Annotated in this window: 97 protein-coding genes and 6 pseudogenes (1 of these 103 running past the window's edge); 30 read left to right on the top strand and 73 right to left on the bottom strand. The window is 56.1% G+C overall.

Features of this window, described 5'->3' with window-relative positions:
• Positions 1–323: 323 nt before the first annotated feature.
• Entirely contained in the window at positions 324–722 is a 399-nt protein-coding gene (locus D9V82_RS01755) for a hypothetical protein (RefSeq protein ID WP_121910686.1), read from the bottom strand.
• A gap of 411 nt (positions 723–1,133) precedes the next feature.
• A pseudogene (locus D9V82_RS12535) lies at positions 1,134–1,223 on the bottom strand (transposase); the annotation flags it as partial.
• A gap of 120 nt (positions 1,224–1,343) precedes the next feature.
• Between D9V82_RS12535 and D9V82_RS13065 the strand changes: the two are divergent.
• Positions 1,344–1,463: pseudogene (locus D9V82_RS13065) on the top strand (IS110 family transposase); the annotation flags it as partial.
• A 224-nt stretch (positions 1,464–1,687) separates the two neighbouring features.
• Here D9V82_RS13065 and D9V82_RS01765 read toward each other — a convergent pair.
• The 5 genes from D9V82_RS01765 to D9V82_RS01785 all read right to left on the bottom strand — a co-directional run bounded on the left by D9V82_RS01765 (position 1,688) and on the right by D9V82_RS01785 (position 6,059).
• Positions 1,688–2,842 carry an ATP-binding cassette domain-containing protein gene (locus D9V82_RS01765; RefSeq protein WP_121910687.1) on the bottom strand — a complete coding sequence of 385 codons (1,155 nt, stop codon included), beginning with the start codon at positions 2,840–2,842 and terminating at the stop codon, positions 1,688–1,690.
• Entirely contained in the window at positions 2,833–3,525 is a 693-nt protein-coding gene (locus tag D9V82_RS01770; RefSeq protein WP_121910688.1) for an energy-coupling factor transporter transmembrane component T family protein, read from the bottom strand. The genes D9V82_RS01765 and D9V82_RS01770 overlap by 10 nt, the downstream gene beginning before the upstream one ends.
• Positions 3,525–4,271 carry an ECF transporter S component gene (locus D9V82_RS01775; protein WP_121910689.1) on the bottom strand — a complete coding sequence of 249 codons (747 nt, stop codon included), beginning with the start codon at positions 4,269–4,271 and terminating at the stop codon, positions 3,525–3,527. Before D9V82_RS01775 ends, D9V82_RS01770 begins: the two co-directional genes overlap by 1 nt.
• Before the next feature lie 123 nt (positions 4,272–4,394).
• Positions 4,395–5,372: a nucleoside hydrolase gene (locus tag D9V82_RS01780; RefSeq protein ID WP_121910690.1), complete on the bottom strand. Its 978-nt coding sequence runs from the start codon at positions 5,370–5,372 to the stop codon at positions 4,395–4,397.
• Between the two features lie 18 nt (positions 5,373–5,390).
• Positions 5,391–6,059, bottom strand: a complete 669-nt coding sequence (locus tag D9V82_RS01785; RefSeq protein ID WP_121910691.1) for an NAD(P)H-binding protein — start codon at positions 6,057–6,059, stop codon at positions 5,391–5,393.
• A 116-nt stretch (positions 6,060–6,175) separates the two neighbouring features.
• On the opposite strand from D9V82_RS01785, the gene D9V82_RS01790 reads away from it, so the two are divergent.
• Together D9V82_RS01790 and D9V82_RS01795 are read left to right on the top strand one after the other, a co-directional pair.
• Positions 6,176–6,445, top strand: coding sequence for an ACT domain-containing protein (locus tag D9V82_RS01790; protein WP_121910692.1), 270 nt, complete (start codon positions 6,176–6,178; stop codon positions 6,443–6,445).
• 1 nt (position 6,446) lies between these two features.
• A complete protein-coding gene (locus D9V82_RS01795; RefSeq protein WP_121910693.1) occupies positions 6,447–7,811 on the top strand; it encodes a PFL family protein in 1,365 nt (454 codons plus the stop codon).
• A gap of 99 nt (positions 7,812–7,910) precedes the next feature.
• Here D9V82_RS01795 and D9V82_RS01800 read toward each other — a convergent pair whose 3' ends face one another.
• The 8 genes from D9V82_RS01800 to D9V82_RS01835 all read right to left on the bottom strand — a co-directional run bounded on the left by D9V82_RS01800 (position 7,911) and on the right by D9V82_RS01835 (position 15,907).
• A complete protein-coding gene (locus D9V82_RS01800) occupies positions 7,911–9,542 on the bottom strand; it encodes an ABC-F family ATP-binding cassette domain-containing protein (RefSeq protein ID WP_121910694.1) in 1,632 nt (543 codons plus the stop codon).
• Between the two features lie 93 nt (positions 9,543–9,635).
• Positions 9,636–10,043, bottom strand: a complete 408-nt coding sequence (locus D9V82_RS01805) for a metal-sulfur cluster assembly factor (protein WP_121910695.1) — start codon at positions 10,041–10,043, stop codon at positions 9,636–9,638.
• Positions 10,044–10,496: a Fe-S cluster assembly sulfur transfer protein SufU gene (gene sufU, locus D9V82_RS01810; protein ID WP_121910696.1), complete on the bottom strand. Its 453-nt coding sequence runs from the start codon at positions 10,494–10,496 to the stop codon at positions 10,044–10,046. It abuts the gene before it with no gap.
• On the bottom strand, positions 10,496–11,740 hold the full coding sequence (locus D9V82_RS01815) for a cysteine desulfurase (RefSeq protein ID WP_121910697.1): 1,245 nt from the start codon (positions 11,738–11,740) through the stop codon (positions 10,496–10,498). Before D9V82_RS01815 ends, sufU begins: the two co-directional genes overlap by 1 nt.
• 45 nt (positions 11,741–11,785) lie before the next feature.
• On the bottom strand, positions 11,786–12,544 hold the full coding sequence (gene sufC / locus D9V82_RS01820; RefSeq protein ID WP_121910698.1) for a Fe-S cluster assembly ATPase SufC: 759 nt from the start codon (positions 12,542–12,544) through the stop codon (positions 11,786–11,788).
• A 30-nt stretch (positions 12,545–12,574) separates the two neighbouring features.
• Complete coding sequence (sufD, locus tag D9V82_RS01825) at positions 12,575–13,729, bottom strand: Fe-S cluster assembly protein SufD (RefSeq protein WP_121910699.1); 1,155 nt, start codon at positions 13,727–13,729, stop codon at positions 12,575–12,577.
• A 4-nt stretch (positions 13,730–13,733) separates the two neighbouring features.
• Entirely contained in the window at positions 13,734–15,173 is a 1,440-nt protein-coding gene (gene sufB / locus D9V82_RS01830; RefSeq protein WP_121910700.1) for a Fe-S cluster assembly protein SufB, read from the bottom strand.
• Complete coding sequence (locus D9V82_RS01835; protein WP_121910701.1) at positions 15,170–15,907, bottom strand: helix-turn-helix transcriptional regulator; 738 nt, start codon at positions 15,905–15,907, stop codon at positions 15,170–15,172. Before D9V82_RS01835 ends, sufB begins: the two co-directional genes overlap by 4 nt.
• Positions 15,908–16,123: 216 nt before the next feature.
• On the opposite strand from D9V82_RS01835, the gene mptB reads away from it, so the two are divergent.
• From mptB to D9V82_RS01860, 5 genes are all read left to right on the top strand, one after another.
• Positions 16,124–17,848, top strand: coding sequence for a polyprenol phosphomannose-dependent alpha 1,6 mannosyltransferase MptB (gene mptB, locus D9V82_RS01840; RefSeq protein ID WP_121910702.1), 1,725 nt, complete (start codon positions 16,124–16,126; stop codon positions 17,846–17,848).
• A 6-nt stretch (positions 17,849–17,854) separates the two neighbouring features.
• The gene (locus D9V82_RS01845) at positions 17,855–18,784 is read left to right on the top strand and encodes an ABC transporter ATP-binding protein (RefSeq protein ID WP_121910703.1); all 930 of its coding nucleotides are present in this window, start codon (positions 17,855–17,857) and stop codon (positions 18,782–18,784) included.
• A gap of 84 nt (positions 18,785–18,868) precedes the next feature.
• Positions 18,869–19,633: an ABC transporter permease gene (locus D9V82_RS01850; RefSeq protein WP_121910704.1), complete on the top strand. Its 765-nt coding sequence runs from the start codon at positions 18,869–18,871 to the stop codon at positions 19,631–19,633.
• Positions 19,634–19,704: 71 nt separating this feature from the next.
• On the top strand, positions 19,705–20,733 hold the full coding sequence (locus tag D9V82_RS01855) for a COX15/CtaA family protein (protein WP_121910705.1): 1,029 nt from the start codon (positions 19,705–19,707) through the stop codon (positions 20,731–20,733).
• A gap of 56 nt (positions 20,734–20,789) precedes the next feature.
• Positions 20,790–21,758: a quinone oxidoreductase family protein gene (locus tag D9V82_RS01860; protein WP_121910706.1), complete on the top strand. Its 969-nt coding sequence runs from the start codon at positions 20,790–20,792 to the stop codon at positions 21,756–21,758.
• A gap of 24 nt (positions 21,759–21,782) precedes the next feature.
• Here the strand turns inward: D9V82_RS01860 and D9V82_RS01865 are convergent, their stop codons facing one another.
• Positions 21,783–22,727, bottom strand: a complete 945-nt coding sequence (locus D9V82_RS01865) for a heme o synthase (RefSeq protein WP_121910707.1) — start codon at positions 22,725–22,727, stop codon at positions 21,783–21,785.
• Positions 22,728–23,056: 329 nt separating this feature from the next.
• Here D9V82_RS01865 and tkt point away from each other — a divergent pair, with 329 nt between their 5' ends.
• The 5 genes from tkt to pgl all read left to right on the top strand — a co-directional run bounded on the left by tkt (position 23,057) and on the right by pgl (position 29,668).
• Positions 23,057–25,165, top strand: a complete 2,109-nt coding sequence (gene tkt / locus D9V82_RS01870; protein WP_121910708.1) for a transketolase — start codon at positions 23,057–23,059, stop codon at positions 25,163–25,165.
• A 30-nt stretch (positions 25,166–25,195) separates the two neighbouring features.
• Entirely contained in the window at positions 25,196–26,278 is a 1,083-nt protein-coding gene (gene tal, locus D9V82_RS01875; RefSeq protein WP_121910709.1) for a transaldolase, read from the top strand.
• Positions 26,279–26,377: 99 nt separating this feature from the next.
• Complete coding sequence (zwf, locus tag D9V82_RS01880; RefSeq protein ID WP_121910710.1) at positions 26,378–27,910, top strand: glucose-6-phosphate dehydrogenase; 1,533 nt, start codon at positions 26,378–26,380, stop codon at positions 27,908–27,910.
• Between the two features lie 14 nt (positions 27,911–27,924).
• Positions 27,925–28,860, top strand: a complete 936-nt coding sequence (locus D9V82_RS01885; RefSeq protein WP_121910711.1) for a glucose-6-phosphate dehydrogenase assembly protein OpcA — start codon at positions 27,925–27,927, stop codon at positions 28,858–28,860.
• A 46-nt stretch (positions 28,861–28,906) separates the two neighbouring features.
• On the top strand, positions 28,907–29,668 hold the full coding sequence (gene pgl, locus D9V82_RS01890; protein ID WP_121910712.1) for a 6-phosphogluconolactonase: 762 nt from the start codon (positions 28,907–28,909) through the stop codon (positions 29,666–29,668).
• A 150-nt stretch (positions 29,669–29,818) separates the two neighbouring features.
• Here the strand turns inward: pgl and secG are convergent, their stop codons facing one another.
• The 4 genes from secG to gap form a co-directional block, all read right to left on the bottom strand.
• The gene (gene secG, locus D9V82_RS01895; protein WP_121910713.1) at positions 29,819–30,055 is read right to left on the bottom strand and encodes a preprotein translocase subunit SecG; all 237 of its coding nucleotides are present in this window, start codon (positions 30,053–30,055) and stop codon (positions 29,819–29,821) included.
• A gap of 197 nt (positions 30,056–30,252) precedes the next feature.
• A complete protein-coding gene (gene tpiA / locus D9V82_RS01900) occupies positions 30,253–31,035 on the bottom strand; it encodes a triose-phosphate isomerase (RefSeq protein WP_121910714.1) in 783 nt (260 codons plus the stop codon).
• Between the two features lie 46 nt (positions 31,036–31,081).
• Positions 31,082–32,299 carry a phosphoglycerate kinase gene (locus tag D9V82_RS01905; RefSeq protein WP_121910715.1) on the bottom strand — a complete coding sequence of 406 codons (1,218 nt, stop codon included), beginning with the start codon at positions 32,297–32,299 and terminating at the stop codon, positions 31,082–31,084.
• 142 nt (positions 32,300–32,441) lie between these two features.
• Positions 32,442–33,449 carry a type I glyceraldehyde-3-phosphate dehydrogenase gene (gap, locus tag D9V82_RS01910; protein ID WP_121910716.1) on the bottom strand — a complete coding sequence of 336 codons (1,008 nt, stop codon included), beginning with the start codon at positions 33,447–33,449 and terminating at the stop codon, positions 32,442–32,444.
• 542 nt (positions 33,450–33,991) lie between these two features.
• On the opposite strand from gap, the gene D9V82_RS01915 reads away from it, so the two are divergent.
• On the top strand, positions 33,992–35,638 hold the full coding sequence (locus tag D9V82_RS01915) for an L-lactate permease (RefSeq protein ID WP_121910717.1): 1,647 nt from the start codon (positions 33,992–33,994) through the stop codon (positions 35,636–35,638).
• Between the two features lie 161 nt (positions 35,639–35,799).
• On the opposite strand, the gene whiA is transcribed toward D9V82_RS01915, so the two are convergent.
• From whiA to pyrR, 25 genes are all read right to left on the bottom strand, one after another.
• On the bottom strand, positions 35,800–36,789 hold the full coding sequence (gene whiA, locus D9V82_RS01920) for a DNA-binding protein WhiA (protein WP_238995899.1): 990 nt from the start codon (positions 36,787–36,789) through the stop codon (positions 35,800–35,802).
• A 143-nt stretch (positions 36,790–36,932) separates the two neighbouring features.
• Positions 36,933–37,910: a gluconeogenesis factor YvcK family protein gene (locus tag D9V82_RS01925; protein ID WP_121910718.1), complete on the bottom strand. Its 978-nt coding sequence runs from the start codon at positions 37,908–37,910 to the stop codon at positions 36,933–36,935.
• A gap of 23 nt (positions 37,911–37,933) precedes the next feature.
• Positions 37,934–38,806, bottom strand: coding sequence for an RNase adapter RapZ (gene rapZ, locus D9V82_RS01930; protein WP_121910719.1), 873 nt, complete (start codon positions 38,804–38,806; stop codon positions 37,934–37,936).
• A 53-nt stretch (positions 38,807–38,859) separates the two neighbouring features.
• Entirely contained in the window at positions 38,860–40,929 is a 2,070-nt protein-coding gene (uvrC, locus tag D9V82_RS01935; RefSeq protein ID WP_121910720.1) for an excinuclease ABC subunit UvrC, read from the bottom strand.
• Between the two features lie 3 nt (positions 40,930–40,932).
• Complete coding sequence (locus D9V82_RS01940) at positions 40,933–41,481, bottom strand: PH domain-containing protein (protein WP_121910721.1); 549 nt, start codon at positions 41,479–41,481, stop codon at positions 40,933–40,935.
• A gap of 60 nt (positions 41,482–41,541) precedes the next feature.
• Positions 41,542–42,021 (bottom strand): 6,7-dimethyl-8-ribityllumazine synthase, encoded by a 480-nt coding sequence (gene ribH, locus D9V82_RS01945; protein WP_121910722.1) that lies wholly within the window; start codon positions 42,019–42,021, stop codon positions 41,542–41,544.
• Positions 42,022–42,026: 5 nt separating this feature from the next.
• Positions 42,027–43,295: a bifunctional 3,4-dihydroxy-2-butanone-4-phosphate synthase/GTP cyclohydrolase II gene (locus tag D9V82_RS01950; protein ID WP_121910723.1), complete on the bottom strand. Its 1,269-nt coding sequence runs from the start codon at positions 43,293–43,295 to the stop codon at positions 42,027–42,029.
• Between the two features lie 11 nt (positions 43,296–43,306).
• Positions 43,307–43,921, bottom strand: a complete 615-nt coding sequence (locus tag D9V82_RS01955; RefSeq protein ID WP_121910724.1) for a riboflavin synthase — start codon at positions 43,919–43,921, stop codon at positions 43,307–43,309.
• Positions 43,922–43,959: 38 nt separating this feature from the next.
• A complete protein-coding gene (gene ribD, locus D9V82_RS01960; protein WP_121910725.1) occupies positions 43,960–44,994 on the bottom strand; it encodes a bifunctional diaminohydroxyphosphoribosylaminopyrimidine deaminase/5-amino-6-(5-phosphoribosylamino)uracil reductase RibD in 1,035 nt (344 codons plus the stop codon).
• Positions 44,994–45,662, bottom strand: coding sequence for a ribulose-phosphate 3-epimerase (gene rpe / locus D9V82_RS01965; protein WP_167449710.1), 669 nt, complete (start codon positions 45,660–45,662; stop codon positions 44,994–44,996). The genes ribD and rpe overlap by 1 nt, the downstream gene beginning before the upstream one ends.
• Before the next feature lie 10 nt (positions 45,663–45,672).
• Complete coding sequence (locus tag D9V82_RS01970; RefSeq protein ID WP_121910727.1) at positions 45,673–47,250, bottom strand: RsmB/NOP family class I SAM-dependent RNA methyltransferase; 1,578 nt, start codon at positions 47,248–47,250, stop codon at positions 45,673–45,675.
• A complete protein-coding gene (gene fmt, locus D9V82_RS01975; RefSeq protein WP_121910728.1) occupies positions 47,247–48,188 on the bottom strand; it encodes a methionyl-tRNA formyltransferase in 942 nt (313 codons plus the stop codon). Before fmt ends, D9V82_RS01970 begins: the two co-directional genes overlap by 4 nt.
• Positions 48,189–48,263: 75 nt before the next feature.
• Positions 48,264–48,779, bottom strand: a complete 516-nt coding sequence (gene def / locus D9V82_RS01980) for a peptide deformylase (RefSeq protein WP_121910729.1) — start codon at positions 48,777–48,779, stop codon at positions 48,264–48,266.
• Positions 48,780–48,831: 52 nt separating this feature from the next.
• Entirely contained in the window at positions 48,832–50,862 is a 2,031-nt protein-coding gene (locus tag D9V82_RS01985; RefSeq protein WP_121910730.1) for a primosomal protein N', read from the bottom strand.
• An 11-nt stretch (positions 50,863–50,873) separates the two neighbouring features.
• Positions 50,874–52,106 (bottom strand): methionine adenosyltransferase, encoded by a 1,233-nt coding sequence (gene metK / locus D9V82_RS01990; protein WP_167449711.1) that lies wholly within the window; start codon positions 52,104–52,106, stop codon positions 50,874–50,876.
• Between the two features lie 98 nt (positions 52,107–52,204).
• Complete coding sequence (coaBC, locus tag D9V82_RS01995) at positions 52,205–53,506, bottom strand: bifunctional phosphopantothenoylcysteine decarboxylase/phosphopantothenate--cysteine ligase CoaBC (RefSeq protein ID WP_183122448.1); 1,302 nt, start codon at positions 53,504–53,506, stop codon at positions 52,205–52,207.
• Positions 53,507–53,597: 91 nt separating this feature from the next.
• The gene (gene rpoZ / locus D9V82_RS02000) at positions 53,598–53,900 is read right to left on the bottom strand and encodes a DNA-directed RNA polymerase subunit omega (RefSeq protein WP_121910733.1); all 303 of its coding nucleotides are present in this window, start codon (positions 53,898–53,900) and stop codon (positions 53,598–53,600) included.
• A 40-nt stretch (positions 53,901–53,940) separates the two neighbouring features.
• Positions 53,941–54,510, bottom strand: coding sequence for a guanylate kinase (gmk, locus tag D9V82_RS02005; RefSeq protein WP_121910734.1), 570 nt, complete (start codon positions 54,508–54,510; stop codon positions 53,941–53,943).
• 8 nt (positions 54,511–54,518) lie between these two features.
• Positions 54,519–54,842 (bottom strand): integration host factor, actinobacterial type, encoded by a 324-nt coding sequence (gene mihF / locus D9V82_RS02010; protein ID WP_121910735.1) that lies wholly within the window; start codon positions 54,840–54,842, stop codon positions 54,519–54,521.
• Between the two features lie 259 nt (positions 54,843–55,101).
• Positions 55,102–55,941 carry an orotidine-5'-phosphate decarboxylase gene (gene pyrF / locus D9V82_RS02015; protein WP_121910736.1) on the bottom strand — a complete coding sequence of 280 codons (840 nt, stop codon included), beginning with the start codon at positions 55,939–55,941 and terminating at the stop codon, positions 55,102–55,104.
• Positions 55,925–59,266 carry a carbamoyl-phosphate synthase large subunit gene (carB, locus tag D9V82_RS02020; RefSeq protein ID WP_121910737.1) on the bottom strand — a complete coding sequence of 1,114 codons (3,342 nt, stop codon included), beginning with the start codon at positions 59,264–59,266 and terminating at the stop codon, positions 55,925–55,927. The genes pyrF and carB overlap by 17 nt, the downstream gene beginning before the upstream one ends.
• 25 nt (positions 59,267–59,291) lie before the next feature.
• Positions 59,292–60,452 (bottom strand): glutamine-hydrolyzing carbamoyl-phosphate synthase small subunit, encoded by a 1,161-nt coding sequence (carA, locus tag D9V82_RS02025; protein WP_238995897.1) that lies wholly within the window; start codon positions 60,450–60,452, stop codon positions 59,292–59,294.
• A gap of 42 nt (positions 60,453–60,494) precedes the next feature.
• Complete coding sequence (locus D9V82_RS02030; protein WP_121910739.1) at positions 60,495–61,832, bottom strand: dihydroorotase; 1,338 nt, start codon at positions 61,830–61,832, stop codon at positions 60,495–60,497.
• 35 nt (positions 61,833–61,867) lie between these two features.
• On the bottom strand, positions 61,868–62,824 hold the full coding sequence (locus D9V82_RS02035; protein WP_121910740.1) for an aspartate carbamoyltransferase catalytic subunit: 957 nt from the start codon (positions 62,822–62,824) through the stop codon (positions 61,868–61,870).
• Positions 62,821–63,429, bottom strand: a complete 609-nt coding sequence (gene pyrR / locus D9V82_RS02040; RefSeq protein ID WP_121910741.1) for a bifunctional pyr operon transcriptional regulator/uracil phosphoribosyltransferase PyrR — start codon at positions 63,427–63,429, stop codon at positions 62,821–62,823. Before pyrR ends, D9V82_RS02035 begins: the two co-directional genes overlap by 4 nt.
• Positions 63,430–63,574: 145 nt before the next feature.
• On the opposite strand from pyrR, the gene D9V82_RS02045 reads away from it, so the two are divergent.
• On the top strand, positions 63,575–64,918 hold the full coding sequence (locus D9V82_RS02045; RefSeq protein ID WP_121910742.1) for a TIGR01777 family oxidoreductase: 1,344 nt from the start codon (positions 63,575–63,577) through the stop codon (positions 64,916–64,918).
• Here D9V82_RS02045 and D9V82_RS02050 read toward each other — a convergent pair.
• Complete coding sequence (locus D9V82_RS02050) at positions 64,869–65,183, bottom strand: 3'-5' exonuclease (RefSeq protein WP_167449709.1); 315 nt, start codon at positions 65,181–65,183, stop codon at positions 64,869–64,871. The two genes, D9V82_RS02045 and D9V82_RS02050, sit on opposite strands and share 50 nt — an antisense overlap.
• Positions 65,184–65,695: 512 nt before the next feature.
• Here D9V82_RS02050 and D9V82_RS02060 point away from each other — a divergent pair.
• The 5 genes from D9V82_RS02060 to D9V82_RS02080 all read left to right on the top strand — a co-directional run bounded on the left by D9V82_RS02060 (position 65,696) and on the right by D9V82_RS02080 (position 76,351).
• On the top strand, positions 65,696–68,584 hold the full coding sequence (locus D9V82_RS02060) for an SNF2-related protein (protein WP_420826864.1): 2,889 nt from the start codon (positions 65,696–65,698) through the stop codon (positions 68,582–68,584).
• Between the two features lie 25 nt (positions 68,585–68,609).
• On the top strand, positions 68,610–69,440 hold the full coding sequence (locus D9V82_RS12540; RefSeq protein ID WP_121910745.1) for a site-specific DNA-methyltransferase: 831 nt from the start codon (positions 68,610–68,612) through the stop codon (positions 69,438–69,440).
• Positions 69,441–69,546: 106 nt separating this feature from the next.
• Positions 69,547–70,521 (top strand): DNA methyltransferase, encoded by a 975-nt coding sequence (locus D9V82_RS02070; RefSeq protein ID WP_121910746.1) that lies wholly within the window; start codon positions 69,547–69,549, stop codon positions 70,519–70,521.
• A gap of 9 nt (positions 70,522–70,530) precedes the next feature.
• Positions 70,531–73,464, top strand: a complete 2,934-nt coding sequence (locus D9V82_RS02075; RefSeq protein ID WP_121910747.1) for a restriction endonuclease — start codon at positions 70,531–70,533, stop codon at positions 73,462–73,464.
• A 1-nt stretch (position 73,465) separates the two neighbouring features.
• Positions 73,466–76,351: a TrlF family AAA-like ATPase gene (locus D9V82_RS02080; RefSeq protein ID WP_239088644.1), complete on the top strand. Its 2,886-nt coding sequence runs from the start codon at positions 73,466–73,468 to the stop codon at positions 76,349–76,351.
• A 294-nt stretch (positions 76,352–76,645) separates the two neighbouring features.
• On the opposite strand, the pseudogene D9V82_RS12545 reads toward D9V82_RS02080, so the two are convergent.
• Positions 76,646–77,068: pseudogene (locus D9V82_RS12545) on the bottom strand (integrase core domain-containing protein); the annotation flags it as partial.
• Positions 77,069–77,106: 38 nt separating this feature from the next.
• Positions 77,107–78,307, bottom strand: a pseudogene (locus D9V82_RS02090) (IS3 family transposase).
• Between the two features lie 227 nt (positions 78,308–78,534).
• Between D9V82_RS02090 and D9V82_RS02095 the strand changes: the two are divergent.
• Together D9V82_RS02095 and D9V82_RS02100 are read left to right on the top strand one after the other, a co-directional pair.
• Entirely contained in the window at positions 78,535–79,026 is a 492-nt protein-coding gene (locus D9V82_RS02095) for a YbjN domain-containing protein (RefSeq protein WP_121910750.1), read from the top strand.
• Positions 79,019–79,516 carry a YbjN domain-containing protein gene (locus D9V82_RS02100; protein ID WP_121910751.1) on the top strand — a complete coding sequence of 166 codons (498 nt, stop codon included), beginning with the start codon at positions 79,019–79,021 and terminating at the stop codon, positions 79,514–79,516. The genes D9V82_RS02095 and D9V82_RS02100 overlap by 8 nt, the downstream gene beginning before the upstream one ends.
• A gap of 155 nt (positions 79,517–79,671) precedes the next feature.
• On the opposite strand, the gene D9V82_RS02105 is transcribed toward D9V82_RS02100, so the two are convergent.
• The 16 genes from D9V82_RS02105 to aspS all read right to left on the bottom strand — a co-directional run bounded on the left by D9V82_RS02105 (position 79,672) and on the right by aspS (position 97,065).
• A complete protein-coding gene (locus D9V82_RS02105) occupies positions 79,672–80,526 on the bottom strand; it encodes a PPK2 family polyphosphate kinase (RefSeq protein WP_121910752.1) in 855 nt (284 codons plus the stop codon).
• Between the two features lie 90 nt (positions 80,527–80,616).
• The gene (nusB, locus tag D9V82_RS02110; protein WP_121910753.1) at positions 80,617–81,255 is read right to left on the bottom strand and encodes a transcription antitermination factor NusB; all 639 of its coding nucleotides are present in this window, start codon (positions 81,253–81,255) and stop codon (positions 80,617–80,619) included.
• A 9-nt stretch (positions 81,256–81,264) separates the two neighbouring features.
• Positions 81,265–81,828 (bottom strand): elongation factor P, encoded by a 564-nt coding sequence (efp, locus tag D9V82_RS02115; protein ID WP_121910754.1) that lies wholly within the window; start codon positions 81,826–81,828, stop codon positions 81,265–81,267.
• A 138-nt stretch (positions 81,829–81,966) separates the two neighbouring features.
• Positions 81,967–83,073 (bottom strand): aminopeptidase P family protein, encoded by a 1,107-nt coding sequence (locus D9V82_RS02120; protein ID WP_121910755.1) that lies wholly within the window; start codon positions 83,071–83,073, stop codon positions 81,967–81,969.
• A gap of 110 nt (positions 83,074–83,183) precedes the next feature.
• Positions 83,184–83,612, bottom strand: coding sequence for a type II 3-dehydroquinate dehydratase (gene aroQ, locus D9V82_RS02125; RefSeq protein ID WP_121910756.1), 429 nt, complete (start codon positions 83,610–83,612; stop codon positions 83,184–83,186).
• A 2-nt stretch (positions 83,613–83,614) separates the two neighbouring features.
• Positions 83,615–84,685: a 3-dehydroquinate synthase gene (gene aroB / locus D9V82_RS02130; RefSeq protein ID WP_121910757.1), complete on the bottom strand. Its 1,071-nt coding sequence runs from the start codon at positions 84,683–84,685 to the stop codon at positions 83,615–83,617.
• Positions 84,686–84,745: 60 nt separating this feature from the next.
• Positions 84,746–85,282 (bottom strand): shikimate kinase, encoded by a 537-nt coding sequence (locus tag D9V82_RS02135; RefSeq protein WP_121910758.1) that lies wholly within the window; start codon positions 85,280–85,282, stop codon positions 84,746–84,748.
• A 3-nt stretch (positions 85,283–85,285) separates the two neighbouring features.
• The gene (aroC, locus tag D9V82_RS02140) at positions 85,286–86,497 is read right to left on the bottom strand and encodes a chorismate synthase (protein WP_121910958.1); all 1,212 of its coding nucleotides are present in this window, start codon (positions 86,495–86,497) and stop codon (positions 85,286–85,288) included.
• A gap of 21 nt (positions 86,498–86,518) precedes the next feature.
• Complete coding sequence (locus D9V82_RS02145; protein ID WP_121910759.1) at positions 86,519–86,959, bottom strand: prepilin peptidase; 441 nt, start codon at positions 86,957–86,959, stop codon at positions 86,519–86,521.
• 71 nt (positions 86,960–87,030) lie between these two features.
• On the bottom strand, positions 87,031–87,849 hold the full coding sequence (locus D9V82_RS02150) for a shikimate dehydrogenase (protein ID WP_121910760.1): 819 nt from the start codon (positions 87,847–87,849) through the stop codon (positions 87,031–87,033).
• A gap of 45 nt (positions 87,850–87,894) precedes the next feature.
• Complete coding sequence (gene mltG / locus D9V82_RS02155; protein ID WP_121910761.1) at positions 87,895–89,076, bottom strand: endolytic transglycosylase MltG; 1,182 nt, start codon at positions 89,074–89,076, stop codon at positions 87,895–87,897.
• A gap of 37 nt (positions 89,077–89,113) precedes the next feature.
• On the bottom strand, positions 89,114–89,665 hold the full coding sequence (gene ruvX / locus D9V82_RS02160) for a Holliday junction resolvase RuvX (protein ID WP_121910762.1): 552 nt from the start codon (positions 89,663–89,665) through the stop codon (positions 89,114–89,116).
• Between the two features lie 9 nt (positions 89,666–89,674).
• Positions 89,675–92,359, bottom strand: a complete 2,685-nt coding sequence (gene alaS / locus D9V82_RS02165; RefSeq protein ID WP_121910763.1) for an alanine--tRNA ligase — start codon at positions 92,357–92,359, stop codon at positions 89,675–89,677.
• Positions 92,360–92,485: 126 nt separating this feature from the next.
• Positions 92,486–93,871, bottom strand: coding sequence for a replication-associated recombination protein A (locus D9V82_RS02170; protein WP_121910764.1), 1,386 nt, complete (start codon positions 93,869–93,871; stop codon positions 92,486–92,488).
• Positions 93,872–93,902: 31 nt separating this feature from the next.
• Positions 93,903–95,117 (bottom strand): phosphotransferase family protein, encoded by a 1,215-nt coding sequence (locus D9V82_RS02175; protein ID WP_121910765.1) that lies wholly within the window; start codon positions 95,115–95,117, stop codon positions 93,903–93,905.
• 121 nt (positions 95,118–95,238) lie between these two features.
• Positions 95,239–97,065, bottom strand: a complete 1,827-nt coding sequence (aspS, locus tag D9V82_RS02180; protein WP_121910766.1) for an aspartate--tRNA ligase — start codon at positions 97,063–97,065, stop codon at positions 95,239–95,241.
• A 241-nt stretch (positions 97,066–97,306) separates the two neighbouring features.
• On the opposite strand from aspS, the gene ypfJ reads away from it, so the two are divergent.
• The 4 genes from ypfJ to D9V82_RS02200 all read left to right on the top strand — a co-directional run bounded on the left by ypfJ (position 97,307) and on the right by D9V82_RS02200 (position 101,721).
• Positions 97,307–98,185 (top strand): KPN_02809 family neutral zinc metallopeptidase, encoded by an 879-nt coding sequence (gene ypfJ, locus D9V82_RS02185; protein WP_121910767.1) that lies wholly within the window; start codon positions 97,307–97,309, stop codon positions 98,183–98,185.
• Positions 98,186–98,376: 191 nt separating this feature from the next.
• Positions 98,377–99,489: an LLM class flavin-dependent oxidoreductase gene (locus D9V82_RS02190; protein WP_121910768.1), complete on the top strand. Its 1,113-nt coding sequence runs from the start codon at positions 98,377–98,379 to the stop codon at positions 99,487–99,489.
• Positions 99,490–99,492: 3 nt separating this feature from the next.
• Positions 99,493–100,161, top strand: coding sequence for a CE1759 family FMN reductase (locus D9V82_RS02195; protein WP_121910769.1), 669 nt, complete (start codon positions 99,493–99,495; stop codon positions 100,159–100,161).
• Positions 100,162–100,329: 168 nt separating this feature from the next.
• A complete protein-coding gene (locus D9V82_RS02200; RefSeq protein WP_121910770.1) occupies positions 100,330–101,721 on the top strand; it encodes an L-serine ammonia-lyase in 1,392 nt (463 codons plus the stop codon).
• A gap of 61 nt (positions 101,722–101,782) precedes the next feature.
• On the opposite strand, the gene hisS is transcribed toward D9V82_RS02200, so the two are convergent.
• The 3 genes from hisS to tpx form a co-directional block, all read right to left on the bottom strand.
• Positions 101,783–103,066: a histidine--tRNA ligase gene (gene hisS, locus D9V82_RS02205; protein WP_121910959.1), complete on the bottom strand. Its 1,284-nt coding sequence runs from the start codon at positions 103,064–103,066 to the stop codon at positions 101,783–101,785.
• 5 nt (positions 103,067–103,071) lie between these two features.
• The gene (locus D9V82_RS02210) at positions 103,072–103,707 is read right to left on the bottom strand and encodes an MBL fold metallo-hydrolase (protein ID WP_121910771.1); all 636 of its coding nucleotides are present in this window, start codon (positions 103,705–103,707) and stop codon (positions 103,072–103,074) included.
• A 165-nt stretch (positions 103,708–103,872) separates the two neighbouring features.
• Positions 103,873–104,370, bottom strand: a complete 498-nt coding sequence (gene tpx, locus D9V82_RS02215) for a thiol peroxidase (protein ID WP_121910772.1) — start codon at positions 104,368–104,370, stop codon at positions 103,873–103,875.
• 155 nt (positions 104,371–104,525) lie between these two features.
• Between tpx and D9V82_RS02220 the strand changes: the two genes are divergently transcribed.
• The 3 genes and pseudogenes from D9V82_RS02220 (at position 104,526) to D9V82_RS02230 (ending at position 107,411) form a co-directional block, all read left to right on the top strand.
• A complete protein-coding gene (locus tag D9V82_RS02220; RefSeq protein ID WP_121910773.1) occupies positions 104,526–105,410 on the top strand; it encodes a peptidylprolyl isomerase in 885 nt (294 codons plus the stop codon).
• A gap of 366 nt (positions 105,411–105,776) precedes the next feature.
• Positions 105,777–106,606 (top strand): annotated as a pseudogene (locus D9V82_RS02225) (IS110 family transposase); the annotation flags it as partial.
• A 247-nt stretch (positions 106,607–106,853) separates the two neighbouring features.
• Entirely contained in the window at positions 106,854–107,411 is a 558-nt protein-coding gene (locus D9V82_RS02230) for a superoxide dismutase (RefSeq protein ID WP_121910774.1), read from the top strand.
• A 114-nt stretch (positions 107,412–107,525) separates the two neighbouring features.
• Here D9V82_RS02230 and D9V82_RS02235 read toward each other — a convergent pair whose 3' ends face one another.
• Positions 107,526–107,933 (bottom strand): hypothetical protein, encoded by a 408-nt coding sequence (locus tag D9V82_RS02235; protein WP_121910775.1) that lies wholly within the window; start codon positions 107,931–107,933, stop codon positions 107,526–107,528.
• A gap of 317 nt (positions 107,934–108,250) precedes the next feature.
• Here D9V82_RS02235 and D9V82_RS12550 point away from each other — a divergent pair.
• Positions 108,251–108,494: pseudogene (locus tag D9V82_RS12550) on the top strand (DDE-type integrase/transposase/recombinase); the annotation flags it as partial.
• Positions 108,495–108,806: 312 nt separating this feature from the next.
• On the opposite strand, the gene D9V82_RS02240 reads toward D9V82_RS12550, so the two are convergent.
• The 5 genes from D9V82_RS02240 to D9V82_RS02260 all read right to left on the bottom strand — a co-directional run.
• Complete coding sequence (locus tag D9V82_RS02240) at positions 108,807–109,379, bottom strand: DUF421 domain-containing protein (RefSeq protein WP_420361743.1); 573 nt, start codon at positions 109,377–109,379, stop codon at positions 108,807–108,809.
• 109 nt (positions 109,380–109,488) lie between these two features.
• Positions 109,489–111,588 carry a bifunctional metallophosphatase/5'-nucleotidase gene (locus tag D9V82_RS02245; protein WP_121910776.1) on the bottom strand — a complete coding sequence of 700 codons (2,100 nt, stop codon included), beginning with the start codon at positions 111,586–111,588 and terminating at the stop codon, positions 109,489–109,491.
• Between the two features lie 186 nt (positions 111,589–111,774).
• A complete protein-coding gene (locus tag D9V82_RS02250; RefSeq protein ID WP_121910777.1) occupies positions 111,775–114,069 on the bottom strand; it encodes a RelA/SpoT family protein in 2,295 nt (764 codons plus the stop codon).
• An 85-nt stretch (positions 114,070–114,154) separates the two neighbouring features.
• Entirely contained in the window at positions 114,155–114,700 is a 546-nt protein-coding gene (locus D9V82_RS02255; protein ID WP_121910778.1) for an adenine phosphoribosyltransferase, read from the bottom strand.
• A 49-nt stretch (positions 114,701–114,749) separates the two neighbouring features.
• A protein-coding gene (locus D9V82_RS02260) for an ABC transporter substrate-binding protein (protein ID WP_121910960.1) crosses the window boundary here: on the bottom strand, positions 114,750–115,343 show its end. Its footprint extends 1,182 nt past the window's final position; the window shows 594 of its 1,776 coding nt (coding positions 1,183–1,776); the start codon falls outside the window, past its right edge — the gene reads right to left on this strand; its stop codon occupies positions 114,750–114,752.

Raw genomic sequence — 115,343 nt, forward strand, 5'->3', positions numbered from 1 at the left:
AGCCCGGACGGCGGTGGCTCGCTGGATTGAGATTGTCTACAACCGGCGTCGTCGCCACTCGTCCATCGGGATGGTAAGCCCCGTCGATTTCGAAGCCCAGCTCGCTGATCAAAATTGTAATAAGAAAACCGCTGCTTAACCCCTAAGCAGCTTAACAACGTGTCCACGACTTGCGGGTAACCCCACTTGGCTCTCTTTAAGGCTCGTTTGTCTTCAATATTGCAGTTCATCAACCGCAATGTCTTTAACGCGGAATCATCGTTGGTGAACTGCACCCGGTTACGCGTGGGAACCTACACACAAACCATTAGATACTCTCCACTCTATTTACCTGTAAAAACCGGCGAAGAAATAAGCTCCCTTACTCCAACACTACTAGGAAAAACATCAGCCTTTGCATATTCCTCATCCATTAGAAAAAATGACGCTAAAGACCCCTCAGCCTTTGTAAAAAGCTCTTGTTCAGCAGAAACGATTGATTCACAAAGGTATAACCGCAAACTCTCAAAATCCTCGTTGGGCCTTTCAACCCTGAACTGAGTAATGAGATCTCTTTTCATCTCTTCGGAATCTACTTCAACTGGTTCGGAGCAAATAAAAAGTACGTCGACTCCAGGCAGGCGCGCTGCTTTACGCACTACTTGCGAATACGTTTTATATGCCGATTTCACAACACACTGATCGGCCACGAAAAAAGTGTCTAAAGCAAAAAACATACGCATTGTAATCCTTTCCAAACAGATAAAGCTTGTCAACGTCCTGTATACCGTCAAGATTTGTCACGTGAGATTCTATCTCACCACCTAGCGGCAGGGGCCTGACACCCGAAGTCGACGAGTACTTAACCCGCGAGCCTTGGACTGGCAATAACCCCGCGAGGTGATAAACCCACCAGCCCGGTTATTCTTCAACGTCTTACAGATGAACTCGACAGAGAAACGATTCCGGTATTTATCGATGAACCGGATCATTTCCGACATTTTGGGCCTGGTCATGAGGCGAAAAAAGCTGACGCAACCTTCAGTAGCTCATTAGTGTCGCGAAGCTGATGATTTTCACGGCGTAGCCTCGCGTTTTCGGCAGCCACATCTTCAGGCACTGGTTCTGGGGTGTTTCCCACGCGGCGGGCAGGCTTAAGTCCATTGACGAGCCGTGTGCCATGAAACCCCGAGCTTTGGGGCTACTGCCTGGCACGCAGCCTGCATCGACATATTTTCCGCCAGAGCGTTTCAAGTTGTTTGTGTGTGCGGTCGGACTATAGGTATTTGTCGAAGGGGTCGGGAAAGGACCTGACCCCGGAAAGTGAACACGTCGGGGGTTAGGCTCGCAATTCTATGACCCCGAAGCGCAAGGAAGACAAGCGTCGCAACGCTGCGGTTGTAACACTCGCCCGCAGACGAATCAACGTCCTCTACGCCTTGATGCGCCACCACGAGTATTACCGCGACCCCGCGCCCAGCAAAGGAAGCCACAGCAGCCTAACCCCTCACAACAAAACAAGCCGACTGGGAAAAATCCCAGTCGGCTACCAGTCGCGTGCAAAACAACACACCTAAAAATCACGAGTTAAGGATCCGGCCTCGTCAACCCCATCCGCGAGACTGACAGACTATATAGGAACACCCCCGCTTTCGTCACTCCGCTTTTCTCACTGGAAGGCGAAGGGGGCGGCTAAACACCGCCTCGGTTAGTCGGTGCCCTCTGCCGAGCCGCCGGTATTGGAAAGCTCCACTTCCCGTACGCTGACATACTGCGCGATCTCTGCGACGAACCCTGGATCGTGGCATGTAAGGACAATTGCTGTTCCTGATTCCAGCGCGCTGTGAATCAGTTGATGCATTAGCGCTCGGTCCGATAGCGAAAGCAAGCTATCGGGCTCATCCATGAGCACGATGGCGTGGCCCATCTCCACCACATGTGCCGTTTGGGCCAGCCTGAGCCGTGAGGCGGACAGATCCAATGGGTGCTCATCGGCATCAAGTTCCAGCAGCTCCCGTAACGCGGTGTTGGGAACAAAATCCCCCAAGGTGGAATATATTACCTGGTCATAAGGGGATTGTAGGACCAATCCCCTGGGTTCTGCTGGGCGCTGTGCCCCATCAAGGCCGGCGGCGGCGCGCAGGAGTGACGTTTTTCCGGTGCCGTTTGCCCCGCGTAACCAGGTCACGCCTCCACCGCGAACGGGAATGGTTACCGGTCCGACGCTAAAGGTATTGCCGGAAGGCTTCGCCGATTGCCACCAGCGCTTCTTTTCTTGTCCGCGGCGCGCAGTAAGCGGCCCGAGGTATTCTTGCGCCCCATGATCCGAAATCGATTGCAGGTGTATAGGGGCTGGTTGAGGGATGTCCCCTACGACTTCCCCACCCAATTCGGGCCAATGTTTCGATGACACAGCAAGAACGCAGGTATTGTGCAGCGAATGCAATAACTGCGCCATCATCGCCAGTGATGTGGGATCCAACCCTGCGCTTGGCTCGCAAATAATCAGCACCTCGGGTTCGCGGATCGCGACGCACGCAGCGGCAAGTCTCCGCGTCTGTCCGCCCGAGAGCTGGGTGGGGTTCTTCTCCGCATAATCGCTCAGGCCCACCGCCGCAAGCATTTCCTCTCCCTGCGCCTGCATGCGCGCTGGGTCCTCGCCCTGGTTTTCCAGGCCTAGGACTACTTCTTCGATGCAGGTATCGCGCAAATAACTCATCTGGGCGGATGAGTCTGTACCGATGATGGCGGACGTAGAGAATATTTCGCCCAGCTCTCGCGCCACGTTTTCCACAATGTCATCCGGAGGAACAAGTACTTGGACGATGCTCCCCTTAACTAGTTGAATATCATCTATATCCATACAAAGACCATGACTCCTATGGTTCCTAAGGCCACGATATAGCGCAGTACGCGAGACACGACAGAATCCGGTACCGGCCGCAAAACGGTCCTAGTTCCCTCTTCATCAAATCCCACGGCGGCAAGGGCATGGCCACGCTCGGTACCTTGAATCAATAGGCGCGAAATCACCGGAATAACCACCCGAGAAATGGTATTGCGCCACGTTACTTTGATTCCTGCCAGCTGGTTGGCATCGCGAACGGTCTGCCATGCCTGCGCACCCTGCGGTAACGACTGCAGCGACGCGCCAACGATATAGGCAATCTTGTGTCCCGCACGCGAGACCTGGAGCCATTTCGCAATATCAGAAATTCGCAGCACAGACATCGCCACGATGAAGCACACCATGAGCGCGAAAAAGCGCAGGGCTAGTGTGGTGGCAATGAGCAGGCCATCGCTTGTAATGAGCGGAATTAGTTGGTTATCGCCATAGGGGGCGTGGATCACCAACATCGATAAAGCCACCGGAAAGCTCAACGCCCCAGATGCCAAAACGATCGCTATAGACCTCGTAGCCCACACGCCATAGGCAAGCATTGTGCCAGCTACCACTGCAGAAGCTAGTGGGCTATTGAGCCCAAGAATAAGTAGCCAACCGCAGGCAGCTATAACGAGAACCGTCGACGGGTGAAGGCGATGCATTAGCGGGGCTGCAAGGATTCCCGGGTGCGCTTGGGCAAAGATTTGACGGCAGCCCACACGATGAGGAATACGACGGCCTTATCCAATGGGTCAGAGATAAGGGACTGCATCGTAACGGACGCAATCAAGGAGTTACCCAGTTCGCGGAAAAGGGATGTGAGCGCGCCGGTACCGACACCAGCCGTACCACCGTAGACGAATGCGGCCACAGGCGCGGCGAGCATGCCGCAGATGATGCCGATGATCGCACCGCTGACGATGACCTTCCAGATCTTGGTAAACGCACCCTTTTGGATAGCCCAGCCAGAAAGGAAACCGGTAGCCGCGGAAACGGCAGCGAATGGGAGCGCCATCGGATTGAGCAGGCCCCAGACCACTGATGACAGCGTACCGGTAGCGAGCCCAGCAATGGGGCCCGCGAGCGCGGCCACCAAGATGGTTCCCACAGAATCAATATATAGCGGAATGCCGCTCGAGCCGATGATTTGGCCCACCACGATATTAAGAACCAACGCGATGGGAATAATGGCGATGGTACGCGCCGGCAGGGACGGCACGGTGCCGGCAAGCAATAGAACCGCACCGATGAGGTAGCCGGCCAAGGTGATCAATGCTTCGGCGGAGCCCGCTACGGACTCCCAATCGGCCGGGCGGAAAAACACCAAGTAGATCCAGGTGGCAACGACTATCGCGGTGCCCGCGATGACCATCCCGCGGCGAGCAGGGGTAAGAGAAAGCTGAGGCATAGAGGTATTCCTAATCCATCAATGTGTAAAGGGGAATGAGGGCACATTGCTCTTTTGGTCCCAGCCTATGTCACCTCAGCGTAGGAAAATGTGGCGTATGCGCTGCGGATTAGGGTAAAAGATTTATTCGCCTCGAGCAACACGCCCGCCCAAGACGCGCAGCGCTCTATCGAATTCACGGTGGGCGGCTGGAATATCTGCGCTGGTCACCAGCGAGGCATTGGCTGGACGGCCCCAATGATTGCAGAGGTCTGCGACGCTAGTACCACGCATCTGCACAGAGTCCGCTTCCACATCAATGGTCGTTTCTACCGTCTCAAAAGGTATCTTCTGCAGCGCAATGATGCAGGTTAAAAGGTCATGAATCTGGGCTTGGTAGCCTTCTCCTTGCTTTTCGTGGAATTCAAAGTAGAACCGCAATATCTCCGGCAATTTTTCCGCCATCGGGTGTGTACCAAGCAGCCCCTTAATTTCTGCTAGCCGCTGGGGTGTGATGAGAAATTGCTCGGTGACCTCCAGCGAGCAGAGAGTGCTGGGTAGTGCCGCTAAAGCTCGAAAATGGTGAGCTGCTGCGTGCGGATCCACCCAGAAATTCCACTCCGCGGTCGGCGTCGTATTGCCGCGGTAATTCACGGCACCGCCCATGATGGTAATCGAGCCGCACCGCGCAACGGCTTCGCCATGTTCCCGCTCGAAGTCTGCCAAATTAGTCACCGGCCCGGAAACGATGAGGTGCAGCCGCGCATTGTGGGCAATCGCGGCCGACCACAAGTCCCGCCAGTGAATATCGCCGAAATCGTGGTCGGGTGCGCAAAGATAACCCAAGCCGGTCTCCCCGTGGGTTTCCGGGGTTGTGGTCAGCTCGACCTGGAGAGGACGCGGCCGCCCGGGTGCGACGGGGATTTTCGGGAGCCCACATAAATCCAGAATCCACCGTGCATTGGCGGCTGTCTGCTGGACCTCGGCGTTTCCGGCGGTTGTGCTCACACCTACTAATTCGATCTCGTCTGCGTGATGCAACCCCGCCAAGTATAGGAGGGCAAGGCAGTCATCTATCCCTGGATCGCAGTCAAGTAATACGGCTGGGCGCGAGAAACTCATAGGTAGCCTGGCTAAATATTACTTAATGGAGCTTACTGGCTGATGGCCGTCGACGAATACGACTGGGGAGGCCGGAAGCTCCTCCCGGCCCAATACCTCTACGATGACGTCTGCCACCAAGTCACGGGACGAAGTCTGGGTTTCCTGCAACATCTTATCCTCAACGAATTCAAGTCCTTGCGCAGGCTCGTCTGTCAAGGCAGCAGGCTTCAAAATGATGTGCGGGATGGGGCTATCTGCCAAGCGGTTGTCTACTTCCTTCTTGGACTCCACGTAGGCATACCACTTTTCATCAGCTGGATCGGTCGTCGCAACCTGAGAGCCAACATAAGAAATTATGACGAACTGCGGGACATCCTTGCCCAGCTTTTCCAGAGCTTCGATGGCCGCCAGGGCGCCGTCGCGGTCAACCGCCCACGTCAATTCTGCGCCGCCACGGCCACCGTTTCCGGCACCCCATATAACTGCATCATAATCTGCGAATAGCTTCGCCCACTGATCCACGGATTGCTCAGTAATATCTGCAATGACCGGCGTAGCGTTGGCCTGCTCGATATCGGCCTTTTGGTTTGGGTTTCGGATAAGCGAGTGAACCTCATGACCGGCCGCCGCTAATTTGGGAGCCGCCAGCAGTCCTACCTTACCGTGCCCGCCGATATACAAAACCTTTTTCTTGGTATTGGTCATATCGACCCATGGTAACAGCGCATTTTTTATGCTGCAGCGGGTTTTTCGCAGCGAAGCCACCACATCTTATGGCCGCGCTGAGGGCGTTACCCACCGCACCAGATAGAATATCGGTTATGTATGCCATTATGACCGTCACCGGTGCCGATAGCACCGGAATCATTGCCGCAGTGACCACCACTCTTGCTGATCTCAACGTCAACGTCATCGATGTCTCGCAGACCATAATGGGTGATTACTTCACCATGATCCTTCGCGTCGAATTCAACGCAGAGTCCGTATCCATCCAGACCATTCAGGAAAGGATGCGCCCGGTCGCGGAGGAAAAGCAACAATCCATTCGCATTCAATCGGAAGACCTGTTTACCGCTATGAACGAGATTTAACATGAGCACCCGTTTTAATACCACCAATATCTTGGACACCATCGAGATGATCGAAAATTACCGTCTCGATATCCGCACTGTGACGATGGGGATTTCCCTGTTAGGATGCACACGCTCGACGATGGAGGCTACCTGCAAGGCCATCTACGACCGCGTCACCCAGCAAGCACTCCGCTTGGTTGAGGTATGCGAGGGCATCGAGGGTGAGCTCGGCATCCCGATCGTCAACAAGCGCATCTCCGTCACCCCTATTTCCCTTGTTGTAGCGGGCGTAGATGGCAACCCCGTCGATGCCGCGCGGGCGCTGGATAAGGCCGCTAAGGAGGTAGGTGTTAACTTCATCGGCGGCTACTCCGCGCTAGTGGAAAAGGGCGCGACGAAGGCAGAACAAAAACTCATCGCCTCGATCCCGGAGGCCTTAGCTGAGACGGACGTGGTGTGTTCCTCAGTCAATATCGCCAGTTCTCGGGCCGGCATCAATATGGATGCGACGAAGCAGATGGGCGAGGTCATCAAGAAGGCCGCTGAGCTGACCAAAGATAGATCCGCAATCGCCTGTGCGAAGCTCGTCGTCTTTGCCAATTCTGTGGGCGATAATCCATTTATGGCCGGGGCATTCCATGGCATCGAGGAGCCCGACTGCGTCGTTTCCGTCGGTGTCTCGGGCCCCGGCGTAGTCGACCGCGCTCTCGGTTCCTTGGAAGGCGCAAGCCTGGATCAAGTTGCGGAGGAAGTGAAGAAGGCCGCTTTCAAGATCACCCGCGCTGGTCAGCTCGTGGGCAATATGGCCTCTGAGCGCCTCGGCGTTCCCTTCGGCATTATCGATCTCTCTTTGGCTCCCACGGCAGAACTTGGCGATTCTGTGGCACACATCTTGGAGCATATGGGCCTCGACCAAGTGGGAACACACGGCACGACGGCAGCATTGGCGCTGCTTAACGATGCCGTAAAGAAGGGCGGCATGATGGCGTGCTCGCGCGTCGGCGGTTTATCTGGTTCCTTCATCCCCGTCTCCGAGGACAGGGGCATGATCGATGCAGTGAAGTCCGGCTCCATTTCCATGGACAAGTTGGAGGCCATGACCGCGATCTGTTCGGTTGGCTTCGACATGATTGCACTACCCGGCGATACCGCAGCGAACACGATTTCCGGCATGATTGCGGATGAAGCCGCGATTGGTGTGATGAATCATAAGACCACCGCCGTACGCGTCATTCCGGTGCCTGGCGCTCAGGTAGGCGACGAGGTCAGCTTCGGCGGACTTTTGGGCTACGCCCCCATTATGCCGGTCAATAAGGTGGGCAATTCGCAGTTTATTAACCGCGGTGGCTTTATCCCCGCACCGGTGCACGGCTTCCGCAACTAGGTGTGGAGGTTTCCACGCCTAGTGGAAATGAGCCAAGCCCCCGGTGTGTCCACTTTCCGGGGGCGGGCCCCACCTTCTCAATGAGCATCATCATAAGGTTTAAGCCAACTCGACGATCTCCATGTATTCATCGGACCACAGATCTTCATCACCGTCCGGCATGATGATTACGCGTTCAGGATCGAGTGCTTTCACCGCCCCCGGGTCGTGGGTTACCAACACCACCGCGCCCGTGTACGTATTGAGCGCATCGAGCACCTGCTCGCGAGAGACGGGGTCGAGGTTATTTGTCGGCTCATCGAGAAGCAGCACATTCGCGCGGCTGGAGACCAAGGTGGCCAGAGACAGGCGCGTTTTCTCACCGCCAGACAGCGTTCCGGCTGGCTGTTGCAGTTTATCGCCAGAAAACATAAAGGCACCCAGCAGCCCGCGCAACTCCTGCTGATCCGCATCGGGGCAGGCCTCGATGGTGTTTTCCCACACACTCTTATCCGGGTGGATATTGTCGTGCTCCTGGGCAAAATAGCCAATGCGCAAGCCGTGGCCACTGACAATGCCACCTTCACCATCGGTACGCTCCTCCCCCGCCAAAAGCTTCAGCAAGGTGGTTTTACCGGCACCATTATATCCCAGTACGACGACCCTAGAGCCCTTATCGATGGCCAGGTCTACGCCTGCGAACACTTCCAACGAGCCATACATCTTGGTCAGTCCCTTGGCATGCATGGGTGTCTTACCGCACGCGGCGGGCTCGGGGAACTTAATATTGGCTACCTTATCCGCAACGCGCACCTCATCGAGATCATTCATCATGCGCTCAGCTCGGTTCAGCATCTGCTTAGCAGCTGCGGCCTTGGTGGCCTTAGCACCCAATTTGGCGGCCTGCTTTTGCAGCGCGGAGGCCTTCTTTTCCGCATTCGCGCGCTCGCGGCGCCGACGCGCCTCATCGGTCGCACGAGCATCGAGATACTTCTTATATCCCATGTTGTAAACGTCCGCCTCGCCGCGGACCGCATCAAGGAACCAGACCTTATTACAGACCGCCTCGAGCAACTCCACGTCGTGGGAAATCATGACTAGCCCGCCCTCGTGCTTGGACAAAAACTGGCGGAGCCAAACAATAGAATCCGCATCCAGGTGGTTAGTCGGCTCATCGAGAAGCAACGTTGTCTGGGATTTACCCGAGCCCTCGCTGGCTGCAAAAAGGATCTGTGCTAGCTCCACGCGGCGCCGCTGGCCACCCGAAAGCGTCTTGAGTTGCTGATCCAAAACGCGCTGTGGCAAGCCTAAATTATCGCAGATTTGGGCACACTCCGAATCGGCCTCGTAGCCACCTAAGGAATCGAATTGTTCTTCCAGACGGGAATATTTAAGGATGGCCTTGTCACGGATTTTCTCATCCGCGGCCGCTTCCATTAGCTCTTGCTGCTTGTCCATCCGCCGCTTTATATCATCCAACCCGCGGGCAGAAAGCACGCGTTCGCGCGCAGTTTGTTCGATATTGCCTTCACGCGAATCCTGTGGAAGGTAGCCAATCGGGCCAGAGCGCGAAACCGTACCACCATATGGCTCGTTCTCTCCTGCCAAGATGCGCATGGTCGTCGTCTTTCCCGCACCATTGCGGCCCACCAGCCCGATGCGGTCACCGGGTTGGACGCGGAGATGCTGGCCGGGGGCAGCGAGAAGCGTGCGGGCGCCTACCCGTACCTCAAAATCATTGGTGACAATCACGACAGGTCAGTCTAGCAACCAAAGCCCAAGGTACTAATTCATACGGAGAAGCGGTAGTGGTATTACCGCCTCCTCTCAGATATTTCGTGGGATTTAAACCGCGAAGCCTAGAGCTTGGAGCTGCTCACGGCCTTCTTCTGAAATCATATGTGGGCCCCAGGGCGGCATCCACACCCAGTTGATACGCACGCCATCGGCAAGCTTGTTGCCAGCAACAATGTCCTCAATCTGCTCCGCAATGACGTCAGTCAACGGGCACGCCGGCGAGGTTAACGTCATGTTGATCATGGCGAGCTCTTTGCCGTCTTCTTCCTCCAGCCACAGGTCATAGACCAAGCCCAAGTCAACAACGTTGATTCCAAGCTCCGGGTCGATGACATCACGCATAAACTCGGTGATGTCAAAGGCCCTCGATAGCTGTTCTTCCGTCTGTTCTGGCCGCTCACCGCCGGCACTGAAGGACGAATTCTCATTCTGGTAAGGGTCTACAGGATCGGTCATTTACTTCTCCACTTCATTGAGCGCATCTGCGGTAGCGGCCTGAAAAGCTTTCCACCCTAGCAGTGCGCATTTAACTCGTGCCGGATACTGAGAAACGCCTGCAAAAGCAACACCATCGCCGATGATGTCCTCGTCTCCTTCGTGCTGGCCACGCGAGGTGATCATGTTTTCAAACTCGGCAAGCTTCTTATTGGCTTCCTCCAAAGGCAAGCCTACAATCTCTTCTGCCATGACAGACGTCGAGGCCTGCGAGATGGAACAGCCTTCGGCGTCGTAGGACACATCCTCAACGGTCGTACCGTCCGCTGAAAGATTGACGCGCAACGTGAGCTCATCGCCACACGAAGGGTTGACATGGTGAACCTCTGCCTGGAACGGCTCGCGCAAACCCGCGTGCTGCGGATTTTTATAGTGATCCAAGATTACGTCTTGGTACATCGAATCAAGATTCATTAGGCAACTCCAAAGAAATCGCGGGCAGCCTTGATGGCTTCTACCAGCTTATCTACTTCGGCTTCCGTGTTGTACAGGTAAAAGCTAGCGCGCGCGGTCGATTGCGCGCCGCAGGCTCGGTGCAGCGGCCACGCACAATGGTGTCCAACGCGGATAGATACGCCTTGGTCATCGAGAACCTGCCCCAAATCGTGAGGATGAACGCCTTCCACAGTAAAGGAGATGGCCGCGCCGCGGTTCTCAGTAGTTTCTGGACCGATGATGCGCAGGCCAGGAATCTCGCGGAGCTGTTGCAAGGAATAGGCAGTGAGCCTCTGCTCGTGGGCATGAATATTATCCATCCCCACTTCCCCGAGAAACTTCACCGCTGCACCCAGGCCGACAACCTGGCTGGTCATCTGCGTTCCCGCCTCAAATCGCGTCGGAGGTTCTGCGAAAGTGGTTTCTTCCATCTTCACTACCTCGATCATGGAACCACCCGTGAGGAACGGGGGAAGCTTGCGCAACAGTTCGTCCTTGCCGTAGAGAACGCCCACGCCATTGGGGCCACACATTTTGTGACCTGAGAATGCGGCGAAATCCACATCCAAGGCGTGAAAATCGACCGGCATGTGTGGGACTGATTGGCAGGCATCGAGCACCACCATGGCATCAACCGTGCGGGCACGGCGCACCATCTCCTCCACGTCAGCGACCGCTCCGGTCACGTTGGACTGATGCGAAAACGCTACGACCTTGACCGTTTCATCGAGCTCGAGCGAATCGAGGTCGATGCGGCCATCATCAGTCAGCGAATACCACTTCACCGTGGCGCCCGTGCGCTTACTGAGCTCTTGCCACGGGACGAGGTTGGCGTGGTGTTCGAGCTCCGTGATGACGACGGTATCGCCCTCTCCCACGTAAAGCTCACCCGCGCGCTCATCAGATAGCGTATAAGCGACCTCATTGAGCGCCTCGGTGGCATTTTTGGCAAAGACGATCTCGTCGCGGTCTGCGCCAACAAAGGCGGCAATGGCCTGCCGGGCCGACTCATAGGCGTTATCTGCCTCTTCAGCCAGCTGGTACGAGCCGCGGTGGACTGGTGCGTTGGTATGGAGAACGAACTCCTCCTCTGCCTTCCACACCGGTAGTGGGCGCTGGGAGGTAGCCCCCGAATCCAGGTACACCAGTGGCTTATCGCCGCGCACGGTGCGCTGCAGGATTGGGAACTGCTCCCTAATTGCGTTTACATCAAATCCAGACATAAAATTTCTTCGATTTATCGAGGAGAACCAGCACCAGGCCGGTCTTTATTGCAGGAACTGGTCGTAGCCGTCAGATTCAAGCTGGTCTGCCAACTCGGCCCCGCCGGTCTTGACAACCTGACCGTTTGCGAACACGTGCACGAAATCTGGCTGGACGTAGTTGAGGATGCGCTTGTAGTGGGTAATCATCAAGATGCCACCGTTGGTTTCTTCCCGGTATCGGTTGATGCCATCAGAAACGATGCGCAGCGCGTCCACGTCCAAGCCGGAGTCGGTCTCATCCATCACCGCGAACTTGGGCTTTAGGATGTCTAGCTGCATGACCTCGTGGCGCTTCTTCTCGCCACCAGAAAAGCCCTCGTTGACGGAGCGCGAAATAAAGGACTTATCAATCTTCAGCTTCTCGCGAGCCTCAGTAAGTTCCTTATTCCACTCACGCAGCTTCGGCGCCTCGCCGCGAATGGCGGTCACGGCAGAACGCATGAACTGCGAGACCTTCACACCCGATACCTCGGTTGGGTACTGCATGGCCAGGAACAGGCCGGCACGAGCGCGCTCGTCGACTGGCAGGTCGAGGAGGTTTTCGCCATCGAGAAGCACCTCGCCCTCGGTGACCTCATACTTCGGGTGGCCAGCTATGGTATAAGACAAAGTAGACTTTCCGGAGCCATTCGGGCCCATGATGGCGTGAATTTCGCCGGAGTTGATGGTGAGGTTGACTCCCTTAAGGATTTCCTTGGGCTCGCCGTCTTCTTCATTCGGCAGAACCTGAGCATGGAGATTCTTAATTTCCAAAGTAGACATAGTTTCTGTGGTTTTCCTTCTATAAATGCGTTAAGCGGAGATCTTTTCCAGTTCTTCGGAAATGCGGTTTTCCAGTTCCTCTGACAAGGTTTGCACCGGAATGCGGTGGATGACCTCATTGAAGAAGCCCCGAATGATGAGGCGTCGTGCCTCTGCCTCCGGAATGCCGCGCGACATCAGGTAGAACAGCTCAATATCGTCGAAACGGCCTACCGTAGCGGCGTGGCCGGCGCCGGTGATTTCACCGGTTTCGATCTCTAAATTCGGGATGGCATCAGCGCGCGCGCCGTCCGTGAGAATAAGGTTATTATTCGTCTCATAGGTATCAGTACCCTGCGCGTTAGAGCGGATAAGCACGTCTCCCACCCAGCAGGTACGCGCCTCGTTCTTCTTCTCACCCTGCAACGCACCCTTGTAGAGGACGTGGGAGCGGCAATTCGGAACCGAGTGATCCACGAGCATGCGGTTTTCGAAGTACTGACCAGAATCGGCAAAATACACGCCCAGCAACTCGGCATCGCCGCCGGGAGCAGTGAAGTTCACCCGCGGGACAATACGTACGATCTCGCCGCCGAAGATGGCGGAGTTGTGGCGCAATACAGCGTCCCGCCCCACCTGTGCCACCTGGTTAGACAAGTGCACCGCATCGTTTTCCCAGTCGACGTCCACGATGACGGTCAGGTGCGCGCCATCGCCAAGTATGAATTCCACGTTATCCGCGTGTGTGCCAGAACCGACGTATTGGAGCACCACGGTGGCCTGTGCATGGTGGCCAACCTCAATGGAGGTAGCGCCAAATGAGGTCACACCCTCACCCCTGCCCGTGTAGGTAACAGTGATGGGATCCTCCACCTCTACCTCCGGGGCTACGGTTATCACTTGCCCCTCCGGCATGGAAGTCCATGCTTGGGCAGCCACACGGTCAGAAGGCTTGCCCACGCGTCCAAGGCGCTCGTCGTCGCGGCCTACAGTTTCCGCGGAAACGCCTGGGTGCTGGCTTACCTTAACAGCCTGGGCAACCGCCGGAAGAAATTCTCCGTTATGCAAGCCCCGCAGCTTGCGCAGGGAAATAAAACGCCATACCTCGTCGCGGCCGTGCGGTACCGGGAAATCCTCCACATTGGTAGAAGTAAAGAGGTCACCCTTGGTAATCTTATCCGGATTGAATTCGTTCGAAGCGACCATTTCTTTAGCCGACCGATCCTTCCATTTGCAGTTCGATAAGACGGTTGAGCTCGAGGGCATACTCCATCGGCAGCTCTTTAGCAATCGGCTCAACGAAGCCACGCACGATCATTGCCATTGCTTCTTCTTCCGCAATGCCGCGCGACATCAGGTAGAACAGCTGCTCTTCAGAAACTTGCGAGACGGTCGCCTCGTGGCCCAACGTGACGTACTCATTGCGGATGTCGTTATACGGGTAGGTATCCGAACGCGAGACATTATCCACGAGCAAGGCATCACATTCCACGTTGGACGTGGAGTGGTGCGCATTTTGGTTAATCTGCACCAATCCCCGGTAGGCGGCGCGGCCGCCGGCGCGGGCAACAGACTTGGAGACGATATTGGAGGAGGTGTAGGGCGCCATGTGGGTCATCTTCGCACCAGTGTCCTGGAACTGGTTTTCACCAGCAAAGGCAACAGAGAGCACTTCGCCCTTAGCATACGGGCCGGTCATCCATACAGCTGGATACTTCATAGTGACCTTGGATCCGATATTGCCATCGACCCATTCCATGGTGCCGCCTTCTTCGACCTTGGTACGTTTGGTCACCAAGTTGTAGACGTTGCTCGACCAATTCTGAATCGTGGTATAGCGGCAGCGGCCACCCTTCTTCACGATGATCTCCACTACTGCGGAATGCAGGGAGTCCGACTTGTAAATAGGAGCTGTACAGCCTTCCACGTAGTGAACGTAAGCATCCTCATCTACGATGATGAGGGTGCGCTCGAACTGGCCCATGTTCTCGGTATTAATACGGAAGTAGGCCTGCAGTGGAATATCGACGTGCACGCCCTTTGGGACGTAAATGAAGGAACCACCGGACCACACGGCGGAGTTGAGCGCGGAAAACTTATTGTCACCGGCAGGAATGACGGTGCCGAAATACTCTTTAAAAAGCTCCGGGTAATCGCGCAGCGCCGTATCGGTATCAACGAAGATAACGCCCTGTCTTTCGAGGTCTTCACGAATCTGGTGGTAAACCACCTCGGACTCGTACTGTGCGGCCACGCCGGCAACCAGGCGCTGTTTTTCTGCCTCTGGAATGCCCAGCTTATCGTAGGTAGCCTTAATATCATCCGGGAGATCATCCCAGGTTTGCGCCTGCTCCTCGGTGGACTTGACGTAATACTTAATCTGGTCAAAGTCAATGCCTGACAGATCCGCGCCCCAAGTGGGAATGGGTTTTTTATCGAAGATACTCAGAGCCTTGAGACGCTGGTTGAGCATCCATTCTGGCTCGCCCTTCTTTGCGGAAATATCGCGGACAATGTCCTCGTTCAGGCCACGGGCGGCAGCAGCGCCGGCTGAGTCCGAGTCGTGCCAGCCGTACTCATACGCACCTATAGAATCGATGATCTCGTCATCGGTCATCTTATTATCAGGTACCGATTGCGCCTGGGTCATAATTCGCTCCTTTCGGTAATAGTTTTGACAGGTGTCAAGGGGATATTTGTAGTACAAATTCCGTGGCCATCTGCGATCGAAGCCAAAGGTTGTACGTGTTTGCCTAAGAGGGCGGAAAAGACTTCCTGCTCTGCCTCGCATAGTTCGGGATGCTCGGCAGCCACCTGAGCAACCGGGCAGTGGTGCTGACAGATCTGCACGCCCTGTCCAGCACGGTCCATGGTTGCGGCGTACCCGTGCTTATCCAGGGTTTCAGCTAGTTTGCGCGCTACTTCCTCAACCGATTCTGCCGCGTCCACGGAGGGACGCACCTCGGCGATGATGCGCTCAAACCGAGCCTTCGCGAAGCTCTTGACAGCCTCTGAACCGCCCGCAGAGCGCAGCGCGGTGAGCGCTTCAGAAGCTAATTTATCGTAGGCGTGGCCAAATTGCGCACGCCCCCGATCCGTCAGACGAAAGTGCTTTGCCGGTCGCCCACGGCCCGAGCCGGAATGCATACGCGAACGAGATACTGGACGCCGCTCGACAACTTCCGTTAGTTGTTCTTCCACCAAAATGTCTAAATGCCGACGGATCCCAGCAGTCGAAAGACCAAGGCGTTCACCCAGGTAAGAGGCGGTTACAGGGCCATCTCTTAGCAATAGAAGCAGTACCTGCCGGCGGGTATCCCCGTCGGTGGATCGTGACTCCTTAACCGCCATGTGCGCTGCTGCCGCGCCCTGCGGATCGCCCATGCCCTACAACCTCCCTTCCCTACATACAGTGTGCCTGCAGTTACGTACTCCGTGACACCGGAATTGCCGTTGCCACGGGAGCGCCATAACTGCGCCTCCATCATTAGACAACACTAGTGTTCCTTAATTCATTCCGGAATGCCACCAACGCCGTATCCAGGCATGACGGCGGGGGTGAATTTCTCACCCCGCGGTCCTCGCGTAAGGTCTTATGCCATGATAGGGAAACTACGCGGAGCACTCGATAGCGTGAAGGCGGAATTGCCGCGCTGGGGTACCGCAGGTTCCCGCTCCGCGCAGCTACACGCCGAAGCAACCGGCGCACAAGCCGGTGATATCCGCTACGATCTAATCCCCCAGACGCCGGAGGAACAACTACACACCACGGTGCCTGAAACCCGCACGTTTTTTATCTTGCGGTGGGCTGGGACCGTGGGATCCCTTCTGATTGCCGGTGGAGCCCTGGGAGCCGGCGCATTGCCGGTAGTGGGCAATCCTTATGATGATGTGCCCTTTGGTTCCCTCATGTCTCGCATGCTGCAGACCTCGTCCGCCCTAGTCATGGTAGGCGTGGGGCTTTTAGTTACGGCCTGGATTTTCCTCGCCCCATTTGTAGGCACCCCGCTGCGCCAGGCGCGCCGTGGCGAGGCTGCCAGCGCGCGTTACCGTCGACTCGTCTCCCCACGGCAGTTATGGATCACTTGGGCGGGGTGGATCATCCCCCTCATCTTGACAGCGCCTTTATTTACTCAAGATATCTATTCTTATTTGGCCAATGGGTCCATCGTGGCGCAAGGGATGGACCCCTATTCCGCTGGCCCGGTTCAGCTCTTGGGCGCTGATAACGAACTTGCGCGGTCCGTGCCGTTTATTTGGGCAAATTCACCGTCGCCTTATGGCCCGGTGGCCTTGGGGCTGGCGGGCGTTGTTAGTATCATCACCGGAAACTCCATTATCCTGGGCGTAATCGCCCATCGATTGCTTTCTATCGTGGGAATAATCGTGGCCGGCTGGGCCATCACGCAGCTTGCTCGGCGATGCCGCGTCTCTCCCGCCTCCGCATTGTGGCTCGGCATCTTAAATCCGCTGACCATCCTCCACCTCGTCGGCGGGATCCACAATGAATCCCTCATGCTTGGGTTGTCCTTGCTGGGTATGGAGCTAGGGCTAAGGGGCATCGATAAGCTCGGGCACGATAAAAAAGGAGCCTATCTGCTGCTTTTCACCGCAGGTTTTTTCCTATCTTGCGCCGGCATGGTCAAGGTTACTGGCTTTATTGGACTTGGTTTTACCGGCATGGCGTATGCCCGCCATCTGCACGTACAGGCGCAGGTGGCGCGTTGGAAGGCCGTATTGACTGCTATTGCCGTACAGGGATTAGTACTCGTGGTTACGATTGCCGTGATCAGTGTTATCACGGGCATTAATCTCGGGTGGGTAACCGGGCAAGGCGGTGCCGCCACGATCCGCTCCTGGCTTTCCCTGTCCACGGCAATAGGCGTCGGCACTGGTTTCCTTGGCATGTTTTTAGGGCTAGGGGATCATACCGACGCCATACTGACCATCACTCGCAGTTTCGGTGTCTTCGTTGCCTTCGCCTTTATGGTCCGCATGCTCTTTGCCACGCTACGCGGATATATCCACCCCGTGGGCGGGCTGGGAATCTCGACCTTGGTGCTTGTTATCTTCTTCCCGGTGGTCCATCCCTGGTACATCCTCTGGGCGGTCTTGCCGTTGGCGGCGTGGGCGAACCGGCACATCTTCCGGTTTAGCGTCGTTGCCTATACCGGAGCGATGAGCTTTTTCGTCCTGCCGCGCGGCTTGGGCTTGCCTGCCGGGACGGTACTTTCCATTTATATCGCTGCTGCCTGCGCATTCGCCGTGATCGCCGGATTGTGGTGGGTTGCAATGTACCGAAATGGAATCCGTATCTTAAACTAGGCATTCGTGAATGCAATTCCAGCTGATAGCCCCGCCCTGTCCTTGCAGGGCGTGGTAAAGAGATATGGCCCCACCTCAGCCGTCAATGGGCTCAGCCTGAGCGTTGCACATGGCGAAATATTCTGCCTGCTCGGCCCTAATGGTGCGGGTAAATCCACCACCATCGAAATGTCCGAAGGCTTTATCCGTCCCACCGCCGGATCCATTAAGGTCTTGGGGATTGACCCCAGCACCGCACCGGATAGAGTTCGCGAGAAAGTGGGAATTATGCTGCAAGGCGGTGGATCCTACTCCGGCATTCGCGTGCAAGAAATGCTGGAATTAACCGCACGGTACAACACCAATCCGCTGCCACCGCACTGGTTGCTCGAAACCCTCGGCTTACAAGGCGTTGCACGTACGCCCTACCGGCGACTATCCGGCGGCCAACAGCAACGGCTTTCGCTCGCGCTCGCGGTCATCGGCAGGCCCGAGCTAGTCTTCCTCGACGAGCCCACTGCAGGCATGGATGCCCAATCGCGGCTCGCCGTCTGGGACTTAATCCGCGCCCTCAAGCGGGACGGGGTCACCGTTATAGTGACCACTCACCTCATGGATGAGGCTGAATCGCTGGCAGATCACATCGCTATCATGGATCACGGCGCGCTCGTAGCACAGGGCACGCCCGAAGAACTTACCTCCCAGGGCGATAGGGCCGGTTTTAGCTTTAGCACCAATTCCCCAGTCGATATCGAGGCAGTGCAGCAAATTGGAATCCCCGCAACCACATCGCGCCCGCTGCACTACCGGGTGAACCAGCCCAATTCACCGGAGCTGGTTTCTGCCCTCGCCGCCGAGCTCGCCCGGCAAAGCGTCCTTTTACAAAGCTTAGAATCCCATCACCGCAACCTCGAGGAAGTATTCCTCGATCTCACAGGCAGACATTTGCGCAGCTGAATAATTCTTGTGTCTTGCCTTCACCCTACAATCACCAGTATCCAGATTCATCACGTCAAAAATTTCAAGGAACAGGCCCCGATTATGAGCGCAACGTCTTCCCCAGGCACTTTCCGCCCGGCTCCCCAGCGGGCGAGTGCGGGCGCCATCATCCTTGCCCAAGGCGGCATGGAGGCAAAGCTCATGCTGCGCCATGGCGAGCAACAATTGCTCAGCATCATTATCCCGCTCGCCATACTGATTGGGACCTCCCGCCTCGAAGCGACCACCGGCCATGGGCTACACGAGGTATTTCCCATGGTGCTTGCTGTGGCGACGACGTCCGCAGGCTTTACGGGGCAGGCCATTTCGCTGGCCTTCGACCGTCGCTACGGGGCCCTGAAACGCACCGGCGCGTCCGGCGTGCCAGCATGGGCGATTATAGGCGGCAAGATCATTGGGGTGCTGACGATGGTGGCATTCCAACTACTCGTCCTCGGTGCCACAGCATTTGCCCTGGGACTGCGGATGGGGTGGTCCGGAATTCTGCTCACGATCGTCTCGCTTATTTTTGGTGTGGCTACTTTTACCGCCATGGGGTTGGTGCTTGGTGGAACCCTTAGCTCTGAAGCGGTACTCGCGTTGGCCAACCTCATTTGGTTCATCCTTCTGGCGATCGTCGGCTGGGCCCTGTACTCCCAGGGCTTAGGCGATAATGGCCTGCTGAATATCGTCCCGACGGTAGCACTAGCGAGCGCACTTGCCGATGCCTCTAATTCCACCTTCCCCGGCATCGAACTCATTTCCTTGACAGCATGGCTAGCGGTAGCGTCGTATGCAGCCGTTCGTTGGTTCCGCTTCGAAGGCTAAATGTGAATTATGCCCAAATCCCCGCTAAGTAAGGGCGAAGGTTTTCGGCTCGCTACCCACCCACGAGTAAGATGCACCTTGTGAATTACTGGACCAGAACTAAACGCTTTTTTAAAGAGGCCGTCCCTACCGTGCAACAACAGCGTCTCATCGCGCTGATCCTGATTTTCTGCCAAGGCGGCATCACCGTGTCTGGTTCCATTGTCCGCGTCACCGGTTCCGGCCTAGGCTGCCCCACCTGGCCTCAATGCCACCCTGGCTCCTTGGTGCCGGTAGAAGGCGCCGCACCGGCGCTACACCAGATTATCGAGTTTGGCAATCGCCTACTCACCTTTGTTGATTCCGCCGCTGCTGGCGCGGCAGTTATTGCCATGTATATGGCCTGCCGCCGTCGTGAGCTCAAGGTCTATGCCTGGCTCAACGTTGCCGGCATTGTGCTGCAGGCCGTTATAGGCGGCATTTCCGTGCATCTGGATCTGCGCTGGTGGTCCGTCGCACTTCATTTCCTGCCCTCCATGGTGCTGGTATGGCTTGCCTGCATGTTGTACGCCCGCATCAAGGAACCCGATGACGGGACCACGCAGCCGCGTTTCCCGCAAGCAATTCGTATCATCGCCGTCATCGCGACCATCGCACTATCGATCGTTCTCATCACTGGAACAATGGTGACTGGTTCTGGCGTGCACTCCGGGGACTCCGGCGTAGGAATGGATGGCCGCTTGGATGTGGATACCGAATCCATGGCTATTGCCCACGCCATGTGCATGTACGTCTACCTCATATTTACCGCCATCACCCTCTTCCTGCTGTACAAGCACCACACGCCACGGGAGGCCAAGAAGGCTGGATGGGTCCTTATCGTCTGCATCCTTATCCAGTGGGCCGTTGGAGTGTTGCAGTTCTACCTGGGTGTACCACGGTGGACGGTCCCCTTCCACATCGGTATGTCCGCCGTCGTTACCGGCTTTACCGCCCTGCTGTGGGCACACGGCCACCACCGCGTCGGCGGTACATCCAACCTGATCTCAGGTTCTCCCAGCGGCGACGATAAATACGCCGTGCGCCAGCAAACACTGGAAAAAGAACGCGCTGCAGTCTGAATTTTAGACAACAGCTTTTTCTGCAGCTACCGGGCTGTGTGGGATAGCATGGCCTTATGCACGCTATTCAGATCGCAGAAACAGGCGGGCCGGAAGTCCTGCGCTATACGGAGGTTCCTGCACCAACGCCCACTGAGGAAGAAGTCTTAGTCGATGTCACCGTCGCGGGCGTGAACTACATCGATACCTACTACCGCGAGGGCATCTATAGCGCCGAAAAGCCTTTTATTCCCGGATTCGAAGGTACGGGACGCGTCGTCTACGATCCGCAAGGACAAATTGCAGAAGGCACCCTAGTGGCATGGCACCACGCCTTCGGATCTTATGCCGAGCAAGTCTGCGTTTCCCGGAATGGTCTTGTCGCTGTGCCGGATGATTTCCCCACCGAAATAGCGGCTTCCATGTTGCTACAAGGCATGACCGCTCACTTCTTGTCCCACGGCGTGTACGAGCTGGGCGAAGGCGACACCTGCCTCATTACCGCCGGTGCGGGCGGCGTCGGTCAGCTCCTGACCCAAATGGCGTCTTCTCTGGGTGCAACGGTCTACACGATAGTCTCCAGCGATGAGAAGGAAAAGATTTCGTATGCGTGCGGTGCCGAGCACGTCTTTCGCTACCGCGAAGGCTGGGGCGAGCAGGTTCGCCGACTTACTGGCGGCCGCGGCATCGATGTGGTCTATGACGGCGTGGGACAATCCACCTTTTTTGAATCGCTCGAGGCCGTTCGCGCTCGCGGGACAGTCGCACTCTTTGGTGCCGCCTCCGGCCCAGTAGAACCCATCGATCCTCAGCTGCTTAATAAGCATGGCTCGATTTTCCTGACCCGCCCTTCGCTCGGAGCGTGGACGGCGCAAGAAGGGGAATTCCAGATGCGCGCGCAAGCGGTTGTGCAAGCCATTATGGATGGAGACCTCAAGCTCAATGTTTCCGCCTCTTATCCTTTAGAAGAAGCGGCACAGGCCCACCGCGACCTCCAATCGCGCAGCACCACTGGATCCATCGTCCTGCGGGTCACCCCGGACTAGGTCAAATAAGCGCTCTACTGGGTTCTAAAACAAGGTTGCGGACCAACCGAGCATCCTGCCGATTGGCTCCCAGCCCAGCACAGCATCGATAGATAGGCCGATGAAAAGTACCGACAGGTAGTTATTTGAATAGATAAACAGACGCATGGGCTTGATCTTTGCGCCTTGCTGTACGCCTTGGTGCAGGCGAATGGCTAACCATAAGAAGACCGCACCGGAAGTAACGGCGGCAATGAGATAGATCCACGATGCCGCGGGAACGATAAGCAGCGTAACGAAAACCATGGCGATGGAATACCAGACAATCTGGCGGGTTACTTCTAGTTCCGGTGCCACAACCGGCAGCATCGGGACCCCGGCCTTGCGGTAGTCTTCCTTGTATTTCATAGCCAGGGCCCAGGTATGTGGCGGGGTCCAGAAAAAGATAATAAGGAATAGAACTATTGCCTGCCACCAGCGGTCGGGCTCGCCTGCCGGCGCGTTATCACGAATTACAGCCCAGCCCACCATGGCCGGCATACACCCCGCTAAACCGCCCCATACAATGTTTTGGGCATTGCGCATTTTCAAAAACTTGGTGTAGACAAAGACATAGAAGAAGTTCGTCAGGATGACGAAAAACGCCGCCAACCAGGAATTTGCGAGGATTCCCAACCACAGCACCGAAACCACGAGCATAATCCAGGCGAAGATCGCAGCGTTGCGCTTAGAAATCGTGGCGCGAACTAGTGGTCGCGCGCGGGTGCGTTGCATTTTTCTGTCAATTTCATAATCGACCACGTTATTGAAGGTATGAGCGGCCGCAGCGCCCATCCACCCGCCGAAAATGGTGGAAGCGATGAGCCAAATATTCTCAGAAACCGCCTCAACGCTGCGTTGTGCTTGGAGCATCGCCGGAATTGCGGCCACGAGGAGGAGTTCAATGATCCTCGGCTTCGTTAGCGCAAAATAGGCCTTGACGGTCTCCAAGGAATTCCTCCACTATCTGAACAGACGTTGATCTACAGCAAACACGCTACACAGTACGGTAAGCCCACGGTGAAGTGGTCGCACACTCCAGCACAAAAGTTCCAGAGAATTAATTCACACTACGGCCTACATATAAGATGCACTACAGATGGATGTGCATCAATGCAGCGGAAATGCAGCGAGTGACTAATGCCGTACCGTGCACTGCTGAGCCATGCCAGCTTACCGGTCTGCCGCCGCTTTCAATAATTCCGCACCGCCGTCAAAAAAGTAACTAGACTGTGAGAAGTTCAATATTTAACGCCGAGAGTTAAGCGAGGTCTTATACCATGTCGAAAGGTAATTTGTCCCCAGACCTGCAAGCTATGGTCAAGCGCCGTTATCCGGACGACTGGACAGAGATCGACACTCGCGCTGTCGACACTGTGCGCGTGCTTGCTGCCGATGCCGTCCAACACTGCGGCTCCGGGCATCCAGGCACGGCCATGTCGCTGGCTCCCCTCGCCTACACGCTCTACCAGCGGATCATCAACCACGACCCCAACGACGTCAATTGGGTGGGCCGCGACCGCTTTGTCCTGTCCGTCGGCCACTCCTCCCTGACCTTGTACATTCAACTCTTTATGGGCGGTTTCGGATTGGAGATGGAAGATCTCCAACAACTGCGCACTTGGGACTCCCTTACCCCTGGCCACCCTGAGGTACACCACACCGACGGCGTGGAAATTACCACCGGGCCGCTCGGTCAAGGCTTAGCATCAGCCGTCGGTATGGCGATGGCTGCACGCAAGGAGCGCGGCCTTTTTGATCCGAAGGCACCGGCCGGCCAATCCCCTTTCGATCACTATGTCTACGCCATTGCCTCCGATGGCGATTTGCAGGAAGGCGTCACCGCCGAGGCATCGTCGTTGGCAGGTACTCAGAAACTGGGTAACCTCATTGTCTTCTGGGACGATAACAGGATTTCCATCGAGGACGACACCAATATCGCCTTCAACGAGGACGCCGCAGCTCGCTATGAGGCATACGGCTGGCACGTCCAGACCGTTGAATCCGGCGAGGACGTCGTTGCTATCGAAGAGGCAGTGCGCAATGCCCAGCTGGAAACCCAGCGCCCCTCCTTCATCCGCGTTAAAACAGTAATTGGTTATCCTGCCCCCAACAAGATGAACACCGGCGGTGTTCACGGCGCTGCGCTGGGCGATGACGAAGTTGCCGCCACCAAGGAAGTACTCGGATTCGACCCAGAAAAGTCCTTCCACATCGATGATGAGGTGCTGGCTCATACCCGCAGGCTGCGCGAGCGCGGCGCCGAAAAGCACGGGCAGTGGCAAGAGAAGTTCAATGCTTGGGCAGCAGATAACCCGGAGAATAAAGCGCTATTTGATCGCATGTGCGCCCGCGAGCTGCCAGAGAACTTTGCTGCCGAGCTTCCCGTGTGGGAGCCAGGTGACGCGATTGCCACCCGTAAAGCCTCTGAGGCAACGATCCAGGCGTTGGCCGCTGCCTTGCCGGAAATGTGGGGCGGCTCGGCCGATCTGGCGGGATCCAATAACACCGTGATTAAGGGCGCGGATTCCTTCGGTCCTGAAGACATCACCACCGATAAGTGGTCCGCGCAGCCTTATGGCCGCAACCTCCACTTCGGCATCCGTGAACACGCAATGTCGGCGATCATGAACGGCATTGCCCTCCACGGAAATACCCGCGTGTATGGCGGAACCTTCCTGATCTTCTCCGAGTATCAGTACCCGGCTGTGCGCCTCGGCTCCCTGATGTCCACCGATACCTACTACGTATGGACGCACGATTCTATTGGCCTGGGCGAAGACGGTCCTACCCACCAGCCGGTGGAGACCCTTACGGCTTTGCGCGCCATTCCGAACCTGTCCGTTATCCGCCCCGCCGATGCAAATGAGACCGCACAAGCTTGGGCTGCGGCTATGGAATACAAGGCTGCCCCGAAGGGACTTGCGCTGAGCCGCCAAAACCTCCCGATTTTAAAAGGCACCAAAGAAAAGGCACACGATGGTGTTCGCCGCGGCGCTTATACCTTGGTCGCAGGTTCCAAGGATGAACCCGATGTCATCTTGCTAGCCACCGGATCGGAAGTACAGCTTGCCGTGGAGGCCGCCCAGCAGCTTGAAAACGAGGACACGGCCGCTCGCGTGGTATCGGCGCCATGCTTGGAATGGTTCGACGAGCAAGACGCAGAATACCGCGAATCGGTCCTTCCCAGCGGCGTAAAGGCACGGGTTTCCGTTGAGGCAGGTCTCGCCATGCCGTGGCACAAGTACACCGGGACTTACGGTCGCAACGTCTCCCTAGAGCATTACGGAGCCTCCGCCCCCGGCGAAGAACTATTCGAAAAGTTTGGTTTCACCGCCGCTGCGGTCGCCGATGCCGCACGCGCGAGCATCGCCGAAACACAGAACTAAGTCACCACACCGACGCATAAAGGAGTGACGATGAACAACATTTCTGAACTTGCCCAATTAGGCACTTCCACCTGGCTCGATGACCTTTCGCGTCAACGGTTGACATCCGGAAACTTGAAAGAGATTATTTCCTCCAAGTCCATTGTGGGCGTGACGACTAACCCTGCCATCTTCGCCGCCGCCATGACTAGTGGGACGGCCTATGACGCGGACTTAGCGGCCTTGAAGGAGAAGAACGCTTCGGCGGATGAGGTCGTTTACTCCCTGGCGATTACGGACGTGCAAAACGCCTGCGACCTCTTTGCAGATGTTTATACTCAAACCGAAGGTCAAGATGGCCGCGTATCCATCGAGGTGGATCCGCGCATCTCCGACGATGCAGCTGCAACCCTGGACCAGGCCCGCGAACTGTGGCGCCAGGTAAACCGTCCTAATGCGATGATTAAGATACCGGCCACCCCGGGCTCACTTCCCGCTATCGAAGATGCCTTAGCAGAAGGAATCAGCGTCAACGTCACCTTAATCTTCTCAGTGTCGCGCTACCGTGAAGTCATCGCTGCGTTCAAAGCAGGGCTCAAACGTGCGGCCGACAACGGCAAGGACGTCACCAAGATCCACTCGGTCGCATCGTTCTTCGTCTCTCGCCTTGATACAGAGGTTGATAAGCGCTTGGAAGCAATCGGTTCCGAAGAAGCACTCTCTCTGCGTGGCAAGGCCGGTGTCGCCAATGCGCAACGTGCCTATGCCCTCTTCCAGGAAGAATTACTCGGTGACAATGACCTCCCACCAGGCGCAGCGGTACAACGTCCCCTGTGGGCTTCTACCGGCGTGAAAAACCCCGCCTATCCAGCGACGCTATACGTAACCGAGCTGGCTGGCCCACACACGGTAAACACCATGCCGGAAAAAACCATTGACGCGGTCCTGCAGGAGGGTGGTCTCCACGGCGATACCCTAACCGCCGCCGATAAATCCGAAAAAATCTTTTCCCAACTCGAGTCGGTAGGCATTGACCTAGAGGATGTCTTCATGGTCCTCGAGCGCGAGGGCGTAGATAAGTTCGTCGCCGCGTGGAATGACCTTCTTGATTCCCTTAAACAACGACTCGCGTAAACTACGACCGTGGTCCTAGCCCCGCCGGAAAGCTGGCGGGGCGTTGTGCCGCGAATGGTCGGAAGACCACTAAGCTTTTGCCTCTAGGAAGGATAATCCGTGACGGACTCAGCCCCTTGGGTCAATCCCTTGCGTAATGCCGCTGATAAACGATTGCCACGCATCGCCGGCCCTGCGGGCATGGTCATCTTTGGTGTGACCGGCGATCTAGCTTTCAAGAAGCTCCTGCCGGCCATTTATGACCTCGCCAGCCGTGGTCTTCTGCCCGCTGGCTTTACCCTCGTTGGCTATGGCCGCAGGGACTGGGATACCGCGGACTTCTGCGATTATTTCCGCAGCGCGGTAGAAGCCGGTGCTCGCACCCGATTTAACCACGACGTGTGGGAGCACCTATCCCAAGGGATCGAATTCGTACAAGGTTCCTTCGATGATGAGGGATTTGACAGGCTTTCTGCGAGGTTGGCCGAACTGGATAAGGCTCGCGGTACGGGAGGCAACTGGGCCTACTACCTTTCGGTTCCACCGGAGTTTTTCTCCAATATCTGCCACCAATTAGAGCGCGTGGGCATGGCCAATTCCGCAGAGGGATCGTGGCGGCGCTTCATCATTGAAAAGCCCTTTGGCCACGACCAGGAATCTGCCCGCGAGCTCAATGAAATCGTCAACGCGGTCTTCCCCGAATCGGCCGTATTCCGCATCGATCACTACTTGGGCAAAGAGACCGTGCAAAATATCATGGCGCTACGGTTTGCCAATCAGATTTTTGAGCCAATGTGGAACGCGCACTATATCGACCACGTGCAAATTACCATGGCAGAAGATATCGGCCTCGGCGGCCGCGCTGGTTACTATGACGGCATCGGTGCGGCACGCGACGTTATTCAAAATCACCTTTTGCAGCTGCTCGCTCTCGTAGCTATGGAGGAACCTTCCTCCTTTGCACCAGAGGCGCTACGCGCTGAAAAAGTTAAAGTACTGCGAGCCACGCAGCCAGTTTATCCGCTAAGTAAAACCACCGCCCGTGGCCAATATACCGGCGGCTGGCAGGGCTCGGAATACGTAAAGGGCTTGCGCGAAGAGGATGGCTTCGATCCTGCCTCCACTACAGAGACCTATGCAGCGTGTACGTTAAAAGTTAATTCGCGGCGTTGGGGAGGAGTGCCTTTCTACCTGCGCACAGGCAAGCGGCTGGGGCGGCGTGTCACCGAGATCGCCTTAGTCTTCAAGGCCGCACCGAACCAACCCTTTGTCGATGGCGAAGCCGATGCCCTTGGCCAAAACGCGGTGGTCATTCGCGTGCAGCCAGATGAGGGCGTGACCATGCGCTTTGGTTCGAAGGTGCCAGGTTCCACCATGGAAGTGCGCGATGTCAACATGGACTTCACCTATGCCGAGGCCTTCACAGAGGAGTCCCCCGAGGCATATGAGCGCCTCATTTTGGACGCCCTCCTCGATGAATCCTCCCTGTTTCCCACCAATGAAGAAGTCGAACTATCGTGGTCGATTCTGGATCCGATCATCGATTACTGGCATAAAAATGGTGCGCCCGAAGATTATCAAGCGGGCACATGGGGACCCCCCTCCGCCGATAAGATGATGCGCCGCCAAGGTCATTCTTGGCGCCGCCCGTAGAAGGGACGTACACAATGATTATTCCATTGCCTCATACCACCACTGGTGAAATTGCTAAGAAGCTTGTCGATGCCCAAGAACACTACACCCGTACCACGGGCAGGGTGCTCACCCTAATAGTGGAGGTGCAGGAAAGCGACGATTTGGAGCAAATCCTTGCCTCCGTGCGCGATGCTTCTCACGAGCACCCGTCCCGCGTTCTTGTCGTGGTCCCCGGCGACCCGACTTCCGAAACCCAGCTCGATGCCGAGCTCCGGGTCGGTGGCGAGGCCGGTGCGTCCGAGACTGTCGTGATGCAATTGCACGGCGCGCTAGCAGATCAAGCCGAGTCCGTGCTCACCCCGCTCTTGCTGCCCGACACCCCGCTTGTCGCATGGTGGCCAAACCTGTGCCCGGAGGTGCCCTCGGAAAGCCCCGTGGGCAAGTTGGCTCAGCGCCGCATTACTAATGTGGCTCATAAGGGCACCGTAGACGAGCAGGATCTGCGCAGGCTTTCCCGTGGCTATTCTCCCGGCGATTCCGATATGTCCTGGGCCTCCATCACTTTATGGCGAGGGATTGTCGCTTCCGCGCTCGATCACCATCCCCATGAAAAAGTGCAATCTGTAGAGGTCTCCGGACCTGCCGGGCATCCTGCGCCTAACTTCGCTGCGGGATGGTTGCTTGACCGTCTCAACGTTCCGGTACAGCGCACGGCGAAAGAAACTAATAGTGGCTTTTTTCCGGTAACCCACCTGCGATTTAACCGCGAATCGACCCACGTGGATGTGGATGTCGTTGATGAGCGCACGGTACGAGTGCGCGTTCCTGGCACACCAGATTCGCTGGTCAGTTTGAGCCCACGCACGCAAACCGAAATTCTCTCCGAGGAATTGCGGCACCTCGATGCCGATAAAACTTATGCTCAGGCGCTGCGTGCTTTGGCAGCAGTAGACTACAGTAAGCTTTAACAGTGCACTTTTTATACCGATTCGTTGCAAAGGATTCTGATACAGAATGGTAACGCTTCACCGCGTCAGCGATGTAGATGATCTTATTTCCCAAGCCGCACTCAAATTTATTGAGACCGTTACCAGTATTCAGGCCGGTAACGGTGGCCTCCACGGGGACGGTGTAGCAAGAATCGTACTAACGGGCGGCGGCGCGGGAATTGGTCTGCTGCACGAGCTCGCGCGCCTTGACTTCGCCGCCGAGCAGCAGGGCGAAAATTACCCTGCCCTGCGCATCGATTGGTCCCGCGTGCACATCTTCTTTGGCGATGAACGCAATGTTCCGGTCAGTGACCCAGAGTCCAATGAAGGTCAAGCGCGTTCCGCACTGCTTGATCGCGTCAATGTCCCAGATGAGAATATCCACGGATTCGACCTCGGTGCGGTTTCCATGGAGGCTGCAGCCAATGCCTACGAGCCAGAATTGAAAGAATTCGCACCTTTAGGATTCGACCTGCACCTTTTGGGAATGGGCGCGGAAGGCCACATTAACTCTATGTTCCCCCACTCTCCTGCCGTCCGTGAGCGGAAGGAACTCGCGGTACCAGTCCACGATTCTCCCAAACCACCGAGCGAGCGCATCACCCTCACGTTACCTGCGGTCAATAGGTCCGAGCGCGTCTGGCTATTGGTCGCTGGGGAGGAAAAGGCCGCTGCCGCAAAGAGTATCGTGGACGGAGTCGATGCAGAAGAGTGCCCGGCCGCTGGTGCGCGCGGGAGGAAGGACACGATCCTCTTCCTTGCAGACAATGCCGCGCAGGAACTTTAGCCTCACCGCTACCCTCACTTAATACACAAACGCCAGCACTTTCGTCCTATACTTTCTCTGAGAGAAGGCCATAGGACCAAAAAGTGCCGACGCTATCGTCCGGGGCAGAGTCCCCTCACTGTAAGTTAACGGGGTGCTACCACGCGCGTCCTAGGAGGCGAAAGTCTGGATGAGGTTGAGGCCTACGATGCACGCCAACCAGGTTATCACCATGACGACGGTATAACGGTCCAGGTTCTTTTCCACCACGGTCGAACCAGACAGGTTCGATTGCACGCCACCGCCGAAAAGGCTAGAAAGGCCGCCGCCCTTACCCTTGTGTAAAAGCACAAAGATGGTCATCAAAATAGCTGAAATGAGCAAAATGATTTCCAGTGCTAAGACCATGAGGTTCTTCCTTTTCTCAACATGCGCCCAGTGGCTTTCTCGGTGTAATAACGAAAGCAATCTAGCCACCGGCGCGAGGTACTTACCGGCTTTGCCTACGCAAAGCAATCACAAGGGCTTACTCTACACGATTCCGCGGGCAGGACACACCCCAACCCGCGGAAAATCAGACACCTTGTGAAGGTTGTTAACGCATGTTAACTAACGGCATTGGCGGCGTTGGCGGCCAACTTGGCAAAATCCTCCCCGACCAAGGAAGCACCACCGATGAGACCGCCATCGACATCGGGCTTGCTGACGATATCAGCAACGGAGTCAACCTTCACGGAACCGCCGTACAAGATACGGATGCCGTCGGCGACTTCATCACCTGCGAGTTCCTTGACCAGGCCACGGATGACGGCGCATACTTCCTGCGCATCATCGGCGGAAGCAACCTTGCCGGTACCGATGGCCCACACGGGCTCGTAGGCGATAACAGTCTTGGAAAGCTGCTCGGCACTGAGCCCCTGTAAAGAATCGCGGGTTTGGTTTACCACGTAGTCGACGTGGGTGCCAGCTTCACGAACATCGAGCGGCTCACCCACACAAACGATTGGACTGATGCCATTGTCCAGGGCCGCTGCGGCCTTCGCAGCGACTAGCTGGTCGGTTTCACCATGGTATTCGCGGCGCTCGGAATGGCCGACGACTACCCAGCTGCAGCCCAGCTTGCTCAGCATCTGACCAGATACCTCACCGGTATACGCGCCAGACTCGTGCTTGGAGATGTCCTGCGCGCCGTAGGTGATCTTCAGCTGATCACCCTCAACGAGCGTCTGAATCGTACGGATATCGGTAAATGGCACCATGTAGGCTACATCGACCTTGTCGTAATAATCCTCCGGTAGGGAGAATGCGAACTTTTGAACCGAACCGATAGCCTCAATGTGATCGAGGTTCATCTTCCAGTTGCCAGCAATAAGTGGTGTTCGTGCCATAATTAGTCCTTTCTTTGGGTGCCGCTAAGCGGTAGGTTTAGGCAGGTTAAGCTTCAAGTACGGAAACGCCCGGCAGCTGCTTGCCCTCTAAATATTCGAGGGATGCGCCGCCGCCGGTGGAAATATGGCTGAAGCCATCCTCATCGAGGCCCAAGGTGCGCACGGAGGCTGCGGAGTCGCCGCCACCAACGACGGAGAAGCAACCGTTGGAGGAGGTAGCATCGATGATTGCCTGAGCGACTCCAGCAGTCCCCTTGGAGAAGGCTTCCATTTCGAATACACCCATGGGACCGTTCCAGAAGACGGTCTTAGAGTCAGCCAATACGTCAGCGAATTGCTGAACGGATGCGGGGCCAATATCCAGCGACATCCAGCCCTCAGGGATGCCATCGAGCTCAACAACCTTGGTTTCAGCGTCTGCGGCAAACTCGCTCGCGGCGGTGAGGTCGACAGGAAGGACGATCTTATCACCGAAGCGCTCTAGCAGGCTCTTGCAGTTTTCGATTTGGTCTTCTTGCAGCAAGGACTCCTGAACGTTGTAGCCCTTGGCGGCCAGCAGGGTGTAGCACATACCGCCGCCGATGATGATCTTATCGGCCTTTTCAGCCAGGGCTTCGATAACGCCGAGCTTGTCGGAGACCTTTGCGCCACCCAGAACAACGACGTAGGGGTGGGCTGGATCCTTGGCCACGGTGGACAGTACGTCCAATTCCTTCTCTACCAGCTTGCCGGCATAAGCGGGCAGGCGCTTGGCAACGTCATATACCGATGTCTGTGCACGGTGAACCACGCCGAATCCGTCGGAAACGAATGCGCCATTATCGGCAGCGAGAGCGACGAGCTCGTCGGCAAAACCGGCGCGCTCGGCCTCATCCTTGGAGGTTTCACGCGGGTCAAAGCGGACATTTTCGACCAGCATGACATCACCACTGTTTAGTCCGTTGGCGCGCTCGTGGGCGTCCTCCCCAGTCACGTCGTTTGCCAAGGCGACGTACTGGCCCAGGGCCTCGGATAGCGCTTCTGCAACCGGAGCCAGGGAGTATTTGGAATTTACCTCGCCCTTGGGGCGTCCGAGGTGGGCGGAAAGGATGACCTTCGCGCCACCTTCGACCAGCGCCTTAATGGTAGGAAGGGACGCGGTAATGCGGCCCGGGTCGGTAATATTTCCATCATCGTCCAACGGCACGTTGAAGTCAGAGCGAACTAGAATATGACGGTCCTCTACACCTTCTTGTAGCAGGTCATCTAGGGTCTTAAAAGCCATGTATGACTCCTTTTAAAATGGGTTGTTTAGGATATGTTTTGCAATCGAGGTTCCTATATAAAACGATACCGGCCACAACGTCGTGCCGTCAGGGCGTTAGTTATGGCCGGTATCGCATTAAAGGCTGCTCTAGCGTAGAAACTTATAGCTTTTCTGCAACCAGGTTGGTCAGGCGGACCAGCTGGGAGGTGTAGCCCCACTCGTTGTCGTACCAACCCAGAACCTTAACCAAGTTGCCATTGGAAACCTTGGTCATGCCGGCGTCGAAAATGCAGCCGTTCGGAGAGGTTACGATATCGGTAGAAACCAAGGGATCCTCGGTGTATGCGAGGGTGTCCTTCAGCTCGCCTTCTGCTGCTTCCTTGAGTGCGGCGTTGATCTCCTCGACGGTGACGTCGCGGGAAGCGGTGAAGGTCAAGTCGGTGGCGGAACCAGTGATGACAGGGACACGCATTGCGTAGCCGTCCAGCTTGCCTTCCAGCTCAGGAAGAACGAGGGATACGGCCTTTGCGGCTCCGGTGGAGGTAGGTACGAGGTTGACAGCTGCAGCGCGGGCGCGGCGCAGGTCCTTGTGAGGAGCATCCTGCAGACGCTGATCACCGGTATAAGCGTGAACGGTAGTCATCAGGCCCTTTTCCACACCGAACTTGTCATTGAGCACCTTAGCCATAGGAGCCAAGCAGTTAGTGGTGCAGGAAGCTGCGGAAATAACGTTGTGATTAGCTGGGTCATAGGTGTCGGAGTTAACACCGTAGACGAAGGTAGCGTCAACTTCCTTACCAGGAGCGGAAATGATGACCTTCTTGGCGCCGGCCTCGATATGAGCCTTTGCATCGTTACCGTTGGTAAAAAAGCCGGTGGACTCGATAACCAGATCCACATCCAGCTCGCCCCACTTCAAGTTCTTCGGGTCCTTCTCATTGAAGACCTGGATGCGGTTGCCGTTGACGGTAATAGAGTCATCGTCGTAGGTAATCTCACCATCGAAGCGGCCCAGTACGGAGTCGTACTTCAACAAGTTAGAAAGCGTCTGGTTATCGGTCAAGTCGTTGACGGCGACGATCTCCAGATCGTTGCTGGTCCGGTTAACAGCATGGAAGAAATTACGGCCAATGCGGCCAAAGCCGTTAATTCCTACGCGGGTAGTCACTGTAAATCTCCTCTAAGAGTCGAGTAATAATACTGTGGGCCTACCGCGGGTCCTTCAGATAATTTACTGCTCTGGGGGTGTAAGGTCCCCGAGGCTTTGCCCAACAATGCTGATTCTACAGAGCCTGCAGAAAGTGTGCAGTGACATTCATGTGTGACCGCGCTTCATCTGAAAGTTTCCTGATTTAAGCGTACAATTTTTCCGAGTGTTTTTGTTTCTTTTGAAAAAATTGGCTGCTCAAGCCCGTTTAGGTTTGTTCATGTGTACTTTACGTCATTGATGTGCGATATATCACTAAATGGAGTCATTCCCCGTTTGCCAGCACACCGCTCGCCATGGAAGCAAAGAAATAAATTATCTTGACCCAAATCACACGCTAGGGTTTGTAACGCGATATGCTTGCGCTAACTCACTGTGTTGCAGGTAGCACTCGGGCATTCGCCGGGCGCTAATCTCTCGCCTGAAACGCGTGGGCAACAATTAAAGTCCCCGCAGACCGAATGCGACTGCGATAGTACCCCCGTTAGAATCGAGGATACTCAATGTTTGAGATAAATACCTCTGTTGTGGGAGGCAGCCTTGGGCTCACCGCGCTCGTGGCAATTCTCCCCCTCGTGGCCTTCTTCATCATGTTGATGGGCTTCAAAGCCCGCGCACACACATCTGGAGCCGTCGCCCTCGCGACCTCTATCATCCTCGCCATCGTAGCCTTTGCGATGCCCGTGGATATGGCACTGTCCTCCGCAGTCCGTGGCGGGCTCTTCGGCCTCATGCCCATTGTATGGGTCATTATTACGGCAATTTGGTTTTATGAAATCACGGTCGCCTCAGGCCGGTTTGAAGATCTGCGCAAGACCTTCGACCTCTTAGGCGATGGCGATATTCGCATCCAATCGATGCTCATCGCCTTCTGTTTCGGTGGGCTCCTTGAAGCCCTCGCCGGTTTCGGCGCTCCCGTGGCCATCACGGCCACGATGATTATTGCGCTTGGCGTCAAGCCGCTGCGTGCAGCAACGGTGGTTCTTATCGCTAATACGGCGCCGGTGGCCTTCGGTGCAGTGGGCATTCCGGTTACCACCGCGGGTGAGGTCGGTGGGCGTACCGCCGAGCAAACCCAAGATATTGCCGGCCTCATTGCCCTGCAGGTCTTGGTCATCGCCGCGACCGTCCCATTCCTCATCGCGTTTATCCTGGACGGCATACGGGGCGTGAAGGAAACAGCGCCCGCCGCCGCAGTAATCGGTATTTCCTTCGCGGGAGCACAGTGGTTCACCGCAACCTTCTTTGCCTACCAGCTCACCAACGTTATTGCCTGCATCGTATCCTTGGGTGCTGCCTTCGTCTTCCTCCGCGTATGGAAACCACGGGGCGTTACCCAGCTGCGTGAGCGGATGGAATTGCCCGCCGCGGAAACCGCTTCCGATCTCAATGGTCGCCGCATTTGGATGGCCCTGCTGCCCTATGCTGTCGTTACCGCAGTATTCGCCATTGCTACCGCAGTCCCGGCAATCTTTGGGTTCTGGAAGCTGAAATTCGCGTGGCCGCTGCTCAATGGCACTGTCATCGGCACCAACGGTGAGGCTATGGACACCAGCTTTAGCTTCAATGTCTTTGGCAACCCCGGTACCTTGCTGTTGCTCTCTGGCATTATTGTGGCCTTTGTTTACCACTTCTGGAATGAAAACGGCCGGTACAAGCTCAGCTTAGCCAAACCCGTGCAGGCTTTTGGGGAAGTTGTCAACCGCATGAAGTTTTCCGGGCTGACCATCGTCCTGGTTCTCGCTTTGGCTTACACGATGAATTACTCCGGACAGACCATCGCTATCGGTGAATTTGTATCCTCCGCCGGCTCCATCTTCGCGCTATTCGCGCCCGTGCTGGGCTGGATTGGTACCGCGGTTACCGGCTCCGATACCTCCGCAAACGCGCTTTTTGGCAATCTCCAGGTCGCCGCTGCTGACCGCATTGGTGTCAACCCTGACCTCATGCTGGCCGCAAATACCTCCGGTGGTGTTGTGGGCAAGATGATTTCGCCACAATCGCTGGCCATTGCGGCAACCGCCGTATCCATGGAAGGCAAAGAATCTGTCATCCTGAAAAGCGTCGTGGGCTACTCTATCGCGTTCTTGGCCGTTGTCTGTGTCATCGTCTTCTTGATGACCAACGCCTTGGGCTTCTTGGTTCCATAAAGCGTCGCCACCACCGGTTATAAGCGCCTAAGCCGCAGCCAGCTCCCATTACCCTAGGTGTTGGCCGCCGCTGAACATACCAGGTGGGAAGGATAGCTACTGAGTAGTTTTCCTTCCCACCTGGTGTGGAGCAAATATCCGAATTCGGTCTAAGCCAGCGGCTAAGAATCTCCAAAAAGATCGTCCGAAACAGACTCATTGGTATCAGGGATATCGAGTTCTTCGGCCCGCTTATCTGCCATCGATAATAGCCGCCTGATACGTCCGGCCACGGCGTCTTTGGTCATGGGAGGTTCCGCTAACCTGCCGAGCTCTTCCAACGAGGCCTCGCGGTGCTGCACGCGCAAGCGGCCGGCATCCGCCAGATGCTCAGGAACATCATCCCCCAGAATTTCCATCGCCCGCTCCACGCGCGCTGCGGCGGTCACAGCGGCTCGTGCCGAGCGGCGCAGGTTCGCATCATCGAAGTTATCCAACCGGCGCGATGTATCGTGCGCTTCGCGCTTTACCCGCTTCTTTTCCCAGGACAGGCGGGTAACTTGAGCGCCCATTCGGGTAAGCAGGGCACCAATGGCATCACCATCGCGGACGACAACCCGATCTTCGCCCCGGGTCTCTTTAGTCTTCGCGGAAATCCCCAGCCGCCGTGCGCACCCAACGAGTGCTAACGCAGCCTCTTGGCAGGGACATGTTACCTCCAATGCGGAAGAACGCCCTGGTTCCGTCAGGCTGCCGTAGGCAAGAAAAGCACCCCTCCAGGCTGCTTCACTATCGGCCACTGTTCCGGAAATAACCTGCGGAGGAAGCCCCACCACGGCATGACCGGAACGGGTAACCAGGCCCAGTCGCCGAGTAAGCTCCTTCGCGCCCTTGGTAATACGCACGATAACGCGCGATTTTTTCACCGTGCCCGCAGAACCAACCTCGTGGCTTTCTGCTTCAATCCCATAAAGCTCGTCCAAAGCCACAATGATGCGCTGCGCAATAGACTGGTTATCCAGCTCGAGCTCGTAGCTCATGCTCTCCCCAGAGACGTCTACTTCTCCAGCAAAGCGCAAAATCGATGCTAGCTCTGCAGCGCGCGCAGACTGACGAGTCACGTCAACCGCCGCTAGTTCTTCTTTGACCTGCTCGGTCAACGGTGTGATCACCTAGTTCGCCCCATTTCTCTGTCCCAATCACGAATCACGCCTGTGCAATGCACGGTCCCACGCCCACCAAGTACTGCGTAGGAAACGGAATTCTCAAATTTTACCGTGCCCCGCGCATTGCATACCCGATGGCCTGATCTTAGCTAGGTCCGCCGGTACTCGTTATAAAGATCCACGATGACAGATGAAAGTTTTTCAGGATCGTGTTTCGTTAGTCGCTGTCCATTGTCACCTTGAATACTGACATCCGCAAACACGGCGCGTGCACCCAAAGCTTGCGCGGCACGCTGCACATATAACCGTTCGCTTTCGTTCGGCAGGGCTGCCGCGTCCACCACTATGCGATCGATGCGCAGATCCGGTGCGTGACGGGCCAGCACGTGAACATGACGTTCCGCGGAAAAGCCTTGAGTTTCTCCTGGTTCGGCTGTCAGGTTGAGCATCACGACGCGCAATGCAGTGGATTTAGATATGGCTCTAACGATTTCCGGCACCAAAGTATGCGGCAATACCGAGCTGAACCAGGAGCCCGGACCGATGGTGATTAGGTCAGCCTGCTTAATAGCCTCCAGCGCTGCTGGGTTCGCTTGCGGGGCTTCAGGCAGAATCCGCACGCGCCGCACATGTCCCGGCGTCGAAGCCACAGCTACCTGGCCGCGCACCTGGCGCATGACCCGGGGGTCATCGTCCAGTCCTGAAACATCAGCCTCAATTTCTAAGGGATGCGGAACCACCGGGATGACCCGACCGTGCGAGTGGGTAAGTTCCGCGACTGCGTCCAGGGCGGCCTGGTAATCACCCAATACCCCCGTCAAACCCGCAATCATGAGGTTGCCCACGGCGTGCCCCGCCATGGCGCCATTACCGCCGAAGCGATGCTGGAGGGTTTTGCCCCACAGGTGGCCTACTCGATTGTCATCGGCCAGCGCCGCCAGAGCCATGCGAAGGTCACCAGGTGGAATAATATCCAATTCCCGGCGCAAGCGCCCCGAGGAACCGCCATCATCAGCAACCGTCACGATAGCGGAAATATCTGCTGCATTGCTGTGCCGAGCGGATAAAAGCGTTTGATAAAGACCATGGCCGCCGCCAAGGCAGACCATATGAGAAGGATATTTCATACAGTTTTTGATTCTCCTTAGCCCTAGTTGCGGGCGATATCGCGGTGCAAAATGCTCACGTCGAGGGTGTCATTGGCGCGCAGGCGTTTGGCAATGTCTTCTGCTACCGCAACCGAGCGGTGATGCCCGCCCGTACAACCGACGCCCACAGTGATGAAGTTCTTGCCCTCGTGCCGGTATCCCTCCAGCATGGTAGAAAACATGGCAACAAAATTGTTCACGAAGTTTTGTGCAGCTGGTTGTGACAGGACATAATCGGCCACCGGTGCATCGGTGCCGCGGCAACCGCGCAGTTCCGGAATCCAATAAGGATTGGGCAAAAAGCGTACGTCGACAACGATATCCGCATCGCGCGGGGAACCATTCTTGAATCCGAAGGATTCCACCGTAACGTGCTGGTTGGTATTTTGAAATTCACCAAACGCGGCCTCGATCGCCCGGCGCAAATCATGGATCGAGAGGTTGGTAGAGTCAATAATAATATCCGAACGGCCCCGAATTTCCGCTACCGCCTGGCGCTCGCGTTGAATGCCCACTTTCAAAGTGTCGTCGCCCTGCAAAGGGTGGGTACGCCGCACGGAGTCAAAGCGGCGGATGAGCACATCATCGCGGGCATCAAGGAAGAGTACGGTAGGTTTCATATCCAGTGCAGTTAACTCATCAATGGTTTCCATGAGCGAGCCGGGGAACATACGGGATCGCACGTCGGTTACCGCCGCTACTTTTTCGACTGGTGTTTCTTCTTGCTTACACAGCTTCCACAGATCCACTATGGCCCGGGGCGGAATGTTATGCGCCACATAGTAGCCTTTATCCTCAAAAACCTTGGCAGCGGAGCTCAACCCGCCGCCGGACATACCGGTAATTAAGATGGGCGGAGTGTCGAAGTGCGTCATGCCCACTAGTCTAGCGTTTTCCCATTCTAGACTTCTGCCAGCGGGCTCCTTATTCACGGAGTGTCGTGCAAATTATCGTAGACGGTTTGTGCCAATTTCGGCCCGAATCCATTGACCTCGCAAATCTCATCTACCGTGGCAGCCGTGAGTTTTTTAACGGAACCAAAGTGCTTGACCAAATCCGTCCGGCGTTGCGGTCCAAGTCCCGGAATTGCATCGAGCACCGAGGACCGCATCCGCTTAGACCGTTGTTGCCGGTGATAGGTAATGGCAAAGCGGTGTGCCTCATCGCGAATTTGCTGGAGCAAGAATAGGGCCTGCGAATTGCGCGGCAAAATCACTGGTTCATCATCGCCTGGCAGCCAAATTTCTTCCAAACGCTTGGCCAAGCCCACGAGGGTGACATCAACGATGCCCAGTTCATCAAATACCTCTTGCGCGGCCGCCACCTGGGGTGCACCACCGTCAACGATAAAGAGCTGCGGAGGATAGGCAAAGCGGCGCCCTGCCTCGGTGGATTCCTCTGCCACCTTTTCTTCTGCGAAGGAAGATTCTTCCTTTTCCTCATCCGGATTCGCCAATTTATCTTGGTTATGCCGCTTAAACCGGCGCCGCGTAATCTCCGCAATGGAACCAACATCATTGGAATGCCCGTCCCCGGCTGCCTCTTTGATGCGGTATCGCCGATAATCGGATTTTTTCGGGATACCATCTTCAAAAACCACTAGGGAGGCAACAACATCAGTGCCTTGGATATGCGAAATATCGGTGCACTCGATGCGCAGTGGCGCATGGTCCATTTCCAAGGCATCCTGAATATCCTGCAGCGCCGCAGAACGCGCGGTAAGGTCACCGACACGCTTGAGTTTATGCTGGCGCAGCTGCTCCTTGGCGTTCTTTTCCACAGTATCCATTAGGGAGCGCTTATCACCCCGGTGAGGAACGCGGAGATCTACGCGTGCGCCACGCAACTCTTCCAAGAGCGCTACCACTTGGTCAGATTCCTCCGGCATCGCCTGCACTAAGATCTCGCGCGGTATGACGTGAACATGCCGCTGTTGCGTGTGCGATTCCTGGTCCACACCACGCCGCGGCACATCCGCAGCTAAAGCCGCATCCTCGCGAGCTTCTTGCTCCTCTCGCTCCACGGCATCCGAGTAAAATTGAATGAGAAAATTTTGCACTAGGGCGGGCAGGGCAGGATCGATCTGATCCTCCTCAATCGGCTCAGACGTTGCTTGATCACCGGCGCGTTCTACGACCCACCCACGCTGGCCACGAATCCTGCCGCTGCGTACGTGAAAAATTTGGACGGCGGCTTCCAATTCATCGGAGCTAAACGCAATCACATCGGCATCGGTCCCATCAGCAAGGACAACTGCTTGTTGCTCCATAATCTTGTCGATGGCCCCAAGGTCATCGCGCAACCTAGCCGCGCGTTCAAATTCTAGGTTTTCGGCGGCCGCCTCCATGTCTTTGACCAGCTTGCGCCTTACCCCAGCGGTGTTGCCATTCATGAACGAGACTAACTGGCTGACGGTCTCGCGGTGTTCTTCTTTGCTTACCCGCCCGATGCAAGGGGCATCGCACTTGCCGATGTAGCCTAAAAGGCATGGGCGCCCCAGCCGCTCATGCCGGTTATATACGCCTTTAGAACAGGTGCGCATTGGAAAGACGCGGGTGAGGAGGTCCAGGCTTTCCCGCACCGCCCACGCATGGGAATAGGGGCCGAAATACCGCACCCCTTTGCGCCGGGGTCCGCGGTAGAAAAAAGCGCGCGGGATGACCTCGCCCACCGAAACGGCAAGCATAGGATAGGTCTTGTCGTCTCGGTACATGACGTTGAAGCGGGGATCGAACCTTTTGATCCAGGTATACTCCAGCTGTAGCGCTTCAACCTCGCTGGCAACAACCGTCCACTCCACCGAGTTAGCAGTCAATACCATTTGCCGCGTGCGCGGGTGCAGCTGCGTGATGTCTTGGAAATAGCTCGACAGGCGTGCTCGGAGGTTTTTGGCTTTGCCGACGTAGATGACACGCCGGTTCTCATCGCGAAACTTATATACACCCGGCTCCGTTGGAATAGTTCCCGGAGCGGGGCGATAGGTTGTTGGATCTGCCAATGGTTAATCCTGCGGCATGTATTTAGCTTCCAGTTCGCGGAAGTCGCGGACTTTTGTTATCACCGTATCCTTATCGCCGGCCTGCAATGCCCACACCGGCACAGCCTCAAATTCAGGCAACTCCAGGAGGGCCATACGCTGGCCGATGGGAAAGGATAGCCCGTACACCACCTGCCACGGATAAAAACGTGTGCCAACGATATTGCGCACCTCTACCCCATCCTCGTTGGCCTGTAACCGCGGCCGGTTTAGCGCAATCCACGATAAGATGGAAATCACTACGCCCACACCAGGGAAAGCGAATTTATCAATGGTAGTCACGTGCGCACCGGTAAAGGAAATATCGAGCGTGATACCCATAAAGATATGAATAGCCATGACTAAAATGACCCAGCCGATGGCGATTTTGCGCAAGAACGGGGACTTGGCTGTATATTCCCACGGCTTTAACGTGGTCTGTGCAAAGGGATCCGCACTGGTGTAGGCCAATACCTGCGCATCACTTAGCGGCCGGCGCGGTTGGGATTCATTCGAGCCTGTGGCCTCATTCATGTGCTTACTCCTCTGAAAGTCCTGCCTGTCTGTAAGCGATCAGGATTTCTATCGGCCTGGTTACTGATTTTCTACAGCTAGTTTACGCAATTGCAACGCGGTGTCTAAAGCTGCGATCATAGACTCCGCACCCTTGTTTTCCGCGGAGTCGGGAAAACCCGCGCGTTCGATGGCCTGCTGCTGGTCATTGACAGTCAATACCCCATTGCCGATTGGCGTCGATTCATCAAGGGAGATACGCGTTAGGGCTTGGGTAACAGAATCACAGACATAATCGAAGTGCGGAGTGCCCCCGCGGATGACGCAGCCTAAGGCAACCACGGCATCGAACTTCCGCGCGGCTGCTTGGACAACTACGCCCAATTCTAGGCAGCCCACGACTCGGAACTCCGTGACCTCTGCCCCATTTGCACGCGCCGTCTCCACCGCCTGCTGGTGCAGCTGATTACAAACTTCCTCGTTCCACGTTGCGGTCACCACCGCAACGTGGAGGCCGCGCGCATCCACCTGGGCGATAGCGGGTAAGCCTTCTTTACTCATTTGCCTCATTCTCCTTCCTGCTGTGCATCCCACTGTGCCACCTGTGGAAGATTGTGGCCCATGCGGTCGCGTTTGGTCCGCAAATACCGAATATTATCGGCGTTAGCGGCGATGGTAAGTGGGGTATGCTGGCTGACTTCGATGCCAAATCCAGCGAGCCCTTCGCCTTTGTGCGGGTTATTGGTCAACAGCTGTGCCGATTCCACCCCCAGATCTCTCAGGATCTGGCCTGCCACAGAATACTCTCGGGCGTCTTCTGGCAGCCCTTGTTCCAGATTGGCGTCTACCGTATCCCACCCTTCATCCTGGAGCCGATAAGCTTGAAGTTTGTGCACCAACCCGATTCCGCGGCCTTCGTGGCCACGCAGGTAAATCACCACCCCACTACCGGCTTCTTGCACCCTGCGCAGGGATTCCTGCAATTGAGGGCCGCAGTCGCACCGGCGCGACCCAAAGACGTCACCGGTAAGGCACTCAGAGTGGACGCGCACCACAATATCGCGGGCTCCGCGAAGCTGCGCGGGATCACCCGCTATTAAGGCAATATGCTCCTGGCTATCAATGTCATGGCGGTAACCAATCGCGGTAAATTCACCATGCTCGGTGGGCAGGCGGGTTTCCACCGCGCGCTGAGTTTGCACTTCATGGTGGCGGCGCCATTCAATAAGCTGCGCGATAGAGACTAAGGCGAGGCCATGCTGATCAGCAAAACGGCGCAGTTCTGGCCCGCGGGCCATATCCGTCGGATCCTCTTCTGACACTACTTCGCACAACACGCCAGCGGGGCGTAGACCGGCAAGGCGCGCCAAATCGACGGCCGCTTCGGTGTGTCCGTTACGCTCCAGCACTCCGCCGGACCGTGCGCGCAGGGGAACCACGTGGCCGGGTCGCGTAAAGTCGCTGGACCGGGTCGATGCATCAGCCAAGCGCCGAATGGTTTCCGCGCGAGAGGCCGCAGAAATTCCGGTAGAACCCGTCGCCGCATCCACGGTAACTGTGTAGGCGGTCTGGCGCACATCTTGATTCTGCGCCAGCATCGGGGGCAAATCGAGCCGGTGGCAATCTTCCGGTAATAACGAGGCGCAGATATATCCGGAGGAATACCGCACCATAAACGCGACCAGTTCCGGGGTTGCTAGTTCTGCGGCAAAAATCAGGTCCCCTTCATTTTCCCGTCCCTCATCATCCATGACGATGACCGGCTTTCCGGCGGCAATCTCCGCAATGGCGTGATCGATGGCATCAAACTGGATGCTCTCTTCAGTCGCGAACATAACCTAGCAGTCTAGTCCTTTGCTTGAGGAATTCCGGATTCGAGGTGCAGCATCTTTTCTACGTACTTCGCCAGCACATCCACCTCGAGGTTGACAACATCACCGACCTGCAATTCGCCGAGCGTCGTCTCCCGCAAGGTGGTGGGAATGAGGGAGACCTCGAACCAATCCTCCCCTACAGCGCTCACCGTCAACGACGTGCCATCGACCGCGATGGAGCCCTTTTCCACCACATACTGGGCTAGAGTGCCGGGCAAGCTAAAACGCAGCACATCCCAATGCTCTGAGTGCGCGCGCGAGATCAAGCGCGCGGTACCATCGACGTGGCCTTGCATAATGTGTCCACCCAGCCGCGTGGTGGGTAGTAATGCCGGCTCGACATTTACCCTAGTGCCCTCTGTCAGCTGGCCAAGTCCCGTCCTGTTCAACGATTCTTGCATCACATCGGCGCAGAAAATATCCCCATCCAATTCCGCGATGGTAAGGCATACACCATTGATGGCGATGGAATCGCCTAAACGCGCGTCATCGATGGTCTGCGGCGCGCGGATGCTCAACCGCAGTGCATCCGCCTGCGGCTCTAGTGCGGCTACCGTGCCTAGCTCTTGTACTAGCCCTGTAAACAATTAATCCCCTTGTGCTTTTCTTTGAAGTATCTAATCTCTTAACACTCGCTCCGCGCCTCGTATTCGACGAGGACATCGGGCCCGAGGGTGGTGCTGCGTACGGTGGTAAAACGTGGGGCATCGGCAAGCGTATGCGCCACCGCATGCGCCAAAATTCCGCGCCCCTCGCCTAGCAAGATAGGGGAAATATACGCCTCCAGTGCGTCCACGGCACCGGCCTCAATGAAGCTCTGGGCCAGACCCGCCCCGCCTTCTACCAAGACGTAACGGGCACCACTGGCATATAGCTCCTTAAGCGCATGCTCAATACTGTCATATTGTTCAAATCCCAGCTGCTGCAGGTGAGAGGTCTTCTCACCCGCGGACTGAAGGTCGCGCGAACCTATGACTACGCGGCGCGGCTGGTGCTCGCGCAAACTCCCATCACCATAGCGCGCGGTAAGCGAGGGATTATCAGCAAGCGCGGTGCCGGTGCCAATGATGATGGCATCGCGCCGCGCCCTATCGGCATGCACCCGCTCGCGAGCTTTGGGGCCGGTGATCCATTGGCTCGTGCCATCGGCCGCAGCAGTAAACCCATCTAGCGTCTGCGCAAATTTTAAAGTAACGTGCGGGCGCTGCAGCTTTACAGCGCGACACCAGGGAAGCACGGCGTCTTCAATACCATCTGGTGCGCTAATTTGGCCCACCTCGACGCCTGCGGCAGCCAAGGCCTGCGCGCCCCCACCGGCTTCAGGCGTAGGATCCGCATGCAGGTAGAACACGCGGGTAATTCCGGCATCGATAAGCGCTGCAGCACAAGGTCCTGTCCTTCCCCAATGTGCACACGGCTCCAAGGTAACCACGGCCGTGCCGCCGCGGGCCTTTTCGCCAGCCGCACGCAGCGCCATAACTTCCGCGTGGGCGCTACCTACCGGCTGGGTCGCGCCGCGCCCCACAACGGCACCGGTTGCGGATAAAATCACCGCGCCCACGGGCGGATTGGGGCTCGTAGTTCCGCGCACCGCCGCACCGGCCTGCATGGCCTGGACCAAGGCCGCAGCCACGGTTGTTGCATCCGTTGCGCCGGCCATTATGAACGCGCCGCAAGCGCGCGCAATTGCTCCACCGCCTGCGCTGGATCATCGCTGTTGAATACAGCCGATCCCGCCACGAAGCAATCGCATCCGGCCGCCGCAGCCAAGGCAATTGTCTCCGTATCGATGCCACCGTCGATTTCAATGATGGTATCCAGATTCTGCCGGTCAATGCTTTCACGCAGGGCGCGGACCTTATCCAGCATGGCGGGCATAAACTTCTGGCCGCCAAAACCTGGTTCCACAGACATAACCAACACCTCATCAAAGTGATGCAGTTTGTCCAGCCACGGCTCGATGGGCGTATCCGGTTTGATGGAAAAAGCCGCCCGCGCCCCCAAATCCCGGATCTGGCGGGCCAAGTCGACCGCAGCTACTTCATCATCCACCGCCTCCACGTGGAAAATGACGGTGGTGGCGCCAGCCTCGATATAGGTCTTTACCCATTTCGCTGGCTCCTCAATCATCAGGTGCACATCGAGCGGCTTATCCGTGGACCTTTTCACCGTGGCCGTAATATCCGGGCCAAAGGAAAGATTAGGGACAAAGTGCCCATCCATGATGTCTACATGGATCCAATCCGCGTTGGAGATAGCCTCTAGTTGTTCACCCAGGCGCGCGAAGTCAGCAGCCAAAATTGACGGAGAAATAAGTGGTGCAGGCATATTGTTAATCCTAGCGCCCTTCTTCATCGCCGCGCCGCAATACCGCCATGAACATAGCGTCGGTGCCGTGCCGGTGCGGCCACATTTGAACGGATTTTTCTTTCCCTACATTGCCCATGTCTGGGATAAATTCCCGGGCATCTAGCTCCTGGGCACCCAGTTCTTCTACCGCCCGGTCCACGATGGCGCGGGTTTCACGCAAGTCCGGCGAACACGTGGAATACACCACGACCCCGCCCGGCCGTACCAGCTGCAATGCAGAAGAGACAAGCTCAAATTGCAATATCGAAAGCTCGGCAATATCGGATTCAGATTTTCGCCACCGCGCCTCTGGGCGGCGCCGCAATGCGCCCAGCCCCGAACACGGCGCGTCCACCAAGATGCGGTCGAATCCCGATCCTATTTGCGGGTTACGGCCATCGGCCACGTGGACGGTCACCGGCAACCCTTGCACGGTCTTTTCAATTAGTTGTGCGCGGTGGGGTGATACTTCCACGGCATCAACGTGCGCGGACTCGATGCGCGCCAAGGCCCCCATCAGGGCCGCCTTGCCGCCCGGGCCCGCACACAGATCGAGCCAGCGGCCTTGGTCGGTACCGTTGACGGGTACCTCGCAGACAGCGCGGGCAATAAGCTGCGAGCCTTCATCCTGCACCGCGGCCATTCCTCGCTGGACCGGTTCCAATTGCCCTGGGTCCCCGGAGTCCATATAGACCGCATAGGGCGAATAGGTACCTTCCTCATTTCCGGTGATCAAGGCCAATTCCTCGGCCGAAATTTCGCCTGGCCGTGCTACCAAATGCACAGTGGGGCGCTCAGAATCCGCCGCTAAGGCAGCTGACAATTCCGCGGGGTCCAATACGCGGGCAAAAGATTGCGCAATCCACGTCGGATGCGCATGCCGAAAGGCCAAGCCTGCAATTTCTCCTTCAGGGGCTAGTCGCTTTAGCCACTCATTCGGCGGTGTCCGGGCAATGGTGCGCAAAATGCCATTGGCAAAACCTTTAGCTCTTTCTTCCCCGCCCGCGACGACGAGCCGAACGGCGGTATCTACTGCCGCGTGGGCTTCCACGCGCGTATAGAGCACCTGGTAGGTACCCAAGCGCAGGGCATCAATGACCACCGGCGAAATCGCGTCTAACTCGCGCGTAGAACACTGCGCGATCACCGCATCGAGCACGCCCAAGGTGCGCAGCGTGCCATAGGTGATTTCCGTGGCAAATGCCGCATCCCGGCCGCTGAGTTTTTGCTTGCGCAGTGCCTTGGGCAAGACGAGGTTGGCAAACGCATCTTCTTCGCTCACCCGGCGTACCACATCGAAGGCCACGGCGCGGGCCGGATCCACACCCTGGTCGATGGCAGCATGCACGAGGGACTTTCCCACGGCTGCGCCCTGTGCGCCCACATTCCTGTTATCACGGTTGGCCCGGTTGCGCTGGCGTTGCGCGCCGCGCCCGCCCTGGGCTGGCCCACGTTGGCCCCGCCCCCGGTGTGCCTTGCCTGCCTGGGGTGCACCGTTCTTGCCATACTGTTTAGCGCCCGGCGCCTTATCGCCAGACTTACTGCGGGAGCGGAATCCACCAGTCACTGGAAACTCACCTCTGCATTCTTTCCTAATCCACGCGCCCAATCGGCCGCATTCATCATTTTTTTGCCCGGTGGCTGAATCCTATCCAACTGCACCGGGTGCGTTGCAGTTCCGATGTACACCACATCCTTGCTAATCAACGCCTCGCCCGGTGCCAGGTGCTTGTCGATGCCCTCGGTGAGAAGCACCGGGCCGATTTTCAGGCGGGCATCCTCAAGCAGCGTCCATGCACCCGGGCTCGGGGTGTGGGCGCGGATATGGCGGTCAACGGCACAGGCCGGCTGCGCCCAGTCGATGCGGGCTGCGGCAGTCGATATCTTCGGTGCATAGGTAGCTTCCCCACTTTGGGGCTGCGAATCCAGCGTGCCGGCCGCCAACCCATCCATGGTAGCTACCAGGAGATCCGCCCCGGAATACGCTAGCCGGGTGAGCAGGTCATCCGCGGTATCCTTACCGATGATACCCTCTGTAACCGTGCCGAAGACCGGGCCCGTATCCAGGCCTTCTTCGATGCGAAAAGTGGAGGCACCGGTAATATCATCGCCTGCCGCAATCGCTGCCTGCACCGGTGCCGCACCGCGCCAGGCAGGCAAAAGGGAAAAATGCAGGTTGACCCAACCATGCCTCGGCACGTTCAAAAGATCCTTGCTAATAAGATTGCCGTAGGCCACAACCGGGATGGCCTCTGGCTGCAGCTCAGATAGGCGCTGGCGCAGGTTATCGCCATCCTCTGTACCGGGGCGCAGGGTGGCCGGGGTTAGCACCTCAATGCCGTGTTTTTGGGCCAGTACCTTCACCGGGCTTGGGTGGAGGCTACGGCCCCTGCCCTTCTTGGCATCAGGCCGGGTTATGACCGCTACCACTTCGTGGCTTGAAGCCAGTAATTTCTCCAATGCCACCAGCGCCGGCTCGGGTGTGCCGGCAAAAATAATCCGCATACTGGATGACTCTCCTCGAGGTCTCGGGTGAAAATTCTAGGGTACAACGCCCCTGCCTGCATTGCCGAAGCTCGCCTACCCCGGGTAGTTAAACCAGTCGGCTTCGCGGATTGTGCGCATGGCAGCCTTGCGATCGGCATCACCGAGCCGCCGCAAAAACGGCACCCCATCAAGATGATCGGTTTCATGCTGAATGCACCGGGCCAAAAGGCCCGAAGCCACCATCCCCATCGGTCTGCCTTCTACATCGCGCCCAGAGACATATACCCGATTGTGCCGCGATGTTTCGGCGTAAATCCCGGGAATGGATAGACACCCTTCCGAGCCGTTCTGCATATCCTCTCCCAGAGGCATCCACTTAGGATTAATGAGGGTCCCGCGTAGTCCGGCCTGGGTATGCGAACAGTCATAGACAAAGATGCGTTTGAGGATGCCCACCTGGTTCGCAGCCAGCCCCACTCCACCGGCAGCATCCATAGTCTCCAGCATGTTCTGCGCAAGCATGCGAACGTTGGAATCAAAGGCAGTGATCTCTTCGGCCCGAGAACTTAGAACGGGATCGCCATATAGCCTGATATCTAAAACCGCCACTAATTCTTCCCTTTCTCATTTAAGAACTGATCGCTTAAGTCTATGCAAACCTCTAACCCACGTGAATAGGATCGACTGTGATGCGCAATGGCAATTCATCCTTTCGCGCGCTACGCGCCGCATTAGCCCTGCGCAATGCGCGCCCCAGCTGTGACCGCGACCCCAAAGGGGCGCGGACCACCAAGCGTTGCGGTGGGCCGAAGCGGTCCATATCGTATTCTCCGGGGAGACTATCTCCTGGTGGAAGCGGGACCGGGCCGAGAACCTCAGCGTGTTCTGGCAGATCCACCACTTGCGCGAAGGAATCCAAAGCCGCGTCCGCTCCATCGATGGCGGCAAAGTGCACGGCCGGTGGAAAGCGCACCTCGCGCCGGGCGCGCAATTCTTCTGCCGCGGCAGCGGCCATATCCCAGCTCATGAGGTGGCGTACGACGGAAAGTTTTGGATCCGCGGCAATAATGACGCGCCCGCCCTTAAAATGTGGCTTAACCATGGTGGCCGCCTGAGCCCATTTGGCCAGGCAGTCCTCGGTGGCGCGCAAGTCTTGCCGGTTTAATAAGGCGCCCGCGTCCAAGAAGATCGCCGCGCCATACGCACCGTCTTTCACCCGTGGCTCTGCTCCCGGGGTAGCAATCACTAAAGCTGGCGTATGTTCAATCGCGCCCACTATTTTATTGCCGCCGGAGACCACGACGGGCGTATTGGGAAAGGCGCGCCCCAATTCTTCTGCGGTACGCTCAGAACCTAATACGATGGCGCGCAAGCGCGGCGAACCGCACTCGGTACAGCGGTGATTGCCAGCTATGCGCCCACACCAGCGGCACGTGGGCATGACGGCTTCCTCGCCTGATCGCTCAGAATTCGGGGGCAATCCTAAAGGCCCATTACAGTGCCGGCACCGTGCAGGACAATGACACTTTCCGCACGCCACGATGGGCGCATAACCCTTGCGTGGGACTTGTACAAGCACTGGTTCACCACGTTCGAGGGCCTGCTGCGCTGCCTGGAAGGCTGGTGCTTGCACCGAGGTGGTACCGCCCTCCAGCTCCCGGGAAATGGACAGCCCATAAGTACCAATGGCGGAAATCACCGGCCGCCGAGCCTCGATGGTCGAAGCACTCGGTACGAGGTCGTGTGCCCACCCCGAATCCACCAGTAATTGGGTTTCTGCCGTGCGCGAATGGTTGGCCACAATGAGGCTGCAATTTTCAAAGGCGGAACGGGTGGTAAGCACCTCTCGGGCATGGACGTAGGGCTTGATATTGTCCACCAAGTTATCGTTCCCGTCATCAAAAATGACGGCCAACTGCAGGTTCTCCACGGGAGTAAACGACACCGAGCGCGTACCAATAACTATCCGCGCTTGCCCCATTAAGGCGGAAAGATAGCGGCGATAGCGCGCCTGCGGGCCTATACTGTTAGTAAGCACCGTAATTTGTTTCGGCCCCACAATAGCGCGCAAAGCGTTGTCGAGCGCGTCAACCACCTTTTGGTCAGGGACGACGATGAGGACCCCTCCTCCGCCCAGGGCAACCTTGGCGGCTAAGGCCGCTAGGGCATCTTCCCACTCATCGCCAGGAGCGATTTGCCACGCAGCGCGGGCTAGTCTCCCACCTAAAATGGAATCAACGAAGGTTTCACCATGCTGATAGGCAGACCACCCGGATAAATCGGGTTCACTAGTTGCGCCGAGTTCCTCCCACGGGGTATCCAAATCTGCTTCTTCTGCCTTGGCATGTCGCGGCGGAATGGCGGAACGAATGATATCGGCGCAGGTTCCGCCATAGCGATCCGCGAGGGCCTCCACCAACCGGGACAGCTGCGGTGGGTAAACCTGGAATGGCGAAATGACTCGCTCAATAAAGCGCAGCTGCCCGCCAAAGTCAGAATCATGCTTGCGCTCGACGATGATCGCATCTACCAAACGTCCACTAAACCGAATGCGCACCTTCACCCCGGCTTGGGCGCTGTTAGATTCGGACTCGTCCACCAGATAATCAAAGCCGCGATCGAGATGGGCAATTCCTAAAAGAGGCAACACCCGCGCGACCGGTTTCCGGGCAGCGGGTGTTTTCTTCGGCATAAGCTCGTATTCTACAGACCGACGGCAGCGCGCAATTCCTCCACCCGATCCAGGCGCTCCCAGGGCAGGTCAACATCGGTACGACCAAAGTGTCCATATGCGGAGGTCTGCCCGTAAATAGGCCGCAGCAGATCCAGCTCGCGGATGATGGCGGCGGGGCGAAGGTCGAACACCTTTTTGACGGCGGCCTGGATTTGCTCATCGGTCAACTTCTGCTTCGCAGTACCAAAAGTCTCAACATATAGGCCAACTGGCTTAGCTCGACCAATGGCATAAGCCACCTGCACTTCTGCGCGGTCCGCCAGACCGGCGGCGACGATATTCTTGGCTACCCAGCGCATGGCGTATGCCGCAGAGCGGTCCACCTTGCTCGGGTCCTTGCCGGAAAAGGCGCCGCCGCCGTGGCGGGCCATGCCACCGTAGGTATCCACAATAATCTTGCGTCCGGTAAGGCCTGCATCGCCCATGGGTCCCCCCAGGGTGAAAGAGCCGGAGGGGTTGACCAAAAGGTTGGTCTCATCGGTGTAATACTTATCTAGACCAGCATCCTTAATGACCCATTCCAGCACCTCGTTGCGCAGGTGGGTTCTGAGCCACTGACTATCAACTTCTGGATCGTGCTGGGTGGAAATGATGACTGTATCAAGGTGAAACGGCTCATCGTTTTCGTTATATGCGAAAGTTACCTGAGTCTTGCCGTCCGGGCGCAGGTGTTCCACGATGCCCTCTTTGCGCACCTGGGCCAGGCGCCGGGATAGACGGTGCGCCAAGGCGATGGGCAATGGCATGTACTCCGCGGTTTCATTCGACGCGTAGCCAAACATCAGGCCCTGGTCACCCGCGCCAGCGGTATCATTTTCTTCGTCATAATCCGCGCCCTGATCACGCGCCTCGGTGGAGGTATCCACACCTGCACCAATTTCCTGTGACTGCTCACCGATGGCGATGTTGACGCCACAGGTATTGCCATCAAAGCCCACATCAGAAGAGATAAAACCGATGGACTTTAGTGTCTCGCGCACCAGCGCCGGAATTTCCACGTAGGCGTTGGTGCGAACTTCACCCACGACGTGCACCTGACCTGTGGTAACCATTGTTTCCACGGCGACGCGGGACTTCGGATCCTCATCTAAAAGTGCATCCAAGATGGCATCCGAGATGGCATCACAGATTTTATCCGGATGCCCCTCAGTAACGGACTCGCTCGTAAAAAGACGAGCCTCGACTGCAGCGTTATCAGTCACAAAAACTTCCTTTTGACTATTACGTATTCGATACGGAGGCATTGCGCCCCTACTCATCATACGGCAACTCTAGACCAAGCGGTCTATAAACGCAATATCTAATTTCCCAGCTCAATCATTTTCTCCACGACCCCGAGAATCTGCGCCGCTACCACGTGCTTAGAACCTTGCTCTACTCGTAATGGTTTCTCATATCGCTGCAAGATCCAGCCCTCACTATTTTCTTGGCCGAATATCATGCCTCGGCCAACTTCATTGGCCATCAGGAGATCGCACCCTTTGCGCGCAAACTTTTCTTCTGCATACTCCAGTGCCGAAGAATCAGCATCCCCGGTCTCCGCCGCAAAACCGACGATGACGCATTTTTGCGGTACATCACCCTTCTGGCGCGCTGCAACTAGAGCTTTCAAGACGTCTGGATTTTCTACCATCTGCAGCGCAGCAAGCGCATCATCCATCTTGCCCTTCTTAATTTTGGAATCGGCTACGTTTGCTGGCCGGTAGTCCGCGACCGCCGCTGCCATGATGACGATATCGGCGTCGCGGGATGCCTCGCGCATTACGGTTTCCAAATCTCGCGCAGAAACGATGTGCCGGAGTGTGGCCCCGCTAGGCACCGGCAACTTTGTCGTGTTGCCAGCCACAATCGTGACATCCGCACCCTTGTGCGCAGCCACCTCTGCCAGCGCAAATCCCTGCCGTCCGGAGGAACGATTGCCTAAGTAGCGAACCGGATCCAACTCCTCTTGGGTGCCGCCAGCAGAGATGACAACCTTCAGCCCGGACCAGCTGTGGTTAATGTGAAAGCCGGCGAGCTCAGTGCGTACTATATCTGCAATCTGTTCTGGTTCCGGCAGCCTTCCTGCGCCAGTATCTTTACCAGTAAGACGTCCGTGAGCAGGTTCCATGACGGTAATTCCACGGCGCCGGAGGGTCTTCACGTTGTCTTGTGTCGCTGGGTTATTCCACATTTCGGTATGCATAGCGGGTGCGACGATGATAGGACACGTCGCCACAAGCACAGTCGCCGTCAGGAGATCATCAGCACGTCCCGCAGCAAGGCGCGCAATCACATCGGCCGTGGCAGGAGCGATGACCACAGCATCGGCCTCCTGCCCCACGGCGACATGTTGAACGGATTCTACGGCGTCGAAAACACTGGTCGAAACGGGATTTCCAGATAAGGCCTCAAATGTAGCGGCTCCCACGAAGTTCAATGCACTCTCTGTAGGGACTACGCGGACATTATCGCCATGTTCTTTAAAATTGCGCACCAAATGGCAGGCCTTATAAGCGGCGATGCCACCGGCAACGCCCAGCACTATATTCCGGGCAGAATTTGAATCAGTCACATCGCACAATCGTACCGTCCAAGCATGACTAGAGCCCCGTTCAACCATCACGTGGAGATTTACACTAGTAAAACCAGATGAGGTTACTGGAACGGGGCTAATGTGAGGTACAAGATGCACACGCGAAAGCGTGTGCTAGCTACTTGCCTTCCTCGTGGTCCAATAGACTTGCGTCGATCTCGCGCAGCGCAATGGACAGTGGCTTCTCGCCGGGTTCTGGGTTGACCAGCGGGCCCACGAACTCAAAGACGCCTTCATCTTGCTCTTGGTAGTAGCTATTGATTTGCCGCGCACGCTTGGCAGCAAAAATCACCAAGGCGTACTTGGAAGAAACCTTGTCCAACAGCTCATCGATTGGTGGGTCTGTGATACCAATCGGCTCATCAAATACCGGTTCCGGCTTTGCGGATTCAGTGTTAGAAGGGGTGGTCACGTTAGTCACATGCACCTTTACATTGGTTGAAGATGGTCAAAAGAAGATTTTATCCTCGCAGGATATCACTAATGGCGGCCACTGCCTCATCTAGGTTTTCATTGACCACAATGTGATCAAACTCGTCCTGCGCAGCTAGTTCCTCGGATGCAGTGTGCAACCTACGATCAATGACGTCTTGCGGTTCGGTGCCGCGACCAGTCAGGCGTTTTACCAACACCTCCCACGAAGGAGGTGCCAAGAACACCAAGTCCGCTTCCGGCAGAGCCTTCCGGACACTACGCGCACCGGCCAAATCGACCTCAACGAGCACCGGGCGCCCCGCATCCAAAGCCTCTTCTACGGGGCGAGCAGGCGTTCCGGAACGTTGCAATCCGCCGTGAATTTCTGCCCATTCGAGCATCTCGCCGGCATCTATGCGTTCCTGGAACACCTCTGGGGTGACGAAAAAGTAGTCAACGCCATCTTTTTCCCCGGGGCGGGGCTGGCGCGTAGTCATAGACACGCTAAAATACAGCCCCTCGACGTCATGCCGTAGACGCGACACTACGGTGGACTTACCCACTGCGGAAGGACCCGCCAACACGACGAGGCGACCGCGTGCAGTTGCGTCAGCCATGGACGTGATTATTCGTCGCCGTAACCGAAGCGCTCAAGAAGAGCACGACGCTGCCGCTCACCCAGACCGCGCAGGCGACGGGTCTGTGCAATCTCCAGATCTTCCATAATTTCCTTGGCCTTGACCTTGCCAACCTTAGGCAGAGCCTCGAGGAGTGCAGATACCTTGGTCTTGCCGATGATCTCATCGGTCTCTGCCTTTTCCAGCACATCCTTTAGGTCGGTCTCGCCACGCTTAAGCGCAGCTTTGAGCTCAGCGCGAGCCTTGCGGGCCTCAGCGGCCTTTGCGAGAGCTTCCTTGCGCTGCTCATCAGTCAACTTTGGAAGGGCCACGAGTTTCCTCCGATTCATTAAATTGCTTCTATTACTTCTGGCACTGGGTACCAGATTCCGGATGCCAAACGCGATGGAAATACCGCGGAAAGTTACCCTGAACCTTCGAGCACACCGACTTCTGATCATCCTAGCACCGCTAGTGACACGATGACGATCAACGGCCCGGACGGGCCACTCGTTTTAGCACGTCAACGCACATGCTTAGACCAAACTACCAGGTAAACGGCGCGGCCGTTAATCGGCCCCACCGCGTGTTCTAATCCCGGAATTGATCTGCGGTCTCTATCACCGCTTTACGCAGGTCATCGACCTTTGGGCCGCGTTGCAAGACGGCGCGCGACACATTCGCAAATCCATGCTGCGGACACTGCGAGACAATAGCGTTGACCTGTACGGGACCCGCCCCTTGGGCGCCGACGCCGGGAAGGAGCACTGGGCCGTTTAGGACGTCCAAGCCGGGCGGATTCTCCACCGTCGCGCCCACCACAACACCCACGCTTCCGGGCACGCCGGCCTTTTTCTCCGCGGCGTTAAAGGCTGCGCACTCATCCACAACTGCTTGCGCAATGGAGTCCGCGGTGCCTGCAGGCACCGCCTGAATGGCACGCGCTTCCGGGTTAGAGGTGGCCGCTAGGACAAATACACCGCGGTTGTTTTTTTGCGCGGTGGCAATAGCCACGCCCAGCGCCCCCACTCCGAGGTAAGGCGATAGGGTGAGCGAGTCAGCGCGCAGGGGCGAGCTCTCCCCTAGCCAGGCATCACCATAGCCTTCCATGGTGGAGCCAATGTCGCCACGCTTGGCATCTGCAACCGTGAGGCATCCCACCTCGCGCAAGCAGGCCAGCGTTTCTTCCAAGACCGCAAAACCTGCGGCTCCGAAGCGCTCGAAGAAAGCCACCTGCGGCTTCACCAGGGCAGCGGTATCTGCAAAAGCATCGACGCAGCGCAAGCTAAATGTGCGCAAACCCTCCGCGCTATTATCCAATCCCCACTGTTCTAAGAGGTAAGGGTGCGGGTCAATGCCTACGCAGAGCCGTCCGCGTTCGCGGCCGGCGGCTGCCAAGCGCTGCCCAAAGGTGTTAGTTGCGTGGTCCATGCTCAAGCTCCTGAAGTGCGCGGACCTGCAAATCACCTTGGCGCAAAGCCTCGATACCCTGCACCGCCGCTGTAATACCCTGGACCACCGTGACAAGTGGCAGGCCCATGTGTACCGCTGCGGCGCGGATATCATAGCCATCGTGGCGTGCACCGGCCGAACCGGCTGGGGTATTGAGGATCCAGTCAATCTCGCCGTTAAAGATTTTGTCCACGATGGATTCTTCTCCATCCTTGGCCTCGGAAACTTTCACGGCAACTTCGCACTCGATGCCGTTGCGCCGCAGCATCTGCGCGGTACCGGAGGTGGCGACGATCTTGTAGCCCATACGCGCCAGGCGCTGGATGGGGAAAATCAAAGTACGTTTATCGCGGTTGGCTACGGAGACGAAAATGGTCCCTTCCGTAGGCGGCACGGCAAAAGCCGCTATTTCGCCTTTGGCGTAAGCAGCACCAAAGTTCGTAGCCAACCCCATAACCTCGCCGGTGGACTTCATCTCTGGGGACAATAGGGTATCCAAAAGGCTGCCGTCTGGCCGGCGGAATCGCTCGAATGGCAAGACCGCTTCCTTGACCGCAATCGGGTGGTCGAGCGGCAATGAACCGCCATCATAGGCCGACGGGATGAGACCCTCTTCCCGCAATTCCGCGATGGTCGATCCCATCATGATGCGGGCCGCAGCCTTGGCGAGCGGCACGCCCGTCGCCTTGGAAACGAACGGAACGGTACGCGAAGCGCGCGGGTTGGCCTCGATGACATAAAGGATGTCGTCCTTTAGAGCGAACTGGACGTTCATCAGGCCCTTAACACCAATGCCCTCGGCCAAACGGCGAGTAGACTCGCGCACTTTGTCGATATCCTCTGGGCCTAGCGTCATCGGGGGCAGGGCGCAGGAGGAGTCGCCGGAGTGAACGCCGGCTTCCTCAATATGCTCCATCACGCCGCCGAGGTAGACCTCATTGCCATCGCACAAAGCATCGACATCGATCTCGATGGCCGAATCCAAGAAGCGGTCCACCAATACCGGGTGGTCTGGGGAGAGCTCGGTGGCGCGGTAAATGTAGTTCTCCAACGACTGCTCATCGTAGACGATTTCCATTCCGCTACCGCCCAACACATAAGAAGGGCGAACCAGGACTGGGTAACCGATGGATGCTGCTACCTTCCGGGCTTCCTCGAAGGATGTAGCGGTTCCATACGCGGGCGCTGCCAGCTCTGCCTCATCGAGAACCTTGCCGAACTCACCGCGGTCCTCGGCGGAATCGATGGCAGCCGGGCTGGTTCCCACCACTGGTACTCCGGCGGCGTGGAGACGCCCTGCCAAGCCCAGCGGAGTTTGGCCACCCAGCTGTACCAACACACCGGCGACCTCACCGGAGGCTGACTCCGCGTGGTAGACCTCCATGACATCTTCGAAGGTCAAAGGCTCGAAGTATAGGCGGTCGGCGGTGTCATAGTCCGTAGATACCGTCTCCGGGTTGCAGTTGATCATCACCGTTTCATAGCCTTCGCGGGAAAGCTCAAGGGCGGCGTGCACGCAGGAGTAATCGAATTCGATACCCTGGCCGATGCGGTTGGGTCCAGATCCCAAAATGATGATCTTGCCCTTCGAGCCTTCCGGCGCGGGGTGGACCTCGGTCTCCGCATCAGGGTCGAGCTCATAGGAGCTGTAGTGGTACGGCGTTTGCGCCTCGAATTCGCCGGCGCACGTATCGACGGTCTTGAAGACGGGGCGGATTCCCATGCGCCACCGCAGGCTGCGTACGCCGTCTTCGCCGTTGAACTCGGGGCGCAGGGCGGCAATTTGGGCATCAGAAAGGCCAAAAACCTTTGCCTCGCGCAAAAGCTGCTCGGTGAGCACGGGGGCATCTACGAGCTCCTGGCGAAATTCCACCAATCCCTCTAGCTCCGCGATGAACCACGGGTCCACACCGGAGGCTGCGTGGATCTCATCCACCGAAGCACCGAGGCGTAAAGCCAGCTCAATGTCATACATGCGGCCCTCGGTGGGGCGCTCAAGATCCTTGAGCACCGCTTGTACGTCGGTGGCGCGCTCGCCCGCGAAATATTCATCTGGCTTGGTCCAGAAACCGCTGGGCTTGTTTTCTAACGAACGCATGACCTTATTCAGGCCGGAGATATAGTTGCGGCCGATGCCCATGGCCTCGCCCACCGATTTCATCGTCGTGGTCAAGGTGTCATCGGCACCGGGGAACTTCTCAAAGGCAAAGCGGGGAGCCTTGACAATGACATAGTCTAAGGTCGGCTCGAACGCCGCTTGAGTTTCGCCGGTGATGTCATTTTGCACCTCGTCCAAGGTGTACCCGATGGCCAATTTCGCGGCCAACTTGGCAATGGGAAAACCCGTTGCCTTAGATGCCAGCGCCGAGGACCGGGACACGCGTGGGTTCATTTCGATGACGATGATGCGGCCATCTTCTGGGTTCAAGGCGAACTGGATATTACAACCGCCGGTATCAACACCGACCTCGCGGATGATGGCGATGCCCAGATCACGCATCTTCTGGAACTCGCGGTCCGTCAGCGTCAGCGCGGGAGCCACGGTGACAGAGTCACCGGTATGCACACCCAGGGCATCGACGTTTTCGATAGAGGCCACGACCACCACGTTATCGTCACCATCGCGCATCAGCTCAAGCTCGAATTCTTTCCAGCCAAGGATGGATTCCTCGATCAGCACGTTGGCCTCAGGCGAGGCCGCCAGTCCGCCGCCGGCGATGCGATCCAGATCCTCGTTATTAAAGGCTAGGCCGGAGCCCAGGCCACCCATGGTAAAAGACGGGCGCACCACCACGGGCAGGCCAAGCTTGTCGACGGTCTCGTGGACCTCGTCCATGTTGTGGCACACCGCCGAGCGCGCGGATTCTCCGCCTACCGAGGCCACGATATCCTTAAACTTTTGGCGGTCCTCACCGCGTTCGATGGCATCAATATCGGCGCCAATGAGCTCGATATCATACTTATCCAAGATGCCCTGGCGGTCCAACTGCACCGCAGCGTTCAGCGCGGTTTGTCCGCCCAAGGTAGCCAAGACGGCATCAATGGGGTGGCCTTCGTTAGCCTCCTTGACCAGAATTTTTTCGATATATTCCGGTTCGATGGGCTCGACGTAGGTGTGGTCAGCGAATTCCGGATCCGTCATGATGGTCGCGGGATTGGAATTCACCAAGGTCACGCGCAGACCTTCGTCCTTGAGAACGCGGCAGGCCTGGGTTCCCGAGTAGTCGAACTCGCAGGCCTGGCCGATGACGATGGGCCCGGAGCCGATGACCAGGACGTGATTAATGTCAGTGCGCTTAGGCATAATATTTCTTCCCTTTCCTGGGTGACTACTTATTCGGGGTGTGGTTGGCCATAAGCTCTAAGAATTGATCAAAAAGCGGGTTGGCATCGTGCGGGCCTGCTGCCGATTCCGGGTGGTACTGGACTGAAAAGGCCATGCCATTGCGCAGGGCAACGCCCTCGACTGTGTCATCATTCAAGCAGATATGCGTAATGTGGGCCGGGCCGAAGTCCGAGTCGAATTCGGCGTCTTTATTCGCCAGGTCATAATTATCGGGGACTTGCAGTGCGAAACCGTGGTTTTGGGAAGTGATATCTATCTTGCCAGTCAGCAAGTTGCGTACCGGGACGTTGATGCCACGGTGGCCAAATTTCATCTTATAGGTGGACAAACCGAGCGCACGACCTAGAAGCTGGTTGCCAAAGCAGATGCCGAAAAACGGGATCTTCGCCTCGAGCACCTTTTTGATGGTATCGACGGTGTCATCGGCGGTGGCCGGGTCTCCTGGGCCATTGGAGACGAATACGCCATCCGGGTTATGGGACTGGATTTCTGCAAAGGTGGTCGTGGAAGGCACCACGATGGTCTCTATACCGCGCTGAGAAAGGTAGCGCGGCGTAGCGGATTTCACGCCCATGTCTAAGGCAACGATGGTGTATTTTTTCCCTCCCTTAGCCTCAACAACATAGGGCTTATCGGTGGATACCTCGGCTGCGAGATCCGCTCCCTCCATGCTAGGTTGACCCTTTACCTCTTCGAGGAGTTCCGCCACCGGCCGGTTAGCAGCCTCGCCGGAGAAGAGTCCCGCTGAGATAGAACCGTAGTTGCGCAGGTGGCGCACCAAGGTGCGGGTGTCGATGCCGCGGATACCAATGACACCTTGGGCTTGCATTTCTTCGCTCAAGCTGCGCTCAGCACGCCAGCTGGATACGCGGCGAGCCAGATCGCGGATAACGAGGCCGGCGACCCAGATATTATTGCCGTGGGACTCGTTGTCCTCATCGTTCCAGCCGGTATTGCCAATGTGTGGGGCGGCCGATACAACGATCTGACGGTGGTATGACGGATCCGTCATGGTTTCTTGGTAACCGGTCATCGCGGTGGTGAATACGGCCTCACCGAGGGTAGTGCCGGTCGCGCCGAAGCCGTAGCCACGGAAGGTACGCCCATCCGCAAGGACAAGGATTGCTGGGGTTTTATCAGTCACGTCGTGGCCTTTCTGTGCCTTGATTGGATGCTGTGTGCAAGGTTAGTCCTGAATAGCGGCGTTTAAATCGAACGTCACCGAGCCGCGCAAGATAGTGTGCGTGACTCGCGCACTAAATTCCTCGCCTGCATAAGGGTTGTTCTGAGACTTGGATGCGAGCTGCGCGGAATCAGATACCCAATGGTGTTGTGGGTCGACGATGGTCAGGTTGGCCGGCTCCCCCACTTCCAAGGGGCGACCGTGGCCTGGCAAGCGGGTTATCTCGGCGGGACGCTCAGACATTACGCGAGCGATAAAACGCCAGTCCGCCAGGCCCGTTTCCACAAAGAGCTTGGCTATGACCGCGAGCGAGGACTCCAGCCCCAGCATGCCAGGGCGCGCATTTTCGAATTCCACGCATTTGTCTTCGGAGCCGTGCGGCGCGTGGTCGGTGGCCACGCAGTCAATAGTGCCATCAAGAAGCGCCTGGCGCAGCGCCTGCGTATCACGCTCTTCGCGCAATGGCGGGTTCACCCGAAACAGGCCATCGTAGGTGCGCAGTTTGTCATCGGTCATGAGCAGGTGGTGGGGGGTGACCTCTGCAGTGAGTGGAATATCATGTTCCTTTGCCCACTCCAGTAGTTCCACCGTGCCCTGCGTCGAGGCGTGGCAGATGTGCACGCGGTTGCCGTAATCGCGGGCCAGCAAAGCGTCGCGGGCGACGATGGATTCCTCCGCAACGCGCGGCCAACCGCGCAGGCCCAAACGGGCGGCGTTTTCGCCCTCGTGGGCGGACGCCCCACCGGTCATGCGATCATCCTCGGCGTGCTGAGCAAGCAGCACATCCATGCCCTTGGCGTATTCCAGCGCGCGGCGCATCAATTGGGGGTTTTGCACGCACTTTCCATCATCCGAGAACATGCGAACCTTGGCATCGCTACGCGCCATCATGCCAAATTCCGTGAGGGATTTGCCTTCCAAACCCTTGGTGATGGAACCGACTGGGTGGACATCACATAACCCGATTGCCTGGGATTTTGCCCAGACGGATTCGGCGATGATGGGTTGGTCCGTAACCGGCGTTGTATTGGCCATAGTAAAGACCGCAGTAAACCCACCCTTGGCCGCGGCCTTGGAACCAGACTCAATGGTCTCGGTGTCCTCGCGGCCTGGCTCCCGCAGGTGAACGTGCATGTCTACGAGGCCAGGCAGCAGCACGTTGCCGCTGCCTTCAATAATCTCGGCTTCCTCTGCCTGTACCTCAGGCCCGATGGAGTCAATAATCCCATCGCGAATAAGGACGTTGGTGGGCTCGCCTTCCCCGTACAGACGAATATTTTTTATCAATAGTGGGTTCTCGGCCACGGCAGAGAGCCGCCCGGTGGCTGGGTACTCAGTCATTTTCTCTCCCTTTAAGAGGCTATTGTCTGCCCGATTTAAATCCCGGCGTTATCGCCATTTGTCAGCAGCGTAAAAAGCACTGCCATGCGCAGGTGTACACCGTTGTTGACCTGTTGCAATACCGTGGTCTTGTCCATATCGGCCACGGCGTAGTTAATCTCCATGCCGCGCAGCATAGGACCGGGGTGCATGACGATGGCATCCTTGTGCAAGGCCGCGGCGCGCTGCTGCGATAACCCGAATAGCTGCGCATACTCCCGGTGGGAGGGGAAGAAGCCGCCGTTCATGCGTTCTTGCTGCACGCGCAACATCATCACCACATCGGCATCAGCAATCTCGGCATCAAAGTCATACGATACGCGCACCGGCCAGTTGTCAACGCCCCAAGGCATTAAGGTCGCAGGGGCCACGAGGGTAACCTCGGCGCCCAAGGTGTGCAGCAGATCCACATTGGAGCGAACCACACGCGAGTGCAGGCAATCCCCAACAATCTTTACCTTCAGACCCGCAAATCCATTATCGCCGCGCAGGCCAAGGCGCTGGCGCATAGTTACGGCATCAAGCAGTGCCTGCGTCGGGTGCTGATGTGCACCGTCGCCGGCATTGATTACGGCCGGACCCTTCCCATCCGGATCCACCCACTGGACCAGCTGTTGCGGCGCGCCGGAGGACGGGTGGCGCATGATGATGGCGTCGGCACCAATGGCTGCCAGCGTCAGGCCCGTATCTTTCAGGGACTCCCCCTTTTTCACTGATGACGTGGACGCTGAGAGGTTGATAACGTCAGCGGACATCCATTTGCCGGCCGTTTCAAAGGACGAGCGCGTGCGCGTGGAGTTTTCATAAAAGAGCGTATAAATTGTGCGGCCACGCAGCGTCGGGAGTTTTTTAACCTCGCGGCCATCGAGCGCCTCGCGGAAGCGATCGGCCTCATCCATGAGGGCGATGATCTCCGCGCGGGATAATTCCGCGGTATCGATGAGGTGTTTCATGAATGTATTCCCCTTATCTGCGCGGCATGGCCAGCGGACGTAGAGCGGGTAAGAATGACGGCATCGCGTCCATCGATGTCCTGGATATATACGGAGACATCTTCTTCCCGCGCCGTGGGCAGATTCTTGCCCACATAATCGGCGCGGATGGGAACTTCGCGGTGCCCGCGGTCGACCAATACGGCCAACTGAATGATGGAAGGCCGTCCGACATCGCCCAAGGCATCGAGGGCAGCCCGGATGGTGCGGCCGGAATATAGGACATCATCGACCAGAATGACTGTGGCATTATCGATACCACCGTCTGGAATTGAGGTCGGTTGCAGGGCGCGGTGCGGGAAGTTACGCAAATCGTCCCTGTACAACGTGATGTCGAGTGAGCCCCACGGAACGGGGACCCCGGAAAACTCATGTATTTTCTGCGCGAGGCGCTGCGCTAAGGGCACTCCCCCTGATGGGATGCCCAGCAAAATGACCCGCGGAGACTCCGCGGAATCGAGCGCCGTCTTTTCAATAATCTGGTGCGCGATGCGTGCAACGGTACGCGAGACATCATCGGAGCTTAAAAGCTCCAACTCGTTCGCGTTCACGTCAGTTCCACTCATCGTGACCTCCTTCCCCGCCTCACGGTGCGGTCATTAAAGGATGCCTGTCAATGGACTTTGAGACGTCTATGCTGATAGACACGTATTACTTTAGCACCTCACCCGCCATGTGGGTGAGGCCCAGTCGAAAGAGGTGCATTACACAATGAGTTTCTCCGCACAACACGTAGTTCCAGCCGCCCGCGAACATGTCTGGCAATGGCATACCCGGCCAGGGGCGCTGACGCGCCTCAACCCGCCTTTCGCTTTTATGAAGCCGGTACAGCAGGCCACCGATCTGGGAGATGGTACCTCCCTGCTCGCCCTACCCGGGGGTGTGAAGTGGACTGCCCAGCACGACCTGGCGCACTACCAAGCCGGGTATAGCTTCAGCGATGTCTGCATCAACACACCCATCCGCAAATTTGTCAAATGGCGCCATACGCACCGTTTTGCCGATCACCCAGACGGGACGCTAATTACAGATGAAGTCGATACCCGCATTCCTGCTAAGGCCCTCAACTCGGTATTCGCCTACCGGCAGCACCAGCTGATCGAGGACATTTCCTTTGAAAATCGCCTCCGCGAAAGCCAGCTCGGCGACAAGCCTTTGACCATTGCTATGACCGGCTCGCGCGGCGGCGTTGGCAGCGCGCTTACCGCGCAGCTCCAGACCCTAGGCCACACCGTGATCCAGCTCGTGCGCGGCACGGCGGAATCCGGCCAGCGCGAGTGGCGGCCACATCACCCGCATCCCGATCTGCTTGAGGGTGTCGACGTACTAGTGCACCTAGCCGGCGAACCCATCTTTGGGCGCTTTAACGATAGCCATAAGTCCGATATCCGCGACTCCCGCGTGGGCCCTACCGAAAATCTCGCACGCCTGGTGGCCTCCACCGATTCCGTGCACACCATGGTATGTGCCTCTGCCATCGGCTTCTACGGTGTTGAGCGCGGCGATGATTTACTAACGGAGGACGCCGAGCGGGGCGAAGGCTTTCTTGCTGATGTCGCGGCGGACTGGGAACAAGCCTGCGCACCCGCCCGTGAGGCAGGAAAACGCGTGGTCAATATCCGCACCGGCATCGTGATGTCCGGAAACTCCGGGCTACTGCCACTGTTGCGCGCGATATTTTTCACAGGGTTGGGTGGTGCTTTTGGTGACGGCAACTTTTGGTATAGCTGGGTTGCCTTAGACGATCTCACCGATGCATATATCCGCGCCATCGTCGACGAAAAGTTGGCGGGACCGGTCAATGGGGCATCCCCAAACCCCGTGCTCAACAAGGAATTCGTCTCTGCTTTAGGAGCTGAATTACACCGCCCCACCATACTGCCGATCCCCACATTTGGCCCCGCCCTACTCTTGGGCAAGGAAGGCGCGCAAGAACTCGCTTTGGCCGACCAACGCGTGAAACCACAGGTGCTGGAGAACATAGGCCATACCTTCCGCTACCCCACTATCGACGCTGCCTTGGCCCACGAACTCGGCGGCGAGAGCCTGCTATAGGTCCAGGCCATTGCAGTGCTCCGGGCTGCGGGAGGGCGTCGTCGTTAACGTCAAGGAGGATGACGTGAGTAAACTCCAGCCCCTTCGCGTTGTGCATCGTTATCACGGCCACCGGGCGCTCCTGGGAGGTCCGGCGCCCGGCGCTAACGGCAACGTCGTGCTCGCCCAACTGGCGGGCAATCTCCTCCCCACGCTGGTTGGTTCGGGTGATAGCCCAGAGGGCAAAGCAGTCCAAACGAGTCTCAGCGACAGCCGGAAGACTCATGAAAGGAGCCCGAGTTTCCGGCTGGAAACAAGCCATCGACCAGATGGCCGTGGCCTACCCCGACAGTTTCGACAATTACCGATAAACCAAACCCCACACTCAAACAACTTGACACGCTCAAGCTAAATACATTTTCGATCCATCCGCGATCAGGCCTGACCCGGTGTGTCTACTTTTCGAGGTCAAGCCCTACCCTCCCTCAATCCTGATAGCGCCTCTCAACTAAATAAAACTTACTAATTCCCCTCTTCCTCGCTAGCGAACCACCTTCACAAGTCAAGTAGCAAGACTGGCCCAAGGCTGACTCTAAATAGTTAGATTGATTGAATGAATGGGTTCAACACGGCACCGCATAGAAAGAAAATCTATTGGAAGCGTTTAACCCATCGTGCCCCGCCCGCTAAAGTTGAATAACGCCGACGCATGCAAGCAGTTTCACTACATCGGGAAAATTATGATTCAGAGCCCCAGACCAGTCTGTACTGGAGAGCACACGTAGTGAGAACCCCGGAATCTCCTTCGGACAACACCTCTCCAACTATCAAGCGAAGTATTTCGCACACGAGCTTGAGCGGAGTTATGCCAATGACCATGTCGGCAAGCTTGCAGGACTGCTTTTTGACGCCCAGGCGGAACCCAAGCCTCACCAGATTGAGGCAGCATTATTCGCGCTGAAGGGGAACGCGACAAGAGGCGTCGTGTTGGCTGATGAAGTTGGCCTCGGTAAGACGATCGAGGCAGGCATTGTTATTACGCAGATTTGGGCAGAGCGTATACGCCGCATTCTTATCGTTGCTCCTGCCAGCCTCCGTCAGCAGTGGAAACAGGAACTGTACGAGAAGTTCTTGATCCCATCCGAACTACTTGACTCAAAATCCAAGGCAAGGCTCCTGGCCAACAAGACGCCTGGCCAGGTCTTGATTGCCTCCTACGAGTTTGTCCAACAAAACAAGGCGGATCTGATGCGCCCATGGGACTTAGTCGTTGCCGACGAAGCCCACCGGCTACGCAACTTCTATAAGGGCAAGAAGCATGCCCAAGTAGTGCATTCGGTGGGTGAGGTTTTTGATGGCACAAACAAGGTAGTGCTGCTCACCGCAACCCCACTACAGAACCGCCTAGAAGAACTCTACGGTCTTGTCTCTATTTTCGACCCAGAGCACTTTCGATCTATCGATGTTTTCCGCCAACGGTATGTGAAGGCAGGAAGCACCGGATTCAGCCCCGATGACTTGGCGGAGCGCGTCGGCCAGTTGACTAAGCGTACCTTACGGCGTGATGCAGAGAAGTACATCCGGTTCACCAAGCGTGACCCATTGACCGTGAAGTTCCAGCCTTCACAGGCGGAACTGGATCTTTATGACCTGGTTAATGCCTACCTCCAGCGCGATACTTTGTATGCGTTCAATGACTCGCAGCGAGCGCTTTCTTCGCAGGTGATGCGCAAGCGATTGGGTTCCTCAACATACGCCGTGGGGATTACGCTTCGTAGAACAGCGAATCGGCTGGCGGAGGAGCTGGCAGCAGGTCAGCCGCACAGCGATCGTATGCCACTGTTCGATTTCGACAACGACATGCTTGATGAGGAGCAGGCAGCGTATGAGGCGTTTGGTGACCTCGTGGAGAAGCACGAGGACTGGTCGGACCCGGAAGTCCGCAAGAAAGTGCAGAGCGAGATTGATGAGCTCAGAGAGTACGCGACGCTCGCCGAATCGATCCACCAAAATCAGAAGTCACTGAAGCTCGGTGAGGCCATTGAGCGTGGCTTCGCGAGACTGCGTGAGATCGGTGCCCCTGAAAAGGCCATCATCTTCACCGAGTACAGCGACACCCAAAACTTCATCGCGGAAACCCTGCGCCAAGCGGGTTATGCCGAAGGGCTGGTACTGTTCAATGGCCAAAACGATTCGCCTGAGGCGACTGCGATTTATCAAGAGTGGCTCACAAAGAATGATGGTAGCGACGTCATTACCGGCAACCCGTCGGCGGATCGTCGAAAAGCTCTTGTTGACTACTTCCGTGAATCCGGCTCGATCATGATCGCAACGGAAGCGGCATCAGAGGGCATCAACCTGCAGTTTTGCTCAATGCTGATCAACTACGATCTGCCGTGGAACCCGCAGCGGGTGGAGCAGCGAATCGGCCGCATTCACCGTTATGGCCAGAAGCACGACGTTGTCATCGTCAACTTCTTCAATGAGGGCAATGCAGCTGAGGCTCGCATCCTGGAGTTACTAGAGAACAAATTCCACCTCTTCGATAGCGTCTTTGGCGCTAGTGACGAGGTGCTGGGCCGCATTGAGAGTGGTTTCGACTTCGCTCAGGAGATTGCGAAGATCTACGACAGCTACCGCACTGCTGACGAGATCAACCAGGCGTTCAAGGAGCTTGAGAAGAAGTACGCCGCCGCTGTGAGCGAGGACATGGCTGGGGCGAAGGCGAAGGTTTTCGACAACCTTGATCCGTCAGTTCGTGACCGCTTGAAGTCCTACGACGAGCAGTCTGGTGAGGTACTGAACAAGTTTGAGCGGCTGCTTCTCCTCCTGACCATAAGCGGCTTACAAGGAAGGGCCACATTTGAAGGCGACGGCCGCAACTTCGTTCTAAACGCGCCACCGTCTAAAGGTATCGCAGCTGGCCGTTATCACTTCAAGTCCTCGCCGAGCGACAATTCCAAGCAGTACCGCTACCACAGTGATCTGGCGAAGTTCGTCATCGATGGTGCCCTGAGAGCGGACACGCCGTGCCAGACGCTCGTGTTCGACATCAGCAAGTCCGATCGCGTGAGCTCCCGTATGAAAGAACTGGCTGGACAGTCCGGTTCCCTCGCTGTCCAGGGATTAACATTCAAGATGAAGGCCGACGACAGCGATATTTCCGAGAGTTACTTGCTCGCTGCAGGCATCACCGAGTCCGGCGAAGTACTGAACCAAGAAGATGCAGCAGAGATGATGGATCTGCGCGTCGTCGACACGTTGGATATAGCTGGGCCGCTCAACACGGATCTGTTAGCGGCAGCGATCGAGCAGCAGCGGGAGTCTCTAGAAAAGGAAGTTCAGCACCGCAACTCGAGCTACTACAACCAGCAAGAAGAACTGTTTGAAAGTCAGATCCTTGACCTCGACACGGAGCGCAGGAAAGCTGTCCGCGAGATTGAGAAGAAGCGAAAAGACCTGCGCAGGAAAGCTACTCGCGCCGACGACCCGATGGAGCAGCTGCGGTTCAAAAAGAAGGCCCGAAATCTTGACGACGAAATCGATTCGATCGAGGAACAATATCAAAAAGAGAAACGAAAACTGCGTGACAATATCGACGAGTTGCTTATTATGATTAGGCAGTCGCTTCAAGGCAAGAGGTATGAAAAAGAGCTGTTCACTATCCGGTGGCAGATAAAGGCGTAAACGAAGATAGTCAAAAGGAAGAACAATGAGCGAAGAGCAAGACATGATCAACGAAGTTCCTGGCAGCAGCCCCGAGTTCCGTACCGAACTGGCCGAGCAGCTCGCCGAAATGGCCCCCGAAGCGATTGCTGACGGCAAGATTGACGTAGAGAAACTCAAGGAGCTTCTCGAGGGCGACGCCTCAGACACCAGCGAACGCTTCGGCCTGTTCTGGCCAGGCAAAAAACGCGCTATGCGCGCAGCGCAGACTCCGACGACAGCGACGCTCCGCCCAGATAAGGAAAACTCCAAAGACTGGGAGGCCACAAAGAACGTGTTCATTGAGGGCGATAACCTCGAAGTGCTGAAGATTCTGCAGAAGCACTACCACGGCAAGATCAAGATGATTTACATCGATCCGCCATACAACACTGGCAAAGACTTCGTGTACCCCGATAATTACAAAGAGGGCCTCGAGACATACCTCGAGTGGTCCAAGCAGGTCAACGAGGACGGCAAGAAGCTGTCGTCCAACTCGGAGTCCGAGGGCCGGTACCACTCCAATTGGCTGAACATGATGTACCCGCGGTTGAAACTTGCGAGGAACCTTTTGACCGACGATGGGCTAATTTTTGTCTCCATTAGCGACGATGAATACACACATTTGAAGAAGATACTGGATGAGATATTCGGCGAAAATAATTTCGAAGGATCGATTCATTGGCGGCGGCGGCACAACCAGCCTAATGATAAAACTAAGTTAATCGGGCTTGTAGCTGAACACATCTTGGTTTACTCAAGAAATAGTGTTTTCTTGAAAAAGGCAGGGGGTTGGAAAGCTACCGCTTACAGGAAAATTTACAAATCCCGACGATGACCCTCGTGGGCCTTGGAACTCAAAACCGTGGAAAGCGGGCTCTGGACAAGGCGGTTCATCATACAGTATTACTACGCCTACTGGCCAAATCTATACAGAAACTTGGATGGGCGAAAAAGCAACCTTTGAAAAACTTCTAGAAGACGGGCGCATTATATTCACCAAGAATGGAGCTGGCCTTCCTCGAAAAAAGCAGTTCCAATCCGAGCGGCAGGCGGAGGGGCAAGCAGCGTCAAATTGGTTTAACCACGATCAGTTTGGGAGTAACCAGGAAGGATCCGCCGAACTGGAGGAATTATTTGACGGGGTAAAATCGATCTTCGATAATCCTAAGCCGACGAGACTTGTCGAAAATCTAGTTTTGCTTGGAAATCTAAGAGACAATGACATTGTTTTAGATTTTTTCGCTGGTTCGGCGACTACTGCGCACGCAGTTTTCAATGCTAATATCAGGGATGGAATTCAACGGCGTGTAGTTGCCATACAGCTTCCTGAACCAAACCCTAGACATTCCGTGGCCAACAAAGCTGGTTATGCCACAATTGCGGATATTTCACGTGAACGAATCCGCCTCGCGGGTGCCAAGGTATCCGAAGACTACTCAGCTGCATTTGAAAGCCGTGAGAATGCATTGGATATCGGGTTCCGCTCCTACAAGCTCGCCGATACCAACTTCGCCAAGTGGCGTTCCAACTCTGACTTAGACGCGACCCAACTCGAGCAGCACCTGATGGATCTCCGTGAAAGCGCTGACGACGACGCTACCCCTGATGATCTTTTCACCGAGATTCTGATCAAGCAGGGTCACTCGTTGGTCGAGCAGATTCGTGACCGCAATATCGGCGGTCTGTCGTATAAAGCGGTGGTCCGAGTCGATAACGAAGACGGCGACGAAGACACGCTGGTGCTCGCTTACCTTGACGAACACACCAAGCCGACCCTGGCACAGCTTCGTGAAGCTATGGAGATCAAGCCAGCTCAGTTCATCATGCTCGAGGATGCGTTCCAAGGCGACGACGAGCTGAAAACCAACCTGGCCCAAATCTGCAAGACCAACGGCATCGAGCTTTGGACGGCGTAAGGGATCAACATGAAATTCAAGTTTGATGCCAAGCAGGAGTACCAGGTTCAAGCGATTGATTCAGTTACCAACCTGTTCGAAGGCCAACCGAACGACGCCGGGGACTTTCTCACAACGCTCCAGACCGAACGAGTGCTGCCAGAGACCAACAACCAGGCGCTTGACATAGATCTGAGTGAAGAGGTTGGGGCCGTCGGCAACAACTTCTTGCTGGATGAAGCAACTGTGCTTGACAACCTCAAGTTAGCACAGAACAAGCAGGGGCTTGAACCAGCAAAGGAGCTTATTGACGGCCTCCAGTTCGACATCGAGATGGAGACCGGTACCGGCAAAACCTATGTGTACCTCCGCACGATTTTTGAGCTGGCGGAGAAGTACAACTTCACCAAGTTTGTCATTCTTGTGCCCAGCGTTGCGATTCGCGAAGGCGTGAAAACAAGCATCGAGCTGATGCACGACCACTTCCGCCAGCTATACCCTGCGTTGCCGTTTGACTATATGGTCTACAGCGGTAAAAACGCTGAGGAAGTACAATCCTTTGCTACGGCGACAGGCATTCAGATCATGATCATGACGATCGGCTCCGTGCGTGGCCGCGGAAACAACTTGATCATGAACCAAACCCGCGACAAGCTCAACGGGTTGCGTCCGATCGATTTCCTGCGTGCGACACGGCCGATTCTGATTATGGATGAGCCGCAGAACATGGAGTCTGAACTATCCAAAACGGCGCTGGCAGGCATGGATCCGGCCTTCATTCTTCGCTACAGTGCGACGCACCGCGAAACGCGAAACCTTACCTACCGTTTGGACCCGGTGGATGCTCATGAGCTGGGACTGGTGAAACAGATCGTTGTGGCGGAAGCCACGGAGCATGGTGGCGACGCCAAGCCGTACATCAAACTTCTTTCCATCGATAGCAATCCGTGGCAGGCGAACCTCGAGTTGGTGTGCCGCAAGAAAGACGGATCGCTAACCCGCCAAGTGAAGAAGGTGAAGCAGAATCAAGACCTAGAGAAGATCACGGGTAATCCCGCATATGAGAACAACTGGCGAATCAATGAAATCAACCTCGAGGGTCCAGGGTTCATCGAGCTGACCAACCACGGCATTCTCCAAGTCGGCGACACGATCGGTGGCAACGACGAGACCGTATACCGCGAAATGATCCGCGAAACCATCCGCGAGCATTTCCGCAAGGAATCGCTGATGCGACCGCTCGGTATCAAGGTGCTGAGCCTCTTCTTCGTGGATAAAGTGGTCAGCTACCTCGGAGACGGTGCCGACAACACCACTGCCGACGGCAAGTTTGCCCAGTGGTTCGACGAGCTCTTCATTGAGGAGCGAGACCGATTCCCGAAATACAAAGACCTGCTCCCGCAGGACCCAATTGAACTGCGGCGCGCTTACTTCTCGCAGATCAAAAAAGGCGTCTACGGAGACACGTCAGGTGTAACGGCCAAGGATGATGACTCCTACGACCTCATCATGAAGGACAAGGCCCGACTGCTGAGCGAAGACGAACCGGTTCGGTTCATCTTTTCCCACTCTGCGCTGCGCGAAGGTTGGGACAACCCGAACGTATTTCAAATTTGTACCCTGCGTGAAATGGGTTCCGAGACCGAGCGCCGCCAAACAATCGGACGTGGACTGCGACTGCCCGTGAACCAGACCGGCGAGCGCGTAGCGGACCGTTCCGTAGCCCAACTCACCGTCGTAGCTAATGAGTCCTACCAAGAGTTCGCCACCAACCTTCAAAAGGAATACAAGAAGGCTGGAGTGGCGATTGGGTACATCCGCAAGGGCGACTTTGCCAAGCTGCCGAAAGCCGACGCGGAACAGCAAGAAAACCTAGGCTATACTACATCCGCCGAGATCTGGGAACACCTGAAACAGCGAGGCTTCTTGAACAAAGACGGCTTCGTCACCGCATCGTTCACCCCGGATGCCGACGAGTTCTCCCTCGGCCTGGCAACAGAGTACAGCCCGGTAGAAGAAGCAGTCATCGAGGTACTACGCCGAGCGAAGATTGAGCACTACGTAAAACCAAAGCGTGCTCGAACGACGCGCGAGCTAAACAAGCAGTTGTACTTTCAATCGCGCGAATTCGAAGATTTTTGGGAGAAGGTCAGCCAACGCACGACCTATAGCGTCTCAGTTGATCGCGATGTATTGATCAAGAACTCGGTACAGAAGATCAAGAAGGCTGAAGAGATTGCGCCCCTTCGAATCGAAGTGAAGAAAGCCCGGTTGGCTGTCGCTCGCGGCGGCACCAAAGGTTCAGAAACAAGCAGCCGCACGGCTGAGCTGCGAGGTGGGTACAAACTGCCCGACATCGTGTCTGAGCTCCAAGAAGCAACGTCGCTCACCCGCAAAACAATCATCGACATCCTCATCCAGAGTGACCGCCTTGACGAGTTCATCTCCAACCCCAACGACTACATCAAGATGGTCAAAGGCATCATCGAAGTCGAACTAGCAGCAATCGTCACCGAAGGCGTGCAATATGAAAAGATCGGCGGCAGCGTGTACTCGCTCACCGAACTTCAGCAAGACGGCATCGAAGAAAAGCAATACTTCCTTGACAACCTGTACAAGGTCAAGAACCGCGAGAAAACCGACTACGACTTCGTCGTCTACGACTCCGAAGCCGAGCGCCGATTCGCCGAACTCCTCGACGACCGCGAGGACATCAAACTATTCCTGAAGCTACCGCCGAAGTTCAAGATTGATACCCCGGTCGGACCATACAACCCCGACTGGGCAATCGTGAAACAGGTAGACGGCGAAGACAAGTTGTACATGATCCGCGAAACAAAGAGCACGATGATCGAGCATCTCCTGCGCACAACCGAGCAGGCCAAGATCGATGCCGCCTACGAGCACTTCAAGACAATCGGGGTTGACTACGCGAAGGCAGTCCCGGGGAATTGGAATATTTAAGATGACGAAACAGACTACGGCTACCCGCTCCGCTGGACGGGCATTAAACAAAGGATCAGAATGGCGGAAATGGGACCTGCACGTGCATGCTCCTGGTACTCGCCAAAATGATCAGTACATGATCGACGGTAAAACTATCAATCACTCGGAGGCTGCCTCCGAAAAAATTTGGGATAAATTCTGTCAAATCATCCACGCTTCGGATGTAGACGTTATCGGCATAACCGACTACTTCACCTTTAATACGTACTTTGCTTTTATCAAGGAATACAAAGAACGCTACCCTGAAGATCAAAAGGTCTTCTTTCCTAACCTTGAGCTCAGACTTTCCAATGCTGTGAACAGCTCAGGCCAGCACGTCAACTTTCATATGCTATTTCCGGATAGTCTAACCGAAGACGAAGCCGAGAACTTCCTACGTAACCTAAAACTGATCCAGTCATCCCCATCAGGCACTAAGAAGCTATCAGTTTGGGATTCAAGAGACTGGGATGAAAACGCGGTTAAAACACTCTCGGTATCGTTTGAAGCTTGCCTCGAGGCAGCTAAGGCTAGTTTCGATGGCATCGAAGACTCCAACTTGTACGATGCCACTTACTTGATTGCCTCGGGGAAAAAGGACGGGATATCCCCAGGAAAAGACAAGACCTCCGGTGCTAAAGAAAGCCCAAAGGACCGAAATGCCGTTTTAATTGATGAAATCGACCTTCGCGTTCATGGAATTTTTGCGAACTCGAGTAGCCGCGACCACTGGCTGCGACCCGAAATACGGTCTAGCTCAGATGATAGAAAATTTGCACCCCATCCGACTTTCGGAGGTTGCGATGCGCATGACTTCGAACGGTTGGAGAATGCACTAGGAAAAACAATTCCCGAAGGGAATAATCAAGCAGAAACAACTTGGGTGAAAGCTAAACCTACATGGGACGGGTTACTACAAACTTTAGTAGAACCAGACAGTAGGGTGATGCTGCAGGAGTTGTCACCTGATGCTAAAGAGGACTATTTAGTAATCGATTCTGTGGAGTTCAAAAACACCGCTAATTTTCCGCAACGGATTGAGCTCAACCCAGGATTGAATGCCATCATTGGAAGCAGATCTTCTGGCAAGTCTTCTCTACTTTCGCACATCGCTTATGCGATCTCCCAAGATGGGACGATTAAAGCACAGAAAAAATGTGGAATCATCGAGCCAGGACCTGCTGCCGGCTATAAGTGGTCCACGGTGGAAAACGACTTCTGCCAAATCAACTGGCGAAATGGATCCGCCGAAGGCGGCTACCTAGTCTATATTCCACAAAACTTTCTCAATCAACTCAGCTCCCAGCCGGAACAAGTGAATGAATACATTGTTCCTGCAATAGAGAAGAACAACCAGGAATTATATCAGTCGTACAGCACGAATCAAGATAAAATAAAGGATTTGCAGACCCAAATTGATACCGCGGTGGGAGAATGGTTCCATCATTGGTATTCCGTTCAATCAATAGCTGCTACGATCAATAAACTTCCAGATTCTGAGGCTCTCTCTAACGAAAAGAAGAAAATCCAAAATCAAATTGCATTGCTTAGCAAGTCAGCGAATCTCACCCAGGATGAACTTGCGCAAAGCAAAGCCGCACAGGATGAGATAAAAACCCTCGAAGAGAATATTCGAGGCGCGAAGAAGCTCGTCCCGCTAGCGGAATCTCTGATCACAACATCTAGTTCCGGCGAGCCTGCATATAAGTCTGAATTTCTTCGCCTGGAGGTAAACTTTCAAGAGCTCGCGGAAATCGCTTACCCAGAGGATCTTTCACCCCTGAATCAAATAGTCTCCGATGCAAAGAAATCTCTTGAGATCGAACTGGGAAGCAAAATTGCCGTGTTAATCAGTAATAACAAAGCGTTGATTAAAGAGAGCAAGAAACAACTTACCCAACTTCTCTCCACCCACAATAACCTATTTGAACGAGTTAAAAGCAACTCAGCAATCGCTGTCGAGCGCCAAAAGATTTTCCAGATTGAAAACAAGCAAAACGAGCTCAATAAGCACCTGGAGCGAAAGAAAGAAACAGAGAACCAGCTTTCTCATTGCTCTAAAACCATCAGCGATCTGATTTCAAACAGGATTGACCTAGAACTGCAAACAGTCGAGGATTTTAACTCCCAAAGGCTATTGGTAGAGGAAAAACTTAAACTCTCACTGGAGAGTCAATTTACAGAGGAGAACCTAGAATCAATCTTCAAACCGATTTCTAAACGGGGCAACAAGGATCTTCTGCACGAAAATGAGCAGACACGCATCAACGATATTCAGAATAGCCCCGGTCATTTCCTGGAGATAATGGCGTCCGAACAAATCACACTCCTCAAGGGCTCCGATCCGGAGATGGTTGCAAAATCTATTCTGAAAGCGTCTCCCGATTTTCGGTTCTCTGCAGAGATGGATGGCGACACCATTGGCGGATTCAGACAATCAACGATGACCCCAGGAAAGCAAGCGCTCTTCGCCCTCACACTGATTTTGAGTGACTCAAGCGACACATGGCCACTGTTGATTGATCAGCCAGAAGATGATCTGGATAGCAAATCCATCTTCTCCGAAATCGTTTCCTTCTTGAAACAACAAAAGCACCGGCGCCAAATCATTATGGTTACCCATAATGCGAATCTAGTCGTTGGTGCTGATGCAGAGCTCGTACTAGTGGCCAACAGAAATGGCGACGACCGACCAAATGAGGCAGCCCGAACATTCGATTATTTGTCAGGGGCACTTGAAGAATCTGGGAAAGATCCTAATGCAGCTTTCGAACTCGATCGAGCCGGCATTCGGGAACACGTCGTAGACATCCTGGACGGAGGTGAGACGGCATTCATCAAACGACGTCAAAAGTACAACCTGTAGTGACCGAACTTTGGGTGTCCGGGAAGTGAATGTTCGCTTCCAGTCACACACCATCGTTAATACAATCATCGATCCCACCGCCGGTAGCCTGTCTGTCGAACAACACCTTCACTAATTCTGACGAATCGTTTGTGCTCTGTGGCGGACTTGGCAGTGTTCTTTTCGGGAGATGGACACGTAATGAGCAGGCGGGGAACCACAAGAAGGGCAACACCCGATCCCTTGGATGCCACCCTTCGAGGTTCCAATGGGGTTGCCCGCAAATCGTGGACACGGAGTGGAGCTACCTCGTGGTTAGGCAGCTACTTTTTCTTCGTTTCTGGTTTGGGTGATGTGGTTCTCGAAATCGACGGGGCTGACCATCCCCAGTGAGGAATGCCGACGCCGACGGTTGTAGACCACCTCAATCCAGTAAGCCACATCCTTGTGTGCGGCATCACGGGTTGGCCAGCGCTTCCGGTCGTAGAACTTAAGTCTTAAGCGTTTGACCAGAACGACTCGGCCATCGCATTATCGAAGCACACTCCGGTACGCCCCACGGATTGAGCAACCCCTAGGTTGCGGCACACCTCCCAGAGCTGCTCGCTGGTAAATTGCGTCCCCCGGTCAGCGTGAAACACCAGCCCGTCAGCAACGTCACCGCGGAAGTGTATGTGCCATCCGTAGGGCCCGCTCAACCATGTATGTATCTTGAACGCTATCCATAGCCTGGCCCAGGGGCCCGACCCCCGCAAAGTGGACACATCGGGGGCTAGCTATGCTGCTTTGGTCCACGTAGCTGAAGTCTCGGTTTCAAAGACATCAGGGGCTACAAGGTTGCACCAGGAGTGCCGCCGGCGCGTGTTACAAGCGCATGCACCACCGGAAGACGTCCTGCCGGCAGGTCATCGGATCGTCAAAGATCTTCCTATCACGCAGCACTTCCCGCTTGAGCGTGGCGTTAAACGATTCTGCCAAGGCATTATCAGCACTCGTTCCTACCGCTCCCATGGACTGGCGCACACCCAACGACGAGCAGTAATTTCTGAAGGTTTGCGCGGTATACACACTGCCGTGATCGTCAATGTTAAATGGCCCCGTCAAGGCTGCCACACACACCATGTGCGTGAGCTAAAGCATCGATAACCAGTGAGACCCGCATGTGGTCTGCGAGTGCATAACCTGCAATTTTGCGTGAATACGTGTCAATGACTGTGGCCAAATACATGTTTGTGCCACCCTTACAGGGCAGGTATGTAATGTCGCCAACATAAACACGGTTCGGCGCGCTGGCTGTGAATTTACGGCCTACTAAGTCCGGCATGACGCGGTGGCCAGGCTTGCGCCTGGTAGTGATGCATCGGCGGCGTTTGGTAAAGCCTTTAAAGGCCCATGGCTTTCATGATGCGTGCAACTTTCTTGTGATTAACCGGGGTAAACGCCGTGTCCTCGTTCAGGCTTGCGGCGATGCGTTTAGCGCCGTAAAGACCAAGCTCATCATCAAAGATGGTTGCGATTCTTACACCAATAAGGGCATCGGAACACATCTTTAACCTGCGCTTTCCACGGGTGTGGACCCATGTATAAAACGAGGAACGATTCAGCTTTAACACATGGCACATCCGTGTGAGCCGAGTACTCGGTTCGGTGGTCATAGACAAACTGGAAGCAGAACTCTAGTGAGTTGCTTTAAGCACAATATTTCGCAGCCTTGCGCAGAATATCGCGTTCTTCGCGCAGCTTCGCGTTTTCCTTTCTCTCACTGGCGGATGCGTCTCACGATTCATTTGCCGCTTGGGCTTTATCCTGCACGGCTTTTATGCGGGCGCGTTTGCCGGTGCCGTACTTGGTGACCCATGAATGTAGCGAGGCACGGTTGATTCCGAGCTCGGCTGATGCTGAGTTCAGCGAGAGGTTTTCATTGTTTTCGTAGAGGACCACACCGTCGCGTGTGAACTGTTCGGAGTACCTGGACATGGTGGTAGATTACCTTTCTTGGCAACTCGACTGGGTTGGATATCAGGTGTCCACCAAATGGGGGTCAGGTCCCACTGAACATCCTCTCTTACGGACACACGATCCGCACTAATCAGGTGTCCACCAAACGAGGGTAACCTCACTTTCCAGAAAGCGCCGGTGTAGTTAGGTAAACTAGGCAGGGTTGACCATTATCCCCGATTAGTACATGGATTGAGACTACTTACGTGTCTGAAGAACCAACCCTGTATCCCGATACGCTTATTGAGGCCGTAACCCTCGAGCGCATTGGTGAGATTTTTGACTCCGAGAAGCTCCAGTACCGCGTAGAAGAACAGACCGTCGGCGAAGGCGAGACGGTAAAGATCTTGCGCACCGGATTTTCCAATATCGCCATTGCCCTGCAGGTGCGTGATGATGTCCTCGTGGCGGACTCCGTCTGGCGCGGTAATGCACCAGCCTCTGAGGGCCCGCAGTTACTCATGGTTCTCAATCAGTGGAACCAACAGCACTTCGCGCCTACTTTGCGCTTTTTTGAATCATCCGAAAATAATCTGGCTGTCTCCGGCGTTCGCGAAATCAACATTTCCCACGGCCTGTCCCGCAACCAACTCGGTGCCTTCGTGATGTCTACCTTGGACTCGATGCTGCAGTCCATGGCCTTTATAGAGGAGCACTACCCGCAGCTTGTCACCTGGGAGGAGCGTAACCATGACTAATGCATCGACCACATCCACCGCTAATAATTTGCCCGAGGTCGATCTGGACCGCGTCATTGCCGCCATGGCCACCTTTGACATTGAGTTGACCAAGGTGGAGGCCAAAATCGACGCTGCTACTGCCAACCTCAATGGCCTGCCTACCATGTTTGCGGTCCTGGATTCCGTTGTCATCGTGCGCTGCGACGTGCCAACTGATGCCTCATTTTCCAAGGCCGATGCCGGGCTCTTCCTCGCCGCCAACCAGATCAACTCTGTGTCCTTCGGCGCGCGGGCAGTTATTTCTGAGCATGATGATATGCTCGTCGTCCGCACCGAGCGCGATATTCCCGCTGCAGCCGGAATGACTGATGAGCAGCTCACCACCGCTTTGAAGAAGGCCGTCGATGCTGTCCTCAACGGCCAGGACGCGATGGTTGCTGCTGCTGAAGAAATGGCCAAGCACGGATCTGAAACCGCGGCACAGGCCAGCAACGGCGGCGAGGAATAATTTCACGTCGCCTGAACACGCCTAACCTGCCTTTTCCTAGTCCCCATCCCCGCACTTTTCGCCCGCCTCTACGCTCGGATTCGCGCGTCGCGACGCGCGGCGAAAGTGCGGGTTTTTTGGGTGCCTTGCTCCTTGGCGGATTCTAAGCGCCGCGGTTAGTCCGCATTTAAAATGCGCTGCTTTTCTGCCTCTGGATCGAATTCGGGTGCGGGCCACGACAGGTTCAGGTGCCGCAGTGCATCGACGATGAGATATTTCAAGGCCATACGCGCGTATTTTTTATTATCCGTAGGAATGACAAACCACGGTGCCCAGAGTTCATCCGTCCGGCGGATGGCATCTTCGTACGCTGCCATGTACTTATCCCAATAGCCGCGCTCTTCAAGGTCGGAAGGATCATACTTCCAGAACTTATCCTCGCGCTCAGTCCGCTCGATGAGGTTTTCCTTTTGGAACTCCGGCGAGATGTGCAAAAAGACTTTGAGAATTTTTACCCGTTTTCCTGCGAGCTCTTGTTCATAATCACGAATCGCCTCAAAGCGGCGGTCGATCTCTTCCTCATCTACCCACTCGTGCACGCGTTGAATCAGGACATCTTCGTAGTGGGAGCGGTCAAAGGCCACTACTTGGCCAGGAACCGGATCGTGTTTGCGGATGCGCCACAGGAAATCGTGTTGCATTTCCTCTTCCGTGGGCTTGCCAAAGCCCACGGTCTTCGTGCCCTGCGGATCAAAGACGGAAAAGACATGGCGAATCGCCCCGCCTTTGCCGGAGGTATCCATTCCTTGCAGGACCACTAATAATGAGGGTGCATCATCGGCATGCGCCCTACCATTGGCAAAAAGGCGCTCCTGCAAATCATAAAGCTCATCGTCATAGCGTTCGAAGCGGTCCCCTAAGTCAGACTTCGAGCCGTCGAAACCTGGAGTCGCCGTGGGATCGACATCGGCAAGCCGAAAGGTCTTTCCAGCGCGCAGGTCAAGCGCATCTTTGATCTTAAATTTACCCATGGCAATTATTGTACAAACGCCACGGTATGGACCGTGCGAACCGGCTGTCTCCCGCGGCACAGCGCAGCGGGAGACAGGTAAAGAGTTGGATTAAGAGTTTTCCTCTTCCGCGTCTGCTTCCGGTTCAGCAGCCGAGGCTGGCTCTTCGGGCTCCTCTGGCTCCCCTGGCGCCTCTGCGTGCGTCGAGGCCGCGGAGTCCTCTTGGGAGTCCTTGGCTGCCGCGGCGTCGCTTTCTTCCTCATCGCCGCCGTTATTCATCGGGCTCAGCTCCGAACGAGATTGCGCGACGTCATCTAAGACGGCGTGGATATACGGTGCGGCTTGATCGTTAGAATACTGCGAGGCCAACTCCACGCCTTCCACGACCGCCGTCGCTGTGGGAACGTCCGGGTTAAATAGCAGCTCCCAGACCGATACGCGCAGAATAGCGCGGTCGACGGCCGGGATCCGGTGCAGCTCCCAATTCTGGGAAAGGTGCCTCGAAATCTTATCATCGATCGCGTCTAGCTCTTCTGCCACACCTTGGACAATGACCTTGGTGTAATCCGCAATCGGCGCTACCGCGTAGCGATCTTCGCGAGCCAAGGCAACGCGATCCTCAACGATGGCGACGGGATCGACGTCACGATTCTCCGCTTCATAGAGGATATCCGCTGCACGTCGGCGAGCCCGGTAGCGCGCGGTATGCCGTTTATAATTGATATCCCGCTTAGCAGTGTTATCAGACAAGATAAAGCCCTAGTTACTGACGCGGGAAAGGTACTCGCCGGTGCGGGTATCGATCTTTAGTACATTGCCAATTTCAATGAACAACGGAACCTGGATTTCCGCGCCGGTCTCCAGCGTGGCGGGCTTGGTGCCGCCAGAGGAACGGTCACCCTGCAGACCCGGCTCGGTGTGCTCTACCTTGAGGTCGACGGAGATAGGAAGCTCCGCGAACAATGCCTCATCCTCATGGAAGGAGACCTGCACGCGCATGTTTTCAAGGAGGAAACGGGCGGCATCGCCAAACTTCTCCGGCGAGAGCTCAAACTGCTCGAAGGTCTTTTCATCCATGACGACATAGCTGGTGCCGTCGTTGTACAGGTAGGTCATGTCGCGGCGGTCCACCGTGGCGGTTTCTACCTTGACGCCCGCGTTCCAGGTCTTATCCACGGTCTTGCCGGAGACAACGTCCTTGAGCTTGGTGCGCACGAACGCTGGACCCTTGCCCGGCTTCACATGCTGAAACTCGGTGATCTGCATCAGCTTGTTGTCAATCTTGAGAACGAGTCCGTTCTTGAAATCAGTAGTATCAGCCATTGCGGTTAAACTCCCGAATGTTGTGGTTGAAAGGTTGAAAGCAAAGTATAAGCCTACCGGATAGCGCGGACCCACTGGGCCACCGGTACCCCTAAAATCTCCGACCTTAGGCAGGTGCAGTCACGGAACCAAACCTACCTATGCCGGCAGCTCCGTAAAATCCTTGGAGGCTGTAGTAATAATTTTCGGCACTCCAGCGGTAATGATAAGCGTATCTTCGATGCGCACGCCGCCCTTACCCGGCACATACACACCCGGCTCGATGGTAAGGGTCATTCCAGGGGCCAGATTTCCCTTAGCGGTAGTGGCGGCAAAGGGAGCTTCGTGCACATCCAAGCCCACGCCGTGCCCGGTGGAGTGGACGAAGTAGTCGCCATATCCGGCATCAGAGATAATGGTGCGGCAGGCAGCATCGACATCAACAAGCGAAGCCCCAGCTACCGCAGCCGCGACACCAGCCTGTTGGGCGCGCAGCACCACATCGTAGATCTCCTTGGCAAAATCATTTGCCGTGCCCACGACATAGGTGCGGGTGCAGTCAGAATTGAATCCACGCAGGTGCGCACCAAAGTCAATGGTGACCAAGTCCCCATCTTCTATCACGCGATCACCTGCCCCATGGTGCGGCAGTGCAGAGTTCGGGCCAGAGGCCACGATGGTGTCGAAGCTCACCCGCTCCGATCCCAGCATACGCATGCGAAATTCCAGGTCCGCCGCAACCTCGCGCTCCGTGCGGCCCGCCCGCAACTCACCGGCAGCAAGAAGGTCTTCCAACGCCTGGTTAGCAATCCCTGCGATCTCCTCCAGCTTTTCCAGCTCTACAGGATCTTTCGTGATACGGATATCTTCAATGACACCAGAGATGGGTACCAAGGTAACACCATCCGGTGCAGATTGTTTCAGCTCTTCTAATTCCGATACAGACACATAGTCAGCTTCGAAGCCAACGCGAACCGGAGACTGAGCATCCTCGAACTGCTGCAGGAGCACCTTGCCTGTACCACGGCCCTCTACCGCCTTTAGATCGGGAACTTCCTGGGCAATCTGGGTGGTATAACGACCATCGGTGGCCATAAGGGCGGAAAGATCCTTGCGCAGCAGCAGCCCACCATTGGAGCCAGAAAATCCGGACAAATACCGCACGTGGATCAAGTGGGTTACCAATACCGCGTCGATACGCTGACCTGATAATTTAGCGGCCAGCTTCCGGCGACGATCACTGAAACGGGTATCTGCAAGTGCCATAAAATCATCCTTTGCGGGATCGGAGTGAAGTTAAAAGATTTACTCTTCCACTATATTTATTTGCGCAGCAATGGTGCCTAGGTTTAAGAGGCCGCGGTTCGGGCCGCCAATTATTGGCACAAATAATCCACCGCGGCACAGTACCCAAAGATCCCCAAGCCAGCGATAACACCACGGGCAATGGGGCTTAAATAAGAATGATGGCGGAATTCTTCGCGGGCATGCACGTTGGAGATATGCACTTCGACGAAACCAGGGCCATCGGCAATCTCTGCTAAGGCATCGCGCAACGCGACAGAGGTATGCGTCAGCCCACCTGGGTTAATGATAACCGCGCTGCCTGCATCGGCAGCCTCGTGAACTTTCTCAATGAGTTCACCTTCACAATTAGACTGGAAGAACTCGATGTCTACCCCGTGCGACTCTGCACGCTTCGATACCAATTCCTCAACATCATTTAACGTCGTAGAACCATATACTTCCGGTTGGCGCTTGCCCAACCTATTCAAGTTCGGACCATTAAGAACAACGATTTTCATATCTACTCCAAAAGGGCGGCATACGCCGCTTCCAATTCTTCGCGCGTAGGACCCTCTATCCGCGTCGTCGCCCCAACACGAGTAAGCGCCACGAAGCGGATTTTCCCATTCCGGTTTTTCTTATCGTGGGTCATTGCCTCATACAATTGCGCGAATTTGCCTGATTGATACGTCGTAGGCAGACCGATACTGCTCAAGATGCTGCGGTGCAAATCCACCAGTTCTGCATCTATCAGGCCTCGCTGACGGGACAAGTGGGCAATGAACATCATGCCTATGGCTACCGCATTGCCATGGCGCCACACATAGTTTTCCTGTCTTTCCACGGCATGGCCGAAGGTATGCCCATAATTGAGGGTCTCGCGCAGCCCGGCTTCCTTGAGATCTTCTCCCACCACCGCAGCCTTCACGGCAATGGAACGTTCGATCAATTCTGCCAAGCCACCATGTGAGTCAAGGCAAGCACCTGGATTTTCCACGTACCGCTCCACAATGACCGGATCATGGATGAACCCAGTCTTAATGATCTCAGCAGAACCAGCCACAATTTCCGCCTGTGGGAGGGTCTCTAGGCGCTTTAAGTCAACGAATACAGAGTCCGGCTCGTGGAAGGCTCCAACGAGATTTTTGCCGGCCTTCGTATTGATTCCAGTTTTTCCGCCCACCGCAGCATCAACCATGGCGAGAAGGGTCGTGGGGACCTGAATCACTTTTATTCCGCGCATCCATCCGGCGGCGACAAAACCCGCCATGTCCGTGGTTGCCCCGCCGCCTAAACCAATCACGACATCGCTACGGCTAAAGCCGGCTTCACCCAGGCGGTCCCACACAGTACCCACCACGCTAAGTTGCTTGGCCGCCTCAGCATCCGGTACCCCGCACAACAATGGAATTATGCCCTGCGCATGTACAGATTCCGCGAGCTCTTCTGCGGCGGTACGCAACGCTGGCGGGAAGATAATTGCCACCTTGCCAGCACCCGTGTCCGCGCAGCGCCGCGCGATATCTTCGCTCAGGCCAGCTCCGATGCGGACCTTATAAGGGCTTGGTCCGTTGACGGTAATGGTAGGCATAATTTTGTCCTTTCTACGGAGCGCTAGCCTGCAGGATTACGCGGATCGGTGTGACCCCGCCTAGAGGGTTTCTAAAAAGCCCAGGATAGCGCCCACAACCTGCTGCGGGGAGCGAGTATCCGTGCGCACGCGAAAATCTGTGACTTCCAGGTAGAAGGGCCTGCGCGTTTCTACGATGGAGCGATAATGTTCAACCGGGTTATCTGCTGCTAGCACCGGCCGGTTAGGATCGCCGGCCGTGCGGCGCGCACCTTCCTCAGCGGAAATATCGAGGAATACGACGGTGTGGCGCTCCAGAAGCTCACGCGTGGAGTCAGTCAGCACCGCACCCCCGCCAAGACTTACCACCCCACCCTTGCGCAGGGCTGCAGCAACATGTTCAGCCTCAAGTTCGCGAAACGCTGGTTCGCCTTTTTCACTAAAAACCTCACCGCAGGGTTTTCCCTCAGCCAGTTCAATCAGGTAATCCGAGTCCACCAGATCGCAATTCAGCGCACGTGAAAGCCTGCGGCCAATCGTTGACTTCCCCGCCCCGGGCGGGCCAATCAGAACGACGCAAGTATGTGGTTGTCCCGTTACATCAGTTGGCGTTGTCATCAGTTACTCCTGGTTAAAGGCGAGTCTCTGCGCTACGTATTCTTCATATGCAGCAATGGCACAGGAGGTTTCGCTCAAGCTATCCCCGCCAAATTTATCCAAAACTGCGCGTGCTAGCACAAGTGACACCATGGCTTCGGCCACGACTCCTGCGGCCGGTACGGCGCAGACATCTGAGCGCTGGTGAATTGCGCTAGCAGCGGCACCGGTTTCCATATCAATTGTGTGCAACGCCCGCGGCACCGTAGAAATCGGTTTCATAGCGGCCCGGACCCGCAATTGCTGCCCGTTCGTCATGCCGCCTTCCAAGCCCCCGGCCCGATTGCTGAGACGCGCTATACCTTCCTCGGTGCGCACCATCTCATCATGGGCCGCGGAACCACGTCGACGTGCCTCTGCGAAGCCATCGCCGATTTCTACGCCCTTAATAGCCTGAATGCCCATTAAAGCTCCCGCAAGCTGCGCATCCAGGCGGTCATCGCCCGAGATATGTGAGCCCAGGCCAATCGGTAGGCCATCGACAATCACCTCGACGATTCCGCCTAAAGTATCGCCCTGCTTCTTTGCGGCTTCAATCTCTGAAACCATCGCGGATTCCGAGTCCTTGTCAAAGGCGCGCACCGGAGAATCATCGATGGCCTCGATATCTGCAAAACTCGGGGCAGGACCCGCATAGGGCTGCGATCCGCCAATGGAAATCACGTGAGAAAAAACCTCCACACCCAATGTTTCCCGCAGGAAATTGCGCGCTACAGTCGCGACGGCAACCCGTGCGGCAGTTTCCCGGGCTGAAGAACGCTCCAAGATGGGGCGGGCTTCGCTGTGGTGGTATTTCACCATGCCTGCGAAATCGGCGTGGCCTGGGCGCGGGCGTAACAAGGGGGCACCCCGGCCCGAACTCATCGCCTTCGCTACGTCTTCATCGTCCATATCTATGGGATCTGCGGACATGACGGTTGTCCACTTTGGCCATTCGGTATTGCCGATCATGATGGCAATGGGGCTACCAATGGTCAGTCCATGTCGGACGCCACCGAGTAGCGTTACCTCATCGGCTTCGAATTTCATGCGCGCACCACGGCCGTAACCTAGGCGACGCCGCGCAAGCTGCCGGGAAATATCAGCACGGGTAATGGGCACTCCGGCCGGCATGTGTTCCATCATAGAGATAAGTGCCTGGCCGTGGGATTCACCAGCGGTAGTCCAACGAAGCATGCGGGTATTATCGCACGGCACCTATCCACAAGGAACAACTGGGCACCCCAATATATTCGCCTCCCCCTCAAAGAGGGTATATAAGGCCATAACCAGCCCAGCGGATACCAACATCGAGGGCCCGTGGGGCAGGTTATCTTTGCCGCGTGCGACACCACTTGCCAACAACGTGAGCCCAGCGGCTCCACCACAGGCGATGATGACGGCCAATGGTCCTGCCATAGCGCCGACAAGCATGCCCAGCGGGAAGGCCAATTTAATATCTCCCCCGCCGATGCCGGCACCCCGCAGCGCGACCAGGAGATACAGCAACGGCCAGAATAAGCCGCCCCAATTAACAAAAGTGACCGATAAGACCGCAGCGGGGATGGTCAACACATCCGGCAAGCGCCTCTCGCGAATATCCCACCATGACAAAGCGGCCGCCCACAGCCCGTAAATTATTCCCCCGAAAATCCCCATGCCTTAAGAATAAGCGCCCAGGCGTCGATCCACATGAGAAGTCGGCGCACAAGGGCGTATTCACAGTGAGGTTAGAAATTGAGGAGGCGAAGCTCTTGCTGCAGGGCCGCCACCATCTCCTCGCGTGGGGCGCGCAGGCCGGTGAATTGCTCGAATTGGCTAAATGCTTGATGCGCCAGCATGACATGCCCGCCCACGGTGGAATATCCGTTAGCAGCAGCACAGGCGGCGAGCGCCGTAGGCCACGGGTGATAAATTACGTCGAGTACGGGGGCGTGGGCAAGCTGGAAGCGATAGTCCTCTAACGCAGCCGACGGAATGGTGGAAATAATCACATCTGCGGAGCGGGAAAGAACCCCGAGATCATCGTCAAAAGTTGCGTATTGCAGATCAAGTCCTAGCCGCTCAGCCAGCGGCTGGAGCTCTGCTTGGCGGTTCGAGCGGTTCAAAACGGTAACGTGCTCGACACCTCGTTCTGCCAAAGCCCACAGCGCTGGGCGGGAGGTTCCACCTGCACCGATGATCAGGACCTGAGTTAGAGGGCGGAGTCCACAGAGTTTTTGCAGGGCGCCGAGCATCCCCTCGGTGTCGGTATTGTCTGCACGCCACCCGTGGGGGGTGCGCACCAAGGTATTAGCGGAACCAATGAGTTCTGCCCGCTCGCTTCGTTCTTCCGCAACCTCGAGCGCAGCGAATTTTCCGGGCATGGTCACGGAAAAGCCACGGTACTCGGGACCACATTCTTCCAAAAACGGAGCGAGGCTTTCGGCCGTTACCTCGAAGCGGGTATAGGACCACTCCTTGAGCCCAACGGCGGCATACCCTGCGTTGTGCAGGATTGGCGACAAGGAGTGTGAGATGGGGCTACCGAGTACTGCGGCGCGCGGCATAGGAATTCTCAAGCATTCTAATTGTTCCTAGGGCTACTTAGCCGGTTAATTAGAGGCGGCGTTGCCGTCAGCGGATCCTGCCCCTTCAGCCTCGCGCTGCGAGTCGAGGACGCCGGAACGGATGGCATCATCTACGCGTTCAAGGTGCTGATCGTAGGTATCAGAGAACACAGTGGTGCCGTCCTTATCCACGGTGACGAAGAACTTCCAGCTACCATCGGCCGGTTCTTCCATCGCGCGGATTGCCTCATCAGATGGCGAGGCAATCGGCGTATCCGGCAAGCCTTCCTTGGCGTAGGTATTCCATGGTGTCTTCTCCGCACGTGCCTCATCAGTGGTTGCCAGCTCGACATCCTCCAGCCCGTAGTTAACGGTGGAGTCAAATTCCAGGCGCATTGGTTCAGCGAGGCGGTTGAGGATAACGCGGGCAACCTTGTCGAATTCACCGGCAGGTGCCTCCCGCTCCACCAAGGAAGCGGACGTCAATAGCTCGTACGGCGATAGTCCAATGGCCTTGGCGCGATTTTCGATGTTGCTTTCCTCATAGTGCTTGGCAGAGCGGGTGATGAGGTCTTTCAAGATATCCTTGGCGCTCATATTTGGATCCAAGACATACTGGCCTGGGGCGATTAGGCCCTCAATGCGCTTCGGGTCATTACCACGCTTATTAATAGCGTCCAGTGCCCAAGCGGGTGCGCCCAGCTCCTTCGGATCGGTTTCCGCCGCTGCTTGTTCCAACTCCTCCTTTGTCAAACAATTGCCATCATCACAGCTGACTTGGGAGATAAGGGAGTAAATACCGAAGCGTACATCGCCGCCGACGACCTTGACATCTGCCAAGGTAGCACCGCCTTGCACCTCAAGCATGTCTACGCGGTTATTTTCATCGAGCAGTGCCTCTACCGCACTTGCAGCGCTCATTTCTTCTTGCAGCCTGTAGAAGCCAGGCTGAATTTGGCTAGCGTTGTGGTTCATCGATGCTGCAGCATCGAATGCCTCTCGAGTCTTGACCACATTCTTTTCCACCAGCGTGGGGCCCAACTCGGACATCGAAGATCCCTCGGGAACCTCCACCAATTGCGTGGTGCCGTTTCCGGTTCCTTCATAGTCGGCCGAAGAAGTGCCGATGCGTACTCCGATGTAAATCAGAGCTCCGAGAATGACGATGACGGAAGCGACCACCACGGCGATCCCGCGCTGGCGCCGCTTGACGTGCTTATCATCCATTGATCGCCCGAGGCGTTGTTGGTTACGGCTCACGTGTTTAGTCTCCTGAGTTTGAAGGCTGGGCTACTACATCATCCTGGCGGAGCGCGTTGGCACGCCCATCCAGCCAGGACTGTAGTATTTCCACCGCTGCAGCTTGGTCAATGATTTTCCTGCCCTTCTTTTCGGACACGCCGGACGCGCGCAGCGCAGTGGTTGCCGCTACCGTTGTCAAACGTTCATCAGCCAAGCGTACTAATGGAGGAACTCTATCTATATTTGCATCTTGTTTCAAGCGGCGGCGAATTCGAAACGCGATTTCTTTAGCGTGTTTGACACTTTTTGATCCATTCCCTCGTAAATCACGCGGGAGACCAACAATGACTTCTACTGCAGAATATTGCTGAATAAGCTCGAGGATTCGAACAATATCTTCTTGGTCGCGGTCTTTGAAACCGGTCTTCCTGGGCACAGTTTCTACAGGGGTAGCAAGGGTGGCCTCGCGGTTGGATACCGCGACGCCAATTCGCACTGTTCCGACATCGAGTGCGAGTCGTCGGCCCTCGCCTGGGTCATTGACTCCGGGTACATCTGGTTCAACCTTTGCCACAATGAAGCCTTATCGCGATTGCAAAAGATCTTTGACGGCCTCGAAGCCCCGCTGCGCACCTTCCGCCGCCGTGCCGGATCCCTGAGCCATGTCTGGCTTGCCGCCACCGCGACCGTTGACGTATTCGCCGAGGCGCTTGACAATGTCCCCGGCCTTCACGCCCTGGTCTACTGCTTTGCCCGTAACAGCGGCGATGAACGGGAACTTACCCTTATCCACTGCGCCAAGGACGATGACAGCGGCCGTATCTTTCATGCGGTTACGGATGTCGGTGGCGACAGTGCGCAGGTCGCCGCCCGAGGTACCATCAGGAAGCTGGAGTGTAATGGTCTTAATACCATTAATCTCGATGGCCGAATCAATGATTTCAGCGGCACGCGCGGTCAATTGCGCCTTGCGCAGTCCTTCGATTTCCTTCTCGGCGGCCTTCAGCCGTTCCGCAAGCTGCGAAACGCGCTCTGGAAGCTCCTCAGACTGCACCTTTAGCTCCCGGGATACGCCCTCTAACAGTGCGGTTTCCTTCGAGTAATACCGGAATGCATCCATACCGGAGTACGCCTCAATGCGGCGGGCACCGGAGCCTACCGAGGACTCCCCTAGCACAGAGACGGGGCCGATTTCTGCCGAGGAACTAACGTGGGTGCCGCCACAGAGCTCGATGGAAAATGGGCCACCGATCTCCACCACGCGCACCTGGTTGCCGTAGCTTTCTCCAAACAGTGCCATGGCGCCCATCGCCTTGGCTTCTTCTAAAGAGGTCTCGGTAGTGTTGACAGCCAGATTGGAATCGATCGCCTGGTTAGTAATTAGGGCGATTTCTTCTAGTTGCTCCTGGTTCAACTGCTCGGTGTAGTTGAAGTCGAAGCGCAGGTAGCCAGGACGATTCAGGGATCCTGCCTGCACGGCGGTGGGCCCTAACACCTGCCGCAGGGCGGCGTGAATAAGGTGGGTGGCTGAATGCGCCTGGGTCGCACCGTGGCGCCACTTCTCATCTACGGAGGCCTCGACGGACATGCCAAGATCGAGCCCACCAGCGATGACGGAAGCCTTGTGTACCCATAGCTTTTTGCCAATCTTCTGGACGTCATTGACCTCCACAAGCGATTCGCCCGCAGAAATGCGTCCGCGGTCAGCCATCTGTCCGCCAGACTCGGCGTAGAGCGGCGAGTAGTCCAAAATGACCTCAACTTCGTCGCCTTCGTGCACCTCGTTGACCTTTTGGCCATCTTTGACAAGGCCGATGACGTTTGCGCCCGAGGCCAATTCCTCATAACCGGTGAATACGGTGGGATTATTATCCACCCAGTCGCGGTACAAAGAAAGGTCGGTGTGACCGTGTTTCTTGGCCTGATTATCGGCCTTGGCACGGCGGCGCTGCTCACCCATGGCGGCATTAAAGCCTTCCATGTCGACGTCGAGGCCGGCTTCCTGCGCCATTTCCAGGGTCAGGTCGATGGGGAAACCGTAGGTATCGTGAAGCTCGAAGGCCTTGTCACCGGAGAGCACCTTGTGGGTCTTTGCGCGGTGGGTAGAGCGCAGGTCGTCCACAGCTTCATCGAAAAGCTTGGTGCCAGATTCTAGCGTCTTCAAAAACGCCTTTTCCTCGTTGATAGCCACGCGGAGGATTCGCTCGCGATTGTCTGCGATTTCAGGATAAGACGGGGTCATGGTGTCCATAACCGTATTCATTAAGCGCTCCATAGTAGCTCCCTGGGCGCCAAGCAGCTTTGCTGAGCGAATGATACGGCGCAACAAGCGGCGCAGGATATAGCCCCTGCCCTCGTTTCCTGGCGTCACGCCGTCCAAGATAAGCATCATGCCCGTGCGTGAGTGGTCAGCCACCACGCGGAAGCGGATATTATCTTGTTCCGTTGCCTTCTCGCCGTAGGTGGCACCGGTAAGTTCCTCGGCTACGTCAATAACTGGGCGTAGCAGATCTGTCTCGTAGACGTTGTCTACTCCCTGCAAAAGGCAGGCGAGACGCTCGATGCCTAAGCCGGTATCGATATTTTTCTTCGGTAGCTCGCCGACGATCTCAAAATCGCCCTTTCCGGTTCCCTCGCCGCGTTCATTTTGCATGAATACGAGGTTCCAGATCTCCATGTAGCGGTTATCGTCTGCAACCGGGCCGCCATCTTTGCCGTATTCAGGCCCGCGATCGTAATAGATTTCCGAGCAGGGGCCGCATGGCCCCGGCACGCCCATGGACCAATAGTTATCTTCCACGCCCAGGCGCTGGATGCGTTCTTCTGGTACGCCAATCTTGTCCCGCCAGATTTCCGCCGCCTCATCGTCATCGAGGTACACCGTGACCCATAGGCGATCCGGGTCAAGGCCGAAACCGCCATCCGCTACATCTCTGGTCAACAGGCCCCAGGCATTGGAGATGGCGCCTTCCTTGAAGTACTGGCCAAAGGAGAAGTTCCCCGCCATCTGGAAGAAAGTGTTATGGCGAGTGGTAATGCCGACTTCCTCAATGTCCAAAGTGCGCACGCACTTTTGGATTGAGGTGGCAAGGCCTTGCGGGAATGGTGGGGTCTGCTGGCCTAAGAAATAGGGTTTGAAAGGCACCATGCCCGCGTTAACGAAAAGCAGGTTAGGGTCATCCAGTATTAAAGAGGCGCTGGGGACAACCTCGTGACCAGAATTGACGAAGTGCTGAGTAAACCGTTGCCGGATCTCATGGGTCTTCACGAGCAAAAATCCTAACTGTCTAAGCTTTAATCTTCCATCAAGAAGCTTTCTAACCCACCCAACTCTACCTACTGGTAAGTCGACCTTGCCCATCGGTAGGGTCAATATGACCAAGCCGACTCCTACTTATCGGCGCTTGCCGCGAAGAATCCTGCGCAAACGGCCTATATAGTCAAAGATTCGCTTCTCCGCACCGTGCTCGGTGGGCTCATAATATACGGTGCCGTCGAGCTCATCGGGCAGGTATTGTTGCTCCACTACCCCGCGCGGGTCATCGTGGGGATAGGAATACCCCGTCGCATTTCCCAGCCGTTTGGCGCCCTCATAGTGACCATCACGCAGGTGCGGCGGCACATGGCCAACCTTGCCGGCCGCGACATCGGCCTGCGCCTTCGTAATTGCGGATATAACAGAAGGCGATTTTGGTGCCGTCGCAAGGTGAATCGTCGCTTGAGCTAAGGGGATGCGCGCTTCCGGCAAGCCGATCATCTGCGCCGCTTCTGCTGCAGCGACAGCGACTTGCAAGGCAGTGGGATCCGCCATGCCGATATCTTCTGAGGCATGCACCATCAGGCGCCGGCCAATAAACCGGGGATCCTCTCCGGCCTCGACCATGCGCGCCAAATAGTGCAGGGCCGCGTCGACATCGGAGCCGCGAATTGACTTAATGAAGGCAGACGTCACGTCGTAGTGTTGATCGCCGTCGCGGTCATAGCGCACCACCGCTCGATTCACGTTATCGGTGACGGTCGTCGCGGTAATTTCCCCACCGTCGTCCACCGCTTCCGCGGCGGCTTCGAGGTAGGTCAGGCTGCGCCGCGCATCACCACCAGAGAGCACGACGAGCTGGTTTAATGCCTCATCAGTAATAGTTAATTCGCGCTCCCCTAACCCCCGGTCACTGTCTATAGCGCGCCGTGCGACGCTCTTGAGATCCTCCTCGCTCAGGGAGTGCAGCTGCAAAAGCAACGAGCGGGAAAGCAGCGGCGAGACGACTGAGAAAGAGGGGTTTTCGGTCGTCGCTGCAACAAGCAACACGGTCCGGTTTTCCACCGCCGCCAGCAAGGCGTCTTGCTGAGTTTTCGAAAACCGGTGAACCTCATCGATAAAAAGTACCGTCCGGCGGCCGTGGATCAGCTCTTTCCGGGCATGGGTAATTACTTCCCGCACCTGCTTAACCCCTGAGTCGAGGGCAGAAAGTCCGACGAAGTTTTGGCCCATTTGGCCGGCAATGAGCGAGGCAATGGTTGTCTTGCCTGTCCCGGGCGGGCCGTACAAAATGACCGAAGCCTCGCCGGATCCTTCGACCAAGCGACGCAACGGCTTGCCCGGTGCAAGGAGGTGGTCCTGCCCCACAACCTCGTCTAAAGTCTGCGGGCGCATGCGCGCAGCTAAGGGCGAACCGGAGTGCGTAACAAAGAGATTGGTTGCGGGAAAAGACGAAGCCTGGCCGTCGCTTCCCTGACTGCCGCCGGCATGGGGAGGCGCACCGAAGAGAAAATCCTGGCTCATGTGGTTTTAACTCCCCAGATAAGTGTAGTAATTATTCATCGCAAACGCGGCGGGCAACGGCAGTTCCAAACTCCGCGATGGACATGCACGGTGCGGTCCCACACTGGGCAGCGTAGCGCGCAAGCGCTTCAAAGGTTTCATACAGATCTCGCCGCACCAAAAGCTCGTCCTCGGTAAAAAGCCCGCTATCCGGCGGGCGCAGGATGGAACGCTGCGGGTCGTGGACAACCTCCGCATCCCCGCTAGCAAGAGCAACCACTCCCTCAATTCCCCCAGCGTGCATCGTAGTCACGCTAGACAAGGCCCAGCCAATGAGGCAAGTGACAACAAGGTCATGCAATTCGTTCGCATCGGCGAAGCGGGGCCACACCCCAGATACTTCGCGCGACCATGCGGCGAGAAATGTCTCTGCTTCCTTGTCCGTAATTGGTTTAGAGAACAGGAACTGGGGGAAGCCCGCGATAACGCACGCCACATCGAAGCCGACGTTGCGAAAGCCAGCCCATTCATAATCCAAGAAATGCAGACGCTTGGAGACGATAATATTATCCGGCGATAGGTCGAAGGGAGTAAAAGCCCTATCTTTGCCGGAGGTTAAGGATTCAGCAGCTTGATTGGCCAAGCTGCGAAAGCTTTCGGGGGCTTCAAGCCCTGCCTCATCGAGCAGATTGAGCCCGATACTAATGGAGCGATACAAGGACTGATCGCGCACGGATTGGTGATCGGCGAATTCCGGGTTATGCCGCAAGGTGCGGTTGAGCAGGGTCTCGAAATTTTGCTCATGGTCCGCGGTGCCTCCGTGAATTCGCCCCAATGCCGTGCCCAATGAGCGCAGGATGCGGATCCGATCCTCATCAGAGGACTCTAAAAGCACATCCGCGAGTGTTTCGGCCTGACCCAAATCCGTCAGGACAAGGATGCGCCGGTCTAGATCATGTGCGAGAAGCACCGGACCCGGGCGCACGTCTTCTGCTAAGGCGGTAGTGAATTGGTAGGCCACCACCTCTCGCAGCATCGCTGCGTCATCAACGCCGTAGCCGGTTACTGGATTGTACTTGATAACCACAGAACGATGCGGCAAAAAGGCGCTGGGTGCAACTTTCGCGCGCAAGACTAAGGCGTTGCCGGATCCGCCTAAATCCTCGACGCCTGACATCTCTGGCGTGCCACCAAAGCGGCGTGACAACATTTCCGATGCGGCATCAATAACCTCATCGGCCGAAAGCAATGTCTGTGTATCATCCATAGTTCTGTCCAGTATGCCCGCCAATACAAAGCGGGGCCATACCTTCGCCGCATAAATTGTCCCTGCGACGATGGCGCGCCCCGCTAGTCCTAGACTCGTGTCGCCATATTGGTCCTAAGAGCTAGTTCTGCTGCTGTGGCTTCGCAGCTTTAGTCTTGCCAGCGTCGTTCTTCTTCTCCGGCTTGAAGTCCACGCCGGTTTCCTTGCGCTGTGCGGCAGGGATGGGCGCAGGGGCATCGGTAAGCGGATCCACGCCACCACCGGACTTCGGGAACGCAATAACATCGCGGATGGAGTCAAAGCCGCCCAAGAGGGATACGATGCGGTCCCAGCCAAAGGCGATGCCGCCATGTGGGGGTGCTCCGTAGGAGAAGGCGTCGAGCAAAAAGCCGAACTTCTCTTGTGCTTCCTCTTCACCAATGCCCATCACATCGAAAACACGCTTTTGGACGTCTTCTTGGTGGATACGGATGGAACCGCCGCCAATCTCGTTACCGTTACAGACGATGTCATAGGCGTATGCTGTGGCCTCTCCGGGGTTCTCAGCAAAGGAATCAATCCACTCCGGCTTCGGCGAGGTGAAAGCGTGGTGGACCGCGGTCCACTTGGAGTGGCCCAAGGCCACGTCGCCGGAAGCGGTGGCATCGGCCGAAGGCTCGAAAAGCGGGGCGTCAACAACCCAGGTAAAGGCCCAATCGCCTTCCTTGATGAGGTCGAGCTTCTTGGCGATTTCACCACGGGCCGCACCCAGCAGCGCGCGGGAAGACTTGGTATCGCCGGCGGCGAAGAAGATGGCGTCACCCGGCTTAGCGCCAACGTGCTCGGCGATGCCCTCGCGCTCAACCTCGGTAATGTTCTTGGCCACCGGCCCACCCAGGGTCCCGTCCTCTGCGACGGTGATGTAGGCGAGGCCCTTGGCGCCGCGCTGCTTGGCCCAGTCCTGCCATGCATCGAACTGCCGCCGCGGCTGCGATGCACCGCCTTCCATGACTACGGCGCCGACGTAGTCATTTTGGAAGACGCGGAAAGTGGTGTCTTTGAAAAACTCCGTACACTCGACGATCTTGATATCGAAGCGCAGGTCCGGCTTATCGGAACCGTAGTACTTCATGGCATCGGCGTAGGTCATGCGCGGAATCGGGGTCTTAATGTCGTAGCCGATGAGCTTCCACAGCTCTGTGACAATCTCTTCACTCAGGGCGATGACATCGTCTTGGTCCACGAAGGACATTTCCACGTCCAGCTGGGTAAATTCTGGCTGACGATCGGCGCGGAAATCCTCATCACGGTAACACCGCGCAATCTGATAGTAGCGCTCCATCCCAGCCACCATCAGCAGCTGCTTGAACAGCTGTGGCGACTGCGGCAGCGCGTACCAGGAGCCCGGCTTCAAACGGGCGGGGACCAAAAAGTCACGCGCGCCTTCAGGGGTAGAACGGGTCAAGGTAGGCGTTTCGATTTCGGCGAAATCGTGCTTGTCCAAAACGTTACGGGCCGCGCGGTTGGCAGCAGAACGCAGGCGCAATGCCTTTGCCTGGCGCTCGCGGCGCAAGTCCAGGTAACGGTACTTTAGACGGGTCTCCTCGCCTACCTCGCCAGAGGCGGAAGGATCATCTATCTGGAAGGGCAGCGCTACGGATTTATTGAGCACCTCCAGGTCGGTCACGTTGACCTCGATGTCTCCGGAAGGCAGGTTCGGGTTTTCGGAGCCTGCTGGGCGCGGCTCCACCACGCCGGTTACCTTGACGCAGTATTCCGAACGCAGATCGTGGGCGCGCTCGGCCACATCAGATTCGCGGAAGACTACCTGGGCAATACCGGAGCGATCACGCAAATCAATGAAGATGACGCCGCCGTGATCGCGACGACGAGACACCCAACCGGTTAGAGTTACGGTCTCTTCTGCTAGTTCTTTGCGAAGCTCACCGGCCAAATGCGTACGCAGCACTGTAATTCAATCCCTTCTGAAATGGAGTTACTTGTGGGTCCAGCCACGCGTAAACAGCGCGCGCCCAACCAAGCACAAGACTAGGAACCTGGCCAAGTCTACATCCCACCGTGACTTCTGCTCCTTTTAAGTCCTATTTAGCGTCAGCTCATTAGTGCGTGCCGCCCGCCGCCAGCCGGGCCAGCCATCACTGTGCCCGGTACGTGCTGCCGAGTCTAAAAACGTGTGACATTATGTAGTCATGACGTTTAAATCCGGTGCCGATTTCGATGGCCAACGCGCGACCTCCGGGGGCGGTGGGCTTGCCATCGGGGGTGGCATAGGCTCCGTCGTACTCATAGGGCTCTACCTGTTACTTGGAGGAAGCCCCTCCGATATTGGCGCCCTTCTAGGCAATGAACCGTCGCAATCTGGCACGCACTCTCAGGCCGATGATTCTAGTTTCGATCACTGCCGGACAGCAGAAGACGGCAATAGATACGATGACTGCAGGGTGATGTTTACCGCCATGAGCGTGGATAACGTCTGGACCGCCGAGCTGCCCCAGCAAGCCGGCATAGAATACGCCCGCCCTGGCCGGGTTATATTCAGTGGTTCGACCAATTCCGGCTGCGGGACCGCTTCTTCTGCCACGGGACCGTTTTATTGTTCTGCAGACCAATCGGCGTACTTCGACACCTCGTTTTTCAATTCATTAAGCAACTACGGTGCGCACAACGCCCCTTTTGCACAGATGTACATTGTCGCCCACGAATTTGGCCACCATATCCAGCACCTCGAGGGAACCCTGCGCCTTTCGGACTACAATAACCCTGGCGCGGACTCCAACGCGGTAAAGATCGAGCTCCAAGCAGATTGCTACGCGGGGATTTGGGCCTCTCACGCGGATAAGGGCGATGATGCTTTGCTCGAGCCAATTTCCCCACAGCAAGTCGCCGATGCCGTCACCGCGGCGCAGGCAGTAGGTGATGATAATATTCAGCGCCGTTCCACCGGGCAGGTCCAACCCGATGCGTGGACGCACGGTTCCTCTGAACAACGCCAGAAAGCTTTCCTCGCTGGTTATAATTCTGGCCGGATGGCCGCGTGCGACACCTTGGGGCGCGGGGTCTACAGCTAAAATTCCCCCCTTCCTAGGCTGTCCAGCAGCAATAACAGCACCGCTGCCCACCCCTTCGGAGTTCACGCGCATGCGTTGCTCGCGCAATTAAATAAACGCATCTTTTCTCTTCACCGTGGTGCGAATAATTCCTCCCCACCCATTGTTGACATGTCACGTACAATGCTTATAGGTACGTAGAAAGGGACATCATGCAATTTGGTATCTTCACGGTCGGAGACGTAACCAGCGATCCAACCACCGGCGAAACCCCGTCAGAGGCACAGCGAATCCGCAATATTACGGAAATCGCGCTCAAAGCAGAAGAAATGGGCCTCGATGTCTTTGCCACGGGCGAACACCACAACCCGCCTTTCGTCCCATCCTCCCCCACGACCCATCTAGCCTATATTGCAGCGCAAACCGAAAGCCTGCAGCTTTCTACCGCCACGACGCTGATTACCACTAACGATCCGGTAAAGATCGCGGAAGATTACGCCTTTTTGCAGCACCTCTCCGGTGGCCGAGTGGACCTGATGTTGGGACGCGGCAATACCGGGCCCGTATACCCATGGTTTGGCAAAGATATCCGCCAAGGGATCCCTTTGGCCGTGGAAAATTACCACCTACTGCGCCGCCTGTGGCGTGAAAATAGCGTCAACTGGGAAGGTAAATTCCGTACTCCCCTCCAAGCGTTTTCCTCCACCCCGGCGCCCCTCGATGGCGTCCCGCCCTTTGTATGGCACGGCTCTATTCGCTCTCCACAAATCGCAGAACAAGCGGCCTATTACGGCGACGGATTTTTCCACAATAATATTTTCTGGAATCAAGAACACACGGCAAAGATGGTCAATATGTACCGCCGCCGCTTTGCCTCCTATGGTCATGGCCAAGCCGACCAAGCCATCGTAGGACTCGGCGGCCAAGTATTCATTGGGGACACAGAAGGAGACGCTAAGAAGTTCTTCCGCCCGTACTTCGATAACGCACCCGTGTACGGACACGGACCTAGCCTGGAGGAATTTACTGATTACACCCCGCTGACTGTGGGCACTGCAGAACAAGTCATTGAACGCACCTTAAAATTCGCGGACTACGTGGGCGATTACCAACGCCAGCTATTCCTCATCGATCACGCGGGGTTGCCGCAAGAAGTGGTGCTCAAGCAGATAGAAATTCTTGGCACGCACGTGGTACCCGAGCTCCGTCGGCGCTTTGAGCAGCGACGGCCAGACCATGTACCCTCAAATCCACCTACGCATGCAACGCTCAAGCAGCACCCAGATTCCCCACACTTTCGCATAAGCCCCGGAAAGGAGGACTAAGCTATGCGGTCTTTGGTTGTCCTCACAGCCGGACTATCGGAGCCATCATCCACCCGGCAATTGGCCGTGACTATTGCAGAAGCCACCGAAGCTAAGATCTCCGCGCGCGGTGAGGGCGTGACCACCCACATCATCGAGGCACGCAGGCTTGCTGCTGAATTGGCAGCGACCATGACCAATTGGGCGGTTCCAACGCCGCAATTAGATGAAGCAAAGCAGCTTCTTTCCACGGCCGATGGTTTTATTGCCGTCACTCCTGCATTTCAAGGCAGCTACTCCGGGCTTTTTAAAATGTTTTTTGATGTCCTAGATACGCACGCTTTGGAGCAACTGCCTACTATCGTTGCCGCTACGGGTGGTTCACCGCGCCACGCTCTCATTTTGGATTATGCGCTACGTCCCCTGTTGAATTACCTGCATGCCTACGTCGTTCCAACCGGCATTTTTCAGTCAACCGAAGATCTGGGAACGGCCGAGGGAGCGCGCATTCGCCGCCGTATCGAGCGTGCCGCTACGCAGCTTGCGGATCAGATGATCCGCCCCACGGACCGGGTCGCCGGGCTTGCCGATGACCCGATTACCGAACCCAATTCCCGCCCTACGGGGATTGGTATAGATGAGGATTTCTTACCATTCGAGCAGATTTTGTCGCAATACGACGGACAGAGCTAAAACTGCAATACCTATCGCATAATCTAAAATTGATACATGTCACATATTTCTCTACGCTTGGATTTTAGAATGTTTAACTCGAATCCCCGCGCCTGGGAACGTCTCTTTTTCATGCTCTTGGACTGATAACTTTCCTGCTTCGAAGAAAGGTTTCTGAAGGCTTTCACCATGACTATTAGCGTTACTGACATTTTCACCATCGGTATCGGTCCATCCTCCTCGCACACGGTAGGACCGATGCGCGCGGCGAAACAGTTTCTAGATTCCCTCGAGACCCATCCGGCTCGCGTGTCAGCGCAGCTGCGGGGTTCTCTTGCCGCGACGGGACGTGGCCACGCATCCGACCGCGCCGTCATCCTAGGACTAGCCGGTTGGGAGCCTCTGACCGTTCCCCTCGATGCCGAGCCCCAAGCCGGCGGCATAATTCCGAGCAAAGGCACTATCTCCGGCCCGTCCGGTACCGTCGACTACGACATCACCTTTGATAACGAGCCACTGCCACAACACCCCAATGGCATGATTTTCCAAGCCTGGGACGAAGACGGCACCATCTTGGCAGAAAACGAACAGTATTTTTCCGTCGGCGGAGGCTTCATTCTCTCGCGCGATGAGCTCGATGCAGAAATGGCCGCCGGCGTTGCCGCAGCAACCGTTGACGATACTGTGCCTTATGAGTTCACCACAGGCGCAGAGCTGCTCAACCTTTGCGCAACCCACGACAAAGATATCTGGGAAATCGTCCTGGCCAATGAAGACGTGCTCCACCGGGATGACGGCGGCGCAGATTATGTCCTGCGCCACTTAGACCTCGTATGGGATATCATGCGCGAATGCGTGACTGATGGTATTTCCACCACGGGACTACTTCCGGGCGGCCTCGGCGTACCGCGGCGAGCCCCGAAGATGTATGCGCGGCTGCTGGAGCAGAAAGATGACCCACACTCTGGCTTTTCTGCCATGGAATGGGTCAATCTCTTCGCCTTAGCAGTTAACGAGCAAAACGCTGCGGGCAGCCGCGTTATTACCGCGCCCACTAACGGCGCCTGCGGTATTATTCCTGCGGTGCTGCACTACGCACGCGACTTCCACCGTGGATTTTGCCGCGAATCCGCACGCCGCTACCTGCTTACCGCCGGCGCAATCGGCATGATCATCAAGCAGAACGCTTCCATCTCCGGCGCCGAAGTCGGATGCCAGGGAGAAGTCGGCTCCGCATCGTCCATGTCCGCTGCTGGAATGGCGGCACTCCTTGGCGCCACCCCGGCCCAGGTGGAAAATGCTGCAGAGATTGCCCTCGAACACAACCTCGGCCTCACCTGTGATCCAGTCGGTGGTCTGGTACAAATCCCCTGTATTGAGCGCAATGCCATTGGCGCAGTAAAATCCATTAATGCCGCCCGCATGGCAATGATGGGTGAAGGCACCCACCACGTCACTTTGGATAACGCCGTACAAACCATGGCAGATACCGGCCGGGATATGCACTCCAAATACAAGGAAACTTCCCTCGGTGGCTTGGCCAAAACGATGGGCTTTAGCGTTTCCCAGGTGGAGTGCTAAGCGGCTGACAGCGCATAAGAGGCACCGAAACTGCGTCGGTGCCCTTTATTTATCCCCGTGTTTAGCCTTCTAGATCCCGCTTTAGAGTGGCCGTCAGCTGTGATAACTCTACGTCGCGCTGCTCGTGCGCAGCCAAGTCCTTCACGGCAATGGTGCCATCTTCTAATTCTTGGTCTCCCAATACCAAAGCAAAGCGCGCCCCGGCGCGATCCGCGCCCTTCATTGCGCCCTTAAGACCGCGATCACCAAAAGACATGTCCGCAGCAATTCCTGCCTTGCGCAATTCATTAATGATCCCTGTCATGCGGCGCTTGGCTGCAGCGCCCAAGGCAATGCCGTAAACATCCACGCGGGAATTACTGCCTTCCAAGGTGATTCCCTCCGCTTCGAGGGCGAGAACGGCGCGATCCACGCCCAGGCCATAGCCGATGCCCGAGAGATCTTGGCCGCCGAGCTGCGCCATTAACCCGTCGTAGCGACCACCGCCGCCAATGCCAGATTGTGCACCCAGGCCATCGTGAACGAATTCAAAGCAGGTCTTGGTGTAGTAGTCCAAGCCGCGCACCATACGGGGATTGATTTGGTACGCAACGCCCATATCCTCCAGCATGCCGGTCACGGTCTCAAAGTGCTCGCGGCACCCGGCATCGAGATAGTCGAGCATCAATGGGGCATCAACAAGCTGCTCTTGCATTTCCGGGCGCTTATCATCCAAGACACGCAAAGGATTAATCTCGGCGCGACGGCGGGTTTCCTCATCAAGGTCCAGCTTGAACAGGAATTCCTGCAGCTTTTCGCGATAGGCGGGCCGGCAATTCCGGTCGCCCAAACTGGTCAATTCCAAGCGGAACCCGCTCAGCCCCAAGGCCCGATAAGAGCGATCCGCCATGGCAATGACCTCAGCATCCAGTGCTGGATCGTCGATGCCAATAGCTTCCACACCGACCTGCTGCAGCTGGCGATAGCGCCCGGCCTGTGGGCGCTCATAGCGGAAGAATGGACCGAAATAGTTGAGTTTTACCGGAAGCTGTCCGCGGTGCAAATTGTGTTGAATCACCGAGCGCATCACACCCGCGGTGCCCTCCGGACGCAAGGTCACAGAACGATCGCCGCGATCTGCGAAAGTGTACATCTCCTTGGACACCACGTCGGTAGATTCGCCCACACCGCGGGCAAAGAGCGCGGTATCTTCAAAAACGGGCAATTCAATGTGCTGAAAGCCGGAAAGATGCGCCTGCTCCACCATGGTCTGGCGGACCTTATAGAAAATCACAGACTCTGGTGGGTAATAATCTGGCACACCTTTCGGTGCGGCCAGTGCCTCGAACCGCTGCTCCTTACTCATAGTCACTAGACTACCCCATGGGATTTTCGCAGGAATGGGTTGGTCGCTCGTTCGTGACGCATGGTCGAGGTGGGGCCGTGGCCGGGAAGAATGTCCAGTTTATCGTCTAAATCCCACACCGGTCCCGCCAATGAATCCGCCATGGCTTGCGGATCAGAATCCGGAAGATCAACGCGCCCCATTCCCCCAGCAAAAAGGACGTCCCCGGTGAAGGCAAGAGTATCCGAAATAATCAGCACGCATCCCGGCGAATGGCCAGGCGCATGCTGGATAGCAAACGAATGGCCGATAAGCTCCAGCTCCTGCCCACCCTCAAGTTCGCGAAGATCAGCAATGGGCACCATGCTAGAAGCGTGAAATAGCTCCTGGGCCTGGGGGGAGACGCCCTGCCCGGAATCTAACATAAACCTATCTGCGGGATGAATATAGACGGCAATATCGAGCTCTCGCGCCAAGTCCCCCGCCTCGCGGGTGTGGTCGATGTGCCCGTGCGTAAGCACAATGGCTTCATAGTCATAGTCATGCGCTAGCACCTGTGCCATCGAATCCATGCCCGGATCCACAATGAAGGCACGTTTTTCCTCCGCCGCGATATAGGTATTCGTGCGAAAAGGACCCGCAGTAAATCGTAAAATTTCCATGAGTTAAGTCTAACGAGAGCCACTCCTCAAGCACTCTCTAACGCAGCGGTCACTGGGTTTAGGGACCACGCAAGCACACAAAAGAACCCAGCCTGTGCGCCCGCATCCTCGGTGGGATGTAGGAAAGACTGGGTGGTGGATTTATAAACCTGCTAGCTTAAAGCTTTACTGCAGAGCGGCAAGAACCTTGTCGTAGTCGGGCTCAGTGGTTACCTCCGGCACCAACTCGTTGTAGATGACCTTGTGGTCAGCGTCGGTGACTACAACGGAGCGTGCCAACAAGCCCTTGAGCGGGGAGCCCTGCAGGGTCACGCCAAACTTCTCTCCAAAATCGGAACGGAAATCAGACGCGGTTTCCACATTTGCGATACTCTCTGCGGCGCAGAAACGATCCAGCGCGAAGGGCAGGTCACGGGAGACAGACAAGACAACAGTGTTGTCTAAACCTGCGGCCTTTTCATTAAAAGTACGCAGTTGCTGCTGGCACACACCCGTATCGATGGAGGGGAAAATGGATATAACGAGGCGTTTGCCCTCGAAATCCTTATTGGTAACCTCAGAAAGATCAGTGCCAACGAGGGTGAACTCGGGGATGGACTCCCCTACTGCAGGAAGTTCACCGGCGGTTTGGGTAGGTTCGTCAGAAAATTTAACTTCAGCCATGGCCCCGAGAATACTGATACTCGCACTTCCCCGCTATATCTCACCACTCAATACCTGAGCCACTCCCGAGCCAACTCCGCTCCTTGGACGCAAAGCCGCTAAAATCGTCCTAGTTGAGATACATCCCCGATGATCGCTAGAAAGGTTGTCCCACGGTGCCAAACAATAAAAAGCGTGGAGAAGACGCGCTACATAAGCTCGACCGTGAGCTAAAGTCCCGTGACCGTAAACAAAAGATTCGTCCGTTTGGTGTCGCCGTAGCCTCGCTCGTCGTCATCCTCGGCATCGCCGGAGGAATCTACTTCCTTTCCACCCGCGAGGGCTCTGAGGGCGACATCCAGGCGGAAGCTACCTCGGAAGCACAGAGCACACAAGAAGCCCCCAAGGCAAAACCCTTGAGCGGCAAGCGCGCGGAAGCTCTACCAGCCACCGTCCAGTGCGATTATGAGGACAATAAGAAGGATGGCCACGGTGCTAAGAAGCCCGACGGCAAGGATATCTCCACCAAGGGCACCGTCACCGTATCCTTCGATACCACCCAGGGCCCGATCGAGATGGACCTGGACCGCGCCGCTGCTCCTTGTACCTCCCACGCCATTTCGAAACTGGCTGAGTCCGGCTTCTATGATGACACCATCTGCCACCGCATGACCTCAGGCACGTTAAATGTGCTCCAGTGTGGCGACCCTACTGGTTCCGGATCGGGCGGCCCGGGATTTAGCTTTGCTGATGAATACCCCACCGACGAAACTGATGCCAAGGACGCACAGAAACCGGTTGTCTACCCCCGCGGTACCGTGGCTATGGCCAATAGTGGTCCGGATACCAACGGTTCCCAGTTCTTCCTCAACTACGATGACTCGGAGCTCGCCCCTAACTACACCTACTTCGGCACCATCTCCGAAGAAGGGATGAAGACCTTGGACAAGATTGCTGAGGCCGGGGTTGATACCAGTGACCAAGGTGGCAATTCAGGCGACCAGAAGGATGGCAAGCCTGCAAAAGAGGTAAAAATTAAAAAGGCTACAGTAAAGGCTTAGTCTGTGGCATCGGCGCTTGCCGATGCCACATTACGTTGTTAGCAGTTCCGCTCCAAGTAGCCCAGAATTCGTGACTCTGCCCCTGTGCAGGGGACAGGTTATGTTTGTCTGCGTTCCTTTTTGCTTTTCTTTTAAGGAGCAGTGGAACTAGTCGCTGGCTTCGGTATGGCTTATTTTCGTCCCTGTCTGACACCGATCCGGGGGTGATGCCGCCGAAGGCAGTGACATACTCCAAACTGCTAATAGGAACCTGACCCACATCACGTGTGTGAGGTCTCAAAGTAATGTGGATGCCAGCGTGAAGTATGTCCGACCACCAGCGATGAAAGAAGTCTCATACTCATTCAACTCGCTAGGAGGCCTGGCATGACCTACTTCTATGTCATCGGCATGGACGTAGGCAAATACTTTCACCACGCTTGCGTCTTAGACATCGACGGCACCCAGGTGCTATCAAAACGCATCAACTAAAACGAAGAATCCCTGCGCACACTCTTTTCAACGTTCAGCGCAAACGACCACAAGGTCCTTGTCGTCGTAGACCAGCCAAATAACATCGGACGACTAACTGTCGCGGTTGCCCAAGATATCGGAATCGACGTGCGCTATCTTCCCGGCTTGGCAATGCGTCAGCTCTCACGCATCCACGCTGGCAATGCCAAAACTGATATCCGGGATGCATATATCATCGCCCACGCTGCAAAGAATCTTCCGGAATCCCTCCGCAGTGTCGACCGCGTCGAAGAAGCCTTCCTCCAATTGAAAGTCCTCAACGGCGTCGACGACATTCCACACGCACACAAATCCTGCTATCCATGCCAGGAATCGGCCCGAAAACAGCAGCACAAATCCTCATGACCGTCGGGGATATGTCTGACTTTCCAACACCTGGACACTTGACCCCATATGCTGGGCTATCGCCTCGGACACACCAGTCAGGCACTTCAATAATGTCGAACTCGCTGAATAGAGCCGGCAACAAAAAATTAAAGAACGCCCCATGGCAATCATCTTTTGCATCCATCAGATTCCACGAGCGTTCACGGCAATTCTTCGAACGAAAGCGCAATGAAGGCAAGCGACACAACGCCGCAGTCGTAGCACTTGCCCGCAGACGAATCAACGTCCTCTACGCCATGATGCGCAACCACGAGTATTACCGCGACCCAGCCCCAGCAAAGGAAGCCGCAACAGCCGAACCCCTAACAACGAAACAAGCCGACTGGGCAAAATCCCAGTCGGCTACCAGTTATGCGCAAAAAACACACCTAAAAATCACGAGTTAGGGATCCGCCCCCGTCCATCCCACCCGCGAGTTTGACAAACTATATAGGAACACCCCCTAATAGTTTAATTATTCACATGGTTGAAAGGTAACCTTCCCCTAAAGCCGATGTCGGCAAATGGAACTACCGTGGGCTTGCTACCCTTACCTGTGACGCTTTGGAGCCACACATCTCCGGCGAAATCATGGAGCTGCACCACTCCAAGCACCACAACACTTACGTGCAGGGTGCTAACGCAGCTTTGGACGCTCTGGAAGAAGAGTGCAACGGCGAAGCCAACCCAGACCGCATCCGTGCGCTGTCCAAGAACTTGGCTTTCAACCTAGGTGGCCACACCAACCACTCCATCTTCTGGAAGAACCTGAGCCCTAACGGTGGCGGCGAGCCAACCGGTGAGCTAGCGAAGGCTATCGACCGCGACTTCGGTTCCTTCGAGAAGTTCAAGGCGCACTTCTCCGCAGCAGCACTCGGCCTGCATGGTTCCGGCTGGGCCGTCCTGGGTTACGACCACATTGCTGGCCGCCTGCTCGTTGAGCAGCTGACCGACCAGCAGGGCAACACCTTCGTGAACTTCACTCCACTGCTGATGCTGGATATGTGGGAGCACGCTTACTACCTGCAATACAAGAACGTCAAGCCTGATTACGTCAAGGCCGTCTGGAACGTCTTCAACTGGGACGACGTTGCAGAGCGTTTCGCAGCAGCGAAAAAGTAAACCTTCCACCGCACCATCATCGCTGCGGCTTATATGAACGCCGTGCCCGCGCACTTTACGTGCCGGACACGGCGTTCTTCATGGCGTTTTTATCTCGCGGGGCACCGTTTTGGCTTAGCGAGTTCTCCCGGAAACCATAAGAAGAATAAATCCCAGCCAAAGTAATCCGGTGGCTGCAGTTATTACCCATAAAAGCTCACTAAACAGCGGTTCCCAAAAACCACCGACAAGAAACAGCTGAGCGATAACGGCAGCAACTGCAATAACAATTCCGGCGGTAATTATCCACGCGCCGATTTTTCCTATCGTGGATGTAGAATACCGCGCTCGCCTATGACTCCAGAGCGAAATATTTATCCCGATAAGCACAACCGCGAAAGCTGTAGCCAGAAGAAATAATGCGCCAACAAGAAACGGGAAGCCGCCATTCGAGACAGCAATAATACTAATAAATACATAGAGCGCGAGGGCCACGAGGACCGAAAAAATTGTGATACTTTCCAGGGGTTTCAGCATGTTCATTACACTCCCTAATTGTTGAGCCCGCGCCCTTTGTAAAATCTCGATCCGGCTGCACGAACGCCGCGATAATAAGCGTCAGCCACTCCTTTACCGGCCCCTGATCGAACTCCCGATCCATACGCCCGGACAAATTCAGCTATCAGCCCCGCACGAAGTCGTTTATCACAGTGGATACGGTTTATCCTACTCAAAGGAGCATAACAATTACCATGCTGGTCACAAATTGGTTTAAAATTGGCACTTCCCCACTGATCTGGCGTAAACGAGCGGTTGCGTCCACTAGTGTGGTGTATCTGTTAGCCGGGTGAAGCCTCGTGCCGGTAACAACGATTCAAGCCAAGCATAAGTCCACGCTTCCTGACCTAGTAAAACGCATGTTTGATACCGGTGAGCTTAACAGGGTGTGGATGTCAGATATTTATCTGTCTGCGCACCGGTGAAGGCTGGTTATACATATGTGTGGTTCGCGGCGACCATTCCCGCAGGGTGCTGGGCTGGACTATGGATAGCGTCCAAGATACATACCTGGTCGAACGAGCACTTCGGATGGCGCACACACTTCCGCGGTGACGGAGGAGCCCGACCCCCGAAAAGACCTCTCAGGAGAAGGCTAAGGAAGTCCAGGCATGGATTGGCGTCTTCACCGCTGCAGTCGGCGCATTGGGCACTCTCTTCGCTTTCGCTAACAAGTACCTCGACATCGAAGGCTTCCTGAAGAACTTCCAGCTTCCTTTCTAAGCTTTAACGCTTCTTAAGCGCTTTTAACCGCTGTGCCCTGAATTTGGGTACAGCGGTTTCGCATACTATAGGAAAGCTAGAGTGCTACCCCGACGGATCTGCAGACAGGTCTTGAGGCCGCCTTGCACAGAACCTTTAAGATTCCTTTGCCCGCCTGATGTATCCAGAGCCGACGAGGTCATTGAAAATCTCGGGGTCGATTTCTTGGCCATTCTTAATCACGGAGATGTGGCCAGTGGGCTCTAAGACCATGACCTGGACGTCTTCCATGCGGCCGAGGCCAGACTTACGCACTGCGGAATATACGTCCGAACGAGTGATGTGGGAAACGGTGAGATTATCATCAATCATCTCGCCCTGAAAGACGATGAGTACCGGACGCCGGTCCAGAAACCGCGTCCACTTCACCACCTTGCGGATGGTGCCGAATGCGGCCTCTAGGGCCATTAGGGTTGTCAGGCCAATAACGCCCGCCGCCAATGTGGGTGGAACGCCGATAATTACACGGCCTGCAACGGCGCCGAACATAATGATGATGATCGCATCAGAGGCCGTCATGGAGGTCAATACGCGGGAGCCAAACAGCTTCACCAAGACCATAAAGGCAAGATAGATGCCTAAGGTCGACAACATGACTACAGGAACTCGATGCAACTCGATTCCTAGTTGAAAAGTCGCCTCGCGTAAAAACCGTTCAAAGATATCCACGGCTTTTGAGATTACTAGGATACAAGACACTGCACAGAAAAATAAGCGCTTTTCCCCCTGTAAGCGAGGAAAAGCGCTTTTAGCGTATCCGCAGGATTTGGATTCCTAATTAGATATGAAAGATCTTGCGCAGGTCATCAAAGATGGCCCGCAGTGGTGCTGGGAGCACCTGGGGGTTTAGACCAATAAAGGCGATACCTGCCGCCAGCGCCGCAACGATGGCAAGGGCTGCGCCGCCAAAGGAGGAGCCTTGCGGGATCTTAGGGAAATCCTTCCCATCAGAACCGTCCTCGTGGAAGCCAGGCTCTTGAGAACCAGACTCGTCACCGCCGGCTTCACCCACTTCCACGGGCAGAATCGCCTGCGTACCGGCGTCGGTGGTGATTTCCAAGTTCTGGGAGCCGGTGAGGCCTTCTGGAACGGTCAGCGTCACCTGCGCGCGGCCGCGCTCACCAAATTGGTCATCGCCTTCCTGCTTAGAATTATCGATATCGGCGGTTACTTCCTTATTTCCTAACTTCACCGTGACGGTCTTAGCCATTGGCTCGCCCTTACTGGTGTAGTTCAAGCTGGAGAGATCGATGGTGATTTGTTTACCGGGGGCAATTTCCCCATCGATATGAGCACCGATATGGCTCTGCCCCTTGCGGATCTCAGACTCGCCAGACTTGATGTAATCGATCATGGCTTGGGCATCCATGTAGCCCACATCGTTCTTGTCCTTGATAGAGCCTGCCTCAAAATAGCCATCGCCGCCCTTCTCGGTGTCACTGGATGCGAGGAAGGAAGAAAGCGCGATCGAATAGTCCTTGTTCGGGTCGAGGCGCTCGCCATTGATGGTGACGGACTTGATGCGCTCGCCATGGGAGGCCTTTTGGTCATAAACCACCTGGACATTATTGGACAATCCCATGGCTAGACGCGGCCGGCTGCTGTCAGCTTGCCACTGATTTTCCAGAGCTGTGATGAAGTCCTTACCGGAGACCTTAGCGGTCATAATCGAGTTACCAAACGGCTGGACTTCAAAAATATCCTTGTACGTTACGTCGCCGCCCTGCAGGTCAGCGCGCACTCCGCCGGCGTTCATCACACCAAGGTCGATGTCCTGGCCTACCTGCTTACTCAAGGCATAACGCTGCCCTTCCGCGATGAAGTTATTCAGGGTGGACTCGACACCGCGGTTGGAGCCTGAATCTCGCCCCTCATCGGAGCCGCGGAACAAATCGGCATCGAGTTTGCCAGCACTCTTCGAACCTTCTACCTCGGCTTCTTCCTGTGCCTTCTTAACGATGCCCGCAATGTCAGCATCCGGCTCTACCTGCGCCGCAGCAGTCGCGTCATACTGCTTTAGCTCAATGCTTTTCACCTTCTGAGCAGCCTTGTCGTACGTAATATCGGCATCAACCAATAACTTGCCATACTCATAGCCTTGTGCCCACTGCAGTGGCAGCGCGCCGTCACGCTCGACCGTGCCCTGGGCGGTCACGTGAGTATCACCGCCGAAGAGGATATCGACGTCCTTATTAAAGCCTTCTGCAAATTCCTTCGCATCTTCGTGGAAGAGGGAGACGACGACGTCTGCCTCGCCACTTTCTTTCAAGCGGGTGGCTTCCTTGTTCGTTGCTTCCACAGGATCGGTGAAGATAACGCCTGGAATCTTCGCTGCAGATACCTTGAATTTCGTGTTTTGAGTGACGGTGCCGACATAGCCGACCTTCACACCATCGATTTCTTCTACATGAGAGGCTTCCAGAATCGGTTTACCGTCTTTGAGTACGTTTGCACCGAGGATGGGATAGTCAGAACCCGGCTGAATTCGGTTTATCAGGTCCTCAGTGCCCTTGTCGAACTCGTGATTGCCAACTGCGGTGACCTTCATCCCCATGGCATTGAGTGCCTCCAGGGTGTACTTGTCATCCGAGATCGCCGACACGAATGCAGAACCACCCACATTATCGCCCGAAGAGGTGAGATTAAACTCTTGTCCTTCGTTGACCTTCTTGATAAGCGATTGTAGGCGAGCCACACCAATCTCATCGCCTGGCTTCGCGGGGTTGCTCAGTCCATCTTCCAGGTGACCGTGCAGGTCAGTGATATTGGTAACCGAGATAGTGGTCGTGTTTTCCTGCGCTAGAGCCTGCGCACCGGAGAGCGCGACGGCGGTGACGGTAGTAGCGGCCACCAACTGGCCAATGCGACGCAACTGCATAATTACTCCTGTGTCGTAGAAAGCATTCAGACAATGTATACCGCTTTCTTCACCACCGCGCAGGCAGCACTAACTCCATGAGCTGGGCTTTTACTTTTTCTCCGCTCGAAGTTCACGCAAACGTCACTTCCGCTTAGTCCGCTGGTTACCTCTGCCGTACAACCTCGCTGCAAGACGTTGAGGTGATTAGGCGGTTACGCGGTAGACATCGAAGACTCCCTCGGTATTGCGCAACGTCGTTATCAACGAACCCAGCTGCTTGGTATCGGAAACCGAGAAGGTAAACCGCATCGTAGCAATTAGGTCCTCGCCGCGATTCGAATTCATCGTTAACACGTTAATGTTCTGATCGTTTAACACCCGCGTCAGCTCAGACAGCAGGCCTTGACGGTCCAATGCCTCGAGCTGCAGCGTGGCGGAAAAAGCACCGGTAGATGAAATACCAGAAGACCACTCTACCTTCAGCATGCGCTCCGGCTCGGATTTGAGCTTTTCCGCGTTTGCACAATCTGCCCGGTGCACGGACACTCCCCCGCCACGGGTGACGAAGCCAAAAATCGCGTCTCCGGGCACTGGCTGGCAGCACTTGGCTAGCTTGGCCATGACATCTGGGCTTCCCTCCACCAAGATGCCGGTGCCAGCGGCAGAATCCTTGGTGTGCTGCGCGCGGGAATGCTCGATCTCCGAAAGCGGAGTTCGTGAAGCGAGCGCATCCACAGCATCATCGCGGTCACCGAACATGGCCACCAATTGATTTGTCACGTGTTGTGCGGAAACGTGCCCCGCGCCGATGGCGGTGTATAAAGCATCAACGTCGGCATAGTGCAGCTGTTCAGCCACCTGTTTCATGGAGCTGGCGGTAAACAGGCGGTGCATCGGTAAGCCGCCACGCTGCACCTCAGAGGCCAAAGCATCGCGCCCCGCTTCGAGGTGCTCTTCGCGCCTTTCTTTAGCAAACCACTGGCGGACCTTCGCCTTAGCCCGCGGGGAGACCAGGAATTCCTGCCAGTCGCGCGATGGGCCAGCATTGGGGTCCTTGGAGGTAAAGATTTCTACCTTGTCGCCGGATTTCAGCGGCAGCTCTAACGCCACCAATTTTCCGTTGACCTTGGCACCAATGCAGCGGTGTCCGACCTCCGTATGCACGGCGTAGGCGAAATCGACCGGGGTAGAACCCGCCGGCAGATCCACCACATCGCCCTTTGGGGTGAAGGCAAAGATTTGGCGCGCCGTCAGATCATAGCGCAAGGAATCGAGGAACTCATTGGGATCCGCTGCTTCCTTCTGCCAATCCAGCAGCTGGCGCATCCACGCCATCTGGTCTACCTCTTCTTGGTGCCCAGAATTCCTACCCTTCGTTTCCTTATAGCGCCAATGCGCGGCTACGCCGTATTCGGCGTTGTAGTGCATCTCGTGGGTGCGGACCTGGACCTCCAGGGTGCCTCCGCCCTCCGCGATCACCGTAGTGTGCAAAGACTGGTAAACGCCGAAACGCGGGGAGGAAATGTAATCTTTAAAACGACCTGGTAGCGCCTGATAAATAGAATGCACCACGCCAATGGCCGCGTAACAGCTATTAACGTTATCCACCAATACGCGGATACCCACCAGGTCGAAGATCTCCGCAAACTCGCGACCGCGAACGACCATCTTTTGATAGATAGACCAATAGTGCTTTGGCCGACCCATCACTTCGGCCTCGATCCCATTTTCTTTTAGAGCGACACTGACTTGGTTGATGATTTCTTTCAGGGCGCGATCGCGCGAGGGCGCCCGTTCTGCCACCATGCGGACGATTTCGTCGTACTTTTTGGGATAGAGGATAGCAAAAGAGAGGTCCTCCAGTTCCCATTTCACGCTCGCCATGCCCAACCGATGAGCCAAGGGAGCGATAACCTCGAGCGTTTGGCGCGCCTTTTTGGCCTGCTTTTCCGGCGGCAAAAAGCGCATGGTGCGCATGTTATGCAACCGGTCGCAGACCTTTATCACAAGGACGCGCGGATCATTGGCCATGGCGACAATCATCTTCCGGATGGTCTCCGCCTCAGCCGCGGCGCCCAGAGCCACCTTGTCCAATTTGGTGACGCCATCAACGAGGCGAGCCACCTCGGGCCCGAAATCTCGCGTCAGATCTTCCAGGGTGTAATCGGTATCTTCGACCGTATCGTGCAAAAGCGCTGCAACGATAGTAGTGGTATCCATACCGATTTCCGCGGCTATCGTAGCTACGGCCAGCGGATGGGTAATATACGGCTCGCCCGATTTACGAAATACCCCCGCATGCAGCCCTTCTGCAGTGTTATAAGCAGCGTCGAGTAATTCCGCATCCGCCTTGGGGTGAAATTTCCGGTGAATGGACATAAGGGGATCGAGCACCGGGTTGATTTTGACGCGCCCTCCGGTCAATGACCGGGCAAGCCGCGCAGACATACTCCGCATCCCATTATTAGCGTGGCGTTTTGCTGACTTGTCCGTGGCCATCTCTACCGCCCTTCACCATGCCGCAGCCGCTTCTCCTGGCTGCAGCGCCCTTCCAGATCGTGTGATCTAGCTTAGACCTACCATCTTAGTCAGCGTCATCTAGGACAATGAGCGGCGGGCCCGATAAGCGTTGGCGGCCGTTCAGGCCTTCAACCTCTAGCACGACGACATTACCCGCCACTTCAGCACCTGCGGACTCAAGCAGCAGCTGGGCGCCGTGGAGAGTGCCACCGGTGGCCAGAACGTCATCAACAAGCACCACGCGCTTGCCCTTCACATCGACGCCGCTGGCGGGAATCTCCAATGCGGCCGAGCCATATTCCAGTTCGTATTCTTGGGTATATACAGGTGGCGGAAGCTTACCCTTCTTGCGAATAGCCAAAATGCCTAAACCCAACTTGTACGCTACGGCAGACCCCAGCAGGAATCCGCGAGCATCGAGGCCGCCAATGAGATCCGCACCCAACTTTTCACATGCGGCCGCCAGCCCATCAACAACAGCCTGAAATGCCTCGGGATCGGCTAATACCGGTGTGAGGTCTTCAAACAGAATTCCTTCTTTTGGGAAATCCTGAACAAGGCGTACCTTGTCGTTCAAAGCTTGTGCTGCTGATTCGTAGCGGGAGGTCATAATCTTCCTTGAGAGCTAAATAATGAGAATTATTTTAAAGGCAAAAGGCTTAAGCCTTTTCCACAGGTTTTTGTGCTGGCACGTGCCAACGGTCCATATTCCAGCCGATGCCCGAGATACCAGTGTAAGGCAGGACGCCTTCGACGTCGTGGTGAACGATAAAAGTGCGTGGCTGCGCAGCAACCGGAATGGAGAAAACGCGATCCCACAGCAACTCTTCCTGCTCCTTCAGCTGAACGGAGTTTTTGATGCTGGAATCTGCGGCGGAGTACTCCGTTAGCGGATCCACCGGCCCGAAGAAGACGTCAATGGGGGGCTCCCCCGTTGCCGGGTCAGGATTGAGATAAAACTGCGATAAGTACTCGTCCCCAGCATCTTCGATGGTAATGCCTGCTGGTTCGCAGGAGGCACGCAGCGCATCGACCATCGCCTGATAGCGCTTATCCGGGCTAACATAGCCGACCTTGATGGTGGTGCCGCTCAATTGGCCAGCTGTGGCCATGTCCACTCCCTCGTGGTCCTTGACCACCGAACCGAGCGTTTGGGCGAATGGATCCTGGACCGAAACGGTGCGCACATAAGCGGGAGGGACATCGACGCCAGAAATCTCGGAGCTCTTTTGTGCAAGCGCCGATTGGTCGAC

Source organism: Corynebacterium macginleyi, assembly GCF_003688935.1.
In the GTDB taxonomy this organism is placed as follows: Bacteria; Actinomycetota; Actinomycetes; order Mycobacteriales; family Mycobacteriaceae; genus Corynebacterium; species Corynebacterium macginleyi.

Bases quoted from the DNA above. Each gene is read 5' to 3' on its own strand.
- sufB (WP_121910700.1), bottom strand. From the start codon at position 15,173: ATGACCCAGGCGCAATCGGTACCTGATAATAAGATGACCGATGACGAG.
- D9V82_RS02135 (WP_121910758.1), bottom strand. From the start codon at position 85,282: ATGACAACGCCAACTGATGTAACGGGACAACCACATACTTGCGTCGTT.
- D9V82_RS01860 (WP_121910706.1), top strand. From the start codon at position 20,790: ATGCACGCTATTCAGATCGCAGAAACAGGCGGGCCGGAAGTCCTGCGC.
- D9V82_RS02245 (WP_121910776.1), bottom strand. From the start codon at position 111,588: ATGCAGTTGCGTCGCATTGGCCAGTTGGTGGCCGCTACTACCGTCACC.
- ribD (WP_121910725.1), bottom strand. From the start codon at position 44,994: ATGGCCGGCGCAACGGATGCAACAACCGTGGCTGCGGCCTTGGTCCAG.
- D9V82_RS01925 (WP_121910718.1), bottom strand. From the start codon at position 37,910: ATGAAATATCCTTCTCATATGGTCTGCCTTGGCGGCGGCCATGGTCTT.
- D9V82_RS02100 (WP_121910751.1), top strand. From the start codon at position 79,019: ATGACTAATGCATCGACCACATCCACCGCTAATAATTTGCCCGAGGTC.
- sufC (WP_121910698.1), bottom strand. From the start codon at position 12,544: ATGTCTACTTTGGAAATTAAGAATCTCCATGCTCAGGTTCTGCCGAAT.
- aroB (WP_121910757.1), bottom strand. From the start codon at position 84,685: ATGCCTACCATTACCGTCAACGGACCAAGCCCTTATAAGGTCCGCATC.
- D9V82_RS02250 (WP_121910777.1), bottom strand. From the start codon at position 114,069: ATGGCCACGGACAAGTCAGCAAAACGCCACGCTAATAATGGGATGCGG.
- D9V82_RS01805 (WP_121910695.1), bottom strand. From the start codon at position 10,043: ATGACCGATCCTGTAGACCCTTACCAGAATGAGAATTCGTCCTTCAGT.
- D9V82_RS02145 (WP_121910759.1), bottom strand. From the start codon at position 86,959: ATGGGGATTTTCGGGGGAATAATTTACGGGCTGTGGGCGGCCGCTTTG.
- ypfJ (WP_121910767.1), top strand. From the start codon at position 97,307: ATGACGTTTAAATCCGGTGCCGATTTCGATGGCCAACGCGCGACCTCC.
- sufU (WP_121910696.1), bottom strand. From the start codon at position 10,496: ATGAATCTTGATTCGATGTACCAAGACGTAATCTTGGATCACTATAAA.
- mptB (WP_121910702.1), top strand. From the start codon at position 16,124: ATGATAGGGAAACTACGCGGAGCACTCGATAGCGTGAAGGCGGAATTG.
- D9V82_RS02255 (WP_121910778.1), bottom strand. From the start codon at position 114,700: ATGACCTCCCGCTACGAATCAGCAGCACAAGCTTTGAACGACAAGGTA.
- D9V82_RS01785 (WP_121910691.1), bottom strand. From the start codon at position 6,059: ATGACCAATACCAAGAAAAAGGTTTTGTATATCGGCGGGCACGGTAAG.
- pgl (WP_121910712.1), top strand. From the start codon at position 28,907: ATGGTAACGCTTCACCGCGTCAGCGATGTAGATGATCTTATTTCCCAA.
- D9V82_RS02195 (WP_121910769.1), top strand. From the start codon at position 99,493: ATGCGGTCTTTGGTTGTCCTCACAGCCGGACTATCGGAGCCATCATCC.
- D9V82_RS01940 (WP_121910721.1), bottom strand. From the start codon at position 41,481: ATGAATGAGGCCACAGGCTCGAATGAATCCCAACCGCGCCGGCCGCTA.
- D9V82_RS01755 (WP_121910686.1), bottom strand. From the start codon at position 722: ATGCGTATGTTTTTTGCTTTAGACACTTTTTTCGTGGCCGATCAGTGT.
- D9V82_RS01775 (WP_121910689.1), bottom strand. From the start codon at position 4,271: ATGCCTCAGCTTTCTCTTACCCCTGCTCGCCGCGGGATGGTCATCGCG.
- D9V82_RS01770 (WP_121910688.1), bottom strand. From the start codon at position 3,525: ATGCATCGCCTTCACCCGTCGACGGTTCTCGTTATAGCTGCCTGCGGT.
- gmk (WP_121910734.1), bottom strand. From the start codon at position 54,510: ATGGCTGACGCAACTGCACGCGGTCGCCTCGTCGTGTTGGCGGGTCCT.
- tpx (WP_121910772.1), bottom strand. From the start codon at position 104,370: ATGGCTGAAGTTAAATTTTCTGACGAACCTACCCAAACCGCCGGTGAA.
- hisS (WP_121910959.1), bottom strand. From the start codon at position 103,066: ATGAGTAAGGAGCAGCGGTTCGAGGCACTGGCCGCACCGAAAGGTGTG.
- D9V82_RS02175 (WP_121910765.1), bottom strand. From the start codon at position 95,117: ATGGATGATACACAGACATTGCTTTCGGCCGATGAGGTTATTGATGCC.
- D9V82_RS01985 (WP_121910730.1), bottom strand. From the start codon at position 50,862: ATGCCGAAGAAAACACCCGCTGCCCGGAAACCGGTCGCGCGGGTGTTG.
- tal (WP_121910709.1), top strand. From the start codon at position 25,196: ATGAACAACATTTCTGAACTTGCCCAATTAGGCACTTCCACCTGGCTC.
- D9V82_RS01780 (WP_121910690.1), bottom strand. From the start codon at position 5,372: ATGAGTTTCTCGCGCCCAGCCGTATTACTTGACTGCGATCCAGGGATA.
- mltG (WP_121910761.1), bottom strand. From the start codon at position 89,076: ATGGATGATAAGCACGTCAAGCGGCGCCAGCGCGGGATCGCCGTGGTG.
- D9V82_RS01850 (WP_121910704.1), top strand. From the start codon at position 18,869: ATGAGCGCAACGTCTTCCCCAGGCACTTTCCGCCCGGCTCCCCAGCGG.
- D9V82_RS01835 (WP_121910701.1), bottom strand. From the start codon at position 15,907: ATGGGCGATCCGCAGGGCGCGGCAGCAGCGCACATGGCGGTTAAGGAG.
- D9V82_RS01765 (WP_121910687.1), bottom strand. From the start codon at position 2,842: ATGGATATAGATGATATTCAACTAGTTAAGGGGAGCATCGTCCAAGTA.
- D9V82_RS02120 (WP_121910755.1), bottom strand. From the start codon at position 83,073: ATGGCACTTGCAGATACCCGTTTCAGTGATCGTCGCCGGAAGCTGGCC.
- D9V82_RS02045 (WP_121910742.1), top strand. From the start codon at position 63,575: ATGAGTTTCTCCGCACAACACGTAGTTCCAGCCGCCCGCGAACATGTC.
- tkt (WP_121910708.1), top strand. From the start codon at position 23,057: ATGTCGAAAGGTAATTTGTCCCCAGACCTGCAAGCTATGGTCAAGCGC.
- D9V82_RS02080 (WP_239088644.1), top strand. From the start codon at position 73,466: ATGACGAAACAGACTACGGCTACCCGCTCCGCTGGACGGGCATTAAAC.
- coaBC (WP_183122448.1), bottom strand. From the start codon at position 53,506: ATGGTTGAACGGGGCTCTAGTCATGCTTGGACGGTACGATTGTGCGAT.
- ribH (WP_121910722.1), bottom strand. From the start codon at position 42,021: ATGAGTAAAGAAGGCTTACCCGCTATCGCCCAGGTGGATGCGCGCGGC.
- D9V82_RS01815 (WP_121910697.1), bottom strand. From the start codon at position 11,740: ATGTCTGGATTTGATGTAAACGCAATTAGGGAGCAGTTCCCAATCCTG.
- D9V82_RS02075 (WP_121910747.1), top strand. From the start codon at position 70,531: ATGAAATTCAAGTTTGATGCCAAGCAGGAGTACCAGGTTCAAGCGATT.
- D9V82_RS01885 (WP_121910711.1), top strand. From the start codon at position 27,925: ATGATTATTCCATTGCCTCATACCACCACTGGTGAAATTGCTAAGAAG.
- D9V82_RS02030 (WP_121910739.1), bottom strand. From the start codon at position 61,832: ATGACTGAGTACCCAGCCACCGGGCGGCTCTCTGCCGTGGCCGAGAAC.
- D9V82_RS01790 (WP_121910692.1), top strand. From the start codon at position 6,176: ATGTATGCCATTATGACCGTCACCGGTGCCGATAGCACCGGAATCATT.
- aroQ (WP_121910756.1), bottom strand. From the start codon at position 83,612: ATGAAAATCGTTGTTCTTAATGGTCCGAACTTGAATAGGTTGGGCAAG.
- aroC (WP_121910958.1), bottom strand. From the start codon at position 86,497: ATGCTTCGTTGGACTACCGCTGGTGAATCCCACGGCCAGGCACTTATC.
- tpiA (WP_121910714.1), bottom strand. From the start codon at position 31,035: ATGGCACGAACACCACTTATTGCTGGCAACTGGAAGATGAACCTCGAT.
- sufD (WP_121910699.1), bottom strand. From the start codon at position 13,729: ATGGTCGCTTCGAACGAATTCAATCCGGATAAGATTACCAAGGGTGAC.
- D9V82_RS01795 (WP_121910693.1), top strand. From the start codon at position 6,447: ATGAGCACCCGTTTTAATACCACCAATATCTTGGACACCATCGAGATG.
- D9V82_RS01855 (WP_121910705.1), top strand. From the start codon at position 19,705: ATGCACCTTGTGAATTACTGGACCAGAACTAAACGCTTTTTTAAAGAG.
- D9V82_RS12540 (WP_121910745.1), top strand. From the start codon at position 68,610: ATGAGCGAAGAGCAAGACATGATCAACGAAGTTCCTGGCAGCAGCCCC.
- rpe (WP_167449710.1), bottom strand. From the start codon at position 45,662: ATGCCTGCACCACTTATTTCTCCGTCAATTTTGGCTGCTGACTTCGCG.
- rapZ (WP_121910719.1), bottom strand. From the start codon at position 38,806: ATGACGCACTTCGACACTCCGCCCATCTTAATTACCGGTATGTCCGGC.
- D9V82_RS02200 (WP_121910770.1), top strand. From the start codon at position 100,330: ATGACTATTAGCGTTACTGACATTTTCACCATCGGTATCGGTCCATCC.
- D9V82_RS02105 (WP_121910752.1), bottom strand. From the start codon at position 80,526: ATGGGTAAATTTAAGATCAAAGATGCGCTTGACCTGCGCGCTGGAAAG.
- fmt (WP_121910728.1), bottom strand. From the start codon at position 48,188: ATGCGGATTATTTTTGCCGGCACACCCGAGCCGGCGCTGGTGGCATTG.
- D9V82_RS02170 (WP_121910764.1), bottom strand. From the start codon at position 93,871: ATGAGCCAGGATTTTCTCTTCGGTGCGCCTCCCCATGCCGGCGGCAGT.
- D9V82_RS02210 (WP_121910771.1), bottom strand. From the start codon at position 103,707: ATGGAAATTTTACGATTTACTGCGGGTCCTTTTCGCACGAATACCTAT.
- efp (WP_121910754.1), bottom strand. From the start codon at position 81,828: ATGGCTGATACTACTGATTTCAAGAACGGACTCGTTCTCAAGATTGAC.
- pyrR (WP_121910741.1), bottom strand. From the start codon at position 63,429: ATGAGTGGAACTGACGTGAACGCGAACGAGTTGGAGCTTTTAAGCTCC.
- D9V82_RS02150 (WP_121910760.1), bottom strand. From the start codon at position 87,849: ATGCCGCGCGCCGCAGTACTCGGTAGCCCCATCTCACACTCCTTGTCG.
- D9V82_RS02050 (WP_167449709.1), bottom strand. From the start codon at position 65,183: ATGAGTCTTCCGGCTGTCGCTGAGACTCGTTTGGACTGCTTTGCCCTC.
- D9V82_RS02235 (WP_121910775.1), bottom strand. From the start codon at position 107,933: ATGAACATGCTGAAACCCCTGGAAAGTATCACAATTTTTTCGGTCCTC.
- secG (WP_121910713.1), bottom strand. From the start codon at position 30,055: ATGGTCTTAGCACTGGAAATCATTTTGCTCATTTCAGCTATTTTGATG.
- D9V82_RS02070 (WP_121910746.1), top strand. From the start codon at position 69,547: ATGGGCGAAAAAGCAACCTTTGAAAAACTTCTAGAAGACGGGCGCATT.
- D9V82_RS01950 (WP_121910723.1), bottom strand. From the start codon at position 43,295: ATGTTCGCGACTGAAGAGAGCATCCAGTTTGATGCCATCGATCACGCC.
- D9V82_RS02190 (WP_121910768.1), top strand. From the start codon at position 98,377: ATGCAATTTGGTATCTTCACGGTCGGAGACGTAACCAGCGATCCAACC.
- pyrF (WP_121910736.1), bottom strand. From the start codon at position 55,941: ATGGACCACGCAACTAACACCTTTGGGCAGCGCTTGGCAGCCGCCGGC.
- carB (WP_121910737.1), bottom strand. From the start codon at position 59,266: ATGCCTAAGCGCACTGACATTAATCACGTCCTGGTCATCGGCTCCGGG.
- D9V82_RS02035 (WP_121910740.1), bottom strand. From the start codon at position 62,824: ATGAAACACCTCATCGATACCGCGGAATTATCCCGCGCGGAGATCATC.
- D9V82_RS01915 (WP_121910717.1), top strand. From the start codon at position 33,992: ATGTTTGAGATAAATACCTCTGTTGTGGGAGGCAGCCTTGGGCTCACC.
- D9V82_RS01905 (WP_121910715.1), bottom strand. From the start codon at position 32,299: ATGGCTTTTAAGACCCTAGATGACCTGCTACAAGAAGGTGTAGAGGAC.